Below are 111857 nucleotides of genomic sequence, written 5' to 3' on the forward strand. Positions count from 1 at the left end.
CTGAGCCGGGTCATCGTCCGCCTCGATCCAGAGGCTCGAGGATGATGTCCCGCGTCACAATGACGCGGAGGATCGCGCCCGACCGAACCGTGATGGTCGGCTTCACTCCAAGCTGGCGTTCGACGAGTTGCCGTCCCGTCTCGTTGATGCTGTCCTGCGCGCCGCGCCGCACCGCCCGAACGAGGCGATCCTCGTCTTCGGCGCCGAGTTCGGCGCCGACGCCCAGCAGCGTCGAAACCAGCGTGGCCTTCAGCATATGGCCCCAATGATAATCGGTCCGGTCGGCAAGCCCGGCCATGCCGGCCGCATCGGCGCCCGGCAGGCGATCGAGAGCAATCGAGCGCCCGCCCGGCAGGATCAGCCGGTCCCATGCGAGAAGGACCCGGCTCTGCCCGTCGGCGATCTCGCTGCCATATTCGCCGATCAGCCGAGCACCCTGCGGAATGAGCAGGATGCGCCCGGTGGGGCTGTCGTAAACATTCTGGGTCACCTGCGCGGTGATCTGGCCCGGCAAGTCGGACCGGATGCCGGTGATGAGTGCCGCCGGAATCACGCTGCCCGCCTGGACCAGATGCGGCGATGAGGGCTGGACGAGCCGCGCCATGCTCTCTGCCGGACCGGCGCCATCACCACTGAGGAAGCCCTTGCGCTTGTCGGCCGCGGTCGGGTTGGCTTGCAGATTGTCGGGCGCCGGTCGCAACACGCCTTCGCCAAGCACCGGCAGCTGCGAGGTGACCGACGCCCCACCGCCGAGGAAGAGCTGGCTGGCGCGCGCGCTTTCGCGTTCCTGGGCTGCACGCGCGCGGGCTTGCTCCGCCGCAGCGGCTCGCGGGTCTGGCGGCGGAGGCGCGCCGATCGGAGGCACCGGGACGGTCTCGCCATTCTCGCGCGCGGCAAGGATCGGCCGCCCGAGATCGCCAGGGAGCGGCTCGCCGAGCTTCGGGATCTTGCCATAATCGCCCGGCGCTCCGGTCACGAGCTCGGACTTGTTCGCACGGTCGCTATCGTAGAGATTCTCGGCCACCTTGAGCTTGGCGGGCTGCAGCGCATAGAGAAGCGCGCCGCCGATAGCGGTCCCCAATGCGGCGCCTAGAATGGCCAGCGCCTTGCGCGACAGGCGCATGACGCTCGGCGGCTCGGCACCAAGCCGAAAGGGCTCGCCGCTTGCGGGAGGGACAGCGACGAGTTCCACCACCTCCTCCTCGTCCCGTTCCGGCGCGCTCACGAGCGCCCCCGCACGCGGCCGACGCGCTCGATAACCACCTCGCGCGCCGCGCGTCCGGCACCCATCCGAAGCTGTCCGCGTTCGAACAGGCGATCGGCGATCATGAAGCGGCCATGGACGCGGTAGTTGACGAGCTCGGCCTCGCCCTTTTCACCGACCGCGAACAGCGGGGGCATAGGCATGGGCACCGTCGCGATGGCCAAGGCATGGCCGCCCGCTTCGGAACCCGTCAGCTTCGCGAGCTTCGTCTCGGTTGTGACGATCGTTCCGCCGATAACGCGATCGCGCAGCATGCGGTCACGACGCCGGGCCATGGCGCCGCGAAGCAAGATCAGGCCGGACAGCCAGGCGACAAACCCCAGCCAGCATCCGCGTATGAAGAAGGCGATTACCGTGTCGACCGACCGGCGATAATAGGGATGCGCCGCTACCGCGCGGGCCGATGCTTCGTAGCGCTCGCCGCCACCGCCGATCATGATACCGGGATCAGCGGCGGTGCCGCTCGATATCCACGTCTTCAAGCGGGCGACATACCAGGTCCCCGTCGCCTGCATCGTCGCCGGCGTCAGCATCAGATAGGGGAGCGCCAGGCCGCCGAGTGCAATCGACCCGGCTAAGATGATCGCATGACGTTTGAACCGCCGCGCCTGGTTCGATCGCCAGTGCCGCCGCAGCGCATCGGCGTGGATGCGCTGGTCCCGATCACGCGTCATGACCGGTCCTCCTGCGAGAGACGCTGCTGCCGATCATAGGCGCGGCGGACTTCGGCGCCGATCTCTTCGTCGCTCTTCCCGCCACCAAAGGCGGCGCTGCGCGCATAGCAATAGGAAGCGCAGGCGGTGAACAAGGCGCGGTCGAGCATCCGCTCGACATCCGCCAACCGGGTGCCCATCGACGCGAGTTCGGCGACGAGTTCGCGATTGTCGGTCCCGTCCTCGGGCAGGCTCGACAGCGCCGCAACACCTGCTTCGACACATGTCGCGAGGATCGCGTAGGCGGTGTCGCCTCTCGCCTTTGCAAGCTCGATCACCGCCTTGTCGACCTCTGCCGGCAAACGAACCGTATGTCTGACGAGCTTCATCGTGATGCTCGACCAAGATGCCGATGCGACGTCTCCAAAAGTGGCGAAATTCCGCCATTTATGGGCAGGATGTTCGAGGCGGCGTCGGATCCGCCGCTCGAAAAGTGGCGGAAAAGCTGGATGCACCCGTGCGTGAGGTGTGTATCCAAATTGCGGGTCCGATGCGTAGCATCGTGGCCCTGCAACTTTACTCCAAAGCCAACCGGCTCAGACTTGAACCAAGGCCTCGGAAGCGAGAAACCAAGGCTGTTAGATTCGGAAACCGCTACGAGCGAGTTTGCTGCTGAGCCTGAATCCTTTCCGCGCGGTTGACGGACCACTCGACTGATTATGGGGCAGTGCCGCATCATGGTTGGTGTATCCCGGACAGAGGAATGAATAACGGCGAGCCTGCACCAGAAGTCGTGGCAGTCTTGCCCGCAGATTCGAACGAGCGCGGGGTGTCGACAGCACCGAGGGGTGCGATGAAGAGCCCCGCCCCGCGCCATCCGGTCGACGGCAAGGTCGGCGCAGCGATCGCGGCAATTTCACCGGCGGCGTGCAGTTCGGGTGCAATTTTGGCGACATAGGCGCGCGTCTCGGCGGGCAGTCCGCGGCGACCAGCGACATAGGCATCGGCGCGGCCCGGACCCGCATTATAGGCGGCGAGCATAAGCCCGACATCGCCATAGCGGTCCCACATAGCGCGCAGATAGGCGGCGCCCGCGAGGATGTTCGCGCGGGGGTCGAAGGGGTCCGAACCGAGCCGGTGGCGCGCCGTCAGCGACGCCCAGGTTGCGGGCATGATCTGCATGAGCCCCATGGCTCCCGCGTGCGACACGGCGCCGATCCGGCCGCGGCTTTCGGCGTGCATCACGCGCCAGATCCAGAGCTCCGGGATGCCGAAGCGCTGCGCCGCTTCGGCGACCGGAGCGGCATAGGGATGGCGTTCCGGCTGCGCCGCGGCGGCAGCCGGAGTGCAGATCGGCGGCAAAAGCAGCGCAGCCGATATGGCGGCGCGCCGGGCGCCGACACGCATCGGCCAGCACAGGACAGACAGGATGGCGAGGCTTCGCCGTTGCCGCGCAACCGTCATCGTCCTTGCTCCATCTCGTCGGCAATTGGTTCGAAGGAAGGACTCGCGCGGTGCCAGCGAAGCGATGCTTCGGCGTTGGCGCGCGTCAGAACCGGGTGCGCCGTGCCGATCAGACCGGACGCCGAAATCGGCCCGAAATATCGCCCGTCGAGGCTGCCCCGCGCGGGATTGATCAGGAATAATTCCTGCGCGCCGACGATCCGGCAACGTCGCCAGACAGGGAGCGGACGGTCCGCCCCGTCGCGCGCCAGCGCACGGGCGACGCCCGCTCCGTCGATCGTGACAAAGGCACCCGAACGGCAGACCAGAGAGCCCGGAAGCGCGGCGACGCGCTTCAGCAGCGGAACGCCGCGCGGAAGATATCCACGTCGGGACAGATAGGCCGCGAGCGCCGGTGGCGGGTCGATGGCGACAAGGTCGCCGAGCCTCGGCCGGGCGCCGACGTCGATCCGGTAGAGGCCGATGGGGGCGCTGGCGCTCGCGTTCCAGAGCAGTCGCGGTGTCGGCTTCAGCCAGGCGACGGCAACAAAGGAAGCGGTGAAAAGCGCCGCTGCACCGACCGTCGCGCGGAAGATCTGGCGGTTCATGCCTCGATCGCCCGGCGGCGCAGCCATGCCGTGTGGCGATCGAGACCATAGGGCCGGTAAGGCAGGCCGGCGGCGAGCCGGTTGCCGACGTGGCGCCAATGATCGGGCGACGCATCGCATGCCTCAATGCCGATCGCCTCCACCGCGTCGATCGCCGCGAGCGCCTGCTGGACCTTCGGCCAGCCGTCGAGCCGTGCCAGGATTTCGGCGCCGGGGCGGACGAAAGGAAGGGTCGAAAATGGTTCGCCGGGCGTCATCGCAACTGCGATCGCGATGGTCGAATGGATGGTGCCGAAGTCGTTCGACGTCCACCGAACGAAGGCAAAGACCCCGCCGGGACGAAAGGCGACAACACGGGTGCTGCGGCTCAATATCCGCTCGGCCGCGACGCGGCCGAAGCGGATCCATTGTTCGTGGCGGCCCTCGATCGAGGTCAGTTCGACCTCGGTCAAGCCGCAGCCGTGGGGCGACGCGGAAACACATCCGCTACCGTGGCCGGGGCAGGAGAGCGAAACGCCGGGCGCTGCGACAGCGCGCGGCATCAGGCGAGTCCCCGGCGCGCCGGATGCACGGTGCCGACGCCCGGATCGGAGGTCGACGAGCGCCGCCCGAGTTCGACCCATGCATCGAGTTCGTCGATCGCATAGACCACGCGCCCACCGAGTTTGCGATAGGCCGGGCCGGTGCCATAGCAGCGATGCTTTTCGAGCGTTCGCGGCGAGAGGCCGACGCGGCGCGCCGCGTCAGGGGTCCTCAGATAACGGGGAGGGTGCGCGGGGGTCATGGGATGCTCCTTCCAGCGGCGGCTCCCGAAAAGGCGGGGCAGCGCGCGATGGGGCGTCGTGGCGCGAAAGCGGGAGCGCGGGGGAGCGGCTGAATCGCCGAGCTATTTTTGTCGCCCCGCGCGGCCGGCGAGCAGCGTGCGATAGCCGCCCGCGGCAAGCGCGTCGGCCTCGTGGATAAGGCGCTGGGTCCGGCGGCGCTCGGGAGAGGACTTCCAGGCGGCGCCCTGTCCGATCGAGAGGCGCGGATAGACGAGGCGCTGCGCGACCATATGGCTCGTAACCTCGCCGTCTTGGCGAAGGTTGAGGATGGCCAGTAAGAGTTGGAGACGCCGCGCCTGATAGGCGGTCGGGCCGAATGGTTGCGCCGCGCTCCGCGCGCCGCGCAGCCATCGGTCCAAGCCTGCGAGGGCCTGCAGGCGGACATCGAGCAGCGCGTCGCACGGGATAAGCGAAGCAAGGGGGCGTCCGGCGGCCGCGTCACGCAGGCAGACCCGATGAAAGGACACACCATCGCTCATCACCAGATGCGTCTCGTCGCCCACCGAGCGCGAGGCGATGGCCGGAGGCCACCGGGCAAGATCGAAATGCGGACTATTCCTAGAAGCCGCCACTGCAGGGCCGAGGATTATGACCTGAGGACACTCGGCCGGGTCCCAGAAGGCAGGCGCTCCAAGCGCCGACAGATGGGGATCGGCCGGGAAAGCAAAGGCCCCACCGCCGGGCCATCACCTCCTGGGCCGTCGGGTCGCCATCCCGATCCGACATGACCCTCTCATAGTCGCAGCGATATGCGGGATTGCGGCGAAGAAATTCCTGCGCGAAGCCGGGGAAATCGAGCCGCACGCTGCTGCCCCCTTCGTCCCTTGCTTCCTCCGCCATGCGTGCCTCCGTGCGAGGCACGAGATTTGGCGACGACGCCCAAGCCGCCAATTCCATGGGGCGGGGAGCCATATCCCCAGAAATGGGTATCCCGCCCGGCGATGCCGGGCGGGATAGGAGCGTCAGTCGCCGCGGCGCGCCTGGCGGTTCCAGACGAGGTCATGCTCATCGCCTTCGCCCGCGAAGAGCTGCGCGAAGACCGGCGCCGTGAAGCTCGGGTCGTCGAGCTTGACCGACAGATAGGGGCGCTTGTCCTGTGTCTGCTTTTCCCAGGCCGCGCCGACTTCGACGTCGCCCACGAAGACGCGGTGGCTGGGGGCGTTGCCGCTCGGATTTTCCTCGGGCGCGATGCGAACCGACTTTGCCTGCACCGAGAGGGTGACGATGCTCCCCCGAAATTCTCCGGAGACTTTCTTGAATGTGCCGATCTTGGCCATGATGCATTCCTTCCTTGGCTCGGACCGCACCATCGCGGTCTCGATGCGCATCGAAGGTCAGCGGGGACCGGCGGTGCAGCCGCGGCCCGGAGCAAGGCGGAGGACGGCGCGCACCCGTCTTTCTTGTTTCGCGAGGAACGGCGGCACGCCGGGGGAAGAAAGACGCGCGCGCGCCGTTGCACCAAGCCGGTCAGCAAAGCGTCCCGATGACAGATGGCGCATGTCGAGAGACCGCAACGGGAGGACCGCAGTATGGACGCATCGCCAATCGGCCGGGAGGAAAAGAGAAGAAGAGGGGGAGGACAGCCTAGGCGGGCAAAGCCGGTCGCTCGGTTGAATCCGCGGGAGAAACAAGGTCGTGCCAACTCGCATAGCCGGTCACAAGGCCGGCGAGGATGGCGAGGCCTTGCTCCGCACCCGCTTCAAGCCCGCCCAAGATGGCGAGCGCTGTCCCGGCCTGATAGCCGGCAAAGGCCGCAGCGCCGACGAACGTCAGGATGACGCAGAGCTTCACGGGGAGCGGGGCCGCGCCGCGCACCAACCGCCGGCCAAGAGCCAGGACGGCAAGTCCCGCGATCAGCGCCGACCCCAGGATCGTCAACCAGCCAAAGCCGAGATCGCGCAATGCGAAGCCGAGCGCGATCGCGGCGCCGACCGGCATCGCGAACTTGGCGCTGCGGAATAGCAGCCGGAGACAATAGAGCGCTGCGATGGCGCCGAGAATGAGCATAAGGGTCATGAACGTCCTCCTGTCGGACGCGCCCGCCACCACCTCCACAGCGCAACCTGCGCGCGAAGCATAGTAGAAGCCGGTCCGGGGATGAACCCGAACCGGCCCCAATCTGGACCTATTTTCAAAGGGTCAGCGGTTGAAGGGATCATATTCGCAAACGATCGTTTCGGGGTCGCCATCGAATTCGTCGAGCGGCATCACAGAATAACCGGCGCTGGTTTCGATAAGGATGATCACGGTCATCATGGTCCGGGCGAGGTTCCAGCCGAGCGATTGGGCGGTGGTAAGCGGCATGGGATGAACTCCTGTCCTTGGGAGCGGGCCATTCCCGCTCGACAGGCGCCCCGCCGGAAGGGGACTGGCCGCAATCATCGCGGCAAAGCCGCGGCCCGAGCGCAGCGTGGGGACCCTTTACGGGTTGATTGAAGGAGGCCAGTCCTCGGCCAAGGGATCAGCGGCAATCGAGAGCGGGGATGGCCCGCGCCCATGCGGCAGCCCCCATGCCGCCCCATCGCCCCCTTGCTTCCGCTTCCCGGCGCCTGACCGAATACTCCCCGACACGCCAAACCAGCGATCCACCACGCCGATCAGATCATGATTTTCGAAGCCCCGCGACATGCGGCCCGTCAGGCAGAACCCCTGCGCAGTTCCCCAGTTGGCCAAGGGCCTGCCGGGCCAAACATGCCGAACGGCGGCCCGAAAACGGCCGTCCATCGACAGAAAGAGAAACCGGCTCCGCCCGAAGGCGGAGCCGGATGGCCGTCAGGCCGGCGGGTTCCAGATGATGACCTTCTTCATCGGATCATCGCCCGGCGCATTGGCGACATTGCCGTAGATGGTCCCGAATTCGGGGGCCGACATGGTCACCGACACATATTCGGCGCCGTTGCTCTGCGAGAAACGCTTCCAGCCGGCGCCGAGCTCGAAGCCGTTCTTGCGGCTGAGGATGCGGTAATCGGGCTCGTTTTCCTTGGTCTTGCGGCCATTGGGCACGATGGCGATCGGCGCGGTGACGTTGAGGGTGGCCAGCGTGCCTTCGAAGCTGCCGTCGGCCTTGACGTTGAGGTTGGCAATGGTGGGCATATAAAATCTCCTTCGCTTGCTCGGGGGACATCCCCGATGGCGCCGGAAGAAGGGGCCGCGAGCTGCCGTCACCGAGCGGCACGCGAGGGCGAACCCCGCATGGGGTTGACGGCCAGAGGCGAGCCGGACCCGCAAAAGGGCGACAGGAGGGGGTGACCTCGGGCAGGCCAAGGAGCGTTGCCCACGCTGCCGAAACCCAGCCGACGCGCGACGCTCCATCTGGTCCCGGCGGACTCGGTCGCCGAGGTCCCGCAAGGGCTTTCCCCGCGACCCACAAGAGAAAATAGTACGATCCTCAGTGCGACCGCGGACGGCGGAGAGGGCCGGATGCTTTGGAGCAAAGCAGGCCGACAATTGCCGCCCCAGGCCCTGCAATCATTCCACAGGGCCTCGACGCCTGCGCGAAGCGCCCGAGAAGAAGGCGCTCTTGGCGAGCCCGCGGCCGGGCGGCGTGCGCGCGGGCCTGGGGGCCAGCCGCCGCCCGGCAAGGAGTGTGAGCCGAGTGCGCCGCGCGGCCCAAAGCAACGCGCGGCCCCTGGCGCCGCCCGCCGGCGCCAGAGCACGCCCAATTCAGCCGCGCTCGATTTTGCCGGCCAGTTTCCGGACGTTCAACCGTTGTAGCGAATGACCGGCCCTGGCTCCCCGCAGAGACCGCACGGTCCTCTCAACCGTTCGAAACCTCCGGTCCCGCTCGCCGAACTGGTGACGACGCTCGCCTGTGCGATCGACGAGAGGTCGAGCCGGTCGGCGATACATTCGTCGCAAAGCGGCGTCCCGTCCATCCTGCGGACCAGTCCTGCCACTCGCTCCGCTATGGTCGGCCGCTTTGTCATAATGCTGCGATAGTCAGGCAGATCGACAAACGAAAGCCCCAGCAAGATTGGCCGTTAGCGGTCAGGCGGCCACTGGTGATTGGGGCGCCACAAGCGGGAGTAATATGTAACTGCGTTGCCGTGATCCTGAGGAAATTTGACGTCCGCTTTCAGGCGGTGCGCGGTACCCGTCGCAACGACCGACATGAGGCGCAAAGCCGCCAAGCAAAAGCGGCGACCCCAATGGAGTCGCCGCAGGAGAATGGAGGAGCCCTCCATTTGGGTCGCCGCACGCGCATTAATCGGGTCGACATCAAACGCCAGTGGAATCAGGCTGCCGTAACGGAATCTTGCGGGGTGATGCTGTGAGGCAACACATTGTATCCCGTGCAACTATCATTGCGCCGAGATTGATCGCAACTGGGCTATCAAACCGGGCGGCAATTGGCCTCAAGCTCTGCAATGCGCTCCGAACAGATTTCGTGAACTGCCCGACCGAGTTCCTCGACGCGCGCGGCAAGCCAGATGAGGTCCGCTTCGGTGATGCGAAAATGCTTCGAGTAGCGGGCCTTCACATAAGCCTCTTTCAGTTTCTCGAACCGCGCTCGATCTGCTTTCAACTGGCGCGGCCAAGCATCGACCAAGCGCATGTCGAGCCTCTCTGCCTGCGTCCGCAGGAAGCCGAGATTGTGAACATGGGGCGTGTAGAAGCTGCAGACCAGCAGGACGCAATGATATAGGCTCTCCGTCGCCTGATGAAGAACGAATGACGCCTGTTTGAGCGCGCCTTCTGCCCGCCCTGCCTCGTGCATTTTGAAGAAGGCGTTAGCCTGAGGCATCCACTCCTCAAAATACTCCTTCGCCATCGCCAACGCCTGCTCGGGCGTTTTCGGCTTCGGCGTATGCAATTCCTTGTCGTCATATTCGTAGAGCGCGATCCCGTCGCGTGCGACGTCCATGAAGAAATAGCGCCCATGCGCGAGCCCGTCGTTCACTTCCTGCAAGGTGTGGACGATGAAATTCACCGGCGTGTGCAGCGTCTTGTCGATCGCAAGCTCGCGGGTCAGCCGATCCTCGAGCTTCGACCAGAAGTCGATCTTGTCGGTGAGGCGCTTGTCGTTGACGATGATGAGCAGATCGAAGTCGGAGCGATAGCCCTTGGCGGTGTGCGGCTCGTCGACCCAGCCGCCGCGGGCATAGCTGCCATAGAGGATCACCTTGTCGATCCGGCCCTTCTTCTTCCAGCCCATCGTCGAAAGCGCGACGGCATCTTCGAATTCTTCGAAGATGATCGCCTTCACGCGGTCGAGCTCGCGCTGCTTGTTGGCCGGAAGATGATCGAGATCGGTACGCATCGATATTCACCTGTGTAATTCTGCTCGCCGGAAGGCAAGCTTCGTCAGATCCAAATCGACACCTCATGGCGCCTCGCGGATGCGGAAATCCCAGACCGGAATGCCGAACGCCCGCGCCTTGTCGACGAGATTGTCCTGGATGCCGGTGCCCGAGAAGACGATGAGCCCGGCGGGCATGGCGTCGATCATGCGCTCGTTGCGCTTGAAGGGCGCCGCTTTCTTGTCGCGGTTCCAGTCGGGACGGAATGCGACCTGCGGCACTTTCCGCGCGTCGGCCCAGCAGGCAGCGGCGCGTTCGGCGCCGGTCGGAGTCGCGCCGTGGAGCAGGACCATGTCGGCGTGACGCGCATGAACCTTGTCGAGCGCCGACCAGATATGCCGGTGATCGTTGCACGCGGGTCCGCCGCTGAACGCGATGCGCGTGCCCTCGGGGATCAACGCCTTGGCCTTTTCGCGGAGGCGGCGGTCCATGAAGTCGCGGCTGTCGATCATCGCGGCGGTCATCGCCTGGTGGCGGATGCGCGACCCGGTGCGCGGGACCCAGGCCTTGCGGGCGTGGATACGAAACTGTTCGGCGGCGCATTCGCGGAAAAATTCCATCGCGTCGCGCCGCTCGATCAGGGTGATGCCTTCGGCGATCGCGCGCTCGAGTTCGACCGAGCGGATTTCGCTGCCATCCTGCTCGCGCTGGAGATCGCGCTGCGCCGCCTCGTTGCGGTCGAGCTCGCGTTCGATCCGCGTTCCGGCGCCATGGAAGAGATTGACGACGCCCCAGAGCAGATCCTCGAGATCGGGTTCGATCCTGGTGTCGACGAGACAGCCCGCGAGCGCATCGAAGATGTCGGCGACGGCGCCGCCGGCGAGCCGATCATCGGGAAGCGGGCGGCCATCGGGTTCGTCCTCGAAGGGGCGAAAGCCGTAGAGCTGCATTTCCTGGAGGAGATATGCGCTGGCGCCGGGCTCGGCGGGCTCGCCGCGTTCGGAAATGTCGGACAGGTCGGTCATATCATGCCTCGCTTCTGGTGGCCGCGCCTCTCGCGGCCTTCGCGGCGACGCCCCCGCGGCGGCGGGTGCGGGTCCGCACCGCGCGGCACGCGCGGCCGAAGCTTCAGCGGAGGATGGCAGGGGCGCGGCTATTTTGCCTCGCGATGCAAAGGGGCGCAGCCCCGGCGGAAAATAGCCGTGCATCCGCCATTGCGGTGCCCGTACCCGCCGCCGCAGTCGCCCTCCAGCGAAGGCCGGAGGCGCGGCCTCCGGAATGAGGCAAGCCGGCCGGGCGCCGGAAGAAGCGGCGCTCGCCATGTCCGAAATCCTACCATGTTTTTCGGACAGGCTTCTTGGCATCTGTCCGAAATACCGCTACATATTTCGGACATGAACATGCCCGCATCCGGATTGAAAGCCGCCATCCTCGATCGCGCAGCCATGCCGGGCAGCGTCTGGACGCCCAGCGATTTTCTCGATCTCGGGGGGCGAGACGCAGTCGACAAGACTCTCCAGCGGCTCAGCAAGTCCGGCGAATTGCGCCGGATCGACCGCGGCCTCTATGACAAGCCTGCGCATAATGAACTGACCCACCAGGCCAATCCCCCCAGCCCAAAGGCGGTGATCGACGCCGTGGCGCGCCGCGACCAGATTCGCGTCCTCGTCGATGGCATGACCGCCGCCAACGATCTCGGCTTCACCAACGCGGTGCCGGCGAAGGTCATCGTCCATGCCGAGACGCGGCTCAAAGCGATCAAGCTCGGCAACATGCCGATCATTTTCAAGTCGACGGCGGCGAGCAAGCTGTTCTGGGCGGGACGGCCGGCAATGCGGATCGTCCAGGCGCTGCACTGGCTGCGCGACACGATGTCCGGTGACGAGAACGGCCAATGGCGCGACCGGCTCGTGCAGCTGTTGAGCGATCCCGTCCATGGCGCGATACTGCGCGCCGATCTTGCCGATGGCATGGCAAGTTTGCCCGTGTGGATGCAGGAATTGCTCCGCCCGCTCGTCGTCCGTCCGGAGAGCGATGAATGAACCCCGGCTTCGACGAGATATTGCGCACCGAAGCGCAGACCTGGAGCGGCCTTTTCACCACCACCGCGCAGCGGCTCGGCACCACGCCGCAGAATGTCGAGAAGGATTTCTGGGTGTGCTGGACGCTGGACGCGCTGTTCAACGGCTTGCCCGATGGTCCCCGGCTGCTCTTCAAGGGCGGGACCTCGCTGTCCAAAGGCTTCGGCTTGATCCGCCGCTTCTCCGAAGACATAGACGTGACGGTCTTTCGCGACGATCTCGGCGTGCCGGCGTCGATCGACGAGCTGGCGGCCTTGAGCCGAAAGAAGCGCGAAGCCGCGCTCGACGCGATCCGGGATGCGTGCGAGGCCTATATCAACGGCGCGCTTCTCGAGCACCTGACCGTCATCGCGGCCGAATGCTGCGAACGTGCCGGGCTCAAAGCGGGATCGATCCAGGTTCTTCCCGATGCGAAGGACCGCCAGACATTGCTGATCGCCTACCCCAGCGTGACGAGCGAAGATGCCTATATCGCGAAGAGCGTGAAGATCGAGTCGGGCGCGAAATCGGCGCTCGATCCCAATAGCCGCCGCAGCATCGCACCCTATGTCGACGAGGATCTACCGGCGATCGACCTTGCGGTCCCCAATGTGACCATCGTCGATGCCGAGCGCACCTTTTGGGACAAGGTCGTCATCCTGCACGGACTGCGGCGATGGTATGAGATCCGGGGGCAACTTCGCGGCAACCGCCAACGCGTATCGCGCCACTATTATGACCTTCATCAGTTGATGCAGTCCGAGGCCGGGCAACGCGCGTTGAAGGACCGGGCCCTCGGCGAGGACTGTGTCGCGCATGCGCGGATGTTCTTCAATCGTCCCGATTTCGACCTCGCGTCGGCGCAGCCGCCGACATTCGTCCTTTGTCCCGAGAAGGGGATGACCGATGATTTGAGGCAGGATTATCGCGCCATGGCGACGATGATCTTCGGCGAGCCGCCCGAATTCGAGGCGATCATCGAAAATATCGCGGACCTCGAACGCAAGCTCAATGGCTCGAATTGAGAGCGGCCATCGAACAGTCGATCACGAGACCTTCACGCTATCGAGGAAGCGCCCCGCATCGAGCGGTAGCATCCGGGCGCGAAGCCGGGCCGCCATTTCTTCCCGGCCCATCCGAACAAGATCGCTGTTGAAATCGTCAAGCCGCGGATCGAGCGGGACGATCTCGATCCCGAGCGGCTCGGCGCGCGCGGCCAAGGTCTTCATCGCCCAGGACCCGGCGGCGTCATCGTCGCGCGCGACATAGAGACGGCGCAGCGGTTCGGGAAAATGGATCGCGGCGAGATGCGCCGCCGACAGACCCGCGATCATCGGCAGCTCCGGCAGAAATTCGCGAAGCGAAAGGACCGTCTCGACACCTTCGCCCGCGGCCATGACGTCCGCCGCAGATCCGAACCGCACGCCATGTCCGAGCAGATTTCCCATCGCGCGGCGGGGACAGGCGACCGGCGCCTTGCTTCCCGCCGGATCGAGCCAGGTGCGATGGACGCCGGCGATCTGGCCGGCATCGTCGGTCACGGCGGCGATCATGGCCGGCCAGGCAGTCCGCACGTCGGGAGCGTCATCGCTCGACGCCCGGTAATAGCAGCGCGGATGAAAGCGGATCGCACCATTGCCTGGGTCGATATCGATCCCGCGCGATGCAAGATAAGCGACTGCCAACGTCCCGGCGATCGGCTTCGACGCAGCCCAAAGCCGCCGCGCGGCCACGGGCGTTCCCATCGACACCTTGCGCGAGCGCGGGGATGGTGATCCGGTCGGCTCCGGCATCGGCATGCTCAAAAATCGCCGCGCCTCGGCGAGCGTCTCGCGCAAATCGACGTGACCGCAACTGGCGGCGATGACATCGAGCAGGTCGCCATGTTCGCCGCTCGCGGCATCGGTCCATTTGCCCGCCCGGCCCCGCGCGTCAGCCGACGCCGACAGGAGAAGGTAGAGGCTGCGACCGGGCGTCCCCCGGACATCGCCGACAAGCCAGTAGCGGCCTTCGCGGCGACCGTTGGGGAGATAGTGGCGGCACACGGCCTCGGCATTTTCGGCGAGGCGGCGCGCCAATTCACGGGCTGGACTTTCCATGCGGGGCTCCTTCAAAGGCCTTGTGCCCGCGCAGATGTCGATCGAAAGGCGATCGGCGATCCGCACGGACAGCTCGGCACCGGCAGCCCCTGCCAGCGCGTCGAGCGTGATTTTCTCACAAACGGGACTTCAGAATCAAGCATGACCTGCCCGCCCGTCGGCGGCGGGAGCCGCGGAACAGGCGGCGTCGAAGCCCATCCAAACATGGCGGGCAGTATCGGCCCGCAGGCTATTCGGCGGATGCCGCGCATCAGGTCGGCATGAGCGGACGATAACCCTGGTCATCGTCCATTTCCTCGGCCCAGAGCGCCATCTGGAAATCATCGTAGCTGACGCCGCATTGCTCGAGCATCCAGGCCGCGAGCGCCGGATGATCGGCAACCGCTTCGACGAAATCATCGCCATGGCCGCGCCCGCGGTCGAACCACCAGCCGACCTCTTCCTGGACGGAAGGATCGCGCTCGATCACGAGCTGCGACGCATCGAGTTCGAGCATCGCTTCGAGCAATTGCTCGCAATGGACGACATCGAGCGTCTCGCGCGGCCCATGCTGTCGTTGATAGCCAACCGACAGGTTGGTGCATTCGGGGACGATGCCGGCATATTCGTTGGTGTCGGTGTAAACCCCCGTGTCGTCGGGCGCGTAGCGGAACCCCATATTCTGACGGTTGAGCGCGGCCGCGAGGCTGGTCGCGAAGGCATCGGAACATGTCCGCCCATAGCTTTGGTGGGTGATGACATCGCCAAGCCCGGCACGGTCGAAGGCGATCGCCGCGTCGATGTCCGCGAGCAGTTCAGGCGTATGCCGCTCGATCCAGCGCGAGCCGAGGCACCCCTGCTCCTCGCCGCGATGGAAGAGGTAGAGGCCGGGGCGCGCGGCCGCGATCATGCCGAGCATGATCCACAGCCCTGCGCCGTCGTCGGCGCCGAGCGACATGCCCGCCTTGCCGTCGCACAGCTGCGCGATCCCATGTTCGTCGACGCCCACCGCCTGATGCCCGCCCACGGCCGCGACCGTGTCGACATGGCAGCTCCACAAGGTGCGGGGACGATCGCCGATCGAGAGCATCCGGTTGCCGAAACCGTCGGCGCGCATGCCGGGAACCGGATCGAGATATTCGCGGCAGAAGGCGCGTTCGGTCGCGCTGTCATGGGGCCGTGCCCAGGACAGGATTTCGAGAAGGCCGGCGCGGCCTGCAAGCTCATAAGTCATGGATCAGGCTCCTGTCTGGCAAGCGATGGCCATCGCAGCCACGGACGTTGCGGCGGCGTGGGCGAGGCCAACGGCCAAGTCCGGCGTTTCGAGAGAATGCCCGTGGCCGCATCCGCAGGCGCACGGTTCGAGCGGCGGGGATTGCATCGTTTCGAGGCGAAGGCGATCGGCCGCCTCTTGCTCGCGCCTCAGCCGTTCTTCGCGGGCACGCTCACCGGCTGCCTGCCATTCGGCGACCTCGATCGCGATCGCCGACATTTCGTACAGGAACCAGTCGCGAGCGAGGACATGGGCATTGGCGAGCGACGGATCGTCGTCGTCGACAGGATCGGGCAGATAGTCGGCGCTGAGCCATTCACCATGATATTCGGTGAGATCGGCGGCATGATACCAGTCGCCCGAAGCATCGCATTGCCGGCAGCAGGCCGCGAGCCACCATTCGCCGCGATCTTCGAGATAGACCGCGCCGAATGCCTCCACATAACCATCGAGCACGTCATGCTCGTCGCCATCGGCGAAAACGCTGATGAAGGTTTCGGCATCGCTATAGCTGCGCTCGTTGTGAGCGCAGAAAATCGTGTGGTCGGTGAAGCAATTATAACACCACTCTTCCGACGAGCCGTCGCCGAAATACACTTCCTCGTGCGGCGTCGCGTCGCGGTCGCACCGCGGACAATACCAGCATCGATCACCAAGACCGTTCGTATTTTCGGACGGTATCTCACCATGACCGATGATGAGATATTCGCCGTCGTCGGCGAGGTCATCGCCCGCATCGATATAGGGAACGACGAAGCTGCCGCCGTCGACGAGGCGCCGGATTCTCGCACCGTTGAGGCTGCCCTTGGCATAGCCCGCATTTTCGAGGAGCAGCTTGAGCCGCGATACGTCGCCATAGATGCTGGTGTAGATTTTGAGCTCGGGCCACACCACGCTGCGCGCCCGGGCATCGTCGCGGGCGCCGATATAGGCGAGCGCCGTATCGGGTCCGGCATAGACACGCACCGGGTGGCAGTAGCTTTCGAAGTCGCTCGCGCCGTGCGACATGCAGCTCCCGGGGCCGCCGACATAGACCTCCTCGATTTCGTCGGCATCCTGCGTGATCTTGAGCGCGTCTTCCGCGAGCTGGACCGAGAGTCGGGCGCACCAGCTTTCGATCGCATTGTTGTCGAGATGGGCCGAAAAGAAGCGATGAAGATAGCGCCCCGGCGACATCACAAGCTGGCGGTCGACCTGCCCCTTCGCGGCATTCTCGGTGAAGGCGATCTTGCCCGCCTGCTCGGTCGAGACATGGCAGAAATGCTCGTCGTGCTTCTCCTGATACCAGGGCTCCTCGTGCCAGGGCGTCGGCGCATAGGTGCCGTCGGCGAAGCGCAGCTTCTCGCGAACCGGCCAGTCGACGTCGCCGATGTCGGCGCCGGCAAGCGCGATGCGAAGCTGCGCGTCGGGCGCGCGGAGGAGAAGCTGCTTCCGCGCGGCTTCGGCTTCGTCGAAGGAGGACCAGAGATATTGCTGGTCGCCATTAGGCGCGAAAAGAAACTCGATCGTGACCGGCCGCCAGTCGGCTTCCGAGTGCGGGCAAAGGATTTGAAACTGTGCCATGGATGAGACTCCGCGCAGCCGCGCGCGGCCGCAAAGAGGAGCGAGCACGGGCTGCATTGCTGTTGGGGTGGCGCAGGGTCAGCGAGGGTCGGGGTGAGCGTCCGGGCTGCGGGCCGTGGCCGGCCTCAAGCCGTCAAAGGTGACGTTCCCGATCGCCGCTGCGCCGAGAAGAATATCCGGCGGGGGAATATCCCCCGCCAGATGGCTCATTCGGCTGCGACGGGCAGTTCGGCGTCGCCGGAATCGCTCTCGCCGGGATCGACGGGCCCCGACGTTTCGCCGCTGTCCGGATCGATGTCGTCCAGACCCGGCGTGCGCATCGGCAGCGGGAGCCAGGTCGTTTCTGCGACCAGCCTCTCGGCCTCGCGGGCCATGTCGGCTTTCTTGAGATGGCCGATCATCCGGGCAACTTCGTCGCCGCGCGCCTCGGCGACATCGGCTAGGATCTGCGGCTTGGTCACGCTGCCGAAATAGCCTGCAGAAGTCGGACGCCAGCCGGCGCCATGCACGTCGAGCCCCGCGGCCAGCGCGAGGACATGGCTGTGGGCAATCCGGCGCTCGACGCCGTGCGCCGAGATACGGCCATTGTCATATTTGGGGACGACCTCGGCCTGGGCGTTAACGCAGAGCGACGCGCAATGCGCCAACAGCTGCGACTGCTCCTCGCCACCCAAGGTGAGCAGAAAGCTCCAGACCTCCTTGTCCGACTGCGGCAACCGTGCCTTCCATGCCGCCGCGCGCGCGTCGAGCGCTTGTGCGGGCGCGCAATCGCGCAAATCTGTCGGAGCGTTGGAAAAGGAGACCCGGTTCGCCGCGATCTGGACGCAGCTCTCGCGGCTGAAGCTGTAGAAGCAGCCGAGCACAAGGACGTGGAGCAATGCGGCGAAGGCGAGCGCGGGGTCCTGCGCAACCCTGTCCTGCAGCGCCAGCGTGCGCCATGCCGTGAGGTCCGAGACGAGACGGTCCGGAAGCGCCCGCAGCGCGCCCCGTTCCTCCGCACCGCCCGCATCATCCGCCGACTTCGCGGCTCCGTCGTCGCTGCGGTCCGCGGAAGAGCGGCCATCGTCGCCCGCTTCGGACGCGCCGTCTTCGCCAAACCCTTCACGCGGCTGATCCTCGGGCCTCACGAAGCCGCGCTCGACGCGCACCGACCCATCGCGGTCGATCGAAACGAACGCGCCCGCGCTCGCCATATCTTCCGGCTTGAAGATCAGCGGCCGGTCGACCAGCGCACCGAGTTCGGCATCGATCGCCTCGATCCGCGCATGCACCTCGTCCGGCACGTCATGCGCATCGGCCCATTCGGCGCCCAGTTCCTCGCCTTCGGCTTCAAGCTCGGCGACGCGCGCCGCTTCCGCCTCGGTCATCGCGACCTCTTCGCGGTCGATCTCCCGAAACCCCCGCGTCGCGTCCCACGGCAGGTCGATCGCGGTCGTCACCCATTTCCAGCCCTCGGCGAGAATGCGCGCGGCTTCGGCTTTCAGCTTGGCGTCGACGAGCCGATCGAGAAGCGCGGGATCGGTGAGCCAGCCGCCGCCATCGGCTTCGAACAGGTCGCGCGCGATGCCGCCGCCCGCTTCGAGATACTTGTCGAGACCGACGAAGCCGACCCTTTTGTCACCCACGCGAACGCTGTTCTCGGTGAGTTTCTGGCGGATCCAGGTCGCCGACTTGTTGAAGCTGTGCTCGAGTTGATCCCAGACTTCCTCCTGCCGCGCATGGTCCTCGGCGATGGTGAAGGCCATCAACTGATCGAGCGTCATCGCCTCTTCGGCGTAAAGCGCGTGCAGTTTGGGCGACACGCCGGCGAGTTTCAGGCGCTGGCGCACGGCGGCGGGGGTCGTGCGGAAATGCGCGGCGATCTCCTCGATGCCGGCATCCTTGTCGACCATCGCCTGCATCGCACGAAATTCGTCGAGCGGATGCAGCGCCTCGCGAAAGCTGTTTTCGGCGAGGCTGTCTTCTTCGGCGAGCACATCATTGGCCGCGCCGCCGACCACACAGGGGATCGGCGCGTCCTTCGCGAGCCTCTTCTGTTTCGCCAGCAGTTCGAGCGCGCGAAAGCGCCGGCCGCCGGCCGGAATTTCGAACTGACCCGTTTCCTTACCCTCCCCATCGAGCAGCGGCCGCACGTTGAGGCTCTGGAGCAATCCGCGGCGGGCGATGTCCGCCGCCAGCGTATCGATCGATACGCCTGCCTTCACGCGCCGCACATTGGACTGCGACAGGCGCAAGCGGTCGAGCGGAATGTCGCGCGACGGGGCGAGAGTGATTTTCGGAAGCGATTTGGCCATGGGCCTTCTCCATGACGGGCCGCCGCGAGACACTCTCCCGGCTCCTGAAACCCGTCATGAAGCCCCGGCTTCCCTCTTCCTCGAACGGGGCCGCCACCGGCAGCCCCGAACAAGCCCTCAGCCTCAGCCGCGGCCCGAGAGCCGGCGCGCCGCCGCGTGCAGGCGCTGCTCACCGAGAATGATCGAGCCCGCGGCGCGCGCCGCCTCGGCATAAACCGACAGCGCATGGCGCGCTTCGAAGTGCAGATCGCGCTCGATGCCGAGCCCGAAGGGCAGCCGCACCGCTTCGAGTTCGGCAGCCGAGAAACTGCCGAGTTCGGGACAGCCGAACCCCAGATCCGCAAGACCGAACAGGATGCCATCGGCATCGATTTCGGTTGCGAGCCAGGTGGCGGCACCGACAGGGCTGAAGAAGCGCACCACGGGTTTGGGATCGGGCTCGCGCGCACCACGCGCGATCGCATCGCGCCGGGCGGCGCAATTGGCGGCAAGCGCGGCGGTGATGTCGGGGGTGAGCAGTTTCATGCCGCGATCCTCCCACCGGATTCTCGGCAGAAGCAGCGAAGCTTTGCATATTGATTCATTTCGGTTCTCCGCGGCGGACCGGCGGCGAGCCTCTCTCGCCGCACCCAGCCCGTCACGCGATGCCGCAACCCTCGCTCTCGCCCGCGGTCGCCTGCGGCCGCGGGACCGGCGATCATGGACAGGCCCCGGCGCATGCAGCGGGCTTGCCATGTTGTTCTTCCTATGTTCTCATATGGGCATGGACAGAATCGATACCGCCCGAGTCGCCGAAACCTTGCTTGCCGCCCCCGGGTGGGCGCGCGTCGGCCTGACTGCACCCACCAGCCATATCCGCGTCGAAGCGGCGTTCGAGCTGGCGCGGGTGATCGTCGAGAGCGTGACGGGCGAAGAGCCGGCCCACTCCGACCAGCTCGGGCTTTCCCTGTGACGTGGGCGGCTGGACGAAAAACGGGGGGCGGCGTGCGACGCACCTCTTCGAGGCCGCGGCCTGGTATCAGGCGGTCAAGCCGGTCTGCCGCTGCGGGCACAGCGCGACCTTCGATCCCTATGGTCTATGGTGGAAATTCCAGCGCAAGATGTGGGATGACGATCTTTGGAAGGCGCGCGACAAATTCTGGTGCGCGCGGTGCAAGGCCCGCACCGGCAAACGCATTCGGCCGATCCGCCTCGACTTGGTCAAACCGAGCAAGGACGATATTCGGCTGCCCATGCCCGACGAGCGGGAATGGAAGCGGGCGCTCAGCCGCTTCCGGGCCTAGAAGCAGGAGACTCTCCGATGGAAATTGAGAATGACGACGCCCTTGGCGGTATCGGCAAGACCCATCGCGTGATGATTTGGGACGGCAACCAGGAACGCGAGAAGGAACTCCACTGGGGCCTCCCGTCGCGCGACCCCGATATCTTCCAGATCCCGCTCCTCAAGTCCGAGACGGCGATCATCGACCGCCCGTGCCTGCTTCTGGCCAATGAGTTCGGTTTGGTGAAGCGCGGCAAGACGATCTACGCGGCAAGCCTCATCTCCGACGAACCCTTCTTCTGCATTGCCGCGGTGTGGCGCCCGGGCGGGCGCGACTGGCCCGACAGCTTCGCCGCGCTCACGGTGCCGGCCTATGACGATCTGGAACCCTATAAGGATCGCCACGTCGCGGTCATCGATCCGGACGACTGGTTCGACTGGCTGATGGGGACGCGCCCGCCGCTGGACATTCTGCGCCGCTTCCCCAAGGGTAGCTTCAGCATCATGCCGCCGATCCAGCAGAATTTCGACGCGTTGCTCGGGGCGGCCTGAAGGAGCCGCCGCATGTGCAATCTGGTGACGCTGAAATCGTCGGTCGACGAGGTCGCATCGCACTTCAAGGCCCGCCGTCCGAAACCGACCAATGCCGGTACCGGCGACGTCTATCCCGGCGGACAGGGATTTGTGGTGCGGCAGGATGCCGGCGAGCGCATCGTACAGGCGATGACCTGGGGCTTTCCGGTGCGCCTCAAACATATGAAACCGACGAGCAAACCCAAGCCGGTCAACAATGCGCGCGACGACAAGCTGATGTCCTTCTGGCGCCCCTGGTTCACGAACCCGGCGAACCGCTGCCTCATTCCCTTCACCTCCTTTGCCGAAGCCGAAGGCGAGGAGGGCAAGATGACGCGAACCTGGATCAGCGTCACCGACCAGCCGCTCGCCGCATGGGCGGGACTCTGGCGGCCGACCGACGAATGGGGGGATTGTTATACGGGCGTCATGGTCGATGCGACAGAGGAACTGTTCCATATTCATGATCGGATGCCGGTCATCCTGCATCCGGACGACCATGACAGATGGCTCCATGCACCGGCCGAAGAGGCAATGGCGTTGGTCGCGAAATATCCTGCCGATCGCCTCGCCGTCGAGCGCACCGATGTCCCCTGGTTCAGCCGCAAGGCGCCGCCTGCGGATGCGCCCTCGCTGCTTTGAAAGGGCCCATTCCCGAGCGGCGATAGATCCAGAAGCGGGGCCAATTGTCGGCTCCGAGCTCTTTACCCGGATTATCAGGCTGTTACATCTTACTCACCGATCGATCGCCATGCGCCAGGCTGCGGGAACAGCGGCTGGACAGGGCGTGAGGACCCGTCGGAAATCCCCCGTTCGCCCGCGCCGAAATGGAAGAGGTTCGCGGCGATAGTTGGAGCGGAGCGCAGGCGAGCGGGTCGGGAACGCGCCGGCGGCCGATGAACGATGTGAAGCATTATCATCTGACAGAGGAACTCGCACAGGAGATTTCAGGCGCAGACAAGGAAGATCAGCTCTTCGCCGCATTGGCCAATGCAGCGGGCCGCATGGGCTTCGACCATTTCGCGCTTGCCTTCGATCGGCGCGGAACCGGCGATCCGGCCTCGATCCTCGTGCACAATTATCCCGACGCCTGGGCCAAGGTCTATGTCGGCTTCGACCTCAGCGGTACCGATCCGATCCGCCGCGCCAGCGAGCGGTCGCTGACCGGCTTCGAATGGCGCCATGTCGACCGCTATATTCCGCTGAGCCGCGGCGACCGCCAATTGCTGTGCGTCGCGCGCGAGAGCGGTGTCGGCGACGGCTTCACGGTTCCTCGCCATTTGCCCGGCGAGGCATCGGGGACCTGCTCTTTCGCCGTCGGTCCCCATGCAGCCATTCCGGCAGAGATGCTCCACGCCGCCGAAATCCTCGGCGCCATCGCCATCGCTTCGGCGCGCGAATTGATCGGCTCTTCTCCTCTACGGCCACGCCCCACACTCACCGAGCGGCAACGCGAATGCGTGCTCTGGTCGGCGCGCGGCAAGACCGCCGGCGAGATCGCCGACATTCTCGGGATCAGCGAAGAGACGGTGGTCCGGCACCTGAAGATGGCGCGCGACCGCTATTCGGTTCATTGCCGCTCGATGCTGATTCTGTGCGCGCTGTTCGACGGACTGATCGGCTTCTCGGACATCTACGACTGGTGGCGGCCAAACTAGCGCGCCGCACATAATCGCAAAATCCTTGCCCAGAAATGGGCATAGCCGCCGCGCAGGATCGATGGTCTGATTCCGGCTCCACAGCCAAGGAATCATCATGATCGCACAATCGACGCGGGCGCCGGGCGCGCCCGGGGATGCCGCGCTACGCGGCATGTTTGCCGCGCGAAAGCAGGTCTTCATCGACCAGCTCAAATGGGATTTGCCCGTCCTCGACGGCCGTTTCGAACTGGATCAGTTCGACACGCCCGACGCCCGCTATCTGATCCTGCTCGACCCCGACGATCTGCGTCATCGCGCTTCGGCGCGGCTCCTGCCGACTACGGCGCCGCATCTTCTCGGCGACATCTATCCGCATCTCTGCGCCGATGGCGCGCCGACCAGCAAAGGAGTGTGGGAGATCAGCCGCTTCTGCCTCGACCCGGCGCAAACGCCCGTCGAACGCCGCGACGCACGCAACCAGCTCGTGACCGCGCTTGCCGACTATGCGCTGAACAACGGGATAAGCGATTATGTCGGGATCGCCGAGGCGGGCTGGTACCATAGTATCAGCAAATTCGGCTGGGCGTGCCGCACGCTGGGGCCCGTCCACCGAGATGACGCATGCAGGATCGTCGCGCTCAACATTTCGATCGACGAAGACACGCTCGCGGGCCTGAAACGAACGGGCACCTATGCGCCGCTCATGCTCAAATTTGAGGAAGGCGGGGAGCCAGCGCTATGAAGAAGGAACTCACCGAAGCCGATGTCAGCGCGATGCTGGTCGAGGAATTGCGCCGCACCGGCTACTGCATCGTCCGCAACGAGGCGATCGCCCGCGTCCACGCTCTGGCGAAGGATCTCGACCCGATCTTCGACGCGACGCCCTTCTGCGATGGCAATTTCTATGGTCGCCGCACGAAGCGCTTCGGCAGCCTGCTCAAGCGATCGCAGCATATGGCCGCGCTGGTGATGAACCCGATCATCCTGCCCGCGGTCGAGACGATTCTCGGATCGGGATGCGACCGGATACAGCTCAACCTCACCCAGGCGATCGAAATCCATCCGGGCGAAGTGCGGCAGTTTCCGCACCGCGATCAGGATATGTGGCGCGGCGCCGATGGTACCCAGGAATATCTGGTCAATATCCTCTGGCCGCTCACGCCGTTCAAGAAGGAGAATGGCGCGACGCGCATCTTCCCGAACAGTCATGGAGCGGCAGGAATGGCAAAGACCGATCTAGGCCAGCCGGTTTTCGCCGAATGCGAACCGGGATCGGCGATCTGTTTCCTCGGATCGACCGCGCATGGCGCAGGCACGAACCTCAGCAAGGAGGTCAGGCGCGGCGTGCTGGTCAGCTACAGCCTTGGCTGGCTCAAGCCCTATGAGAATCTGTGGCTCGCCTATCCGCCCGAGGTGGCGCGACATTTTCCGCCCGAGCTGGCGGCGCTCGCGGGCTATGCGCAGCATCGCCCCAATCTCGGCAATTATGAAGGCCAATGCCCTTCGGTCTTGCTGACGGACGAAAGGCCCGCGCATCTCGGCGCGATCGACGCGCTGCGCCCCGACCAGGCCGAGGCGGTCTCCGCCTTCGCCGCCGCCGAAAGGGCAGGCGCATGAGTCCCGCGCATGTGTTCGAGCCGACCTATGAAGCGATCAAGCGCCGATTGATGACGGGCGAATGGGCGACCGGCGCCCGGATCGAAGCCGCGCGCCTCGCCGATGACCTTGGGGTCAGCATGACCCCGGTTCGCGACAGTCTCTATCGCCTCAACGGCGAGCGCATGGTCGACTTCACGCCAGGCGAAGGCTTCCATGTCCACCGCCTCACCGAGACCGAGTTTCGCGACCTGCTCGAGCTGCATCTGATCCTGCAGCTCGCCGCGCTCGCAACAGCGCCAAATCGGCTGGCTACGCCGGTGAGCGCCGATCAGCCTTATCCCGAACGCATCGCGGACCTGTTCCTCGCGGTCGCGGATCGATCATCCAATTCCGAGATCGTCGCGAGCATCGCCGCAATCGGTGACCGGCTCCAGTTGTCGCGGCATTTCGACGCCGCGATCCTTGGCGATGTCGAGGCGGAATATAAATTGCTCGAGGCCGCCATTGTCGATGCCGCGCTGCAGACCGAGATGCGGAGCCTCCTGCTTGGCTATCATGAGCGGCGCGCGCGCGAGGCCACTTCCTATGCACGCACGCTCGCTGCGCACCCTGGCCGCCAGTCCTGAGGACGTACAATCGCCTGATCGACGCTTTTGCTTGTCACAGCCGCCCGCAATTGACATGATTCGGGTGCGCTGGAGCATTGCTGGCAGCTTTCGCGCGGACTATTTCGCCAGGCATTATATGCGCCAGTCCTTGACCGGACCGGCGGCCGAACCGGACCCTGGATCGCACAAGCGACCGAACGGCGGCACAGCACTGGGAGACGGGCATCCGGCTACGGCGGGATGGCTCTGCTCGTGCCCTCGGAACAATTGCTGTGTCTTCCTGTACCTGCTGCGACGACGCTCCGCTGCGTCACCCCTTTTCGGTGTCGTCGGCCTGTCATGTGCATCCCGACGATCGCCCGGCACCGGTCGAACATCGGCCCGTCACCGGACAGGATCTGGAGACAATGTATCGCGCGCACCGCTCGTCGCTCTTTCATTTCCTGCGCCGCAAGGCGGGCCCCGAGGAAGCACCCGACCTGGTTCAAGAAGTCTTCGCGCGGGCAGCGGGAAGCGAGCAACGGCATCACCTCGTCAACCCGGGCGGCTTTCTTCGCCGTATTGCTCAGAATCTGCTGATCGACCGGGCGCGACGCCGCAAGTCTGCGCCGATCGCTCTATTTTCGCTGCGCGAAGAGAGCGATGCCGTGACCCCGGCCACGCAGGAATGGAACCTCGAAGCGGCGGACCTTCTGGAGCTTTACGAGAAGGCCGTTGACGCAATGCCGCTCAAGACGCGCCGCGTCTTTCTGATGCACCGGGTGGACGAACTTTCCTATCGCGAGATACATGAACAGCTCGGCATCAGCATTGCGACGGTGGAATATCATATGATGAAGGCGCTCGGTCAGATCGCGAAGGTGGTGGACAGCGGGAAATGACCAAGGCCGTCGACGACGATTATCCGGCCGACGAGGTCGCGCGCGCGTGGCTCGTCAAGATGCGCGGCGAGGATGCGGAGGCGCTGCGCGACGAGTTCGACGCGTGGTTGCAGGCCTCAACCGAGCATCGCGAAGCCTATCGGCGCGCCGAAAAGCGGATGGCTGCGCTTGCGATCCTCAAGACTTCACAGCGCCACGGAACGACGCATGCCGAGGCGCGCCGTGGTCGAATGCGCGGCTGGTTCACATGGGGAGCGGCCGCCACCGCGCTCGCGCTCCTGATCATCGCGATCGGGGCTGCGGGCGCCCCCTTTCCCGGCCAGCCAGGCGGCGGCGCGACGGCTTTTGCCGCCGAACCGCTCGAGACGCAGCGCGGCGAGATCCGCACCTTCCGGCTCGTCGATGGTTCGCGCGCGACGCTCGACACCGACAGCCGGCTCGACGTGGCCTTTTCGCATGGCGAACGAAGCGTTCGTCTCGTGAGGGGCCGGGTCCGACTGTCGGTCGCGCCGGGCGATGTCCCACTCCGGATCGAGGCCGGGCACGGAGGGGCGACGGCAAATGATGCAGAAATCGATCTGAGTCTCGCCGCATCGGGGAGAGTGGTCGCATCGCTGCGCCGCGGCGCAGCAGAGGTGCGCGCCGATGCAGACGTCGAGCAGACCATGCCCCTCAAGGCAGGAAGCGCCCTCGCCTATGGGCCCGGTAGCCGGTTGGAGCCTGTCGCGGCGCCGGCGGCCGTCATTCAGCCAGACTGGACCGAAGGGTGGGCAGAGTATCGATCGATCAAACTCGGCGCGCTCGTCGCCGAAGCCAATCGCTACGCCGCGGTGAGGATCGTGATCGACGACACCGACATAGCCGCACGCGAAGTGTCGGGTCGCTTCCATATCAGCCAGACCGAGGCATTTGCCGAACGGATCGCCATATTGTTCGGCCTCGCCGTCGAACGGAGGTCTGACGCCATCCACCTCCGCCGTCGATAATTTTTTCACCGAGCGACTAAGGTCGCTCCTATCTTCCCGTCAACGCACCCCCACTGGCCGTCTGCCTGATGCACGGCCGAGAATATTGGGGGAGTGAAAATGTCGATTAAATCCCGTTCGCTGGCCGCGCTGCTCGTCGGCGCTGCAGCCTTGCTTTCGCCCGAAGGCGCGCAGGCCATGCAGGCGCCGCGCCAATCCTATGATATTCCGGCGCAGGATCTGGGCGATGCACTGCGCCGTGCCGCCGCGCTCGCCGATATCGAGCTCTATGTCAGCGCGCAGGACATCGAAGGGAAGAGGGCGCCCGCCGTGCGGGGTCAGCTCACGCCGCGCGAAGCCATCGAGGCGCTTCTCGCCGGCAGCGGCCTCACGGCGCGTTTCGAGAGCCGGTCGGTCATTATCCTGAGCGACGCCGCCGTTCCGGCCATCCCCGCGGGCGAGCCCGAAGTCATCATCGTCACCGGGTCGCGCATCGCGGGCGCTCCTGCCGCCGCGCCGGTTATCGACATCAGTGCCGAGGATATTCGCAACGCGGGTCATGCCGACCTCGGCGAGGTGGCGCGAAGCCTGCCCCAGAATTTCGGCGGCGGGCAGAATCCCGGGATCGGGTCGGGTCAGGGCGTCGCGAACGAGAATGGAAACGTCAATGGGGCCTCGACCTTCAACCTCAGGGGGATAGGGCCGAGTGCAACGCTGACGCTGCTCAATGGCAATCGCTTTGCCTACAGCGGCACGCAAAGCGCCATCGACGTGAGTGCGATTCCGGCAGCGGCGGTCGAACGGATCGAGATCGTCACCGACGGCGCGTCGGCGATCTACGGCGCCGACGCGGTGGCGGGCGTGGTCAATATCCTGCTGCGCAAGGATTATGAAGGAATCACGACGAGTGCCCGGCTCGGCGGATCGACCGACGGGGGCAATTTTCAGCAGCAATATGGGCTGCTCGGGGGCGCAAAATGGTCCGGTGGCGGCTTCCTTGCGGCCTATGACTATTTCGAGAATAGCGCGATCCTTGCGCGCAATCGCAGCTATGCAGCGAGCAGCAACCCCGCCTCGACACTCTACCCGGAGCTCAAGCGGCATAGTTTTCTGCTGAGCGCTCATCAGCAGGTGGTTGCCGGCGTACAGTTGAAGACCGACGCGATCTACAAGCGCGGCGATATGACTTCGGTGCGCGGTCTTATCGTGGACCGTCCGATCACGACGCGCGGTACGATTGTCACCAATGAGTTCGAAACCTTCGGAATCGCCCCGACGCTCGAGGCCGAGATCGGTGGCAGTTGGACCGCGCGCATCTCCGCCTTCTACGGCAGCGATAACACCTATGGCGAGACGCAGAATTTCACCAACGGGGTGGCGACGCGCCCCATTCGCATATTCAACAATCGCAGTGTCAGCGTCGAAGCCGGTGTGGAGGGCGCGATCTTCGCGCTACCCGCCGGCGATGTGCGGCTCGCCGCCGGCGGCGGCTGGCGTCGCAACCGGCTCGTCGCGGAGGTCAACGGCCGTGGTTTCGCCGGACGCCGCGACAATCTCTATGCCTATGGGGAGTTCTTCCTGCCGTTGGCAAGTCCTGCTCAAGACCTCTCCTTTGCCCACCGCGCGTCGATCACTGCGGCGCTTCGCTTCGAAGATTACTCCGATGCCGGGAGCATCGTGGTTCCCAAGCTGGGCTTCGTTTATGCGCCGGCCGAAGAACTAAGCATTGGTTTATCATGGGGCCGGTCGTTCAAGATGCCGACGCTCAACCAGCAATTCAGCGGCTACACGCCGGTGCTGCTGCCCGTCACTGGCTACGGTACAATGTTCCCAGCGGGTTCGACCTACATCTACATCGGCGGCCGGAATCCCGACGTCGGTCCCGAGCGGTCCGAGAATATCACCTTAAGCGCGACATTTCGGCCGTCGCCGCGACTCCAGATCGTCACCAGCCTGTTCCGGATCGATTATCGCGACAGGGTTGCGCCACCCTTCGGCTCACCGCTCGGAACGCTGACCAATCCGCTCTACGCTGATTTTATTACCTTCAACCCGTCGGCCGCGTCGCAGGCCGAGGCAATCGCCGGCGCCGCCGATCCGCTCGGCAATGGAACGAGCGGGCCCTATAATCCCGCCACGGTGATTGCGATCATCGACGGTCGCGACCGGAATATCGCCGCGCAGCGCTATGAAGGCGCCGATCTGGCGATCCGCTACCGGGCTCCGATTGGCAAGCAGACGCTGACGCTTACCGCCAACGCCACCTGGCTCGACAGCCGGCAGCGCTTGCTGCCCGGTCTTCCGAACATCGATCTGGCGGGCACGATATTCAATTCGCCGCACTTTCGCGCCCGTGGCGGCGCGACCTTCGGCGGCGAGCGCTTCACACTGGCCGCCTTCGCCAATTTCACGGGCGGCGTAACCGATCGGCGGCGCGCCGTTCCGGTGAGTGTCTCGCCCGTCACGACGCTCGATCTTTCCGCACGCGCGAAGCTGGGACGCCTCGCCGAGATATCGGTCAATGCGCTCAATATCCTCAATGCCAAGCCGGATATGACGGCAGTCGCATCCGCTAGCGACACGCCTTTCGATTCAACCAACTATTCGGCTGTCGGGCGTTTCCTCGGCGTCACGATCAGCCGCGACTGGTGAGGAGCGCCGATATGAAAATCGCACTCCGATCCGGCCTCCCGGCCGTGGCGCTCCTTGCCGCCGCGGCGCTCTCCCCTGCCGCGCAGGCAGGGGAGAGCAAGGGCAGGCCCTGGACGCTCGAGGATATCCTCACAGTTCCCGAAGTGAATGAAATCGCGCTGTCGGACAATGGCCGCCTCGCGATTTACGCTGCCGAGATTGCCGACCTCGATGCCGGAAAGCCGAGATCGCATATTCGCATCGTGGACGTCGAAACTGGTCGGACGAAGGAATTGCTGACGGTCGATACCATCAAGTCGCTGCGATCCGTCCCCGGGACACAAGACTGGAGCGCTTTGGTAGACCTTGGCGAAGGCCAGCAACTCTACCGGATCGACACCGAGGGCAAGCTGCTGCCACTGATCGTGAACCCCAACCCCGTGCCGGTGGGAAAGGCCGACATGTCTTTCCCGCTCGGCGGCGGCATACGCCCCTCGCATATCGGTATCCTCGACTATGACTGGTCACCCGATGGCAAATGGCTTTGGTATTCACAGCTCAGGGCCAAGACCGACGGACCTCGCGTCCGGTTCGATCGGGAAGTTACTGCGCTACTTGGCCGGCGACGCTCGACGATCGACGTCGAGGTCGACTATTTCCTGCGGGGACCTGAAGGAAACACGACGAAGATCATGACGCGGCCGTCGACCGATCGCGTCGCCACCCGCGGTGGGGGTCGCATTCTGTGGCGAGGCGACGAGATCCAGTTTCGGATTGAGACGAGCGACGGCACTTTGGGTGGTGCCTTCGAGTTCCTGGCGTGGAACCGCGTGAACAAGACGGTGCGCACGCTCGCGAAGCAACGCGACTTGCTCAGCATGTCGATTCTCGGCGGCCCGCGCGGTGGGCAGCTTTCGACAAGCGGTGTGGGCAGAGATCGGGAGTTGCTCGAGACTTCGGCGGAAGGCCGTTCGCACAGCTATGGTCGTGTCGCATTCGACATCGGCGATTCGCGTTCTGTCGGCTGGAAAAGCAGCCGCGACGGTAGACGGGTGGTGATCGGGACCAGGGGGCTCGGCGATGCGCGCTATGGTCTCGCGCTCATCGACAAAAGAGGGGTGCGTGAACTCCGCGGGGACGCGAGCCTGACGCGATGCGGCTTCGACGGCATGCTCCGGGCTGCCATATGCGTCGAGGAAGGCATGTCCCGGCCGCCGCGCCTCGTTCGTGTGAGCCTTTACACAGATAAGATCGCGGACCTTGGTCCCATCTCACCAAGACATGAGGAGATCGAACCTCTTCAGGCCATCGCACGCACCTTTGTCAATCGCGATGGCTATTGGTCGAGCGGCTATGTCTTGCTCCCGCGCGGCCACCGCGCCGGCGACCGACACCCAGCGGTGGTCGTGACCCACGGCACCGATGCAGACGACCGCTTTGCCGAGCCCGCAAACCAGTGGAACTATCCAGTCCAGCTGCTTGCTGAACGCGGTTATGTGGTTCTTCTCCTGAACGACCCCTCACCCGGCCAGTCGAAGGATTTGATGGACGCCATGCACGCCTGGCTACGCGGTAAAGGTCCCCCCGATCCTGAAACGGTTCAACAAAAACTCTGGCTGACCGGCGTGCACAGCTTCGAGGATGCCGTGACGGAACTTGCCGCTGAGGGGCTGATCGATCCGGCCCGCGTCGGAATAGCCGGCTACAGTCGCGGCTCCCAAATGGTCAACGTCACCGTCACGAACTCCAACATGTTTCGAGCGGCGTCGAGCGGGGACGGCGGCTTTCTGGAGCCTGCCGGCTATGCAACCGGGCGATCGAGCTATGATGCGGTTTATGGGGGTGCGCCGCTCGGGGAAAACATCGAACGCTGGCGCCGCTTTGCACCGTCGCTGAATGCCGGCAAGGTCTGTGCGGCAGTGCTGCAGCAAGTGGCTTCGGCATCGCCGTCACAGATCGAACTGTTCGAGGCCTTGCGTGCGGCGGGCGTCGCAACCCAGATCAGCTATTATCCCGGAGCAACGGCAGCGTCGGACGAGACGCATGTCTTCTATCTGACGTCCAACCGACTGCGCGCGATGCGCGAGAATATCGCCTGGTTCGACTATTGGCTGCTCGGCCAACGCGATGCCGACGCGCCTTTCCCCGATCAGATGGCGAACTGGGATCGATTGAAGCAGAACCGCCAAGCTCGATGCCCCGCCGAGCCATGACCCATGTTCAATCGGTCTCGGCAATTCCTGCAAAGAATATGTAGCGCTCCCCGGTGTCTTCCTCGACCGCACCGAGCGGGTCAATGCCGCGTGTCTGATCTCTGATCGCGCCAAGTTCCACAAGCTCCAACTCGCAGTCTCTGCCTTCCATTTCTGTTCCTCCAATTGGCAATTCGGAATGAGGGCGCATCACAGTCTCCTTCGGCATATTCAACTTCCCGCCCAATATCGGGCCCAATTTTCAGCGGCGACGAAGGTCAGAATCCTGTCGATGCGCTCGGCACCGCGCCATGTCGGATCTTCGGGCACGTCGAGTAGTCCGAGATCCAGCACGCCCGACGCCGCAAGTATCCCGCCGCGCAGGCGATCGTGCAGCGCAGCACGGTGAGTCCGATAGATTGACAGGTGGAAGTCCCCGGGTCCGCCCTTTTGCCTCCGCGCGGTAATCATCTCGGGCAAATATCCTTCGAATGCCTTTCGGGCCACGGCTCTGTTCTCACCGCCGGCGATCCACTCCCATGTCGGTATAGCGAGACAGGCCTCGACGATCGGCTGCGACATCAGCGGGGCAATATGGGGAGGCATCGTTGCGCGCGGATAGAGTTCGACGCCCTTCTGCGCTCGCATCAGATAGGCCGCGTGGACAGTTTTCCCCGGAAGAATATCGTCGGGCGCATCGAGCCAGGGGTGGGAGGCGCCCTCCGCCCTGATCGTTCGCCCAATCTCTTTTCCCAGACCCGCAAGATTGATGAGAGGGCGATGACGCCCACGATTGCGTCGATAGCGCTGCCAGCCGTGCTTCAGCACGGTCTTGGCGTCCGCTCCGGTCAGCAGGGTAAGATCATACAGGGTGGAAGCCAGGGATGGTCGCGGACCTTCGGCCAGAAGCCGATCGATGAAGGGCACGGCGCTTCGTACGCCACAAAGGATGCCGTCGCCGCCATTGCCGGAAAAAAAGGCATCAACGGGTAGTTCGCTGAGCAAGCGACGATGGATTACCTCATTGGTCTGCTTGTAGAGCGGAGCAACAGGCCAAGGATGATGTGGCGCTGCCGAGACGGTGACGTCGATATCTTGCAGCTCGCGATACTCCTCGATCAGCAGGGTGCCGATCGACTCTGCAAGCGCCCGGGCGTACCGGCGCTCGTCTCCATCGAAATCGGGGCTCACCAGATTCAGACAGGTCAGACTTTTGGCCATAGTCGCTGCCGACGCCGCAACGATGGAGGAGTCGAGCCCGCCCGACACGCCGACCATGATTGAGGGGAAGCAGGTAGCCCATGCTCCGACGCAGTCCGCTATCGTGCGCCTCAATTCGTCAGTCACTTCGTCGGCGCCAGCGCCGGAACGGGCGACATGATCCCAAGGCGACCAATATTGCTCGGTCCGCAAATCATCCTGGTCGATGACCAGGCATTCGCCGGCGATCAGTTCTTCAACGTCCGATACACATGTCCGTCGCCCTCGAAGATCGCCACCCGCCAGGATGCGAGCGATCTCATCGAGATTTGCCGAACCAGGGGCGGGGTTCGCGAGGTCAGTAATCGATCCTGCAAGCGTCACGCGGCCGCGATCGCGGCGGACATAGCAAGGAAGAAGTCCCGATGGATCGCGAAATATCCGTACCGCACCCGCTGGGTCGGCATGGACCATGACGTACCCGCCCCAGTATTGTCTCAGCAGCCGTTGCGCATCATTGGCCGCAAGACCATCGCCCTCGCCGACTTCAAAGGCCTCGACCCGGCGGCTGGGTGGGCCTCTCGTAAAGAGATGACCGATAATGACGGTCCGTGGAGGTATCGCGATCGCCGGTTCGGCGGTCCATATCCTCACGCCAGAGATTTCGAAAGTCGGCGGGCCCTGTTGCTCCGGAGCCGGACGGTTGGTCGACATCTCGACCTCAATTCGAAACCCGCCGGCCATCAAACGGCAAAGATCGGTCGATAGTGGAGAACAACGTCCAAGGAGTCGGTCAGCACGGTATCACCGACCTGAACCCAGCTATGGGCGGCGAAGGGCATGGTGACGCCAAACACCAGCGAGGCTGCCACGCCGCGGCGCGCAAGCATCCGTGTCATGGCAATGCCGCGCACCAGGCATCGGTCATCTGATGACATATAGCGCTTGGCGCGCACGAATGCGGCGGTAATATCGCGGCAATCGTCCGCACCGGATGGCGCCAGTCGATCAGACCTGCGTCCTAGGCCGGTTACAATATCGCTAAGAGAATTGTTTTGAAGATCGCGGCGGGCTCTCCGCTGCTCCCAGATACAGGATATTGTCGCCGCCATCGAAGCCTTAGCCGACGGCTCATCAACGAGACTGCGCGCGGCCACCGGCGGGGGTATAGCAAGCCTAGGATTTCGGTCTGTATCGTCAGCGAGAAGGCCGAGACTACGTAAATGGTCTTCATCTGCAGAAGTCCCATGACCGGCAAGCACGAGGTCAAACCGTTCGACGGACTGATCGGTGAGAAGAAAATAGCGGTCGGCGAAGAGATCGAACAGGACGACGGCGCCATTGAAATGGCAGTGATGCAGGCCCGATCGCAGCATGGCGGACATTTCGATAATTGCGCGGGGCAATGCGAATGGCGTGCCGCATGCGAGCGGCACGCCACCGCTTTCAGTCGTCGGCCGTGATGCCGCCGGCGAACAGATAATGTTCGCCCTGATCTTCGTCGACCGGCCCGAGCGGCTCGATGCCGCGGGTTTCGACGCTGATGGCGCCGAGGTCGATCAGTTCGTTGAAGTCCTTCATCGCTTCTTCCTTCCCAATTCGCGACCAGAATGAGTCGCATTCGGGAAGTTATGCCTCGGGCAGAGTGGCATCCATTTTATAATCGAATAATAATCGGATACCCATCAATCTCCCAAAAAAGTGACCGAGCCAAGGAAACGCACGTCGGGGCGCGTACCACTACCTTTAGCTTTCGCCTGGACATGCGTAGCGGAACCCGGTCACACGCTTCAACAATTGCGAAGCGCGCGGTTTCATCCCCGATCGATTGAGCAATTCGCAACGACAACTGGAACCGGAATTGGATGTTTCCGTGAACTGCATCGATGTTCGACAGACAGGTCGCCCAGACACGGCCTGCGATAGCCGCAGCCACTTCCCATTCGTAGATGGCTTATGGTCGACCTTGCAGATTCTTTCCGATGCCACGATCCCAAGTGGTGACATTATGGGGACAAACCCCATCAAAGGCCGCTTTGTCACCAAACGTCGCAGTGCGCCTGGAGGTCTAAGTCACTGGAAAATGTATGAAAACTGGAGCGGGCGAAGGGATTCGAACCCTCGACCCCAACCTTGGCAAGGTTGTGCTCTACCCCTGAGCTACGCCCGCTCTGGCGGCTGGAAACGGGTGGCTCCCAGCGGGTGAGGCGGGCGATTAGCATCGGCTTTCGGAGTCGGCAAGCCCTGTTTGCGATTTTCTGCGAAGGGTTGGCATATCGCGCGCAAATCCCACATAAGCGGACAAGCGCACAAAAAGGAGCACCGCCGCCGTGGCCACTCTCGGTCTGAACCCGCAGGAAAAAGAAGCCGTCGAAGCCTTCCGCCGCGACGTCGTCGAGCCGTCGATGTCGAAACTGGTGATCCTCGACTTCTGGGCCGAATGGTGCGGGCCGTGCAAGCAGCTTGCGCCTGTGCTCGAAAAGGTCGCGGCCGATTATGCCGACAAAGGCGTCATACTCGCCAAGGTCGACGTCGACGCGAACGGCTTCATCGCCAGCCAGTTCCAGGTCCAGTCGATCCCGACCGTTTATGCGATCTTCCAGGGCCAGCCGGTCGCCAACCTGACCAATGCGCGCAGCGAAAGCCAGCTGAAGGCGATTCTCGACCAGTTGCTGGCGCAGCTTCCGGTCGAAAGCGCCGCGAAGGATCTGGCGGTCGAGATCGCGCCGCTGATCGAAATGGGCGAGGCGGTGCTTGCCGAAGGCGATGGCGCGCGCGCGGTCGGCATCTTTTCGCAGATCGCCGAGATGGCGCCCGACAATGCGGCCGCCCACGGCGGGCTGATTCGGGCGCTGCTGTTGACGGGCGATACCGAGGGCGCGGGGCTCGCGCTCGACGCAGTGCCCGCCGAGATTGCCGGCGATCCCGCGATCGTGCAGGCCAAAAGCGCGCTGGCGCTCGCCGCCGACGCGCCCGACGCGAGCGAGCTGGCGGGCTTCGAGGCCGCGGTCGGCGCGAATCCCGACGACCTTCAGGCGCGTTTCGACCTCGCCGCCGCCGAGATCGGTGCCGGACGGCGTGACGCCGCCACCGACAATCTGCTCCATATCATAGCCGCCGATCGCGAGTGGAACGACGGCGCGGCACGTACGAAGCTGCTGTCGCTGTTCGAAGCCGTCGGCCTCGAGGATCCGTGGGTCGCGGCGCAGCGGCGCCGCCTGTCGCTGATCCTGTTCGGCTGATGGGCGCGACCGCTCCCCTGCATACCATCCAGCGGATCGCGATCTTTCCGCTGCCCGGCGCGGTGCTGTTCCCGGGGCTGCATTTGCCGCTCCATATCTTCGAACCGCGCTACAAGGCGATGGTGCAGGAGGTGCTGGCGCGCGACCGGCAGATCGGGATGATCCAGCCGCGCCAGACCCCCGGCGAGGAAAATGTCGAGCCGCCCGCGCTCTACGACGTCGGCTGCGTCGGGCGGATCGTCGATGTCGAGGCACTCGACGAAGGCCGCTTCAACCTCGTCCTCGAAGGTGTCGCGCGCTTCCGCGTCCGCCGCGAGCTCGACGTCACGACGCCGTTCCGGCAGGTCGAGGCCGAGATCGAGGTCGAAGCCGAAGAGGACGCCGTCCTCGCCAGCATCGAGCGTGCAAGCCTTGAGCGTGAGGCGAAGCGCTTTGCGGCGCGGCAGGGCTATGTCGTCGACTGGGATTCGGTCGGCCAGCTTGACGACGCGACGTTGGTCAACGGCATCGCGCAGGTCGCGCCGTTCGACGCGGCCGCGAAGCAAGCGCTGCTCGAGGCGAGCCCGATCGACGCGCGCGCCGAACTGGTCGTCCAGATGATGAAATTCTTCGGCCGCTTCGACGGCGAGGACGGACGCGCGACGTTGCAGTGATCCAGGCGGTACCGGCCCCTCCCCACCCGGCCTCGCATAGGCTGCTATCGTCAGGGAGGCCGGGTGGGGAGCGCCTTCCACGTCAGTGGAGAATCAGTGCGGTTTGGCCCCGGCAAGCCGCGCCATCTCCGCGAAGGCGCGGCGTACCGTATGGCGGTCGGCCTCGCCAAGCCGTTCGACCAACGCCTCGGTGTGGGTAAGCTGGCGCCGGACGAGGACGCCTTCGTCGCGCACCTTTGCAGCAATCCGCGCCGGCGCCGCCGCGCCGCGCGGCGTTCGCAGCAGCGCCGATTGCCGGCGCGACGTCCATTCGGCGACGAGCCGGTCGGCGACGAGCGCCGCCATTCCGTCCGACGCGGCCTGCTCGGTCGCTTCCTCGGCCGCCGGATCGACGAGCCATTCGTCGACGCCCTCGTCGGCGAGCGCCTCGTAGGACAAGGTGGCGGCGACCTGCCGACGCCCCGCGCAACGCTGGTCGCCGTGCAGGCGGAGGCGAAGCGCCTGCAGTTCGGCGCGAATCTGCCAGTTCACATAGGTGGTGAAGCGCGCCCGCGCGGGGTCATAATGGTCCGCCGCGCGGTGCAGCGCGATCGCGCAAGCCTGCTGCGCATCTTCGGCGACGTCCGACAAGCCGTAGGTGCGCGTGAAATAGCGGATGCGCGGCGCCGCCAGCCTGGCGAGCTGCGCAAAGGCGCGGTCGACACGGGCGCGGGCGCGGGCACCCGGCGCGGCTTCGAGCGCGGCGCGCGCCTGGATCAACACGGTGACCGCCTGTTCGAGAGCATCGCTTTTCGCTGACATGATCGTTCCCCCATCGAGGCCGTCCGGCGGCCGTGCGACAGGGATAGGCGGCGATGGTTAGCGGGCGCATGGCGCGCGCCTAGGTAATAATACCTATATTTCGGCGCCCGCGAGCAGGCGCGGGAGGTCGCCCGCTTCACCGCGCGCCTCGTCCATGAAGAAGCGCTTGAGCATCGGCATTCGCTGGACTGCGCCGAGCCCCGCGCGGCGGACCGCCGACGCGGTGCGGCCGGGGATCCCGAACAGGCGGGTGAGCCCGTCGGTCGCGAGGCTGACCATCAGACTGTCGAGCCCGCGCCAGCGCTGGTAGCGCGCGAGCAGCGCCGCATCGCCGAGATCGAGCCCCAGCCGCGCACCCTCGACAAGCACTTCGGCCAGCGCGGCGACGTCGCGCAGGCCAAGGTTGAGCCCCTGCCCCGCGATCGGGTGGATCCCGTGCGCCGCGTCACCGACGAGCACGATGCGGTCGCCAACGATCTTTGCGCTGTGATGGAACCCGAGCGGATAGGTCATGCGCGGCGCGACGAGGGCCATCGACCCGAGCAGGTCGCCAGCGCGCTTTTCGAGTTCAGCGGTAAAGCCGCGATCGCCGAGCTTCGCGAAGCCCGGCCCGTCCTTCTCGGACACCGTCCACACGAACGCCGAGCGGTGGCGCCCCTGGTCGTCGTCGACGAGCGGCAGCAGCGCGAAGGGCCCGGAGGGGAAGAAGATTTCGTGCGCGACATTGCCGTGCGATTTGCTGTGCGCCACGGCGCCGATCATCGCGTGGTGATGATAGGACCAGTTCGCGATGCCAAAGCCCGCGGCATCGCGCGTCGGCGACCGGCGCCCCTCGGCGACGATCAGCAGCGGCGCGGCGAGCCTGGTGCCGTCGCCGAGCGTCAATGTGACGCCATGAGTGCCCATGTCGCGATGGACGACTGTTGACGGCATGAACAGCCGCACGAGCGGCGCTTCGGCAAGCGCCGCCGCGAGCGCAAGGCGAAGCTGGCGATTCTCGACCATCGTGCCGAGCGCGCGGTCCTCGGGCGACGTCACGAAGTCGAGTTCGCCAGCCTGTCCGCCATCGCTGACCTTGATCGCATGGATCGCACAGCCATGCCCGGCGAGCCGGTCGGTGATCCCCAGCACCTCGAACATCTGCCAGGTCGCGCTGGCGATCGCCGAGGCGCGGCCGTCGAAGCCCGGTGCGATCGTCGCGACCGGGTCGGCCGGATCGACGATCTGCGACGACAGGCCATGATGCGCCAACGCCAGTGCCAGCGCCTGACCCACGAGGCCGCCGCCGGAGATCAAGACATCGCTGCGCAGAATTTCGGTCATGGATTGGCCCTAGCATCTTTCCCGCCGAAGGAAAGATTTCCCACCATCACGCCGGCCCGGTTTTCGCCTAAAGCCGCTCGGCCTGCACGATGCTGTCCGACGCGCGCAGCGCCGACAGGATGCGCATCACATGGTGGACGTCGCGCACCTCGACGACGACGTCATAGGTATGGAAGCCGCCCTCGCGGTTCGACAGACGCAAATTGGTGATGTTCGCCGAATTGGCGGCAAGGATACCCGACATTTCGGCAAGGGTGCCGGGTTCGTTGAGGATCACGACGCACAGCCGCGCGTTGCCGCCTTCGCTATCCTCCTGCCACCTGAGGTCGATCCAGTCGGCGTCGACACCGTCGGCAAGCCTGGGGCAGTCGATGACATGCACCTCGATCCCCTCCCCGGGGCGCGACAGGCCGACGATGCGATCGCCCGGCACCGGATGGCAGCAATCGGCAAGCTGGTAGGCGACCCCGGGGGTCAACCCCGCGATCGACACCGCCGCGCCCTGCGCCAGCTTGCCAGGCTTGGTCTTCATCTCGGCGGTGATGCCGGGGACGAGCGCCTCCAGCACCGCATTGTCGGACACCCGCTGCTTGGCGATCGCGACATAGAGCGCGCTGTCGTCCTCGAGCTTGAGCCGCGTCAGCGCCGCCGCGCGCGCCTTGTCGCCGACCTTGTTGGGCAGCCGCGCGACGATCTCGTCGTACATCTTGCGGCCGAGCGCCGCGAGTTCGACCTTTTCCTTCGAGCGGACATGGCGGCGGATCGCGGCGCGCGCCTTGCCGGTCACCGCGAAGCCGAGCCAGGCCGGCTGCGGCGTTTGCTTGTCGGAGGAAAGAATCTCGACCGTGTCGCCGTTGGCGAGCTGCGTCCGGAGCGGCACGAGCCGCCCGTTGACCTTCGCCCCGACGGTGCGGTCGCCGAGCTTGGTATGCACGGCATAGGCAAAGTCGACCGGGGTCGCGCCCTTTGGCAACTGGTGCAAACTCCCCTTCGGCGTGAAGGCGAAGATGCGGTCCTGATACATCGCGATGCGGGTATTTTCGAGGAATTCTTCGGGATCGTGGGTCTGTTCGAGGATCTCGAGCAGATCGCGAATCCACCCCGCCTGCCCGTCGGGCGCCGCGCCGCCCTGCTTGTACGCCCAATGCGCGGCGAGCCCGAATTCGGACTGCTGGTGCATACCCAGGCTGCGAATCTGGATCTCGATCCGCATATTCTGCTGATGCATGATCGTCGTGTGCAACGACTTGTAGCCGTTGCGCTTCGGGGTCGAGATATAATCCTTGAAGCGGCCGGGAACCATTTTCCATTTGCGATGGATCAGTCCCAGCGCGGCGTAGCAATCGGCGTCGGATGGGGTGATCACGCGAAAGGCGATGATGTCGGTCACCTGCTCGAAGCTGACGTGCCGCTCCTGCATCTTGCGCCAGATCGAATAGGGATGTTTCTCGCGCCCCGAGACCTCGGCCTCGATCCCCGCCTCCGCCAGCAGATCCTTGATCTCGCGGCTGATCGCGGCGACCTTGTCCTTACCGCCCGCGGTCAGCTTGGCGAGGCGGCCGGTGATTGTCGCATAAGCCTCGGGTTCCAGTTCGCGGAATGCCAGCAGCTGCATCTCGCGCATATATTCATACATGCCGATCCGCTCCGCGAGCGGCGCGTAGATATCCATCGTCTCCTTGGCGATGCGGCGGCGCTTGTCGGGATTCTTGATGAAATGCAGCGTGCGCATGTTGTGCAGCCGGTCGGCGAGCTTGACCAGCAGCACGCGAATGTCGTCGGACATGGCGAGCAGGAACTTGCGCAGATTTTCGGCGGCGCGCTCATTCTCGGTCTGCGCTTCGATCTTCGAAAGCTTGGTCACGCCGTCGACGAGCCGCCCGACGTCGCTGCCGAACAGTCGCTCGATCTCGTCGGGGGTGGTCAGCGTGTCCTCAAGCGTGTCGTGGAGCAGCGCGGTGACGATCGTCTCGCTGTCGAGATGCAGGTCGGTCAAAATCCCCGCGACTTCGACCGGATGGCTGAAATAGGGGTCGCCCGAAGCGCGCTTCTGGCTACCGTGCTTCTGCACGGTGAAGACATAGGCGCGGTTGAGCAACGCCTCGTCGACGTCGGGGTCATAAGCGCGCACGCGCTCGACAAGTTCATATTGCCTGAGCATCAAGCCCAATGTCGTTCATGCGGGCGCAATTGCAATGCGAAATTTGCTTGCGCGGAGCGCGAGGTCGCCGCAATTTTGCTAAGTCTCGTTAAAAGCTTCGTTCACCGGAGTGGACGGGGCGGCGGCGGAGAGGGGAGAGCGTTCACGCGCCGCCCGGCCGGTCGGCTTATTTTACGCTGTTGCAGCGTGCCAGATCGTCGGCCTCGAGCGCCTTTCCGTCGGCGACGAAGCTCTTCACTTCGCCGGCCTTCTTGGCGAGGCCCGTGCAGATGAGCAGCGGCCGGCTCGTGCCGCGGCCGGCACCGCAATTCGCGCCGTCGCAAACCCAGACGACATCGCGCGCGACGAACTTGGCCGTCGGCGCCGGACCGGCGAGCTCGGCGCGGTAATAGCTGCCGCCGGCGGCGTTCGCCGCGACGGGGGCAAGCGCGCCAAAGCCGACGAGCATGGCGCCGGCGACCGCCAGCAGGGGCGCCGGCGAAGAAAGCTTGATCATGGGGAGTCCTTCCTGTTTTGCGCAACCCGAAGGGTTGCAAAATGCAATTGGGTTTGCGGGTTGCAAAATGCAACTAAGGGTCCATATTTTTTTGTGCGAGGGGCAAAATTACGTTAGGGCATGGGGCATGGGAAAATTACGCGAACCGCTGAACGACATTTACGGCAACAACTGCGCGCTGCCGCTCGCGCTGGAGGCGATGGGCGAGCGGTGGTCGTTCATGATCCTTCGCGCCGCGTTCAACGGGGTCCATCATTTCGAGGAGTTCCAGCAGGAGCTCGGGATTGCGCGCAACATCCTGTCGAACCGGCTGTCGAAGCTGGTCGATCATGGCATCATGGCACGCGAGGTGATGGCCGAGGATCGCCGCAAAGTGCAGTATCAGCTCACGCAGAAGGGCATCGAACTGCTGCCCGCGATGATCGCGCTGCGCCAGTGGGGCGAGAAATGGGGCGCGGGCGTGCCGTCGACCCCCGTGCTCGTCGACACGCGCGACGAGCAGCCGATCGGACCGGTGATGATCACCGCGCACGACGGCCGCTCGCTGGCTTATGGCGAGCTGGTCTGGAAGCATCGCTCCGAACTGCAGCCGCTCGGTCAGGCGCGCGTGCGAATGGCGGCGGTCGCGGCCGAATGATCGCTGCCGCCCCGCGCGCAAAGCTTTTGATCCAGCCCCGTTGACCATGGCGACCAAACCCGCCTCCGCATCCGTGTCCGCATCCTCCTCGATGCCTTTGTTCGGCTTTTCGTCGCCGGGCCCCTTTTTCGGCAACAAGGTGCGCGCCTTCTGGAATCTCCAGATCCTCGGCTGGGCCGCATGGCTCGGTCTGCGCGGGGTGTCGGGTCTCGCCAACGGCCAGCCCTTCACTTTCCTGATCCCACAGACGATTTCGGCGATCACCGGCTTCTCGCTGACGCTGATCTTGTCGGTCTGCTATCGTGCGCTGATCAACCGGCGGCCGATCCTGATGTGGGGGGTCAGCTTCGGGCTCGCGGGCCTCGCCGTCGCGCTCTGGGCGTTCATCGACGCGTGGGTCGCGCAGATCCAGAATCCGGCGAGCGAGGCGGGCTTCACCAGCCTGCTGCTTGGCGCGATCTATATCGATGCGACCTCGCTCGGCGCCTGGTCGGCGCTCTATTTCGCGATCAACTATTTCCTCCAGCTCGAGGAACAGAACGACCGGATGCTGCGGCTCGAGGCGCAGGCGGCGTCGGCGCAGCTCGCGATGCTGCGTTATCAGCTCAACCCGCATTTCCTGTTCAACACGCTGAACAGCATCTCGACGCTGGTGCTGCTCAAGCAGTCCGAGCCCGCGAACGCGATGCTCTCGCGCCTTTCGGCCTTCCTGCGTTACACGCTTGCCAACGAGCCGACCGCGCAAGTCACGCTGGCGCAGGAGATCGAGACGTTGAAGCTCTATCTCGATATCGAGAAGATGCGCTTCGAGGACCGGCTGCGCCCGCATTTCCGCATCGACCCCGCGGTCCAGCGCGCGCGCCTGCCCTCGCTGCTGCTCCAGCCGTTGATCGAGAATGCGATCAAATATGCCGTCACACCGCAGGAGGAGGGCGCCGACATCACGCTCTCGGCTCAGCTTGCCGGTCAAAACGTGCGGATCACCGTGTCGGACACGGGGGCGGGATTGTCAGAGGGAAGCGTTGATCCCACCACGGGCGCCGTTGCAACGGAATCGACCGGTGTGGGTTTAGCCAATATCCGGGACCGGATGGCGCAGGCTTATGGCGACCAGCAGCGGTTCGAGGTGCAGTCGGGCGCCGATGGCGGTTTCACGGTGATTATCGAGTTTCCGTTTCAGCCCGATGGACAAGTGACGACGATTGGAACCGAACGGACATGACGATCAGAACCATCCTGGTGGATGATGAAAAACTGGCGACCCAGGGCCTGCAATTGCGGCTCGAAGCGCATCCGGATGTCGAGGTAGTCGACACCGCGCAGAACGGCCGCGAGGCCATCAGAAAGATCAAGACGCACAAGCCCGACCTCGTCTTCCTCGACATCCAGATGCCGGGGTTCGACGGCTTTTCGGTCATCCAGGGCCTGATGGAGGTCGAGCCGCCGCTGGTTGTCTTCGTTACCGCCTATTCGGACCATGCCATCCGCGCGTTCGAGGCGCAGGCGGTCGATTATCTGGTCAAGCCGGTCGAGCCGGAACGGCTGGCCGACGCGCTCGACCGCGTCCGCCAGCGCCTCGCCGAAAAGCGCGGCGCGGCCGAGGTCGAGCGGCTGAAGACCGTGCTCGCCGAAGTCGCACCCGAAGCGGTCGAGGATTATGACGCCGAGGTTCAGGCCGATGCGCACGCCGCCGACCGCTATGAGAAGATGATCAACATCAAGGACCGCGGCCAGATTTTCCGCGTCGACGTCGACAGCATCGAACGCATCGACGCCGCGGGCGACTATATGTGCATCTACACCGCCGACAATTCGCTGATCCTGCGCGAGACGATGAAGGATCTGGAAAAGCGGCTCGATCCGCGCAACTTCCAGCGCGTGCATCGCTCGACGATCGTGAATCTTAGCCAGGTCAAGCAGGTCAAGCCGCACACCAATGGCGAATGCTTCCTCGTGCTGGGCTCGGGCGCACAGGTAAAGGTCAGCCGCAGCTATCGCGACGTGGTCGCGCGCTTCGTCCACTGAGTTAGCGAAAACAAACCTCGTCATTGCGACCCCGGCGAAAGCCGGGGGAAGCAATCCAGGGCGGCTTACCCGCACTCTGGATTGCCGCGTCGCTTCGCTCCTCGCAATGACGAGGCTCGTTCAGAGCTGGTGCCCGGTCCGGTCGCGCTTCGTCGCGAGATACTGCTCGTTATATTTGTTCGTCGGCAACGCGAGCGGCAGGCGTTCGACGACCTCGACGCCTTCCTTCTCCAGCCGCGCGACCTTCTCCGGATTGTTGGTCATCAGCCGGATACGCGGGATGCCCAGTAACTCGAGCATCCGTCCCGCAATCGCGAAATCGCGCGCCTCGACCGGGAAACCCAGCCTGAGGTTGGCGTCGACCGTGTCATACCCCTGGTCCTGCAGCGCGTAGGCGCGCAGCTTGTTGACGAGCCCGATCCCGCGCCCTTCCTGCCGGAGGTAGAGCAGCACACCCCACGGCGCGTCGGCCATCGCGTGCAGCGCGGCATGAAGCTGCGGGCCGCAATCGCATTTGAGGCTGCCGAGCACGTCGCCGGTCAGGCATTCGCTGTGCAAGCGGACCACCGGCGGATTATGATCGCGCCTGCCGATGACGAGCGCGACATGGTCGGAGGCTTCCTCGGGGCTACGAAAGGCGACGATCTCGGCGGTTTCGCTCGCCTCGACCGGCAAGCGCGCACGCGCCGCAATCTCGAGCCGCGACGGGTCGAGCAGCGCGGCGACGTCATCGACCGAACATTCGGTCTCCGCCACACCCTTCGCTTCGCGGACAAAAAAGGCGGGGAGGAGGCCAGCGTGACGCGCCATCGTCATCGCCGCGCTGGCCGCCGCCTCGCCGCCGGTCGCAATCGTTTGGAACGGCCCTTTGAGCGGGTGGGCGAGATCGAGCGCGGGGTCGGCGATCGCCAGCGAGGCGGCGACGGTGTCGGCCGCGCCCGCGAGCCGCACCGGCCCCGGCGTCGCGGCGGGACGCTGGTTGATGAGCTTGAGCGTCACCGCGCGTTCGCCCGACAGCAGCAGATCCTCGCTTCCGAAGTCGCGAAGCGCCGCATCGCGCGCGCTCTCGACCGCGAGCAGATCGAGTGCGCCGTCGGCGCCGGTCACGCGGAATGTCCAGCCACGGCGTAGCGCGTCGATCACGCGCGCGGCCCGCCGCGCGCGCGGCTGGTCGGCGACCTCGCTCAAAAGGCGAACTCCGTAACGATGGGGATGTGATCCGAGGGGCGCTCCCAGCTCCGTGCGGGCTGGACGGTGCGGTGCGCGACTGCCTTTGCCATCAGGTCGGGGGTGACCCACATATGGTCGAGCCGGCGGCCGCGGTTCGAGGCTTCCCAGTCCTTCGCGCGGTAGCTCCACCAGGTGAAGAGCGGCGCCGGCGCCTCGATGAAGTGGCGGCCGAGATCAATCCAGTTCGACGCGGACTGCAACCGTGCAAGCGTTTCGACCTCGACCGGCGTGTGGCTGACGACGTCGAGCAATGCCTTGTGGTTCCACACATCGCTTTCGAGCGGCGCGACATTGAAGTCGCCGGTCAGGATCGTCGGCGTATCGACGAGTGTCGCCGACCATTCGGTCATGCGGCCGAAGAAATCGAGCTTTTGCCCGAACTTCGGATTGAGGTCGCGGTCGGGAACGTCCCCGCCGGCGGGGATATAGACATTGTCGAGCCGCACGCCCGACGGCAGCGTCACGCCGATATGGCGTGCCTCGCCATTCGCCTGCCAGTCATATTTACGCACTTCGGTCAGCGGCACGCGGCTGACCGTCGCGACGCCATGGTGCATCCGCTGGCCGTTGGTGACGATATGCGTGTAGCCGAGCTGTTCGAACATGGCCTTCGGGAAAAGGCCGCATTCGACCTTCGTCTCCTGCAGGCAGAGCACGTCGGGCGCTTCCTCGCGCAGGAATTTCTCGACGATGCCGATGCGGGCGCGGACGCTGTTGATGTTCCACGAAGCGATGCTGAAGGTCATTCGGCTGGCTCTATCGGCGCAGCGCGTCGTTAGCAACGGAGCGCGAGCGGCAAAAACGAAACGCGCAAACATAAACCCCCGTTCCAGGGGCGGTGGAACGGGGGTTCAAGGTCAGCGTTCGTCACGCTCTTGAATGAAGATGCCTGGCATTCCGGCTGGGGCAACAGGGGGAAACCCAAATCCGGAGGCCGTGGCGGCGTCTTCGAGAGTTGTTTAGCCCGGTTTCCCTGTCGCCAAGCTGAACAGCGTGCCATCGCCTGTCGTTCGTCGGCTCTGAAGCGCCGTTCGTCGAAGCATCCCGATCACACCTTCTTGCGCGGACGCGGATCGGTCCATTTGAAGGCGGAATCGGCGACCGCGACGTTGAACTTCTGGTTGCTGAGGTCGATGCGCGTGCGGTTGTTCTGCGAATCCAGCGCGACCCAGCCGCGCAGACGCAGGCCGGCCGGCGCAGACCCGTCGCGGATGAACACCATCGTGATCGTGCCATATTCGGGGCGCTTCGGATCCTTGACCTCGACGCTCAGCACCTCGTCGCTGCCGGTCGGAATGACCTTCGCATGTTTCGACAGGTCGCGTTCGGGATCGAGCAGCGCACCGAGCGGCGAATTCTTCACCGGCCAGCTTTGCACCTGCCGCACCTGATAGTCGATCATTGTCAGCCGGCTGCCGTCGCCGACGATCAGCAGCGGCACATCCTTCTGATACTGGAAGCGGATCTTGCCGGGGCGCTTGAGGGTCAGCTTGCCCGACAGGCGCTGGCCGTTGCGGTCGGTCTGGACGAAATCGGCGGTCATCGAGCTCGTCGCCTTGAGGTGCGACTGCACCGACGACAACGTGCTGGCCGACTGCGCGATCGCCGGCGCGCCGATCGCGAAACCCGCGGCAAGCGCCGGAACGAGGGTGAAGGCCGCAAGGCGTTTGAGCTTGGTCTGGAAGATCATCGGGCTCTCTATTCTGCAAAGTGTCGGCCGGACATGGCGCGCGGGCATTGAACCCGCCCTGAACTGGACCTTCAACCAAATGTCAGGCGGCAACTTTGGTTCCGGGCGATGGAAAAATCGCATTGGCCAAGGATATCCATGCCGATGATGGCATCGAAATGCTCGCTGGGCCCAAAGCGGAGGCCCATTATGGCATCGAATACATAGGGAAAGGAAGGCTGGATCCGATCCGATGTGCCGGCGAACAGCCCGATACGGAAAACGAACGTATCGACCATGGCCTCGCCGTGTGCAGCCTTTACCAGCCGCTTCCCAACCGGAGCCAAATCGAGCGCTTCGACGACTGCCGGCATGATCCCGCTCGACGTCGCGCCGGTATCGACCAGCGCCGTTACTGGATGGAAGCGAAGATCGGCCGGATCGTCGGCCCGCAAAATCGCGGCGGGAATGACGATGCGGCGGCCATCATGCCGCCACTCGATTTCAGGCATGCGACCAGACGCCCAAATCAATGGGTTCGTCGTTGACCTCCTGGATCGAGAAGAGCGCGTCGGGAAATCGTTCTTTCCCCGCAATCAGCGCCGCGCCGGGAAATTCAAAGAAGTCGATGATCTGACCGTGACGCAGCAGCGCAAACTCCCCTCTATGCGAGGTCAGACTCGCATATAGCTGGCGCTGAAACGCATCGAAATTGGCATCAATCTCGGATCGAATGCTAGTCATGTCGCTATCCCCCGCAACCACAGCCTAGGTGGTCTCAAATCATTGGCAAGCTCGCCGCGGCCAAGCGTTGCCGACATGAGTCTGGCCGAGATCATCTTGGCTGGCCATATTGATCGGTCAGCACATCGCGGCGGCCGACATGGTTCGGCGGGCTGACAATGCCTTCCTCTTCCATCCGCTCGATCAGGCGCGCGGCGCTATTGTAGCCGATCCGCAATTGTCGTTGCAGCCAGCTGGTCGAGGCCTTCTGGCTTTCGGCGACGATCTGGCAGGCCTTCGCATACATGCGGTCCTCGGCGCTGTCGCCGCCCGCCGGCGCGCCCTCCATCGCGAAGCCGCCGTCCTCGGGGTCTTCGGTGACGCTTTCGATATAGTCGGGACGGCCCTGGCCCTTCCAGTGATCGGCGACCGAGCGCACTTCGTCGTCGGATACGAAGGGGCCGTGGATGCGGGTGATCTGCTTGCCGCCGGGGACGTAGAGCATGTCGCCCTTGCCGAGCAGCTGTTCGGCGCCCGCCTCGCCGAGGATCGTGCGGCTGTCGATCTTCGAGGTGACGTTGAAGCTGATGCGCGTCGGAAGGTTGGCCTTGATGACGCCCGTGATGACGTCGACCGACGGACGCTGCGTCGCGAGGATCAGGTGGATGCCGGCCGCGCGCGCTTTTTGCGCAAGGCGCTGGATCAGGAACTCGACCTCCTTGCCCGCGGTCATCATCAGGTCGGCGAGTTCGTCGACGACGACTACGATCTGCGGCAGCGGCGCATAATCGAGCGTCTCTTCCTCATAGACCGGCTGGCCGGTGTCGGGGTCGTACCCCGTCTGGACGCGGCGGCCCAGCGACTTGCCCTTGGCAAGCGCGCCGCGCACCTTGTCGTTGTAGGAGGCGAGGTTGCGCACCGACAGCGACGACATCATCCGGTAGCGATCCTCCATCTGCTCGACCGCCCATTTCAGGGCGCGGATCGCCTTCTTGGGCTCGGTCACGACGGGCGCGAGCAAGTGCGGGATGTCGTCATAGACGCTGAGTTCCAGCATCTTGGGATCGATCATGATCATTTTCACCTGGTCGGGACCGAGGCGATAGAGCAGCGACAGGATCATCGCGTTGAGGCCGACCGACTTGCCCGAGCCGGTGGTGCCCGCGATCAGCAGGTGCGGCATCGGGGCAAGGTCGGCGATCATCGCGTCGCCGCTGATATTCTTGCCGAGGATGATCGGCAGCGCGCCGGTCTGGTCCTGGAACAGCGCGCTGCCGATGATCTCGTGCAGCACCACCGCCTCGCGGTGCGCGTTCGGCAGCTCGATACCGATCACGGTGCGGCCGGGGATCGGCGCAATGCGCGCCGACAGCGCCGACATGTTGCGCGCGATGTCGTCGGCGAGGTTCGACACGCGGCTCGCCTTGGTGCCCGGCGCGGGTTCGAGTTCGTACATGGTGACGACGGGGCCGGGACGCACCGCCGTAATCACGCCCTTGACCTGGAAATCCTCGAGCACCGATTCGAGCAGGCGCGCATTGCGTTCGAGCGCCGCCTTGTCGATCGCGCCCGCCTGCCGCTCGGGCGCGGGGGCGAGCAGGTCGATCGAGGGGAGCTGATAGTTGGTGAACAGCTCGGTCTGCGGCTTCGCCTTGGGCTTCGACGGCGCGGCGCGCTGCACCGGTTCGGCGATCTCGGGCGGGGCACGGTCGATCGGCTCGGCGCGCGGGCGCGGGCGGATCACACGCTCCATCAGGTTGGGCGCCCTCGCACCGCCGTCGTCGGCGCGCGCGGGCTCCACAATCCGTCCCCCTTCGGCCGCCGGAAGCTTCAGCCGCGACGCCCATCCCTTTTCGAGCCGCAGCGCGCGGAAGGCGAGCCAGAGGCCGATCCCGACGAGCAGCAGGATCGTCCCGAAGCGGGCGAGCGCGGCGACGGGGTCGCCCGCCAGCTCGAACAAGGGCGTCACCGCCCCGCCGACGACGAGCGCGATGATACCGCCCCAACCCGCGGGCATCGGCGCGCCGTTCGCGGGCGCCCATAGTTCGGCGCCGAGCCCGACGAGCAATATACCCGCAAAGCTATAGGCGAGCTGGCGCGGCCAAAAGGGCTGCGGCTCGCCCGCCCATAGCCGCCACGCCATGATCCCGAGCAAGGGGAGCAGCAGCACGATCGGCGCCCCGCCGATCGACAGGCCAAGGTCGGCGAACCACGCCCCCGCGCCGCCCATCCAGTTCGCGGCATTGCCGTTCGCGGCGGTATTGAGCGCTGCATCGGTGCTGTCATAGGTCAGGAAAGCGAGGGTCAGGAAGATCGTAAAGGCGGCCAGCCCCACCGCCGCCGCTATGACGAGGCTGCGCGCGATGCTCTGGCGAAAAATGGTGCGCCAATCGGCCTTTCCGGCGACGGGCTTGCGGCTGGCCATGCTGTTTTCGGTCCCCATGGGTGAGTGCAGGGCGATATGCGCATGGGGCGGACTCGCCGTCAAGCGAGCAGGGGCCCCGGTAAAGGTCAGGCCGGACGCGATCCGGCTTCCGCCTCTGCTGGCGGCGTTTTGGACGCCGACTGTCGCAGGGAGCCGGTACGCTTACGCAACGGGCGCCGTGCCGGGCCTGCGACGCTCAGTTCGCGTAGAGCAAGGGCGGCCGCCACGCCGCCTGATCGACCTCGTCGCGGACCTTGTACACCTGGCTCTTGCTGTTGAGGAACAGCTTTTCCATCTCGCTCCGCGTGAACGGTCGCGAACCGACGCGGCCGAACACGGCGATCTGCCCGCCGCTCTCGTCGACCCCGCGGTCGCGGTCGAGACCCTTCGACAGCGCGATCGCCGGCGACGGGGTTTTCGCCCACGCGATCAGCTCGGGCGTCGGCTTCGGCGAGAAGCCGTAAAGGCCGGGATTGTCGGGGCTGGTCAGCTGCAGCACCTTGATGCCGTTCCGGCCGTCGGCGACATAGGCAAAGAGCGAGGCGTTGGTCGACGCGACGATCACATCCTCGGCATCATCGAGCTTGCCGTCGAAGGTCAGCGCGGGCCAGACGACCGGCGCCGCGGGCCGCGTCACGTCGACGATCACCAGGCCGTCGGCCTTCGCCGCGACATACATATACGTCCGCGCGAGATAGATTTTCCGCGCATTGGCAAGCCGCACATTGCCTTCGGGCACCGGCACCGGCTGCGCCATGTTGGTGATGTCGAACAGGCTGACACCCCCGGCATCGGTGACCCAGAGGTAGCGGAACTGCACCGCGCTGGCGCGCGCGTCGGCCAGCGGCAACTGCGCCGTGACCTTGGGTTCGAGCGGCGCCGACAGGTCGACGACGACGAGCCCGGCGTCGGTGGTGATATAGGCGTAATTGCCAGCCAGCGTGACATGCCTCGCGCCCTTGAGGACATTGTCCGGATTCCACGTCAGCGCGCGCGTCAGCTTGTTGTCGCGGAATTCGCCGTTCGCCATCGTGTCGATATCGACGAGGACCAGCCCCTCGACGCTGTCGGTGATCACCGCGTAGCGATAGAGCGGGTGGAAGGACTGTTCGTGATTCTCGGGGAAATCCTTCACGATATGGTCGTTGCGCGAGATGCTGATCGGCTGGTTGGTGCCGATCGCCATGCAGGTCGCGTTGGTCGTCTTGACATGCGTGTCGTGACCCAGCGGCGAGAAGGGCGCGCGGACGATGCGTTCGGAGAAGCCCTTGTTGCCGATCGAGGCGACGTCATAGACGCGGAAGCCGCCCTTGCCCTCGGCGACGAACATATATTCGCCGCGCTGTTGCAGGCAGTTCACGCGGCCGCTCGTGCCCTGGTTGATGTTCGCAAATTCCTCGAGCGCATATTTCTCGCCCGAAATCTTCTTGTCGAACACCTTGCCGCGCACCCAGTTCTTGAGCTCGCGGCCATTCTTGTTGACGTGCATGTCCCAATAATCGGGATAGGCATATTTCTGCAGATAGCTGCCGATCACCGCCTGCGGCTCGTCCCATTCGGTGACGCGCGTCGCCTGGAAACTGTCTTCCTGCCCCGACCAGACGTTGAGCCCGACGAAGTTCACGAAGTTGGTGCCCATCAGCAAGAGCTGCGACATGATCGCATTATTGTCGTCGGCTTCGGACAGGTGGCAGTCGGTGCATTGCTTGGTTTCCTGGCGCCGTACCGTGTGCGGGAAGTGCGGCGCGAACGCCTGGCTCGAGAAGCCCGCGGCCGAAATCGGCGGCTGCTGCACATAGATGCGCTCGCGATTGAGGTTCGTCGACGACAGGATCAGTGCCGAGGTAGATCGTACCGGCGTGATGATCCCGCGCACCTCGCCGTTCGGGCCGGGTTCGCCGGGCTTGGTCAGCATGTGGCGGCCGAGCTGGAACATCTCGTCGCGCGCCACCTGCGGGTTGTAGGTCGCAAAGTTGCGTGTCTCCTCCCCCTCGAAATGGTGCATCTTGGTCTTCCAGTTCGCCTCGATCGGCAAATGGCAGCCGCCGCAACTCGTCGTCCATGAGAGGTGGCAGGTGAAGCAGGTCATCTTGTCGTCGCCGTGCGCGCGATCCTCCTTCGCGACGCCGGGGCCCCATTCGAACTTGCCGTCGTCGGCACCCGAGCGCGACATCAGTTTCGCGCGCGCCGCCTTCGCATTGAAATGCGGCCCCGGGGTCACCGCCTGCTTGACGAGGCTGACCTGCCATTCGAGCTTTGGATCGACGATCGAGCGCTGGATCAGGCCCGTGACCTCGCCATCGTCATTATACTGGAATTCGAAGCGGCGGCGCCCGTCGCTGTTGCGCAGCAGCGCCAGATTTGTGCCCTGCGGCCGCGCCGCGACGTTCGACGTGAGCAGGTTCGGCAACGCATCGGCGGTGCCGTGGCAATCCTTGCACCCGATCTCGACCGCGTTCGCGACCTCGCCCTGGATATAGCCGTTGCCGTGCGCATCTTGCGCGAAGTGGCAGTCGGCGCACTGCATCCCCTTTTCGGCGTGGATGTCCATCATGTGCACCGCCTTGCCGGGGTTGAGGCCCGGCGGCACGAACTTGCCCTCGCGGCCGTCGGGGGCCGCGGTCGACAGGCAGAGTTCGCGCTCCTTCGCCTCGGTATAGTGGCTGCAGCTCTTGCGCCATTTCTCGGGATCGGCGGGGTCGACAATATGCGCCTTGTCGGTGCCATAGGTCGACATATTGCCCTCGGCATCGAGCAGATTGCCGTTGCGGTCGCGCTTGAAGATGCCGCGGAAGTTCCAGCCGTGGCCGTGATAGTCGGCGAACTGGGTGTTCTGGTTGGTGTCGTTGACATCATAGACGTCGCGCAGGAACTCGACGTCGGACCATAGCCCGCGCGTCGCCGCCCCTTCGGGATTGCGTTCGAGCGTCTTATGGACCTCGGCCGCGGTCGGATAATGCTGCTGCTTGTATTTCTTCTGATAGTCCTCGTCGCTCATCCCCGGCGGGCGCGGCGCGGTGTTGTTCGGCCCCGGCCACATCTGCGGCGCGTCGGACTCATAATCCCACATCGTGTAGCCGAGGTAGGAGTTCAGGAAGATGTTCGGCTGGTGCATGTGGCACGTCATGCACTGCGCGGTCGGGATCGCGCGCGTGAAGGCGTGTCCGATCGGGTGGCCCGATTCGAGGCGTTCCTTCTTTGCCTGGGCCTGCGGTCCGGCCTTTGCGGCGGCGGGGTCGACAAGCGCGCCATGCTGGTCGGGGTCGGGCGCGTGCTGCGCGCCGCCGCCATGGTCCGACGCGCCGCCGCCATGGGTGTCGCCGTGCCCGCCGCCATGCCCGTCATCGTCGGGCTTCCATTTGCGGTCCCGGATCGTCGGGTCGACCGTCGCGGTCTCGCCGTCGCGGCCATATTGGGCATAGATCAGGCTGTGCCGCGGCTCGCGGTCGTTGGCATAGATGACGTGACAGCCCGCGCAGCCCGAATGGCGATAGTCGCCCGGCTGGTCGTTGGTGCCCATGAACCACATGAAGGGATCGTTGAGGCGCGTCTTGTGAATGTTGAGCACGGGGATCGCGACACGCAGCCCGGTACCGGGACCGCGGTTCGACTGTTTAAGGTCGGGGCGGCCCGGCTCTTCGAGGCGCTGGATGCTGCCGCTCGGGTTCGGCAGGCCGATTTCGGCGAACTGTGTGTTGATGTTGCGCCCGCCGCGCTCGAACACGCGGAAGACGTCGCCCGGCGGAATCACGCTCCAGCGCGGGAGCGGATACATTTTCGCCAGCGCGCCGCGTTTCTTCTCGGCATCGGTCAATATCTTGTCGAAACCGAAGCTCGGCTTGCACGCCTCGGCATATTCCTCCTTCGTCAGCCGCGACGAGGGCGAAAGGATGCACGCGGGTTTACCGTCGCGCGTATAGGCCTCGCCGAAGATGTAATTCTTGTAGGGGACGATGCCGTTGTTGTACGCGGCGCCGCCCCACAGCATCGCGCCGGTCGACATCAGCGAACGCTCGGTCGCCTCGATCACCTCGAGGTGGCACGCTCCGCACGCCTCCCGCGCGACGCGATAGTCGCTCGGGTTGACGAAACGGATATATTCGGGCGCTTCCTTGTTGAGCAAAGTATAGCTGCGCTTCGGGTTCGCGGGACTGTCGCCCCACGCGCCTGGCAAGGTCGGTTGCGGGTGCGCGGCCTTCTTCGCCGCGAGATTATAGGCGCTTTCATAGCCGAGTTCGGGCTTGCCGAAGGCTGCGGGCGAGGTCGAATCGCCGCCGTGGCAATCGGTGCAGCCGAGCCGCACCGCGGGCGTCTTGTGCATCGTCGGCTGGTCGGTGCGGACGTGGCAGCTATAGCAACCCGCCGATTTACCGGCCATTTCGGCCTCGCTCTGCTCCTTCGGTGCCGGGGGCGTGAAGCGATAGACGACCTTGACCGGCTTTTCCTCCTCGGACGCGCGCACCGCCTGGCCGCCGAACGCCAGCGCCATCATCAGGAAAGCGAAGAGAGCGAAGAGCTTGCGCGCCATCGGTCAGAAACTCACGATCACATTGGCAAGGATCGAGACATAGGCCTTGTCGCGTTCCTTGTTGTCGAACAAATCCTTGAATCCCTTGCCCGGAAGGAGGACCGCGGCGCTGAGGCGCCCGACGATATTCTGCGTCGCCTTCGGCCGCCAGATCCCCGCGACCGACAGGTCGAAGCCGATATCCTTCGGAATCGAGCCCTCGACGCGCAGATTCTGGAGCACTTTCGTATTGTCGAACCACAGATGGTTGGCGTTGAAGCTGACGCGCGTTTCGGGCGAGAGGTCGAAATCGGCGCCCGCGCCGACGAAGACCGTGCCCGGATTGTTGAAGTTCGACTGCCCCTCTTCCTTCGACGAGCGCAGCGAGTTCAATATGCCGTTGCGGCCGTTGATCGAGATGACGCGGCCGCCGCCCGCGAAGGGGATCGTCTGGCGGATCCAGTAGCTGGTATCGGCGCCGCCGAAGATCGGATTTTCGAAGATCGCGTCGAACCCGCCTTCGACATTATTATAGGGGTTCCGGTCGCCGCTGGCATAGAGGCCCGACAGGCGGAAGCGCATCCAGTCATGGTCGTAGCTGAGCTCGGCGGCAGCAAAGCCCGCGCGGATCTTCGCCGGCTTGCTGGTGAAGAAGCTGTTCCGGTCCTCGCCGAGCGCGGCGTAGAAGCTTGCCGTGACGTTGATCCGCCCGATGCGGCCGTCGGCGCTGTAGCCGAGATAGGCGACGTCATATTCGCGCCCGCGCAAATCGCCGAGCAGCGCCGGCCGCACCGGGAAGCCGTTGTGGTCGATCTGCACGTCTTTCTTTTCGCGGTTCATATTGTAGGTCACGCTGACCTGGCTGGTCAGCCCGACGAACGGGAAATCCTGGCGATAGAGGTTGGCGGTGAATATGAAATCGTCGCGCGGGGTCTGGGTGATGTCGTTGAGACCGCTGTTCGTATCCTTCTCGAGCCGCCAGAAAGCAGCGAGGTTGTACTGGAAGCGGTTGTTGTCGCGGTTGCCGAAGAAACGGATGCCGAGCTGGCTGTCGTTGAACAGGAAGCCGCGGAAATCGCTCTGGAACGGCTGGATGCCGATGCGGATCGAATGGAAGTCGTAGCGGTCGCTGTCGTTGCCGAGATGCTTGTCGACGAACAGTTCCTGCACGCCGAGGAAGCTGTCGTAGCGATGGCTCGGCTTCGACGGACGCACGTCGAGGACGCGCCGTTCGGGCACGTCGACATAATTGGCCTGATAGGCGAGCGTGACGCGATATTCGACGTCGGGCGGCTTGAACGCGGTCGACCCCTTGATCAGCGCCGCACCGGCGATGAAGGTTTGCGCGAAAACGAAGCTGCGATTCTTGCCGAACACGTCGAGGCTGCCCGGGCGCGAAGTCGTCTGGACGCCGACGGGGATCGGGAAGGTGCGCGGTTCGAAGACCGTGTCGGACACGGCATTGGCGACAAAGAACCAGTCGTCGCCCTTGATCGGCAACCATTTGACCTTGTCGCGGTTGATCGGCCGGTCGCCCTTCAACGTATTCTGGTGATAGGGGTCGAACCAGCGTTCCTTGACGACGCCGAGCGTCTCGATCAGCCGCCAGCGGTCGGGGACCGGAAGCTGGTCGTCCATCCCCGGAAAGGCCTGCGGCGGCGGCGGGCGGAGTGCGCCGACATTATCCTGCGTCAACTGGTCGGGAAGATCGGGAATATAGCCCGGGCGGCGGCGGCCCTCGATGATCTGGGTGACGAGATCGTCCTTGATCACTTCCTGCCAGTCGACGGGTGGCGGCGGCGGTGTCAGTTCCTCGGTCGCCGGCGCCTGATCGGTCGCCGATGGCGCGGCACTTCCGTCAGCGGTTGCCGGATCGGCCGCGGGCGGCGGCGGCGCCTCGGCCGCGGGCGTCCCCTGCGCCGCGAGCGTCGCGATGATCGGCAGCAGGCTGACGTCGACGCTCACCCGCTAAAGCCCCTGACAGACATTTTGCTGATTGGTGTCGAGGAAGGGTGCGAACGGACAGCCGACATAACGCAGCCGCACCGTCTTGCCGTCGGCGAGCGTCACGACGACATTGTCCGACCGGATCGCCATCGGGGCATTGCCGATCCCGCCGACCCTGGCCCCGCCATTATGCGTGCCGAGGAAGCTGATCATGTCGTCCTGGTCGATACCGTCGCCCGACACGCCGATCCCGCCCACCAGCGTGCTGCCGCGATAGATCGGCACCGAGCCAGGAAAGATCTGGATGCCGTTCTGCAGCCGATTCTGTCCTGCAGCGACATCGGGCAGGGTCGTGCAACGCGCCGGCGTGTCGGGGTTCGCGCCTTGCAGGAAGCCGACATGCTGGCCGAGGTTGCCGATGATCAGCGCCGACTGGAGCCCGGTCGAGAAGGGGTTGAATTGCGCGATCGGGCGCGAGAAGGGGCCGTTCGGCCGCCCGACCTCGCCATCGGGGAAATAGGGGCGCGACAGATTGCCGCCCGCGCGGTCGGGGAAGGCGATCGTTCCCGTCAGCGCCGCCGGATTGTTCAGGAACGTCCGGACCGCCGTCACGAACTGCCGGATGTCGGCGCTGGCGTTGGCGCTGAGCTCGGCGCCCGCATTGGGGTTCGAGAAGAAGGCGGCGGTGCGCGCCTTCTGCAAGGACACGTCGGACCCGAAGATCGGCGCGTCGGGCGAGCGGACCATGCCGAGCGGGGTGCCGAAAGTGTCGACAACGGTGATCGTGACCTGCGCGCGGCTGTCGAGCGGTTTGCGGATCTGCGCGCGCGCGCGGCTCATCACCGTGAACGCCTCTTCGAGCACAGCGCGCACTTCGGCCTGCGAAAGCGGGGTGGCAACCGCCGCGCCGTCAGTGGCCGCGCGGATCGGATAGCGGTTGTTGCCGCTGCCGTCGGTGAAGATGAACGCGTCGCGGTTCGAGAATTCGGCCGGGGTCGACGCACGAATGCCCGACGCCTCGGTGCCATAGGCAATGCCCGCCGTGACCGCCGCGGCCGAATAGCCCGGCACCGCGACGAGATTGCCCGCGGTTCCGTTGAACGAGGCGAAGCTGGCGCCGCCGCTCGACATCACGCCCGCGAAAGTCGCGTCGGAAAAGCGCAAGGTCGTGCCATCGACGCTGATCTTGTCGGCGGTGATTGCCGCCGGCGCCTCGAATCCCCGCGTGCCGGCGAGCGCGATGAACTCCTCGGGGTCGTTCTCGATATCGAGGATGTTCGGGTCGCTGCCATAGACGCCGTCGCCCATCACCCCGATGCCGCCGACGAGCACGCCATTCTTGTAGAGAGGCAGCCCGCCCGCATCGGCGGCGAGGCCGAGCGGCGAGCGTTTCGGCCCGATCAGCGCGGCGTTGCCCGCGGCACCGAAGCGCGACGAGAAATCGCTGCACGGAAGCTGGCTGAACTGCACCCCGAACAGCGGCCCGCTTTCGAGCCCGACGGTGGTCGGCGCGGGCGGGAAATGCTCCTGGACGATCTGGCTCGCGGTGCGCGTCGAAAAGGCGTTGCCGCCGCTCGACAGATAGGCGCCGGTGATCGCCTTCGCGATCGCGCCGCCCTCTGCCGGGAAGGTGACATTCTGCGCGTCGATATTCTGGCCGTTCGGCGCCGGCGATGTCGTTGCGGTCGCTCGCGCGCCGTTCATGCGGAAGACCGCGAGGACATTGCCGACGCGGTCGGTCACCGCGATCACCGACGGTAGCCCGCGCGCCTGCGCCTCCGATATCGCATTGGCGAGGATCGTCTGGACCTCGGTCACGCTCAGCGATTCGGCGGCAGGCGGCGTGAACAGCCCGCCAGTCGGGGTTGGGGTGGGGGTCGGTGTCGGCGCTGGGGTCGGCGTGCCGCCACCTCCCCCGCCGCCGCAGGAAGCGAGCAGAAGCGAGGCAGCCGCGACGAAGGCCACCGAATGAAAGAGGCGGGATTTGTTTCGCATGACGTTTACCGCAGCGCCCCGATCGCGCGCACCGCGCTGCTCAGCGAAGCCTGGAAATCGGCGGGGCGGAAGGCGTTCGGGTCCTTGACCGCGGTATAGGCGCGGTCGATGTCGGCGCGGATGCCGGCCGCGGCGCCGACGGTGATCCGGCCCGACGACACCATCGCGTTGAGCAGCGTGTCGACCCCCATTACCGCCTGCTGCGACCCCGAATAGTCGGTCAGCCGGTCGCCCACCGCCTTTGCCGAAATCGCATCGACGAGGGTGAAGGCGTCGGCGCCCGAGAAGCTGCGCGCCGCAAAGGCAGCCTTCAGCGCCGAGACCGTCTGCTGAAGCTGCGCGGCAGCGCTGACCGCACTCGCGCGGTCGATCGTCATCGCCTTGTGGAAGGCGGCGGTGCGGGCCGCGAGCTGGTCGGCGAGCGCGGGCGCGGCGACGCGTGCCGCCGCCGACAGCATGATCAGATTCTCATCATTATAGGGCGGCATGCCCTCGGGAATGTTCGTCCGCCCCGGATTGTCGAGGCTGGTCTTCACCGGCTTGGCCTGGTCGTAGATGCGGCGGTGGCAGCTGTGGCAGTCGAGGAAATAGAATTCGGGGAAAATCCCCTCGGTCCCGCGCCGCGACTGGAAGAGCGCGAGGCTGCGTTCGAGCGCGACCGCCTGCCCGACCGCCCACATCTGGACATGGTTGGTGCGCCCCGAACCCGCGCCGAACTTGCGCCAGCCATAGTCGGCGTCTTCCTGATGATGCGCCTGGAGCGAGGAGAAGAGATCGAGTTCGAACGAGATGCGGGGGTGCCCTGCGGCCATGATGCGGTGGGTGACGAACTGCCCTTCGCCCGCCGAGCCGAAGTGGCAGTCGACGCAGACGCCCGCGCGCACGACCGGATCCTCGAGCTTCCAGAGGCCGGCGCGAAGGTTCGAGAGATGCTTGTCGCGGATCTCGGCGTCGGGGTTGGCGTTGGTGCCGACGCCCGCATAATGGCTCGCGATCCAGCCGCCGGCGGGACCGTGGCACGATTCGCAACCGACGCCGTCCTCGAGCGGCACCGACCCGCGCCGCGCGCCGCCCGACGCGGCGATCGCGCCCTGCGTGCTATGGCAGCCGAGGCACATCGGCGCGGTCGACGGATCGCCGATCCCGAGATTCTTCGCGATGAACTGGCTGCGACTGTTGCTGAGCACCGCCCAGGCGCGGCTATGCGCGCCGCCGGGGGTCGAGGGTTCCTGCCAGCGCATCAGCTCATCCTGGCGGACGACGGTGCCGTCGCCCTCCATCCGGCCGTGACAGGTCGATCCCGCGCACGAAGCGACACCGGTATAGCGACCGCCGGCTTCGCCCTGCGAGCGCGCGGGGGGCGCCGCGACGATCGCGGCGATCGTCAGCGCCAGCAGCAACGCCGCGAGCGTCCAGACGGTCGCCCACAGTCGTTCGCCGCGCCCCACAATCGCGTCGGTCGTCATGCCCATGTCCCCTTTTCCCGCCTGGCGCTTTTGCGCCTAGACTGCGACTTACACCACTCCGAATGCCAGCATCGCGTCGGCCACCTTCTTGAAGCCCGCGATATTAGCGCCCTTCACATAGTCAATATAGCCATTGCCCTGATCGCCATAGGTCAGGCAGCTTTTGTGGATGCCGTCCATGATGTCCTTGAGCATCTGTTGCAATTCGGCCTCGCTCCAGCTGCGCCGACCGCTGTTCTGGCTCATTTCGAGGCCCGAGACCGCAACACCGCCGGCATTCGCCGCCTTGCCCGGCGCGAACATGATCTTCGCTTGCTTGAAATGATGCACGCCCTCGAGGTTGGTCGGCATGTTGGCGCCTTCGCTGACCGCGATGCAGCCGTTGGCGACAAGCGTCTTGGCATCTTCGCCAAGCAATTCATTCTGCGTCGCGCACGGCAGCGCAACGTCGCAGGGAACGCCCCATGGCGTCTTGCCGGCGGTGAAGCTCGCTCCCTTGAATTCGGCGCAATAATCCTCGATCCGGCCGCGGCGGTGCGTCTTGTGCGCCTTCACCCAGTCGATCTTGTCCTGCGTGATGCCGTCTGGATCGTGGATAAAGCCGCCCGAATCGGACAGGGTGAGCACCTTGCCACCAAGCTGGACGATCTTTTCCGCCGCGTGAGTCGCGACATTGCCCGAGCCGGAGATGACGGCGGTCTTGCCGACGAGATCCTGCCCCTTCGCCGCGAGCATGTTCGCGAGGAAATAGACCGCGCCATAGCCCGTCGCCTCGGTGCGGATCAGCGAACCGCCCCATTCGAGCCCCTTGCCCGTGAGGACGCCGGTGAATTCGTTGGTGATGCGCTTGTACTGGCCGAACATGAAGCCGATCTCGCGCCCGCCCACGCCGATGTCGCCCGCGGGCACGTCGACGTCGGCGCCGATGTGGCGATAGAGTTCGGTCATGAAGCTCTGGCAGAAGCGCATGATCTCGCGCACGCTCTTGCCCTTCGGGTTGAAGTTCGAGCCGCCCTTGCCGCCGCCCATCGGCAGCCCGGTGAGCGCGTTCTTGAACGTCTGTTCGAAGGCGAGGAATTTGAGGACGCTTTCTGTCACGCTCGGGTGAAAGCGGATCCCGCCCTTGTACGGGCCGATGGCATTGTTGTTCTGGACGCGCCAGCCGCGTTGCACGCGAATATTGCCGGCGTCATCCTCCCAGCACACGCGGAAGGACACGACCCGGTCGGGCTCGGCGATGCGCCGCAATATCTGCTGCGCGTGATATTCTTCCTTGTCGGCGATGAAATCGAAAATATCTTCGGCGACCTCCTGGACCGCCTGCACGAACTCATCCTGGCCGGGGTTGCGCTTTTTCACCCCTTCCATAAACGTCGGAAAATCGACGTGATCCGAAACTGCCATGCACCCCTCCCCCTGTTGGCTGGGAAAATCGGTGCGACCCCACTGACGATTTTGTCGTTGACCGACCTCGCGGGTCGAAGGCTACACCATCGCGAGGCAAAGGCAAGACGCGAGCGCGTCGCGTCCATGTTTTTTGCGAGCCGGACGAGGGGACAAAGATGAGTGAGAGCAAGAAGATGGCAGGCGGGATGACGCCCACGAATCGGGCGATCCTGATAGCCGCCGCGCTGCTGCTCGTTGCCGCGATCGGCTATGCAATCTGGCGCGATTCCGCCGATTCTGCACCAAAGAAGTCCGTCGAAGCCACCGCACCACCGGGCGATCAGCTCGCCGCGCTGGAGGCACGGACGCGCGCCGATCCGGGCAGCGCGGAGGCGTGGATGCAGCTCGGCGCGGCGCGCTTCGACATGGGCGAATTCGCGGGCGCGGTCACCGCCTACGAGAAAGCGACCGCGCTTTCCTCCGATTCGGCGGGACTCTGGTCGGCACTCGGCGAGGCGCGGGTAATGGCGAGCGAGCGCGACCCGATGCCCGCAGCGGCGCTCGCGGCGTTCGACAAGGCGATCGCGCTCGACGCGAAGGATCCGCGCGCGCGCTATTTCCTCGCGGTGAAAAAGGACGTCGGCGGCGACCACAAGGGCGCGATCGAGGACTGGTTCGCGCTGCTCGCCGACACGCCGCAGGGCGCCCCGTGGGAGGCCGACCTCCGCCGCACGATCGAGCAGGTCGGCGCGATCCACAAGATCGACGTCGCGATGCGGCTGCAGAATACGCAGGCGCGGCCGCTGACCGCCAACGAGATGCCGGTCGCGGCGCGGGCGATCCCGGGGCCGACCCGCGCCGACATGGAAGCGGCGTCACAGCTGCCCAAGGGTCAGCAGGATGCGATGATCGAGGGCATGGTCAGCGGGCTCGAAGCCAAGCTGAAGGCCAACCCCAAGGATGTCGACCGCTGGGTCATGCTGATGCGCAGCCGGATGACGCTGGGCGAGACCGCGAAGGCCGCGCAGGCGCTGAAGGACGGCATCGCCGCCAATCCGGCCGCCGCCGGACGACTGAAGGCGCAGGGGCAGCTGCTGGGAGTTCCCGGAGCATAATATTATCGCAAGAGGAAGAACAGATGAACAAGCTGATACCGGCGATCTTCGTGGGGGCCGCATTTTCCGCCGCGCCGGTCGCGCACGGCACCGAGCGCGTGACCTTTGCCGTGGGTGAGGGACGCTTCTCGATTCCTGTGCCCGACGGCTATTGCGTGCCGGACGGCAGCGATAGAGAACTGCTCGATCTGACAGCGTCGGGCGACAAGCAGAATATAACCCCCGTGTCGCTGATCCGATGCGAAAGGCGGAATCACCCCGACGGAATCGGGTTCGACTACGTCCTGATCAAAGCGCCGCGAAAAGTGCTTGCGGCCCGGATTGACCGCGCCGAATTCCTGAAAATGATGGCGCCGGAAATGGGCAAGGCCGACTGGCAGGATCATCAAGGCCAAGAGATATTGGGCGGCGTCTCGAAGGATATGAGCGACGCGCTAGGTTCTGACATTTCGGTCACCGGATCGATCGGCCCGCATGGGGTTGACAGCGACTGCGCCTATTTGGGCGGCACACTCGAGGTCGAAACGATAACCGGAAAACGGTCCATCCTGGTCGGCGGGTGCATGACGACGACGGGCGAAAAGATCATGACCGTCAACACTTATGCTGCGGCGGATACGCCCGGCGGCGTGGCGCGGCAGATGCGCCGCGCACACGACCTCGCCATGCAGATCAGGCCTGCACCCTAACCCGCCATCAACGCCGCATTGCCGCCCGCCGCGGTGATGTCGGTCGAGATCGACTTCTCCTCGGCGAAGCGGTGCAAATAGTGCGGGCCGCCGGCTTTCGGGCCGGTGCCCGAGAGGCCGCGGCCGCCGAAGGGCTGCGAGCCGACGATTGCGCCGATCTGGTTGCGGTTGACATAGACGTTGCCGACCTGCGCGCGCGCCGCGATATGCGCCGCGACGCCGTCGATCCGCGTGTGGACGCCGAGAGTCAGGCCGTAGCCCGAGGTGTTGATCGCATCGATAAGCTGGTCGAGCTCGCCGCCCTTCCACGTCGCAACATGGAGCACGGGTCCGAAAATCTCGCGCTTGAGGTCGGTGACATGGTCGAGACGGATCAGGGCGGGCGGCACGAAATGGCCGTCGGCGGGCAGGTTCGTCCGCCCCGCCTCGGCGATCACCCGGCCCGCCGCCCGGGCTTCGGCGACATAAGCCGCAATATTCGCTTGCGCCTCGTCGTCGATGATCGGGCCGACATCGGTCGAGAGGATCGCGGGGTCGCCGACATTGAGCTCGGCCATCGCGCCCGCGACCATCGCGATCATCGTGTCGGCGACATCTTCCTGCACGCAAAGCAGGCGGAGCGCCGAACAGCGCTGGCCCGCCGACTGGAAGGCCGAGGCGACCGCGTCGCGCGCGACCTGTTCGGGGAGCGCGGTCGAATCGACGATCATCGCGTTCGCGCCGCCGGTCTCGGCGATCAAGGTCGCGATGGGGCCGTCGCGCCCGGCGAGGCTGCGGTTGATCATCCGCGCGACCTCGGTCGAGCCGGTGAAGGCGACGCCGATGATGTCGTCATGCCCGGTAAGCGCCGCGCCGACGGTCTCGCCGCGACCGGGGAGAAACGCAAGGACGTCGCCGGGAACCCCCGCTTCGAGCAGCAGCTCGACCGCGGCGTGCGCGATGAGCGGGGTCTGTTCGGCGGGTTTGGCGAGGACGCTGTTGCCTGCAGCAAGCGCGGCCGACACCTGCCCCAGGAAGATCGCCAGCGGGAAGTTCCACGGGCTGATCGCGACGAAGACGCCCTTGCCTTCGAGGATCAGCTCGTTGCGCTCGCCCGTGGGACCGGGGAGCGCGACGGGGTAAGTGAAGTCGGCGCGCGCCTGCGCCGCGTAATAGCGGAGGAAATCGACCGCCTCGCGCACCTCGGCGATTGCATCGACCAGCGTCTTGCCGGCTTCGTCGATCGCAAGGCCGAGGAAGAGCGCGTCGCGTTCCTCGAGCAGATCGGCGGCGCGTTCGAGGCGCGCGGCGCGGAATTCGCCGCCGGCGAGGCTCCAATCGTTCTGCGCCTTGCGCGCTGCGGCGACCGCAGCGTCGACCGTCGCACGATCGGCTTCGATCACCTGGCCGACGACAGCCCCGGTCGCGGGGTTGCGCACCGGCTCGGCGGTGCCGCTCTGCGTGACGCCGCCGACGATCGGGGCGGCGACATGGTTGCTCTGGCGGGCCTTGGCGATCGCGGCGGTGAGCGCTTCGGGGACACCGGGCTCGCCGAGGTCATAGCCGCGCGAGTTGCGGCGTGCGGGATCGAAGAGTTCGAGCCCGGTCGCGATCGATCGCGGGCTGCTCGCGATACCGCGCGGGTCGACCGCTAGCTGTTCGGGGGTGACGTCGGGGTCCGAGAATTGATGCACGAAGCTGGAGTTCGCGCCATTTTCGAGCAGGCGGCGGACGAGATAGGCGAGCAGGTCGCGGTGCGTGCCTACAGGCGCATAGACGCGCACCGGGCGCGGCGGCGGATAGAGTGCCATGATCGCATCGTGCGCGCCCTCGCCCATGCCGTGGAGCCGCTGCAGCTCATAGTCGGCGCCAACGAACAGCTCGGTCACGAAGGCGAGGGTCATCGCATTGTGGCTGGCGAAGGCCGGGAAGATGCAGTCCTGCGCATCGCGTAGGATCTGCGCGCAGTGCATATAGTTGAGATCGGTATGGTTCTTCGCGGTGAAGACCGGAAAGTCGCCGAGCCCCATCATCTGCGCGCGCTTGATCTCGGTATCCCAATAGGCGCCCTTGACGAGGCGCATCGACAGCTTGACACCACGGGCGCGCGCCTGTGCGGCGACCCAGCGGATCGCCTCGGGCGCGCGCTTCTGATAGGCCTGGATCACGATGCCGAGCCCGGTCCAGCCGTCGGCGATGCCCGCGTCGATCAGCGCCGCGAACACGTCCATATGCGGTTCGAGCCGGTCGCTTTCCTCGGCGTCGATCATCAGCGGGATGTTCACGTCGCGCGCCGCGCGGGCGAGGGTGATGACGCTCGGGATCAGTTCGTCACGGACACGGTCGGCCTGCAAATATTCGTAGCGCGGATGGAGCGCCGACAGCTTGATCGAAATGCCGTGGTTGGCGTGCGGGTCGCCCGCCTTCGCATTCTTGCCGATGCGCGCGATGGCACCCGCATAGCTGTCGTAATAGCGCCGCGCGTCTTCCGCCGTGCGCGCCGCCTCGCCGAGCATGTCGAAGCTCGCGAGTTCGGTCTTCTCCTTGTCGGCGCGCTTGACCGCGGCGTCGATCGTCTCGCCCATCACGAACTGCTGGCCGAGCAGTTTCATAGCCGCGAGCGCCGCCTGGCGGATCACCGGCTCGCCCGAGCGGCGGATCATCGACTTGAGGAGCGAGAGCGGGTTCGCCTTGCTGCCCATCGCATCGAGCATCAGCGTCGCCGACCCCAAGGAAAGCCCGCGCGCCGAGAGCGCGACGATCAGCGGGCTGTCCTCGTCCTCGCCTTCCTTCCAGCGCCGCCCAGCGATCTTGTCGCGGATCAGCGCGTTCGCGGTCGCGCTATCGGGAACGCGGAGCAGCGCCTCGGCAAGGCACATCAGCACGACACCTTCCTCGGTCGAGAGGCGGTAGCGGTTCATCAGCTGCGCGACGAGCGTCTCGCGGTCGCCCTCGGCCTTCGCCTTGCGGATGAGCGCAAGCCCGCGGGCGGTTGTCGCCGCGACGGTCGCGGGCGAACGGGCGAGCTCGGCGCGCAGGTCGGCGACGATATCGGTTTCGGAACGGCGGGCGAGGGCGCGAAGCGCGGCGCGATCGTTGGGCTGGGTCATGACGCGCACCCTACAGCATCGCACCGCGGCGATCCGACCTAATATCGCGCCAAGGATTTATGTTTTGACCTAATTTGTGGCTTGTTTTAGTCGATAATCATGACGAAAGCCGACACGACAGTCGAATTGGATGATTTCGACCGGAAGATCCTCGCGATTCTGCGCAAGGATGGCCGCATCACCTTCACCGACCTCGCGCAGCAGGTCGGCCTGTCGAAGACGCCGTGCCAGCAGCGTGTACGCCGGCTCGTCGAGCAGGGCGTGATTTCGGGCTTTGCGGCGATCGTCGATCCGGCGAAGGTCGGGCTCGACCATGTCGCCTTCGCCGAGGTCCGCCTGTCCGACACGCGCGAGGCGGCGCTGCGCGAATTCAACGCGGCGGTGCGGCGGATTCCCGAGATCGAGGAATGCCACATGATCGCGAGCAGTTTCGATTATCTTCTCAAGGTCCGCACGTCGGACATGCGCCGCTATCGCACCGTACTCGGCGAGAAAATATCGAGCCTGCCGCATGTCGCGAACACCTCGACCTTCGTCGTGATGGAAACGGTTCGCGAGGCGGCCCGCTGAGGCGGCAGGCCCATTGACCACCGCCGCCCGCTGTGCCAATCGCGCGGGAACGCGGGTGTAGCTCAATGGTAGAGCAGAAGCTTCCCAAGCTTACGACGAGGGTTCGATTCCCTTCACCCGCTCCATCTTGCCGCCCACGCGCAGTCGCTGATGGTTGAAAAAACCCTGAAAATCCGCTAGTTTTTGAGCATTCACTGGCTTCCGGTGATTGCCCATGATCGCGTGTAGCTGAACGATTCGGGGGCATATCCGGGGGCCTTTCCAAAGCCCCTGAATTGCGAGGCCCCCAAATGGCGCTCACCGACACCGCGATCCGCAAAGCGAAGCCAAAAGATAAGCCTTATAAGGTATCAGATTCGGGCGGCCTTTATCTTTTGGTCAATCCGATCGGCAGCAAACTTTGGCGCGTCAAATATCGCCTCCATGGAGTGGAGCGAAAACTGGCGCTCGGCGCTTATCCTACAATTACGCTCGCCGCAGCGCGAGCGGCTAGGGATGAAGCGAAAAGACAGCTCGCCCATGCCGTCGATCCCAATACCACCAAGCGGCAGGCTCGAATCGCTGCGATCATCAGCGCGGGCAACAGTTTTTCGGCGGTCGCTGAAGAGCTGATAGCAAAGCGCGAGAAGGAAGGTGTCGCAGCCGCAACACTCGAAAAGCATCGCTGGCTTTTGCGGCTGCTAGGCCCGGAGTTCGGGCGGCGGCCGGTGGCAGACATCACGCCCGCGGAATTGCTTCACGAACTCAAAAAGCAGGAACGGCGGGGGCGCTTGGAGACGGCCAAGCAGGTCCGCGCTTTCGCGAGCCGCGTTTTTCGCTACGCCGCCGCTACGGCGCGAGCCGAACGCGATCCCGCACAGATGTTGCTTGGCGCGCTCATCCAGCCGACCGTCAAACATTTCGCGGCAATCACCGACCCAATTGAGTTTGGCGCCCTACTCCGTGCGATCGAAGGGTATGTCGGCGATCCGGCGGTGATGCATGCGCTCAGGCTAGCCCCGCATGTCTTTCAGAGGCCCGGCGAACTGCGCCAGATGGAATGGGCTGAAATCGACTTCGCGAAGGCAGTTTGGACGTTACCCGCTGCCAGGATGAAGATGCGCCAACCGCATGCGGTGCCACTGTCGCGCCAAGCACTCGCGATTCTGGAAAATATGCGTGGGCTCTCGGGCAACGGCAGATACGTGTTCCCGTCGGTACGAACACGGACTCGACCGATCAGCGACAATACCATCAATGCAGCCCTTCGTCGGCTGGGCTACTCCAAAGAGCAGATGACGGCCCACGGGTTCCGGACCTCGGCCTCCACATTGCTTAACGAGTCGGGAAGATGGAATCCCGATGCCATCGAACGTGCCCTTGCCCACATGGTCGCAGGAAGCATCCGGCGCATATATAATCAGTCGGCCTATTGGGCTGAACGCCTCGAGATGGCGCAATGGTGGAGTGATTATTTGTGTCAGCTACGTGATGGAAGCAATGTAGCCATCCCTCGCTAGGAGAAGATGGTGGAGGAACGAACGGAAGTTTTGCCGCTCCGCAGGGTTGCAGCCCGCTTCATCAACACCGATGAGCAGAGCGGCCTTGCCGAGCTTGACCGCATCACGGCGGGTGCCTCGCGCGGCATCCAGAAACGATACTGGCTCTGGTCCACCTCATTTGCGGCCACCGCTTTCGCGACAACCGTTACACTTCTTCCTGGGCTCGCCCTCACTTTCGATGAGGCGCCCGGCGCCGATGCAGTCAGGCTGATTGGATTGGGCTGTTCTGGATTGATGATCGCGGTTGGCGCATCCTGGCGCGTGTTTCAATACGGCGGGATGCAGGCATCTACGCCGCAGAATCCTGTCTATGCGGACCCGGGAGACTCTGCCGTCCGCAATCTGGAACGACTGTTCGCCATCCTTCAACTCGAAACGTCGCCGCGCGCCTTTTACCTCAACCGAAATGGCGCGCGCCGCTACGTTGACCATCGCTATTTCTTCGGAAAGCTTCGCGCCGCCCATGTGGCCAAAAGCAGCACGATCCGCAACGCGCTCTTCGGCCCTGCGGGCCTCTGGTTCGACCGCGAACTGTTCCTTGAGGCGGACGTCGACAAACTGATCGCTGACGCCAAGGCCAAACCGAGTCGCAAGGGGGCGCCGAAGCAGTACGATCATACCAATGCAATCATCGCGCTGATTGATCACCCTAAGGTGCGGGCGCTCGACATATCGAAGAAGCGCGGCAATCAGAGGGAAATCATCGAGCTTCTCGAAGATTGGTATCGCAGCAGGCGCTTAAAGGTGCCCAGCGAGACGCAGCTGGCGCCTTACGCAAACCAAATTCTGGAGACGATCGCGAAAAATCGTTCGTCTTAATCGAACCCTGAATTACCGGGGAACCACGCATTTGCGTGGTTTCCGGATTGGGGAATTACCGGGGAACAGCCACGAACGGTGGATTCCCAGTACACCCGCATGCCGTTGGAACTGCCGGCGATTAGCTGCAAATGATCCTGTCGCCCGCCGCATCGCGGCACTCCAACGGAGGCGACAATGGATGAACTCGCATACTCGATTAACCGCACGGCGAAGGCGCTCGGCGTCGGTCGCAGCACGATCTACAAGCTCATCAAGACCGGACAGGTCGATGCCCTCAAGATCGGAACGCGGACGCTGATCACCACCGCGTCGATCAGACGGCTGACTCAGACTCAGGCCTGATCCCACAGAGGGCGACACGTTGCCCACCAATCCACCGACGCATCCCATTTTATTGAAAGGACGCCGCATGGCAATTCTGAGCAAAGCCGTCGACCGGCTCACCAATTTCTTCCGTTTTGACCACAAAGTCACCCTGCGTTTCGCCGTCGCCCGATACAACGCACCCTATGTCACTCCGCTCATCGAGAAGCTGATCGCTGACGGTGAAGACGGAGATACCTACCGGTCGGCGCTAGCTGCGTGGAACCGGGCAGAGCGCCCGCCTCTCGCTCTCTATGACGGCGAAACCAGCTCATGCAGAATCGATGGTCCTTACCAGTGGGCGGGCAACCATGTTTTCCCGCTGGGTGGTCTCGTTCTCAGCTCCGGCGTCACAGCCCATCTCGATCCTTATCAGGCGAGCGATCTTCATTTTCAAATGCGGGCCGCGATCGAGCGGGCGATTCGAGCGTGGGTCGCCGATAATGGTTTGCGCGAATGTCCGATGACGCCGGTGGCGTTTGATCGCGAGGCTGCCGATCGCAAGGCCAAGACGATGATCGCCGCAAGGGGCGACGTCTTCGATCAGGATCGCATGGTCGCTCCTCCTCGCGAGGAGGGTCCGGATCATGTCTGATACGGCTGTCTTCCAGGCCAGGTTGCAGGGCCGCGATGCTACGCATCGGACCCGTAATTTGGATACACACCTCACGCACGGGTGCATCCAGCTTTTCCGCCATTTTTCGCGAGTACGATTCGACTACAGGGAGTGTAGTCTGCGTCAGACCCGCGAATTTCCGGGGATTTTCGAGAGTGCTACCCGCACTCTTGCGGGGGCGGCGTGATGAAGACTGTCCAATACACCGTCCGCGTGCCGACTGCCGTGGACAAGGCCATGCAGAAGCTCGCAGAGCAGCAGAATGTCACCCCTTACGAGATGCTCCAGCGCTGCGTGAAAGCGGGTGTCGCCGCCCAAGCGAACCCACCGACCCAAGGCGCGAACGATCGCGAGCTGGTCGCCGAACTGGCATCGGTCAGCACCGGTGTCGCTCACGTCGAGCGAATGCTCGACCGGGTTCTGTTCACCGCCTGCGCCTCTTATTGCTATGCGCGGAGTGCGGCACTCGCCGCCGGTAAGACCGAAGAGGACATCGCTGCTGAGGTCAGCCCTGCTTATGAGCGCCAGCGCCGACTCTCGCAGGAGGCGCCATCATGAGCCAGCATCAGGATCGCCGGATTCACGCTGACGCGCTGCGGCGGCATTATCGATTCAGCCAGGCAAAACGCTTCAAGCGCCAAGCCGTGATCATGATGGCGTCAGTCGCGCTCGGCGGCCTGATCGTACCTCACATGATGCTGCCCCCACGGACGATGCAAGCGACCGGCACCTATTATCTCGCGAAGGCCAAGACCTGGTTCGCGAGCGGCACGACCGCGGAACCCGGCATCATTGTCGACTATGGTGGCGAGAGGTATGAGGCGTCGGCTCGCATCGTCGCGGCGCATCCCTATTTTCAGGACTCGGCGGCAGCGACGACGTCGATGATCGTGCGGGGTTTCTGGCTCGGCTTTGGCGGATGGTTGTCGGGCCTGATCCTTTTCCGGCAAGCGATGGCACGGCGCCGCGAGCTTACGCTCCGAGACCGTTTCATCGCCGGCACGCTCGTCACGACCGAGGAGCGCATCGCCAAGCTGGCCCGCCGCGAGGCGGGCGAACGCGCACTAGCGATCGGCGCGGTCCCGATCCCGACCCGGCTGGAGACCCGGCACGTGGCGATGATCGGGACGACCGGCAGCGGCAAGACCACCGTGCTTAGGCAAATGCTCGATGGCATCGAGGCACGCGGGGAAGCGGCTTTGGTCTATGACACGAGCGGCGAGTTCATCGCGCATTACTATCGGCCCGAGCGCGGTGATATCATCCTCAATCCGTTCGACGCCCGCTGCGCCTATTGGTCGCCGTTCGCCGAGATTGCGCATCCGGCCGATGCTGACCGGATCGCGAACCAGCTCATCACCGAGACCGGGCAGCATGATCGCGACGTCTGGCTCGAGACGAGCCGCATCCTCGTGGCCAACATGATTCGGGCGCTTTGGCGCGAGGACAAGGGCACATTGCCCGATCTGCTCGATGCGCTTCAGGTGCGAACGAAGGATGACCTCAAACAGTGGCTTGGCAACAGCTCGTCGGCGCGGACCTTCGCCGACGACGCCGACCGCGCCACAGGGAGCGTGCTCTTCATGCTCGCCAAGGCCTCGAACCTGATTCAGTTCCTCCGGATGCAGGAGGGCGATGAGGCCCCGTTCGCGTTCCGCGACTTTATCTCCGGGCTCGACAAGCATGACGGCCGCAAGCCCTGGATCTTCGTGCCGCGCAAGGAGGACTATTTCGAAGCCTCGAAGCCGCTGCTCGCGTGCTGGCTGGAGTGTGCGGCAAGCGCGGTGCTCGGATTGTCGCCGTCGGCGAACCGCCGGGTCTGGTTCGTGCTCGATGAGCTGGCCGACCTTCCCCGGGTCGACAATCTTACGCGATTGCTCCCGGAAGGGCGGAAGTTTGGGGCCGCGGTTGTTCTAACTTTTCAGGCGGTAGGTCAGATGCACCATCGCTACGGGCCTCAGCTCGCCGAATCGATGCTGGGCTGTTGCAACACCAAGCTGTTCCTCCAGCTCACCGACAGCGAAACACGGCAGTGGTCCAGTAAGACAATCGGCACATGCGACGTCGAGGTTCCGACCATGACCGACGCCTTGGCCCACGGCGACGACAAGGCGCGCACGACGCTTGGTCGGCAACGCGAGACGCGGCCCGCAGTATTGGAGAGCGAATTCCGACTGCCCAAGCATGAGGGCTATCTGCTTTTCCCCGACGGCTTGCCCGTTGCGCGCATCAAACTCTCTGCAGATCATATCGCCCGTCGTGGCGAACCGCGACAGCCTGGCTTTGTCGAAGGCGACCCGAAGAATAGTCTGTGGCAGCGTTCGGTCGAGGCGCCGCCGCCCACTCCGCCGAAACTTGCTCCGCCGCCAGCGCCTTCGACGCCAGCACCACCGTCTCCTCCGACACCGCCTACGGGTAACGGGCCTGTCTAATGGTCGCGTCGGTATCCGCCCTCACCAGCTCGGCGCAGGCCAGCAGCTACTATGAGGCCGACGACTATTACGCCGATGGCGGACTGTCGCCGTCGGAGTGGAGCGGGAAAGGAGCGGAGGAGCTTGGCCTCGCCGGGGACGTCGACCGCGACCAATTTCGCGAACTTCTCGACGGCAAGATCGGCGACCAACAACTCGGCACCTTCCGCGACAGGCAGCTTGAGCACCGTCCCGGCTGGGACGTGACCTTGAGCGCGCCTAAGTCGGTGTCGATCATGGCCGAGGTTGCCGGCGACCGACGGTTAATCGCCGCCCACGGCGAGGCGGTGAAGACGGCGCTCGCCCATGTCGAAACCCATATGGCCGCGACCCGCGTCCGGCATGGCGACGCCGTCGCTCGGGAGGCGACCGGTAACCTCATAATCGCGAGCTTCCAGCACGGGACCAGCCGGGCGCAAGACCCGCAGCTTCATACCCACAACGTCATCATGAACGCGACGCACGGCGAGGACGGATCGTGGCGCAGCCTCGAACCGCGCGCGATCTATCAGCTTCAGAAGCAGATCGGCGCAATTTACCGCCAGGAGCTGGCCTTGAAGGTCCGCGAACTCGGTTATGAGATCGAGACGGCCAAGGAGTCGATGTTCGAGATCAAGGGTGTCTCGGCTGACGTCATGGCGGCGTTCAGCACCCGCAGCGCCGAGATCGAAGCGGCGCTCGGCGAGCGGGGGACGTCGCGTGAGGCCGCCAGCGCCGCGGAGAAGCAGGTCGCGGCGCTCGACACGCGGCAGGCTAAGGTTGCGGCCGATCAGGCATCCTTGGTCGCCGACTGGCGCAAGACCGCCGACCGCGCTGGATTCAATTCCGAAGCGCGGCTCGCGCTGGTTCGCGAGGCGAAATCCAATGCGGTCGGCGCGACTGGGTTAGCGGAGCAGGCGAGTGCGGCCGAGCGCGCGGTGGCGCATGCCGCCGACAAGCTCGGCGAACGGCAGTCGGTCTTTTCGGTCGCCGCGTTGCACGAGGAAGCGGGTCGTGTGGGACTAGGGAAGGTCAGCTATGCCCAGATCGCAGCGGCGATTGAGACCGCAGGCGCACGCGGTGAGCTGGTTGACCGCACCTTCCTGGACCGACGCGGTGCGGAGTTTGCCGGGCTCACCACGCATCAGAATATCGAAGCAGAAATGCGCTTGCTCCGGATCGAAGCGGAAGGTCGCGGCGCGTTTACCCCAATCGCGTCGCCGCTAGCGACAGCAAAGGCGGTCGCGGTCGCATCACGTCAGGCCGAGCGTGACGGTTTTGCGTGGAATGCCGATCAGCGCGCGGCGACCGAACAACTTCTGACCAGCCGAAACCGGATCACCGCGGTGCAGGGCTATGCAGGGACCGCGAAGACGACGACGGTCCTCGCGACCTTTGCCCGGGAGGCGGAAGCGCGCGGGGTGTCGGTCGTTGCGCTCGCGCCGACCGCATCGGCGGCGATGGTGCTCGGCGAGGCGTTGGGGACGCGCGGCGACACTGTCGCGCGACATATGCTGTCGCCCTTACCTTCCGCGTCCGGCCAACCTGCCGCGTGGATTGTCGACGAGGCTTCGCTGCTCTCCGCGCGCGACACCGCGCGCCTCTTCGATCTCGCCGAGCAGCATAATGCCCGCGTCGTCCTGGTCGGCGACGTGAAACAGCTCGGATCGGTCGAAGCCGGCGCGGCTTTCGCGCAGCTCCAGACTGCGGGCATGGAAACCGCCAAGCTCGCCGAGATCGTCCGGCAGACAAATAGCGCGACCAAGGACGCGGTTTTGGCGTCTATCGAGGGCGACGCAAAGAAGGCGCTGTCGGCACTCGATCGCGGTGGCGGCGCGATCATAGAGGGTACTGATCGCGCCGACCGCTTCGCTGCGATTGCCGATCGCTATGCGGGGCTCGACAAGGCCAGCCGCGCTCGCACGCTCGTCATCGAACCTTCGCGCGAAGGCCGCGACGCATTAACTGCGGATATTCGTCAGGCACTCCGTCGATCGGGCGCGCTCAGCGGACCGGCCGTCATAGTGGAAAGCCTGGTCAACAAAGGCCTCACTCGCGCCGAGGCTCGCGATCCGCTGAGCTATGACAAGGGCGATGTCATTCGCTTTTCGCAAGATTACGCCGACAAGGGTGTCACGCGCGGTGAGGCTTTCCGTGTCGAAAGCGTCGATCCGGCCAAGGCTGCGGTCGCTCTGCGATCAGAAGACGGCCGCGATGTGGATTGGCGGCTGCGCCAATGGGGCGCTGGCAAGGTGCAAGTGTTCGAGGCGCAGCGGCTGGAACTCAGAGCCGGAGACAGCATCCGGTTCACGCGCAACGACCGCGAGGCCGGGCGGGTAAATGGCGCGCGTGTGGAGGTGACGGCGGTCAATGCCGATACCAGGACCGCCACCATTCGGGGGGCGCGTGGGCAGGTCCAGACGTTGCGGTTCGATACGGCTCGTGACCGACATATCGCGCACGGCTATGTTGATACAGCCTTTGCCGCCCAAGGCCGGACGGCCGATCATGTGATCATTCATGCCGACAGCCGGGCCACCAATCTGGTCGACCAGAAAAGCTTCTATGTCGGGATCTCGCGTGCGAAGCAGTCGGCGACGATATTCACCAACGATCGCGCGAAGCTCGTCTCCGCGATCAACGAGCGTGCCGGCACGGTCCAGACCGCGATCGCGCATGCTGCAATCGCCCAGCCCCTTGCCGCGAAGGCGAGCGCATCCGGATTGGCGAAAACTCTGTCTTCCCGTTTTGGTGCCGGGCTTTAGCCCTTGCCAAATCCCGCAATGTTCCCGAAGATTCTTGCGACATGCGCACCGACCTCGATCATCTTCCTGCCGCCAAGCAGCGCGAGCTTGAACGCGTCGTCGAGACCATCTTCGACGAGTTTCGCGGCGCCACGGAGAATGCGACCGGGCCGCGCAAAGGCGCGCGTATCCTCAAGATCATATTGTTTGGCAGCCATGCCCGCGGCGATTGGGTCGACGCGCCCTTGTCGGCGAACCAGTATAAATCTGACTACGACATTCTCATAATCGTCAGTCAGAAGGAGCTCACCGACCGCGCTGCTTATTGGGCGAAGGCCGAGGAACGGCTGATCCGCGCCTACACGATCGAAAAGACGCTGCACACGCCGGTCAACTTCATCGTCCACAGCTTGCATGAGGTGAACGACGGGCTTTCGCATGGCCGCGTTTTCTTCATGGAAGTCGCGAAAGACGGAACTGCGCTTTACGAAGCGGATGATAGCGAACTGGCTGCCCCAAAGCCGAAATCGCCGAGCCAAGCGTTCGCCGCGGCCAAGGACTATTTTGAGGAGTACATGCCGGCCGCGCAGTATTCGCTCGAACGCGCTCGGACCAGCGTCGGTGACAATCAGCTAAAATACGCTGCCTTTGACCTTCATCAGGCGACAGAACGACTTTATCAGGGCCTTCTGCTCACGCTGACGTTCTACACGCCCTACAATCACAACATTGCGTTCCTGCGTTCGCTCGCCGAAGGTTTGGACCGCCGACTTTACGGCATCTGGCCGGAGGACAGTCATCGCGAACGGGCGATGTTTCAGAAGTTGAAGGAAGCTTACACCAAGGCGCGGTATTCCAAACATTACAAGATTAGCGAGGAAGAGCTGTCCTGGCTTGGCGAGCGTGTCGAGGAACTCGGCCGCGTCGTGCATCAGGTCTGCTCCGACAAGATCGCCGAGTTAGAGGCGGCGGCGCGCAAGTAGGCGCTGGCATCCGGCGACTTGCCGGGAATCCCGGATTCTGGCATAATCCACCTTACGGAATGGAATGACTGGCGGCCATTCCGGGGATAATCCTGCCAGGCATCATGTAGGTCCGGCCGCGTGTCGGACGGTTGCTGATAGTCGCACGAGCGGCGCCACAGCGAACACCGCTTGCTCATCCGCGCACGAATGCGCGGACCGCCGCGGTGCGAGCTACAAATGACTACCCCACATTCAAACGACGTTTACGCGCGCGAAGTCGTGATGGCGCGCGTCGGCCATCTTATTCGCCGCAAACAGGGAGAAATTGAGCGCATTGTCCGCATCCTGCGCGGCCTGTTCGACCCCTCGCAGGTGCCGGCCCCAGAGCCGGGACGGATCAAGCGCATCATCCTAATCGGACCCTATGCGCGGCGATCCTGGTACGAAGACAGCCGAACGATCGAATTTTCCGATTACGAATTCTGGGTCGTCGTTAATCATCCCCTCTTCACCGACGAACGCTGTTGGCGGCGGGCGCGGGCGACAATCGACCGCGAACTGGGCAATCGCTGTGCCGTCCATGATGAGATCTATTCCAAGTCCGACATTCGCACGGCAAAGGCCGAGCGCGACACTTTCATTCTCGACCGGCTCGAGGCCGGCATCACTCTCTATCGCGCTTCGCGGGATGCGCCGCTGCCCAAACGCGCTGGTCAGGGGTCGGGAGTATGACGGCCCCGGGCACCTTTGCGTCGTTCGACGAATTTTACCGGAGCCAGAATAGGCAGCTGTTCCACTTTTTTAAGCGCCGCGTAGGACGGGAGGACGCCGCCGATCTCACCCAGCAGGCATTCACAGGGATGCTCCGTACCGGAGCATTTGAGCGGGTCGAAAACCCCCGCGCATATCTGTTCCGCACAGCCCGCAATCTCGTGATCGAGCGGGCGCGCCGCCGACAGCGCAAAGAAACGGGATTATTTCCGCTGGATGAAGGACGTGACGCACCGGTCTGCCCAGACCAGGCATGGGCGATGGAGGCTTCGGATTTGCGTCGTGGCTTGCGGCGCGCAATTCTTGCAATGCCGCGTCGTACCCGACGCATATTCCTGATGCACCGGCTGAAGCACCAAACCTATCGGGAAATTGCGGAAGAAATTGGCATCCGTGAACAGGGAGTTGAATATCATATGATGCGCGCCCTCGCGCGATTTCGAAAGGCGGTGGCGTTTCAAAGGTGGTGAACTGGGCAGCGATGCATGTGCGGGACGGCGAGCCGTGCGCCTCACTATCATCGGATTGATGGTTTATGGCTACACAGCCATATCAAACCTTGAACCGGTGATTGATGTAGTCGGTAATTGTAGCGCCGCTCAGCTCCGTGGTGGCATTGCCGCCACGAACGAAGAGCCGCTGCTCCTTGCCGTCCTTAAGGAACGCTGCCTTCGGCCCGGGCTCACAACGGACGATGAGAACCCGTTTACCCTGCTGATCGTCAAAATGAGGATGGACATAAGGAAGGAACACCTCTCCAATCCGATCCTTAATGAGATTGACGAGGTGCAGTCCCATCTTGTCCTCGTTAGGGAAGCCATCGGAATCGATCCCGAGCACTTCGCCATCATCAGCGACCCCGATGAGCAGCGTGCCGCCCTTGGCATTCAGAAAGCCCGCAATTGTCTTGAGCGCAGACAAGTGCATTTTTTCATCGGGCTGACTCGTGTGCAGATTGATGCGGAGCGTGGATTTGAACTCAACGGCTCCAGTTTCGCCGCCCGAAATCAACTCTGCAACCGAGGGCGGTGACACGGCCTCGATGACTGCGTCACCGCGGAGCCGCTCCCATGCGCGCCGGACGACCTGCGCCATGCGGAGGCGGCGCTCAACTAGAAATTGATCGTAGGGCAGTTCCCACCAGAGGTGCGGCAGGGCGTGCAGACCGTACACGCGCTCCCGTTCCGCAGCCGTGATCTGGGAATCAAGCGCCGGGACATACTCCGCAGGGGGCTGCTTCCCGATCTTGATGTTGTCCGGCCATTCAACCGGCGCGAAATTGGCAATCTGATTGATCAGCTTCAGGTCGGTGACGCCCTGAGCTTCGAGATAGGCACGCGGGAACAGATGGTGTTGTTCCAGCGATGCTTTCGATCCCTTGATCGCCGGATCAACCATGGCCGCAAGTTTGAGCGGGCTGAAAAGCGCAGGCGCATCGAGCATGATGAGCGAAGCCTGATAGGCGAAAAGCGTCGGGCTGCGCGCCGCCGATGTAGCGAGCTGGCTGGGCAGCGTGATTTCCCAGTAATCATTGGTCAGCGCCGTATCGCAAATCTCGCGGAGTTTCGCGACGAACACTTCACCACTTGCCAGATCGCGGACCTGACCAAGATCGGCTTCGAACCGGGTTTCGGGAGAACTTGTGTATCGCCCCGTCATCGATGCCATGAAATAGAATTCGGCGATAGCCTGCCGCATCCGGGTGCGGTCGATGCCGTAGTCCCGGATGCCGATGAGGTAGAGCACATAGCTGAAGATGATGGCCGCTTCCGAGCTGACCATCTTCTGGCCACGGTATCCCGCCAGCTTGAGCGCATCGAGAAAATGGTGCCAGTTGGCGAGGTTTAGAACCGCCATCTGCGCTTCGCGCATCAGGGTGAACTGCCCCTCGCGCTTGTCGGGATTGTCTACGCCGGTCGCCGCGTCCTTGCCACGTAACGCGCTGTAGACATTGGCAAGCCTCGCCCGCTTCAGCGCCAGCCCTACGGTGGCGCGCAGCATCTGGTCCGGCGAAGGCTTGATGAAATGGTTGTATGGCGACGCCTGCCCTTCGCTCGGCACGGTGGCGTGGAGCGAGAAGTTCTCCAGCTCGACACGGCCATCTTCCCAGAACACCGACATCAGCGTCATGATGAAGTCGGCCTGGTTGAGCGCCTTGCCCTTGCCGTTGATGCGCACGAAGACTTCGGCGATGGTTTCCTCATCGACCGACGATGCCAGTGTCAGTGCGACGAAATTGTAGTTCGGCAGATTGCGAAGATGGTCGATGGCATCTTCAATGGCCGTTTCCTCCTCATCGGAAATCTCCCGGATTTCCTTGAGTTGAGAGAGAAACGCCTTGCGGAACGCGCCAGCCTTGAAGTCCGGCCTCCACAGCACGGAGATATCCGGGATGAAGGCACGGTCCTTCTTGATGGCCGCATCGGCCACGTCGAACCTGCCAGACAGCGGGTTGAACGCGATCTGGATACGCTCCTTCTTGAAGTTGGAGCGGAGGACTTCCATTCCCTTCACCACGGCATAGAGCGAGGTCAGGCGCTGCTGGCCATCGACAATCGCCAGTTCCGGCACCGACTGTTTCGGGCCAGTGCCAATGCTCTTCAGACCTCCATCTGCGCCGGTCTTCCAGAAAAGTAGAAAGCCGGCGGGATAGCCGCGATACAGGGAGTCGAAAAGATCGCGCACGTTGACGTTTGGCCAGACAAAAGGCCGCTGCAATTCCGGCAAACCGATCTTGCCCATGTCGATGTCTTCGATCAGCGACGAAATCGGAACATTGCTGGTAGTGAAAATTGCCATCGGAAGCCCCTGCAACTCAATCCCGGATATCCGCATCGGGTTGCCCGGCCATCAGCGCGTTGATCCACAGCAGCGCCAGTTCGGGGCTGCGGTAGCGCCCGGAATAGCGGGCGCGTTCGTCGCGTTCGACTATCGGGAAGGTGGAATAGATGTAGTGAATGTCTTCGCGCGACTTCGCCGGGTTTGCCCCGTCCCACACACCGTAGAGAATGAAATAGAGCGCATCGAGCTTCGCCCGCAGCATAAAGCGGCGTTCTTCGTCCCATTTGAACGGTGGAAGGACTTCGCCCTTCGCATCAACATGCCCCAGATCGCGAGCGAAGGGAGCCATGTCATGCGCGGTGTAGGTCAATTCGAGTACGGCTTCGCGGACGATGTCCGCTGCGGTCTTTGCACCGAATTTCCGAGAATATGCTTCTGGTGGAATTATCGGCAATTGAGCAAGGATGTATTTGTTTAAGCTTCGGCTTTGAATTTTCTGCCGAGCCACGAAATCCGTGAACGATGATGCGAGATTTGCCTGCAATTGGGTCAGTTGATGCGCGTCGGGCTTATCCCAAGTCAGAATGGGCAACTTATTTCCGTATGCCCCGCGCGGGACCACGGCACTGATAACACTGCGGGAATTATTCGTGTTGCAGATGTCGTTGAACCCAATTGCATATGGAAAATCAGGGTCAGCATCACTTTCAAGGATCCAGTACCTTGGGACTGGAAGAAAGTCGGGATTTTCCAAGTCTGTTAGTTCGCTGTGAACAGCAACACCTTGGCCACTGATCCGTTCTGTTGGGTTCCGAACTCCAGCATACCGATGGTTGTAAATGCTAACCATCTTGCCCTCATAGAGACGGAACCAAAGGCCTTTCGCGGATTGAAAACATCCTTCGCCAACAGGCCAAGCTCCTTCCTGTTCGGTGAGTATCTTGGCTGTTCGAAAGCCCTCGCTCCTGCTCGTCATATTCACCATCTGACGATATTTGATTGGATAGAGCGGTCGTTCGTTCCGACCTTGCCCCTCGATAAGGATCGGGAAGTCATCATAGGCCTTCGTAAGCAACCGTAGGCCATCGGTTGTCCGAAGTATCGGCATAGTGCCCGTGTTTGGATTAAGCCGGTTGAGGGTTTCCTTCGACAACTCAACCGGCTGCGGCGCGTCCTCGTCCGTGGGCAATTGATGCAGCTTCACTGCGTAGTCAAATTTCCTGAATCTCCTCGATTTTCCTCCAAGGATGAATACAGTGGGCTGATCTTCAGCATGAACATCTTCAAAAAGCCAATGCCTGCGATTTTCGAAAGCGATGAATGCCTTGAGGTGATCGCCTGCCGTAACGCTTTGAATGAAGCTTGAAACGTTGTGATCGGTCCCAATGCCGATGGGGGTTAGCAACCCAATCATGCCATTTTCTCGAATGAGCTGACGCGAACGTTCAACAAAAATTTTGTAGATGTTAAGCTTGCCCGAATTCAGCTCGCAGTATGCGCCGCCTGATCTAACGATCTTTGACGCCTGCGTCCTGCGCTCTTGGGCTTCGTTAAACTGGCGCAGCAGATCGGGTCGCAGCTCCTTCAATGCAGCAATCATCTCTTGGCGCTTCGACTTAAGTGGTTCGAGAGCAATCTGCGGATCACGCGCAGCAAACCAAGGTATCTCTTCGAACTCGAAGCGGTCCCAGGGGGGATTGCCGACGATGGCGTCAAATCCACCCTTGCGTTCGCCGCTGGCCCAGTCCTGCCACACGCCCGGAAAGGCGATCTGCCAGTTGAGAAACCGCTCTTCCTCGATCAGTTGGCGGGCGTTGCGCCATATTTCGGTAAAGGCTTCGACCTCTGCCGGACGAGCCTTGCCGCCTTCCGGCTCCTTGCGCCCGCGCGAAATGGGGATGGCATCCCCGAACCGGCCATCGAGCCACAGCCGCACCAGCGCCTTCCCGTCCTTGTCGAGATTGAGCCAGTCCAGCGCGTGCATGAAGCTGACAAAGCCATCCAGCTCGCCCGTCATCAGCTCGACATCCTGCCACATGGCAGCGGAGCGGTGAGCCTCGGCAATTTCGGCGTCGGTCAGTGCCTCGATGGTCTTCATCGCCTCGGCACTGCGCTGGGCATTGCGCAGCGCCTCGTTCCAGAGCAGTTCGCCACCCAGCTTTGCCGCCTTGTCGATGGCATCGCGCACCCACAGGCCGAACAGGCTGTCACCACAGCGCAGGTGATGATCGATGAAGGATAGCGGCGCGCCGACGGTAAAGGTGTGCAGCCACAGTGCGACCTTGGCCAGTTCCACGGCCATCGGGTTCTTGTCCACGCCATAGACGCAGCGTTTCAGCACCATGCGGCGCACGATGTGGCGATCATCGAGCTGGGATTCGTCTATCGCCCAGCCCTCTTCACGGGCGTTCTTCAGGATGGTGCGGCGGATTTCGCCGATCCTGTCGGCCAGCGGACTGGCGTAATCAATGCCAGCCTGTTCCGCCGCAGCAGAGGCTTCGGCCATGGCTTCCAGAACCTTGTCGGCCATGAGATCGACCAGACTGACCAGAAAGTGCCCGGACCCCATGGCAGGGTCGCAGACACGCAGCCGCAGGATGGCTTGTGCCGGATCGGCATCGCCCAGTTCGGCCCGGACATAATCTTCCGCATCGCCCTTCCTGATCCGGCCTATCGCCGCCACGAAACCGGCATTCGCATCGGCGAACAGCGGCTCAAGCGTCTTCTCCAGGATCAGAGTGACCAGTTCGTCGGGCGTATAGTAGCTGCCGCTGTTCTTGCGCGCGAAGGCATTGGGGCGGACAGCGATAACACCGTCCTCGCGAACGACCTCATGCTCCAGCAGCCGCTCGTAAATCGATCCGAGTTGCTGGACGGTAAGGTCGCGGTAATTGATGTAGCGCCGATCACTGCTCTGCCGCTCGAACGACAGCTTGTCGATGACCGGAGCTAGAACGCTGTCCGGCAATCGGATCTGGTCAAGCAGCGGGGTCTTGGCTGGCGCGAACAGGCCGCCATTGTAGGGCGGAATGCCGATCGAAGCATCACCCCGGTCAACGATGCGGGACAGATCGGCAATCCGGCCCCAAATCTGCGATGCGGTTACGGAGAACGCATCGCCGCGCCCCATGCGATCACCGACTTCGAGCCGCTTTGGCCGGAGCGCATAGTCGTCATAGCCATCGGAGTTGACCGGCAGCAGATCGCGATCTTCGGCATACAGCAGGAACAGCAACCGATAGAGCAGGACAAGGGAAGCGTCGCGCACTTCCTCCAGCGGCGTCTGGGGTGATGCCCCCGCAATCGCCGTGGTTAGTGCCGGGAAGATTTCGTCGAAAACGAGCTTGGACAGCGACTTGGCAACGCGCTCTTCATAGAACGCAGCTTCAGCCCGCGCGCGTTCGTGGAAGGAGCGGCCATCGGCACCGGTCTTGGCGAACGCGGTGCGCGAGAACACTGCCGCGAAGACGCGCAGGGCATGGTTGCACGCATCATCATCGTTGACGCTTTGGTCTTGGACATCGAGCGCAAGTGCGCCAGCGAGATCGACCTCTAGAAACTCTTCACTGACTGACCGCGCGCCCGCCCAGTAGAGCCGCCAGCGTGAGCCATTCGTGAGGATGCCCCAACGCAAACCATGCTCGCTGTTATCACCGATGCGGCGCAGATAGCGCAGCATCTGGGTGGAGGGCGCGACCGCATCTTCGCGTCCCACCGCACGATCCAGCGGCCTTGCCCAGCGCTTGCTCTCGACAACGGCAGCGCCATGTTCGTAGCGACGCCATTCCTCCGGCTGGGCATTGGCGCGATCCTTGGCGTCATCGTCAATGAACAACAGGCCATCGGGAACGTCGAGTCTGCCACCAGCGGAGAGATTCTGTTGCCTCAGGCTCTCCGACCAACCCAATTCGGCAAGAATTGGCCAGATGAAATCATCTTCCGTCTGGCTTTCATTCGGCGATGATTCTCGCGGGAACCGGTCCGCGATAGCGATCAGGGCAGATCGAAGCGCATCAACATCAACCGCCCGGTATTCGGTCGATTGCCGGATGGCTTCTTCAAGATAATCAGTCGTTAGGAACGATCCGGCGAACAATTGCATTAGGATGGACTAGCAGCCAATTTCGAGAGGTTCCACGAAAGGTTTTGACCAATTCGACTAACAGCGGCTGTCTAAGACAAATGCCCTCGGATTCCGGACGGCGGACTGATCTAGGGAAGTGATTGCGCTATGCACGCTTGCTCAACGGTCGATTCAGTGCAGCGCTTCGGGGGGCGGGAAATCCTCGAAGCCGGCATACATCACGTATCCAACATAGTTTACGTAGCGGACATAGCCGACGCGCCGACCGTAGGGCCTGAACCGTGCTGCCCGCCAGCTGCGCTTGCTCCGATGGGTTATGAGCCTATCACCGTTCATCAGTTCGCCCAGGTAGCTGCCGTCCGGACCGTAAATTTCGTCGCCGTAGAAACGCGCGACGTGATGACCGTCGTGCGTCCAGAGATCGTCGCCATCGCGGTAGCCGAAGCTCGTCCCGCCCCAAGTCCAAAGCCAGTCCATTAGTCTATGCTCCCCTCTTTAGCCGCGCGGGCATTCCGGAAGCGCGAGGAGGTTGTCGTTCCACTTGCCATCGGCGTAGGTGCGAACATACTTGCCATTCGGCCCATTCACGACGCCGATGTTGCCGCGATTGTTGCCGACGAGGGTGTAGAAGGTGTTGGTCTTCGCCTCGATCGAATCGATGACCTGCTGGCGCGTCCAGTGCCAGGTCGCTCCGCCGAGGTGGGTGATCCCTTCATAGGGATCGTTGCGCGGCTGCTTGTTGACGCACGTCACTTGCACGTCTGCCATGAGCTTTTCCTTTCCAATTCTGATTAGGGTTCGTTGGGCCTCAGGCGGCCCGCTTGTGAAATATCGGCGCCCGCACGCGCTCGGCGGTCTCGAAGAAGAGCACTTCGTCCTGCGAGAGGCGGAGAAGCTGTTTCGCACCGAGCGCGAAATATTCGCCGGCCCGGACAAGCCAGAGCTGACGGCCGGTCGGAAGATTGGCCTTCGCGAGAAGCGAAGCCGTGTCGATCACCTCAGCGTCGATTGCCAGCAACTGCCCGTCAACGTCGACGATGTGGCGAAGTCCGATATCCCAGTAGGCCATGAGCGAATCTCCTTTCGTTCGATGAAAGCAGATTCTCACCTCAGCATGTCAGAAGCTGTCACCCCCATGCTCACGAAGCAAACAAAGTGCATTTACGAGCATCATTTCCTCGACGGTTCGGCAGGGTGTTTCGAGGAGGAGGGGACTTGCGAAGACGACCGCCGACGTCTGCGCGCGGGAGACGGCGACATTGATCCTGTTCAGCGAGAAGAGGAAGTCGATGTCGCGCGGCAGTTCTTCGCCGCTCGATGTCGTCATGGAGACGAGGCACACGGGCGCTTCCTGCCCTTGGAAGCGATCAACCGTGCCGACCCGGACCGCCGATGGTAGCGCGGCGCGCAGCGCATTTACCTGGGCATTATAGGGTGCGACGACCAGAATATCCGTGTGACCGATGACACGCTCGCTGCCGTCGCGTGCGCGATAGGTTGCGCCGGTCACAGCCGCGATCTGCGCGTTGATGGCGTCGATCTCTTCGGGGCTGACCTGTGAGCGCCCGAAATGCTCGATCGCGCGGACGCCCGCGCCGACGAGCGATCGGCCATCGGGCGCAAGCAGAGTCTGACTAGCGGCAGCGTCGTCTGAGTGCAGCTTGCCCTCGTAGACGGCGGCCGAGATATAGTCGCAGACCGCGGGATGCATTCGGCGGCTAACCGGCATGAAGATGCCGCGATCGGCGGGGATGACCCGGTGTCCGTCAATCAGATATTCGAGGCAGGAATCGCCGCTCCGTCCGGGGTGCGTACCTTGAAGCGGCTGCGGCAGCTGCATCGGATCGCCGACGAGGACGAGATTTCGCGCGGCGCGCGACATGGCGATGATGTTGGCAAGCGAGACCTGTCCCGCTTCGTCAACGAAGAGATAGTCATAGGCCGGCGCGTCATATCGGGCGAAATGCCAGGCTGTTGCGCCGACGACATCGGCAGTCCCGATTTCGGGCGCGTCATTCTCGCTGACGAGGACGATGCCGGGATGAGCATTCTCATCGTCATCGTCGGCGACTTTCTGGACCACGCTGCATCGAACACCATCGGTCGCGCTCCGGTCCGCGACCGCTTCAAGGAGATTGGTGATGGCCTTGTGACTGTTCGACGAAACCGCGACGCGCTTGCCCGCACGGACCAGGTCGATGATCGATAGCGCGCTGACATAGGTCTTGCCGGTACCCGGCGGTCCCTGGATGGCAAGCGTGGTTTGATCCATGGCGGCAATTGCGGCGCTGGTCTGCACCGGCAGATCGCCTTCGGGGTCAATGATGCCCTCGGGCCGCGCGCCGTCGCGGAACGTCGGCGCTGCACGCATGAGCAATTGTTCTATCGCCTTGGCCGTGCCGGGATTGTCGATGATGGCATCGGTCACCGCTGCAACCGCGGCGCGAAGTGTCGCGTTGCTGATCGGCTTTGCAGGAATGAGATCCAGGCGATCAGGCAGCTCGCCTTTCGCCGTCGAGCGGCGCAGCACGAGCAGGTTCGTGTCATGGTCGATCTCGCGCAGATCGACATCCTCGGGCATCGCGGCGGGTTTGACGCAAGGCTTGCGGCCCGCCCTCAATTTGGTCTCCTGCGGCGGGAAGCGATAGGTCCGCTCGAACGACCTTGCCGTTACTTTGACGGGATCGCCGACGGCTTCTAGGCCTTGAACGCATTCGAGGTCATCGACGAGTTCCTCGCTCTCCTGCGCGAGCCGATCGAAAATCGCCCACCACGCGGGCTTGTCTTCGCGCTTGTGGAAGAAATTGAGGTCGAGCAGCAGATCGGCGATGTCCTCGCCGAGCCGTGCGCGAACCGGAAGGAGCCGCTCGCGCAGCGCCGCCATCTCTTCCTCTTCGGCCTCAACGTTCGCGAGCGGGCCCGCGTCGGGCACCTCGCCGAGTTTCGGCCAAGGCAGGCCTTCAGGGCGAACGTCGCGGATCAGCCAGTCGCGCAGCAGCTGCGTCGAGATGCAGTCGGTGCGGTTATAGTCGTAGATCTTGTCGAGCAGTTCGCTGTCTTGCGTCTCCCGCCATCGTTCGTAGAAGACCACGCTCGCGCCCGCGGTTGCGACATCTGCCTCGCGCTTTTCCATATAGAAAGCTTCGAGATCTTTGATCGAATAGCCTTTCTCGGAAGCGATCAACGAGCCCGATACGACGCGGAATAGATCGACGAACCGCCGTTCACGTTGGAGTTGGTCCATGACGGCCTCGCCGACGCGATGTTCCGCGGTCAGGCGGCGAAGCGCCGCAATCTCATAATTTGCGTAGTGATAGATATGCGCCTTCGGGTGGCGCTGGAGATGCCCCGTGAAGAATTGCAGCAGCTCAGCCACCGCCTTGCCTTCGGCGGCGCGGTCATGCGCCCAAAAGGCGCGGAAGCTCCATTCGCCCGCATCGCGAAACCAGATGCCGTGGAGATATTCGAGGCCGCCCTCATAATAGGGATCACCCTCGATATCGTAGAAGAGGTCGCCATCGTCGGCTTCGGGCAGCAGCCCGAAGCCCTTGCCGGGCTCATAGTCGCGAAGCGCAAATTCCGGCGGGCCGCCGGCGCGGCGCCCGGCCTGGAGCCGCGCCTGCGTCTGAAGCCGCTGCTGCGTCTCGGGAGCGAGCTTCGGAATGCGCTGGTCATGGGCCGCGAGACCGCCGATCGTTTCGATGCCTGCGGCCTCGACTTTGCCACGTTGCGACCTTGTCATGCCGGCGACCAGGGCAAGGCTGTCGGCCTTGTCCCACTCGTCGCGGCAATGTTCCTTCCAGCGACAGAGGCCGCAACTCGAAACAGGCTCGGGCTGCGTTTCCGGCCGATCGGTCAGGAAGGTTTCGAACACCGCTCGTGCATGGCGTGCGTAGGATGCCACATCGGCCAGCCGCACGGTGAAACGCGAGCCATCGCCGAGCTGGAGATGCGCGGATTCCGGCCGGATGCCCTGAAGATCGGCGATCAGATCGGAGTAGAGCGAGAGCTGGAGAATATGTTTGGGGTCGGGTTTGCGCTTCAGCTTGGTATCGACAACCTCATAGGACCAGCTTCCGAGATCGGAAGGGCGTTCCACCCGTTCGAGAAAGTCGGAGTAGCCGCCCCATGCGCCGCCGAGCAGCGCACCCTGAAAAATGATGTCCGGGCCGGCCGCCATCGCCTCGCGTGTGAGCCGGACCGACTCTTCCAGCGTGATCCCGTCCTTGGGAATTTCGACGACATTTTCGCCCTGCGCTTTGAGCGCGTCGAGAAAGGCAAGTTCGTGGGCGTCGCCCTGCTTCTGAAGAAGTTCGGCTTCTTCGCCATCCTCGCACGGCGCGATGTCGCCGGCCTCGATCAGCCGCAGATCGAGCGTCGTCGCGTGCCTGCACCCCTTGAACCGCATGAGGTCCGAGGCGGAAAGCCTGAGAGCGTCGTCGATCATCCGCATACACAATCCCCTTTATTTCGCTATGGCAGGTCGGGACGACAAAAGCTGTCATGGAGAATCGAATGTCGTTTGCAAAGGCCCAGGACCTTCTCAAGCTCGCGATGATGGCGACGCGCCGCAGCGGGGTGTCACTCGAAGAGATTGTCGAGGAGTTCGGCTGCGTCCACCGATCGGCGCAGCGCATGACAGCCGCCCTTGAAACGGCCTTTCCACAGACCGAGCCGGAAGACGGTGACGATCGCAAGCGGCGATGGCGCATCCCTGCCCGCGCGGTAGCGCCCCTGCTATTGCCGTCGGCCGAGGAACTGGCGGTGATGACGACGGCAATACGCCAGCTCGATGCGGCTGGCATGGCGACCGAGGCTGCGACCTTGCGCCAGATGGAACGGAAGGTGAGAGCACTGATTCCCGCTCATGCCGGTACAAGGCTGGCCGTCGATGAGGAAGCGCTGCTCGAAGCGCTGGGATATGCCGCTCGGCCCGGGCCGAGGCCAGCCGGGACGAGCGAGGTCGACAGCGCGATATCGGAGAGCCTTAAGGGGCCCTTCCTGCTCCGCATCTCGTATCGGCGTCGGACGCAGGACAAACCTACCGAACGTGTTGTCGCCCCGCACGGCCTTTTGCTCGGTGTGCGCCGCTACCTCGTCGCGCGCGACACGGCCAAGCCGGCGACGGCGCCGCTGCGCCATTACCGGGTCGAGGAGATCTACTCGGCCGAGGTGCTCGACACGAGCTTCGAGATCGATCCCGGCTTCAATATCCTCGAACATTCAAAAAAAGGCTTTGGCTCGTTCGAGAATGCTGCCGAACATGGCGATGTCATTTGGCGCTTCTCGCCCGAAGCGGCACCCCATGCCCGGCGGTTCGTGTTCCACCCTACGCAGAGTGTCGAGGAAGAGGCCGATGGTTCCTTGCTCGTGCGCTTTAAGGCCTCGGGACATCTCGAAATGTGCTGGCACCTCTATTCATGGGGCAAGTCGGTCGAAGTGCTGCAGCCCGCTCGGCTTCGCGAGATGGTGCATGGGCACCAGCGAATTTTTGAAGCACTTCCTTGAAGCTATAGGCATCGCTTCGAGCCCCTTTTAGCGGCTTGGGCGACTATCCCAGCGAAACGTACTTGTCGTGCTGAATCCCAGCGCAGATGGAAGAGTGAATGGTGTCAATATTAGTATGCTAAGCCGCGATGACCTGATCCTCTCCGAAGAGGATAGATGGATCCCATTCTTCGCCCTTCTCCGTGAAGGCATATATTCTTGAGATGCGTCTCCCGTCCCATTCGAAGCGATAATGTGCTGTCTGCATGCTTGTACCAAGGCACGCATTGTCCGTCACCGAAAGGCAAAGTCCTAGAGGCCGTTCTGGCGCAAGGAATGCCACACCTGCCAGTCCTGAGGGGATCCTTTCTCCCTCCTCTCGGCAATCGTCGTCGCTGATGCCGATGGGAAGACCCGTAAGGTCCGCAAACGTACCCGCGACCGGCGTCTTCAGCATGCGCATGTCGATGCCAATGGGCGGCTCGTTTGTCCGCCCGAGAAAAATTTCCCGCCGACGCACGGCGCGAGCTAGCGCCGTCTGCGGGTCACTGGCCAACTCGAGCGCCGGCAGTGTGCTCGGAAAGAACCGCGACCCCTCGGGATTGATGTAACGGAAGGGCGCGTGGTTCCAGTTCTGCAGTCGCGGTGACCCTTCGCCGCCAAAGCTGGCCAGCAGTTGCTCCTTTGAAAGCAACCGGGGATTGGTCCGCGCCTCGGATTCGTAAAGAGCTTCGAAGCGGTCGTTTGCGACCAGACCTCGATAGACCTCGACCGAAGGAAACCGCGACGGAATCAGGCGATAACCAAAGCCGTTGAACGGATATTCCTTCACTTAGCCACCCCGCTGCGCATCAAGATACTGCCGCACCGCGAGGATGTCGGCCATGCCACCACGCAGCATTATCTCCAGTGCGGACTTGCCATCGAAATATTCGTTCGAACGTAACATCCACTCTTCGCCGCGCTGATCGTCCGTGAACAAAATTCGCAGTGCTTTCCATATCGCGAGCAAGTGGGAGAGACGTTCGCCGGTGTCTCTTGGCAAGCTGCCGCCCTCTTTCTTCCACTTGAAGAACGTCGATCGTCCTGGCGATCCAAGCAGGATGATCTGTTGCTCGATCGATAGATCCCATCGCTGCGCCATCTCAAAAAATGCTTCTAATTCAGCTGGAATCGATGAAGCCCGCGAGCTCGTTCGAGCGCCGGGCAGCGTGTCAGCCGACATATTTGCTCCTTCAGTCCATATTTGTACTTGACGTAGTTAACAGTCCAATATCATATTGTCCGCATCGGGACCTTTTCCCGATTCTAGTCCACGATTCGCCGCGGTCAAGCTTTTCCGTGCGATCACGGCGGCAATGAAGGAGTAAACAGGTGGCTGGCAACGGCAACGGCAACGGCAACGGGAACGGGAACGGGAACGGGAACGGGAACGGGAACGGGAATTCCACAATCTCGGTGACCGTCAACTATCAGGCGGCGAGCAAGACCAATTCCTTCCCGCGCGGCGCGAAGGTCTCCGACGTGCTCGCATGGGCTATTACGGCCTTCTTGATCGACGACGCCATTGCAACCGAGATCGAACTCGTCGTCTCGGGCACGACAGACGAGTTGCAGGGTTCGAAAACCTTGGCCTCGCTCGCGCATGGCGCTTCCGCACTGACCCTTGATCTGGTGCGCGGCGACATCGCCAACGGGAACGCCTGAGCGTGGAAAACCCTGCTCTCACCCTGATTGAAGGCGACCTAGCAACCGAGGGCTTTCGGGCCGGCTGTGACGAGGGTCGTTGGCGGGTGGTGGACTTCGTCTACCCCCGCCTCGACTTCAAGGTGTCGGCCATCGATCTCGACGGTACCGCGACTGAATATGGTTTCCGGGCCGATCTGACGAACTACCCGGGCCTCGCCCCCGAGGTGAAACTCTGGAACCTTGAAGAGGACCGCAAGCCGCTCGCCGGAGAGCGGCCGAAGGGCGGAAACCGGGTCACCGAAACTTTCAAGGATTGGGGATCAGGCACCGTTTATCGGCCGTGGGACCGTCATACCGGACCGCACAACAACAACGCCGTCGCCAAGCCCCACCTCGCGTGGCGCAAGGATCGCGACCTCACGTTCATCTTCGAGGATCTCCATGGCATATTGGTTAGCAACGGTCGCAAGGTCGCTGCTCGGGCAGCGGCCTGAGCTGATCTGTGACCGCAGAGTGTGGGATGCCGGAGCGATGGAGCTTCGCCGTCGGACAAACGGCGGCCGACGCGAAAGCGGGGCGTTTCTTCTCGGGGAAGCAGGTGCTCCGTCGACCATCCGGCAGTTTATTTTCTACGATGACGTCGATCCGGGTGCCCTCGATAGCGGCATCGTACTGATCGACGGCCGACGGCTTGGCGCCCTCTGGAAAATTTGTCGAGACGAGGGGATGACCGTCGTTGCCGACGTCCATGTCCATCCGGGAAGCTTCCGCCAGAGCCCCTCCGACAAGGCGAACCCGATCATCGCAGAAGCGAACCATTTGGCGTTGATCCTGCCCGATTTTGCCGAAGGCTCGAACCTCCCAGGCCGCATCGGGGTCCATCGCTACCTCGGCAACCGTCGCTGGCGTGACGAAAGCGACCGCCTGTTTCCTCCCTTCCACGTAGGCACATATCTGTGGTCATGACACCCGAACTATCCCGAATTGCAAAGATGCTGATCGACGCCGAGGGCATCAGTGACGTGGAAGCCGAGGCACGCCTTCGAGCCATGACCCTTGAAATCGTCGTCGGTGATGGTGCCCACTGTATCGCTGGTCACAATGCGATTCTCACAGCCGTGGCAATCGGTAAAAAGACGTTCGTCGGCGGCGTCGCGGTCCGGATTGACGACGACGTACCTTTACTCTCCGCACTGCCGGTAGGTCGCACATCGCTGCGCGAGGCGGCCGATCGGTTGGGAGCATCTAAAATCGCGGGCGAAGCGTCTGTCCGGGTCATCGTCGGGAATGCGGTGGGCGGACCATCGGGAATCTATGCCTGGTGGGACGGCTGGAAAGGCGGGGCAGCGTCGGAGCCCAGGATTTCGAGAAACTCAGACAATCCTCTCGCCGGCATTGTGGCAGGCGCGGCGGCCGTAGCACAAGCGTTCGCGCGGCTGCGGAATTCCCCTTGCCCGGATGTTTCGGAGTTTGATCTCTGGCCGCAGAGCGCTGCAACAGAGCCCCCGCCCTTCGCAACGGTTTATCTTCCCGGTGCGCTGTGGCTGCTGGGTCTCGGCAATCTTGGCCAAGCGTTCATGTGGTCGCTTTCGGCGCTTCCCTATCCAGATCCGCGAGCAATCAAGCTAGTGCTGCAGGATGCAGACCGGATAAGCGCCGAGAATTGGGGAACTTCTGTGCTCGTCCAATCGGGCGAATATGGCGCATACAAAACCGCGCTCGCCGAGGATTGGGCCAAACGAAAAGGCTTCGACGTTCGCCGCGTAGATCGGTTGCTGGATTCGTATCAGCGCGTGCAAGAAGACGAACCCACGATGGCGCTCTGCGGTTTTGATTCTGTTGGTGCGAGAAAATTCATCGACGGTTGCGGCTTCGAGATAGTCATCGATGCCGGCCTCGGCCGCGCGCATACGGATTTTGATGTTTTTCGTGTGACGGTGTTTGATTCCGGTTATTCGGTGTCGGCCCACTTCCCTGAGCAAGTGCCTCCAAGCTCGGGTGCACCACGCGACTATAAGCAGCTACTCGGGCTGGATGGATGCGGAGCTGCCGAATTTGAGGGCATTGGGATTGCTGCCCCTTTCGTAAGTTCGATTGCTGCAGCGACAGCAGTGGCGCGGGCTATCGCCATTTGCAGTGGCGTCGCTGTTCCGAGAAATGAAAAACGGCGGTTGACCAGCGACGGGTCGAAGCTGGCCGCACACGCGGCAGTGAGTGGTCGCGGGATTATGCGCGTCGGTTCTTGATAGGGCATAACTAGGCTATCAACTTGGCTCGGTTGTGCCTCCTGGTCGTCGAGATCGCTGGCCGACCGAACTCAAAAGCGGGGAAGGCCTTCCCCTGACGGCCGGCCTAAGGTCCGTCCGCACCCCTTCCGCAGGGGCTGGCCGCCCCCGCGACGCCCCCAATTTGTGCGCGGATACTGGTGGGCGCTCGCTGCCGGCGGCAGGCGCCAACAGGGATCGCGCGTCTGTCCTGACCGCGCTGCGCACTCGGTACGGCTATCTTGGCGGTGGGGCGGCTAAGCACATCTGCGCACGCACGCCTCACCGCCTGCGGCCGGTCCGAGAGCGCGTTTGTTCCATTGATCCGCCGAGTCGGCGGATAAGTCTTCATCGCTGACGAGCATGTCGCCGCCGCGCGGACGCGGCGGCGTTATCGATCGGCCTCCCGTCTGTCGCTGGGTTGGCCGGCTCTCCCCTCTGGGCGCGTCCCGGCGTCCCGCAAGCCGCTACGCGGCTCCTCCTCTTCGTTTCAGCCCTCCGGGTGCGTGCCGCCTTCCTGGCCGCGCCCGGCAGGTCGTTCTCGCCGCCCACCCCCGCTCCGCCGGGGGCCTGATGGTTAGGGGGCGGGAATGGAGGATGACATGGGAAAGACCAAAGAACGCCGCGATGGGGGCAAGCTACTGTCCGCTGAACTTCATGACGCCTTGCGCGCGAATGACGAGGCGCGACGTGCTGCCGTGATGGCGGGTGCGGTGGAGCCGGATTTCGTACCGGTTGCCAAACTCTTCTCGCCGGTCGGTGCGGCGACGTGGCTCGCGACCGAATTGGGCGAGGATGGCGATACGCTGTTCGGGTTGGCCGATCTTGGGTTCGGCTGTCCCGAACTCGGTTCGTTCAGCCTGTCCGAACTCGCGTCGGTGCGGCTGCCCTTCGGTCTGGGCATCGAGCGCGATCTGGGCTTTGTATCCGAGGTTCCGTTGTCGGGCTGGACGGGCGCGGCACGGCGCGCGGGATCGATCATCACCGCCGAACAGAATTTCCGCCGTGCCGCGCGTGGCGACGAGCTTCCGAAGCCCAAGGGCTGAGGCAGACGCGGGCGGCGCGTCTCGCCGCCGAACCTAAGCCGGTCCGCCCAATCGCGAAACTCGACGGACCGGCACCTTCCACGAAGAAAGGTGAAGACAATGAAACTCGACTTTATCGACCTTGGCAAGCTGTCGATCAGCAAGACCAACATGCGTTACGCCAAGAAGGCGCCCGATGTGGCGGATATTCTGCCGACCGTTCGCGCGCGCGGTGTTCTCGTTCCGCTGATCGTCCGGCCGAACTGCGCCGAAGGTGCGTTCGAGATCGTGGCGGGCGCGCGTCGCTTCACGGCGGCGACCATCATCGCGGGTGAAAGGGGGGAAGCCGATCCGCTGCCCTGCGCGATCCTCGAAGAAGGCGACAATGCCGCCGCGCTCGAAGCCTCGTTGATCGAGAATGTCGCGCGGCGCGATGCCGACGAGGTGACGCAATGGGTCACCTATACGCGGCTGGTTCGCGAGGGCCGGAGCATCGCCGATATTTCCGACACGTTCGGAATGCCCGAGGCAATGGTGAAACGCATCCTCGCGCTCGGCAATCTGCTGCCGCGCATTCGCTCGCTCTATGCCAAGGAGAAGATCAGCGCCGGCACGGTCCGGCACCTGACGATGGCCGCCAAATCACAGCAGCGTGCGTGGCTGGCGCTGTTCGATGACGCGGATGCCTATTGCCCGCAGGGCCAGCAGCTCAAGAACTGGCTGTTCGGGGGCGGCGCGATCAGTGTGGCCCACTCCCTGTTCGACATCGAGGCGAGCGGCCTCGCGATCATTGCCGACCTGTTCGGGGATGAGCGCTATTTCGCGGACAGCGATGCTTTCTGGACCGCGCAGCTTGCCGCCGTCGAGGAACGGCGGGCGCGCTTTCTGGACGCGGGGTGGAACGAGGTCGTCGTCCTGCCCAAGGGCGATTATTTTCGCGAATGGGAACATCGCCCCGCGGCGAAGCGCAAGGGCGGGCGCATCTATATCGAGGTTCGCGATAGCGGCGAGGTCGATATCCACGAGGGCTACGTGACGGCCAAGGAAGCGGCGCGGCTCGAAAAGGGCGAGAAGATCGAGGCCGCGCCGAAAGCCTCGCGTCCCGAACTGACCGCGCGGATGCAGACCTATGTCGACCTGCATCGCCATGCCGCCGTTCGCGCCGAACTGACCGGCCATCCAGCGGTCGCTCTGCGTTTGATGGTTGCCCATGCGATTGCGGGGTCGCCGCTCTGGAATGTGCGGGTCGAGCCGCAGTCGGCCAAGGATGACGACGTACGCGAAAGCATCGAGGTCAGCAGGGCCGAGGCGGTGTTCGACGAGAAGCGGCGCGCCGTGCTGGCGCTGCTCGGTTTCGATGCCGAGGAACCGACCGTGGCCGGCGGCAATCCGATGCCGCTCGCGGACCTGTTCCAGCGACTGCTCGACCTGCCCGACCGTGCGGTAATGGACGTCATCGCTATCGTCATGGGTGAGACGCTGGTCGCCGGGAGCGCGGCAGTTGAAGCGGTCGGCCTCCCCATCGGTATCGATATGGCGGCGTGGTGGGGCGCCGACGACGCCTTCTTCGCCGGTCTTCGCGACAAGGAGGTGCTGACCGCGCTTGTCGCCGAGGTCGGAGGGAACGAGGTTGCCGCCGCCAATGCCAGAGAGAAGAGCGCGACCTTGAAGGCGATCGTTCGCGATCATCTGGACGGCAGCAATGGGCGTGCCAAAGTCGAAGGGTGGGTGCCGAGGTGGATGGCGTTTCCCGCCGCCGCCTACACCGAGCGCGGCGGGGTCGATGTCATGGTCGAGGATAGCGAAGCAACTATTCAAAAAACCGAGGAAGAACCGCAGCGCAAAGCCGCGTAAAGCTAGGGGGCGGCGATGTTCGCCGTCCCTAAGCCTTAGTGCCGAAAAATCGCGCGCCGCTCGCCCGTTCCGGGCGGGCGGCGCGATAGTTCTGCCGCCTCGTTTCGGGACGGTGTGCCAATAGTTAACGGACTCGACTCCCCGTTGGCCTAGCGCAATTATCGCGGCGGGTCACAGCCCCTTGGAACCGGTGCTCCTTCTCGAGGCGAGGCGCGTCCGGCGTCTCGGGGAGGGCGGCCCAACCGCTCGGCTTGTGCAAGGAGAAATCCAATGAGCAAGACGCGCAAAATTGGTCGTGATGCCGGAACCGGCAAATTTATCACGATCAAGGAGGCTCAACGCCGCCCCAAGGGTGCGGTCGTCGAGACTCTCCATGTCGTGAAGAAGGTCAAGCGCCCTAAGCTGTAAGCCTTCCGAACGGGGGTCCGTCAGAGGAAACTCTGGCGGGCCTCCGCGAACTTGAATCAGAGGGCGCACGCTGCGTCAATCAATTTCGATTTCTTCGCTTGCGTCACTCGCCCTCGTCAAAGGCCTTATCTTAGACAGGCGCTAGGTGTTGAAGCTGCGAGGGGGGCTCGGGAGCGACGCCCAATGTCTCTATCTCTGCTATGCGCTCGAATTCGACGAGATATTCTTGGCGATGCAGCGTTAGCCAGCGCGCCACGTTCGGATTGGCAAGTAGCTTCGAGAGATAACCGCGCGCGAGCGTCAAATGAAGATTGTCGATGCCGTAGCTATCCTCAACCGACGTAATACGGCTCTGAAGGACCGCAAGCTCCCTTTCCATTCGAGCTATTTGCTGCCCGTCGGGTGTGGGGGTTCGTCCGGGCCTGCCCTTGTGCTTGATCAATTGGTCGGGTGACGTCGCGGCGAGGAGAGCGCTTGCAAAAACCGAACTGAAATTGTTCTGCCCAGCCATGAGATCGGCGGCTTCGATCTGGCGAATGGGAGACATGCGCCTCAGAATATCGAACACCTTGATCGAACAATTTGTCTCTTTCAGCTTCTCCGCCACGTCGGGGCTAATTCCATCCAACAGCCTGAAGCGCTTCACGATCGTGTCAGCCTCAAGGCCGAGCGCTTCCGCTATTTGCGCCGGCGCGACGCCTCGTTCGACCGCTCGCACGATCATCCTGTGCTCCTGAACGGGCGGAAGGCGGCTGATACGCTTGTTGTATGTGTAGGTGTCCTCTTCCGTCGCGAGCAGGCATTCGACTTCTTCTATGCCAAGCTGTTTGAGGGCTTCGATCCGCAAATGGCCGTCGAGAAGATAATATCTTTGATCGTTTCCCGGCGCGGCGATGACAGCTGGTGCCTCGACCAAGCCAATGGCTTTTATCGAACTCAATATTTGCCCATACTTCCCGCTTTCGAGTGCGCCCTGCCGCAAGCTTTTAAGCGGTACGATCGCGGCGATCGGTACGGTGACAAAGTCTCTGTCGAATGCCGCGCGGACCCGGCCTTCATCAATCGGCTGCATGACCTGCCATCCTTAGTTCAAGCCAGCGCGGAACCTGGTCGAGGCTCTCGGCGCGTAGCATCGTGTGAAACCCATCGTCGGCCAGCAATTCCTTCATTGCTTCGACGACGAATAGGAGCCGGGTCTGCGCGAACTCGGATTTCTTGACCAACAGTCGCTGCTTCTCCGCTTCGCGCTGGTAAATTTCCATCAACTGACTGGCAGTGAGCCGGCGCGAAGTGCGTTTGCGACCAAGCCTGCCGTCTGGCAAACCCTTGTTGCGGGCTTCCAGTCTGGCTTCCAGCAATCGCCGAACCGCCGTCAGCTTCTTCCCTCGCAGATCGCCTTTTTCGTATGCGTCGAGCAATATTCGCTGCGCCTCGTCCGATTCCGCGCGTGAAATTTCGATCGCCAAAGTAATAGGGATGAGCCCCGTCTCTACCGCCGAGAGAAGTCGCTCCTCACCACGCGAGATCAAGTTGAGAACCAGATTTACCCAAGATGCCGACACGCCGATTTTTTCCGCGATCGCTGTCTCGGTATGTCCCCGCTTCCTGAGTTCGCCAACCTCGCGGATGAGATCGATTGGCCGGTGATGCCGCCGCGCGATGTTTTCGACGAGGCTCATGACAAGGCACTCGCTCTCGGTCGCCTCGATCACCACCGCAGGTATCTCCTCCTCTCCGAGCATCTGGAATGCTTCTAGACGCCCCTCGCCGCACACGAGGTCATATACGAGGCCGCCACTTCCCGCCCTTCGGCTCACCGTGATCGGGCGTTTCAAACCGATCGCCTCGATATTGTCGACGATTTCTCGGTGCTGCCGCTTGTTGCGCCCGCGGGGGTTGAGAACATTGATCCGTGATAACGGGATCATCTCTATATGCTGTGCGCGGGAAACGTCGCTCATGCGACCTCGCCCAGCGGCACCGGAGCAGCGATATGGTAAAGATAATCGAGGCACTCGAAACGATAAGCATCGAGACCCAATCCATTGTCCTCCGCCAGCCGTAGCCGTCGCGCCGCGAGATCGATGCGAGGAAACAGATAATAGTCGAGCGGTCTCCGGTTCATCCGGTCCATTCGGACGACGATCGTGATGTCCGGAAGAAGGGCGGTGTCGAACCGAGGCTTCCAGCGCAGCAATCCAGTCGGCGTGGACGTGCAACGGGCGATGACTATGGACAGGCTGAACTCGCCGTTGACGAGAAGCCGCTCGCCTTTGTCGTCTTGGCCGACGACACTACCCATCTCGACCAGACCCTCCAGAACATCTTTCACCACATCGGGGTGCAGGCGTCGAAGGGCTCGGTTGATTTCAATATAGCGGTAATCGTGGTCTGGCCGATAACCCACTAAGCTGTAGGCTTGCAGCAGGCTCCCGAACCGCGACCCATAAGCACTGCTTGAGGCCATTCCGTCGGATTCGTCGATGATGAGGCCGGAGAGTAGTCCCCGGCGTTCGTAAAGATCGCGAAGTGCGCCGAGCATTTCTTCGTCGCTGAGTCGGAATGAGCGCGCCCCGATAATGGATCGCGCCGCTTCGAACAGATCGCGCTCAACGATCGCATCAAAGGCGCCCTCCGCCCGGATCCAGATGCCCGGATCGTTTCGAACGCGCTTCTTCTTGAGCTTGAAGGATTGTCGGTTCCAGACATTGTCGCCGACATATTTCTCGTTGATTAGCACCTGATGAACTGTGCCTCGGGTCCAAGGACGATCGAGGTCGGTGCGGATTCCGCGCCGATTGAGCCCATCAGCGATTTGAGCCTCGGTCTGCCCTTCATGAACGAAGGCCCGATAGACATCGCGAACGACCTCCACTTCCTCGCTCGGGCCGAGAGTGAGGATAACGCGATCGGTTTGAATGCTTTTGTGCTCTCCACGCCTCAGCACGGCCTTCACATGACCCTGTTCGTCGACAAGCGTCCGCCGAAGCCCGAAACCCGCGCCGCCGCCTTGGCGGAACCCTTTTTCAATTAGTCGGCCTTGACCGGCGAAAACCTTCGCCGATAGCTCGCGACTATACTCGCCAGCCATGGCGCGCTTGACGCCCTTTACGATCGTCGAGACCGGGCTGCCGTCATTGTCGAACTGCTCCGCGCAATATTCGACGGCGATCCCTGCCCGTTTACAGATATATTCGTAGTAGGCGCTCTCGTCGGCGTCCTGGAACCGGCCCCAGCGACTGACATCATAGACCAAAACCATCGTGAAATCGGTTGTCCCGGCCTGAACATCCTCGATCAATTTTTTGAGAGCGTCCCGGCCGTCGATGCTCAATCCGCTTTTTCCGGCGTCGGCATAGGTTCTGACGATCTCAATTCCGCGAGTCTCAGCGTACCGGCGGATTGCCTCACCTTGATTCTCGGTGGAGTAACGCTGGTGATCGGTCGACATCCGCACATATTCGGCAGCGCGCACCGTCGGCGACAGCGCTTCGCCTTCTTTTCGGAACTGATCGGACCATTCTGCCACTTCACCAGCCCCAAATCTAAAGAGGATGGCTCCCAGGGTTCGGCCGTATGCGATCCCTACGAGTCGATGACGCAACGCGGGGTGAGTATAGACGGCGAGGAGAGGTAAGATGTTGCCGAAAACGGGCAAGAGTTTACCGCAACGACAGGCCGACATCACCTTCGCGGAACTGGTTTCAGCCGCGCTCACGGAGGAAGTCGGAGAGACCCATCGAGGGGTCAAAACGCTGATGCGATGGACGGGCGCCAGCGAGCGATGTGTGAAGCATTGGCTCGCTGGAACTCACGCTCCTAGTGGATCGCACCTACTCGCGCTGATGCGACATTCGGACGAACTTCTGCGTCACCTGCTCATCGCCGCCGGGCGGCGCGAAGCTACTGTTGGGCTCGAGCTCGCCAGCTTGCGCTTTAAGCTTCGCGAGCTCTTACTGTTGATAGACGAAGGAGGCGCGCCGCCAATACGTCACTGACGCGCTGCCTCCTCCGAACTATCATTCGCCCGGCATGGTATTGGTCGAAGCGTAGTCCTTGAACTTGTCCGTAAAGTTCGCGTGATAGTCGTCGATCTGCATCTGCGCATTTTCCTCGGCATCGGCTTGCGAATCGCCGCCCGCCCGGTTGGTCGCCGTAACCGCTGCCTTAAATGCCGATTGTTCTGTGTCGCACGCCGACTTCACGGAAAGTTCAAACTCCGCCTCCGTCACCTTGGCCTCAAGCTGCTTCTTGAGATGCTCGCGGAGGCATTTCGTGAAGGCGGCTCGCGTCGCGTCGACATTGCCGGCCGGTGCTGGCGCCATTGCAGCCAAAAGAATTGAAGCGATAAGCATCCTGCGACTCCCCGTTTGCAGATGTTCTGTGGTTAGAAATTAGCGCAGCCCGAAAAAAATTGGGAGCGCCATTTTGCGCCACCATTCGATCCGGTCGTTCGCCAAGTTAGCCCCTGCAACCAACGCATGCCTCCGCGCGATATTGAATCAGAAGCCAAATGATGGAATTCGCCGCAAGCCGTCAGGCTAGCGCGATGGGTGCCCGGTTCTGGGCTCCCTATCCCTTTCGGGACTGGGCCGGGCACCAATTCCTATTTCGTACGTCAGAACAAGAACGCGGGTTTCCTACAATATTCGGTCGTGTCATTGTCGGCATATGGCAAAGCAAGCGAGGAAATGGCGGGACAGGGCGCTTGCGATCGAATTTTGGATCGCGACCTGTGTGGTGGGCGGTTCCTTTGTCGTTGGTCTTCTCAGAGCGCTGGGTTATCTTTTCGATTAGAGGAGAAGTCGTCGGCCGAACATGCTCAACAAGCTCCACGGTCGGAATCGAACCTCCGGACTTTTAAGTACAGTACTTACGGGGGCTTTTCAGGGGGCCTCCAAATTAGCATCGGACTGAATGACTAGGCTTCCCTTCGGTTCTTGCGATTATTCGATTCCCTTCACCCGCTCCAGCCGCTTCCTAGGCGTCGACAAGCTCCTTCACCGACACCCGCTGTTCGACGAGTTCGATCGCGCGGTACGCCGTAAGAAACGCCACGTCGGCGGCGTCGCGGCCGACGCAGATGCGCGCGGTGCCTTCGGGCCGCGCCATGCCCGTCGCATCGACCATGTACCAGCCGCCGTCGAGATAGACTTCGGCGATCGCGTGGAAATCCTGCGGATCGACGCCGAGCGCGTAGACGCTCGCCATGCGCGCCGGGATATGCGCGGCGCGGGCGAGCGCGATCATCACATGCGCATAGTCGCGGCAAACGCCGCGCCGCTCGACGAAACTGTCGAGCGCGCCGGTGTCGGCGTCGCTGGTGCCGGGAAGATAGGTGAAACGGCTTTCGATCCAGTCACGCATCCGCGCGATCTTCGCGCCGCCCTCATGCTCGCCGAAACGGCGCTCGACAAAGGCGTGGAACTTGTTCGAAGGGCAATAGCGCGATTCGTTGAGATAGGGCACGACCGCCGAGGGCAGGCGATGCAGCGCGACCTCCGGAAGCGTGCGAAAGTCGACCGCCGGCCGGTCGACCACGACCGCCGCGCGATACTCGGCGCGGAGCGTGCCCGAGGCTCGCAGCCAGATTGGCTCGCACAGCCCGTCAACCGCCGGGACCCGCGACACAAATTCCGGATTTCCGAGGTCGAGCGAGCTTTCGACAACTTGCTGGCCATGCCCAACCGCCGCCTCGATCTGCAGCATCAGGTCGACGGGTTCGGATAGGCGATAATTTAGGGAAGCGGAAATTTCGAGTTTCATCTATCGCCAACGCACAGGAGGGGGATCGGTGCCGCTAATGACTGTCGGGGGAAATAACAAGTGACGCCCGCGCGCACGATACCGTTCATCGTCGTTACCATCTTCATCGACGCAATCGGGTTCGGCATCATCATGCCGGTGCTGCCGCAGCTAGTCATGGAGGTCGGCAAGATCGATCTGCCGCACGCGATCGAGATCGGTGCCTGGATCGGACTGGTGATGGCGGTCGCGACCTTCCTCGCTTCGCCGGTGCTCGGTAATCTGTCCGACCGCTTCGGCCGGCGGCGCGTGCTGCTGCTCTCGCTCGGCGGACTGGCGGCCGATTACACGCTGCTGACAGTCGTCGGCACCCTGCCCTGGCTGTTCGTCGCGCGGGCTATTTCGGGGATATTTGGCGGCAGCTATGCGGCGGCGCAAGCGGCGATCGCCGACATCACCAAGCCCGAAGACCGCGCGCGCAACTTCGGCTTTGTCGGCGCGGCCTTCGGAGTCGGCTTCGTCGTCGGCCCGGCAATCGGCGGCTTGCTCGGCGAGATGAGCCCGCGCGCGCCCTTCGTCGCGGCGGCGGGTCTGGCGGCGGCAAATATGCTCTATGGCCTGATCATCTTCCCCGAGACGCTGCCGCCCGAGCGCCGCCGCGTCTTCGACTGGCGCCGCGCCAATCCGCTGGGTGCGCTCAAGACCATGCGCGGCCTCCCTGGTATGGGCGGAATCGCGACCGTCCTCGTGCTGTGGCAGATCGCGAGCCTCGTCTATCCGATGACGTGGAGCTTTTGTTGCATCGCACAGCTCGGCTGGACGTCGGGGATGATCGGTGCGAGCCTGGCTGCGGTCGGGGTTGCCATCGCGATCGGCCAGGCCTTCGTCGTCGGGCCCGCAGTCGCGCGATTCGGAGAGCGCGATGCCGCCACGCTCGGCATCCTGATCGCCGTTGCGGTCTATATCGGTTATGCCTTCACGACCTCGACGCTCGGCGCCTTCCTGCTGCTGATCCCGGTTGCCTTGCAGGCACCGGTGCAGCCGTCGCTGATGGCGATGATGTCACGCCGCGCGACGCCGGAGACGCAGGGCGAGGTTCAGGGAATTTCGGCGATGGCGATGGGGCTGGGACAGCTTGCCGCGCCGGCGCTGCTCACGGGAACGATGGCCCATTTCACCGGGGACGACGCGCCGGTGCATTTCCCCGGGGCGGCCTTCGTGGTGGCGGCGATCTTCGGAATATTGGCAATCGTGATGCTGCGCCGCCTGCCGCGCGCGCAGCCGGCCGATCAAATTCCGCCGTCGGTCACTGCATAGCCGAGCGCTTCGAGCCCAGCGGTGAGCATCGCGACGCAAGCGGCGACCGCATCCCCGTCAGTCGATCGGATCACGAAGTTCGCGCCGACCCGGCCGTCACGGAAGAAGGGATAGCTGCCGATGGCGACGCCGGGATGGTCCTTCTCGCCCTGACGGAGCAGGTCGGCGACCTCGCTTTCGGGCGACCAGGCCCCGATCGTATGCGCGACGAGCGGCGCGCCACCTTCGAGTTCGCCGGTGAGCGCGTCGAGCATCCCCGCGGTGATGTGGGGGACGCCCGCCATGATGAAGAGATTTCCTAGGCGGATGCCCGGCGCGCCCGACATGCGGTTCGGGATCAGGTCGGCGCCCTCGGGGACGCGGGCCATGCGCAGCCGCGCCTCGGTCAGCTCGATCCCGCGCCCGTTATAGTAACGTTCGAGGATCGCGCGCGCTGCGGGGTGGATGATCACCCCGACGCCCAGCGCCTTCGCCACCGCGTCGACCGTGATGTCGTCGTGCGTCGGCCCGATCCCGCCGGTGGTGAAGACATAGTCGTAACGCGCGCGGATTGCGTTCAGCGCGTCGACGATCTCCTGCTCGACGTCGGGCACGATCCGCACTTCGCGCAGCCTGATCCCCTGCACGTCGAGCCAGGTCGCGATCTGCGCGACATTCTTGTCCTGCGTGCGGCCCGAGAGAATCTCGTCGCCGATCACCAGCACGGCGGCGGTCCAGATGCGTTCGTCGCTCATCGCTTTGCCTTAACCGCGAACGGTGACAAAACAAGCCCGCTGGAACATCGAAATTGTTCCTGATATGTTCCTACCCGACTCGCACGCCCCAAAGGGAGACGCATCATGGCCGAAGAGCTGATTTTCTATACCAATCCCATGTCGCGCGGCCAGATCGTCCGCTGGATGCTCGAAGAGGTCGGGGCACCCTATGAGACGAACATCCTCGGCTACGGCACCTCGATGAAGGACGAGGCCTATCTGGCGATCAATCCGATGGGCAAGGTTCCCGCGATAGTCCACAACGGCAAGGTCGTCACCGAATGCGCCGCGATCTGCGCCTATCTGGCCGATGCCTTTCCATCGGCGGGCCTTGCACCGGCGCTCGCGGACCGCGCCGATTATTATCGCTGGATGTTCTTCGCCGCCGGGCCGGTCGAACAAGCAATCACGGCCAAGCATTTCGGGATCGAGCCCGACGCCGACCAGCAGCGTTCGGCAGGCTTCGGTACGCTGGAGCATGCGCTCGACGCGCTTGAAAGCGCGGTCGCGGGCAAGACCTATGTTGCGGGCGACCTCTTCACCGCGGCCGACGTCTATGTCGGCAGCCAGGTCGATTGGGGCCTGCAGTTCGGGACGATCCCGTCGCGCCCGGCGTTCGAAGCCTATGCCGCCGGCCTTCGCGAACGCGCGGGCTACAAGGCGGCGAAGGCGATCGACAATGCGCTGATTGCCGAGATGCAGGCGGCAAGCCCCGCTTAGGGCAGTGCCTTCAGCAACGCGATCGCAAGCGGGGCAAGGCGCTTGATCTGCGGATCCTGCGTCTCGGCCGCGCTGACATAGATGGCGTTCGCGAATGCGGTTGTGTTGTGAACCGCCGCGAGGCCGGCATCGTTCGTATAGGCGTCCGTCCAGCGCGCACTCGTATCGGGATGCAGCGCCTTGAACCATGCCGCCCAGGCCGCGTCATCGATATCGGGGCGCCTGGCGAGAAACAGCACGGGCCGCGCGAGGCGGGCCGATTCGCCATGATGATAATAGGGCGAGTCGGCCGGCGCGACCTGCGCCGCTATCGCGCCGAGCAGCAACTCGGCATCGGCACGCGTCAGCCGCGGATTGAGCGCGAGCTGGAGCGCGAGGTCGGAACCATGCGCCACGCCGTGCCGCCACCCCTCGCCGGCGGTGAAGCCGCGGTAGTCGCTGACTCCGCGTAGATAGGCGGCCGCGGTGCCCGCGAGGGCGTGGACCTCACCGTCGCTCATCCACGCAGCGATGCGGTCGGTGCGCGCGACCTCCGATAGCGCCAGGATCGCGAAGGGTTTCGCGAACCCGGCGCGATCGTCGGGCGCGGTCGCCATCGCGGTCAACCGGCCGAGCGCATGGCGCATCTGGTCAGCCCGAAGCTGCTTGCCGCGAAGACCTTCGGACCAGAGCGTGTAGGCGAAGCCGTCGCGCACCGCGGAATCGGGATCGCCGAGGCAGGCGGCGAGTGCATCGAGGTCGGCGTTGCTCGCCCTCGGAAAGAACGAAGCGGCATAGGCCTTGAGGTCGCCGTCCGCCGGCGATGCGACGCGGCAAAGCGCCGGTTTGACCTCCTGGCCCGCCGCCGGAGAGAGCAGCATCACCGCCGCGCCGACGATCATTCCCGCAAACCGCATCGCTGCCCCGCCCCCAAGAAAAAGGCCCGGCAGATCGCTCCGCCGGGCCCGTTATCGTTTCGATGTCCGTCTGTCCGCTTATTCGCGGTTGCCCAGAAGGTTGAGCAGGAAGGTGAACATGTTGACGAAGTCGAGGTAGAGCGTCAGCGCGCCCATCACCACCGACTTGCCGACGAAGTCGGTCCCGCGGACATAGAAGTACATGCTCTTGATCTTCTGCGTGTCATAGGCGGTCAGGCCCGCGAACAGCAGCACGCCGACGACGCTGATCGCCGTGGCGAAGGCACCCGACTGGAACACGAACGCGTTGAGCAGCATCGCGACGATGATGCCGACGAGGCCCATGATCAGGAAGGTGCCGAAACCCGACAGATCCTTCTTGGTCGTGTAGCCATAGAGGCTGAGACCGAGGAAGGCGGCGGCGGTCGCGAAGAAGGTCTGCGCGATCGAGGTGTTGGTGAAGACGAAGAAGATCGCCGCCATCGACACGCCCATTACCGCCGCATAGGCCCAGTAAAGCGCCTGCGCCGCGACCGTCGAAAGCTTGTTGATGCCGAAGCTCAGCACCATCACGAAAGCGAGCGGGGCGAGCATGATCACCCACTTGACCGGTCCCGGGCCGAACAGCAGCGCGGGCGCGCCTTCCCACTGCGAGAAGAGCATCGCGACGACGCCGGTCAGCAGAACGCCCGACGCCATATAGTTGTAAACCGACAGCATGTACGACCGCAGGCCGGCATCGACGGCCTGATCCATCGCGCTCGCGCTGCCTGGGAAGCCGGACGCCGCCATATTGGGGTCGTTCCAATTAGCCATTTTCATCTCCATCACCGGCCAGACGATACCGGCCGTGGCGATAATATCGGGATATTCGCGGCTCGTTTCAAGCGAAACCGGACATGCGCGCTGTTTCGGCTTCGCAGCCGTCGCGCGCCGCCCTATGCTGGCACCGCCATGTCGACCCATCGCCTGTTCGTCGCCCTGCGCCCGCCGCGCCCGATCCGGCAACAATTGCTCGCCGCGATGCACGGCATTTCGGGCGCGCGCTGGCAGGATGACGAGCAGCTCCACCTGACGCTGCGCTTCATCGGCGAGGTCGATCATCATCGTGCCGAGGACATCGCCGCCGCGCTCGGCAGCCTGTACGCGCCCGCGATCGAGGCGCGGATCGCCGGGGTCGGCCTGTTCGAGCGGCAAGGCCGGCCGCACATGGTCTGGGCAGGGGCTCTACCCCACGCGCCGCTCGCCGCGCTGCATCGCAAGGTCGACCAGCTGCTCGCGCGTGTCGGCGTCGTGCCCGAAACCCGGGCCTTCGTGCCGCATATCACGCTCGCGCGGCTCAACCGCGGATCGGGCCCGGTCGCGCCCTTCCTTGCGCTGAACAGCGACTTTGCCAGCGAACCCTTTCCGTTCGGCCATGTCACGCTCTACGAAAGCGAGATGGGGCACGGCGGCTCGCGTTATCATCCGGTCGCGCGCTATCCCCTCGACGAGGCGACGAGCGCGGCAGCGACCGCGCTGACATCGTCCCATGTTTCGGCGAAGCCGTTATCGGCGCCATAATAGGGATCGGTGACGCTTTCCCCTTCGCGGCCGGCGACCAGTTCGAGCATCAGCCTGAGCTCGGCGGTCGCGCCGATGGGACGAAGCGCGCGGGCGTCGCGCAGATTGGCCTCGTCGGCGGCAAGGATGAGGTCGAAATCATGAAAGTCGCTGCGGCGAAGCTGGCGCGCGCGCAGGTCCGAGATATCGGCACCGCGCCGCCGCGCCTCGGCCTGTGCGCGATGGTCGGGCGGGCGGCCGACGTGCCAGTCGCCGGTGCCCGCCGAATCGAGCCTCGCAGCGATCCCGGCCGCGGCAAAGGCGGCGCGCGCGGCCCCTTCGGCGAGCGGGGAGCGGCAGATATTGCCGAGGCAGAGGAAGAGAATCGCGGGGGGATTTGGTCGATCTTCGCGCATATCGTCCGTCTTCGCTCCAAAGGTGAACCGACTTTCAACTTGCGCCGGGCGGCGGCTCGTGCGACCACCGCGACATAAGGATAATGGGTCAGGGAGAGGGTTGCCAGATGGCCGATAGCGCGAGCGTGAACGAGACGGTCGGGGCGCCGCCCGCCGGGCCGCAGGCCAGCGGCTATAGTTGGTACGTGCTGTTCGTGCTGGTCGTCGTCTATATCCTCAATTTCATCGACCGGCAGATCCTGAGCATCCTTGCGGTCGATATCAAGGCCGACCTCGGGCTCAAGGATTCGGACCTCGGCTTCCTCGGCGGCGCTGCGTTCGCGGTCTTCTATGCGCTGTTCGGTATTCCGCTCGGCCGGCTCGCGGACAATTGGAGCCGCGTGAAGCTGCTCTCGATCGGCCTGACTCTGTGGTCGACGATGACCGCGCTGTCGGGCTTCGCGTACAACAAGGTGACGCTTACCTTCGCGCGCATGGGCGTCGGCGTCGGCGAGGCGACCGCGAGCCCGACCGCTTACTCGCTGATCTCCGACTATTTCCCGAAGCGGCAGAAGGCGACCGCCCTCGCCATCTATTCGTCGGGGCTCTACCTTGGCGGCGGCGTGTCGCTGTTCATCGGCGCGGCGATCGTCGAGGCGTGGAACCGCGCCTATCCGGCAGGCGGCCCGATGGGGCTCGTCGGCTGGCAGGCGGCGTTCCTAGCAGTCGGCATTCCCGGGCTGATCGTCGCCCTCTGGGTTGCAACGCTGCGCGAACCCGTCCGCGGAGCGATGGACGGAGTCGCAAGCCCGAGTTCGGCGACCCCTTTCCGCGCGTTCGGCAAGGATCTGTCGATGATCGTCCCGCCGCTGACGCTCTATGGCGCTTGGAAGCGCGGACCCGCGGCGCTGGGGGTCAACATCGGCTTTGCAGCGGCGGTGTCGGCCTTCGCCTGGTGGATGATCGCACTGACCGGCAATTTCCCGCAATGGTCGGCGGTCGCGCTCGGCTATTATGCGGTCTTCTCCTGGGCCTGCACCCTCCGGGCGCACGACCCCGCCACGTTCCGGCTGATCTGGGGCACCCCTGCCTTCATCTGCACGACGCTGGGATACGGCCTTGTCAGCCTCGCCGCCTATGCGCTCGGCTTCTGGTCGGCGCCCTATGCCGAAACCGTGCTGGGCCTGCCGAAGCAGGAACTGGCCCTCATCCTCGGCGCCAACGGTGCACTCAGCGGCTTCATCGGCGTGATCGTCGGCGGACGGATCGCGGATGCGCTGCGCGAACGGAATCCCGCAGGCCGCATCCTGATGATCATCTTCGGTGTCGTCGCCCCGATCATCCCGATCTGGGTCGGCTACACGACCGAAAATTCGACGCTTTTCTATGCGATGAACTTCCTCGCGGGCATGTTCGGCGCGACCGCGCTCGGCGCAGCGGCAGCGACGACGCAGGATCTGGTTCTGCCGCGGATGCGCGGCACCGCGACCGCCGCCTTCTTCCTCGGCACCACGCTCGTCGGCCTGTCCTTCGGTCCCTATATGGTCGGTCAGATTTCCGACCTCGCGGGGACGATCGTCGACGGCAAGCCGGTCAGCGACCTGCGCACGGGAATCCTGTCGCTGATCGCGGTCGCGCCGGTCGCGCTCGGCCTCCTCGTCTACGCCTATCGCGCGGTGCCGCGCGCCGAGGCGACGATCGCCGAGCGCGCGGCGGCCGCGGCCGCCTGACGGGCGATTATTTCGCCGACCCGAGCGCGATCACCCCGCACGCGACGCGCGCGCCGCTGTTGCCGCTGGGGTCGGTCTTGAGATCGTCGGGCTTGGCATGGATGACGAACGCCGCGCCGTCGGCGTCGAGCAGCCCGCCCTCGCCCGTTAGCCGGGTGCCGACGATCTTCAGCGTCGCGCGGCCGATCTCGCCGCTTTCGACCACAAGATTCGGCAGGTCGCCGTGATGCGCTCCCATCGGGTTGTCGCGCCCGTGCTGCGCGCCGGTCGGGTTCCAGTGCGGTCCCGCGCTCGCGAAATCGGGGCCGTCGCAGCGGCCGACGGCGTGGACGTGCATGCCATAGGTGCCGGGCGCAAAGCCGCGCGCGACGAGTTCGATACGCAGCCCGTCGCTATCCTTGTAGAAATCGGCGCGGCCGCGATCGGCGCCTGCCGCGTCGAACAGCGGCGCCGAGGCGTCGGCGGGCGGCAGCGTCTGCGTCGGCTTGCCCCCCATCCCGGCACATCCGGCCAGCGCCAGCGTCGCGGCCCCCAGCAGCGCGGCGGCGAGTTTCGGGCGGCGGTCGGCGGGCTGGGTCATCTCTCTTCTCCGGTTGCTTGACGATCATAACGCCGTCGGCGGCGATTTCGATCCACCGCGATGATGCCCTCGACTCGTCGCGCTGCCAAGTGCGATATGGGCGAAGGGCCGGCCCACGCCAGCCGGCGATCTCCTTGGAAGCGGGCCGCTTTGCCCGGTGGCTCTTGCCGGGAGAGGCACCGATGACTTTCGCCAATTCCGAATTCGTCGCGCTGGTGAAGCGGACGCGCGCGAAATTCGGCGTCGGGATCGACGAAGCGCCCGAGCCGGTTTTCGCCGACGCGGAGATGCGGCGCCCGATTGCTTGGCGAATCAGCCACGACCCCGGGTGCCGGCGGCAGGCGCTTCACGATCTGAAGCGAAAAGGCGAGACGTCGTTTTTCGTCGAGATCGATGGCCGTTTGCGGTTTCGCGAAGCTGGCAAGGACGACTGATGGCAGGGGCTGGTTCGGGGCGGGGAGCGGCGATGGCTTCCCTGTCATCGCGCCCTGGATTTCAAAGTTCAGGAAAGTTCAGCCTATTGCGCCCTTCGTTTTGGGGCGGGCGGATTGCCGGACGCGCCGCGCCCGCAAGCCAAGCCGAGACCGTCTTTTATCACCGGATGGAAGAGCCAGATGAAGGCTGGCACAGCGGGATGATGTAGGAAAGGTCCTATCTGAAGCCGATGGCGGCTTTGGGGTGGATTCCCGACACTCGTCATCCCGGACTTGATCCGGGGTCCATGACTTCGACGCCGCGATGGATCCCGGATCAAGTCCGGGATGACGAAGCGGGAACCATCCTCCCTGTCGCGTAGCGATGGGGAGGGGGACCGCCGCCGTAGGCGGTGGTGGAGGGGCGGCAACGTCGCGCCATTTGCCCCTCCGTCAGCGCTTCGCGCTGCCACCTCCCCATGGCTGCGCCACAGGGAGGAGCGAACGCCGACTTCCGGTCGCAACCGGTCATTGAAGCCAGATCGGCCGCAAAGAGAAAGGGCCGCGGATCGCTCCGCGGCCCTTCGCCTGTACGCGCTTCCGATCAGCGATCAGAAGACGCGTGCATATTGTTCGTTGCCGACGAAGCCGAGCTTGCCGACGCCGCTGCGCTTGACGACGGCCATCACGCGGTCGACGACGATATAGCGCGCATAGGGGTCGGGCTGCACCTGCAGTTCGGGTTCGACCGGCAGCGCCTTGGTCTGTTCCAGAAACTGCGAGAGCTGCGCCAGATCGACCGGCGTGCCGTTCCACGCGATCGTCCCCGCGGGGTCGATCGTGATCTTGTTCTTTTCCGGGTCGACGTTGTTCTTCGCGTCGGTCGGAACCGGCAGGTCGA

At 63.9% G+C, this 111857-nt stretch carries 107 protein-coding genes and 2 tRNA genes (2 of these 109 running past the window's edge); 47 read left to right on the forward strand and 62 right to left on the reverse strand.

The genetic code is table 11. The annotated features are described in order from the left end of the window. The 17 genes from ATE64_RS03185 to ATE64_RS03250 form a co-directional block, all read right to left on the reverse strand. Positions 1-14, reverse strand: partial view of a DUF2274 domain-containing protein gene (locus tag ATE64_RS03185; RefSeq protein ID WP_011542748.1) — the 5' end (the start) only. It extends 208 nt beyond the left edge of the window; 14 of the gene's 222 nt are visible here — the first part of the coding sequence; its start codon is at positions 12-14; its stop codon lies beyond the left edge, outside the window. Continuing rightward, entirely contained in the window at positions 11-1192 is a 1182-nt protein-coding gene (locus ATE64_RS03190) for a TrbI/VirB10 family protein (protein ID WP_058456008.1), read from the reverse strand. Before ATE64_RS03190 ends, ATE64_RS03185 begins: the two co-directional genes overlap by 4 nt. 29 nt (positions 1193-1221) lie before the next feature. Further along, on the reverse strand, positions 1222-1938 hold the full coding sequence (locus ATE64_RS22375; RefSeq protein WP_058456007.1) for a TrbG/VirB9 family P-type conjugative transfer protein: 717 nt from the start codon (positions 1936-1938) through the stop codon (positions 1222-1224). Further along, positions 1935-2306, reverse strand: a complete 372-nt coding sequence (locus ATE64_RS03200; protein ID WP_058456006.1) for a hypothetical protein — start codon at positions 2304-2306, stop codon at positions 1935-1937. Before ATE64_RS03200 ends, ATE64_RS22375 begins: the two co-directional genes overlap by 4 nt. A 346-nt stretch (positions 2307-2652) precedes the next feature. Further along, positions 2653-3381, reverse strand: coding sequence for a lytic transglycosylase domain-containing protein (locus ATE64_RS03205; RefSeq protein WP_082657699.1), 729 nt, complete (start codon positions 3379-3381; stop codon positions 2653-2655). Then, positions 3378-3968, reverse strand: coding sequence for a S26 family signal peptidase (locus tag ATE64_RS03210; protein WP_058456005.1), 591 nt, complete (start codon positions 3966-3968; stop codon positions 3378-3380). Before ATE64_RS03210 ends, ATE64_RS03205 begins: the two co-directional genes overlap by 4 nt. Next, positions 3965-4510 (reverse strand): DUF2840 domain-containing protein, encoded by a 546-nt coding sequence (locus ATE64_RS03215; RefSeq protein ID WP_058456004.1) that lies wholly within the window; start codon positions 4508-4510, stop codon positions 3965-3967. The genes ATE64_RS03210 and ATE64_RS03215 overlap by 4 nt, the downstream gene beginning before the upstream one ends. Continuing rightward, positions 4510-4752 carry a helix-turn-helix domain-containing protein gene (locus tag ATE64_RS03220; protein WP_011542767.1) on the reverse strand — a complete coding sequence of 81 codons (243 nt, stop codon included), beginning with the start codon at positions 4750-4752 and terminating at the stop codon, positions 4510-4512. The genes ATE64_RS03215 and ATE64_RS03220 overlap by 1 nt, the downstream gene beginning before the upstream one ends. 102 nt (positions 4753-4854) lie before the next feature. Then, a complete protein-coding gene (locus tag ATE64_RS03225; protein ID WP_041383345.1) occupies positions 4855-5295 on the reverse strand; it encodes a DUF2285 domain-containing protein in 441 nt (146 codons plus the stop codon). 55 nt (positions 5296-5350) lie between these two features. Then, the gene (locus ATE64_RS22155; protein ID WP_331458783.1) at positions 5351-5704 is read right to left on the reverse strand and encodes a DUF6499 domain-containing protein; all 354 of its coding nucleotides are present in this window, start codon (positions 5702-5704) and stop codon (positions 5351-5353) included. A 50-nt stretch (positions 5705-5754) separates the two neighbouring features. Next, positions 5755-6069, reverse strand: coding sequence for a DUF736 domain-containing protein (locus ATE64_RS03230; RefSeq protein WP_058456003.1), 315 nt, complete (start codon positions 6067-6069; stop codon positions 5755-5757). Positions 6070-6376: 307 nt separating this feature from the next. Next, a complete protein-coding gene (locus ATE64_RS03235; protein WP_058456002.1) occupies positions 6377-6808 on the reverse strand; it encodes a hypothetical protein in 432 nt (143 codons plus the stop codon). Positions 6809-6931: 123 nt separating this feature from the next. Then, the gene (locus ATE64_RS21940) at positions 6932-7096 is read right to left on the reverse strand and encodes a hypothetical protein (protein ID WP_167541738.1); all 165 of its coding nucleotides are present in this window, start codon (positions 7094-7096) and stop codon (positions 6932-6934) included. A gap of 468 nt (positions 7097-7564) precedes the next feature. Further along, positions 7565-7885, reverse strand: coding sequence for a DUF736 family protein (locus tag ATE64_RS03240; RefSeq protein WP_058456001.1), 321 nt, complete (start codon positions 7883-7885; stop codon positions 7565-7567). Between the two features lie 608 nt (positions 7886-8493). Continuing rightward, a complete protein-coding gene (locus tag ATE64_RS21470; protein ID WP_156417340.1) occupies positions 8494-8688 on the reverse strand; it encodes a hypothetical protein in 195 nt (64 codons plus the stop codon). A gap of 437 nt (positions 8689-9125) precedes the next feature. After that, positions 9126-10052, reverse strand: coding sequence for a HEPN domain-containing protein (locus tag ATE64_RS03245; RefSeq protein ID WP_058456000.1), 927 nt, complete (start codon positions 10050-10052; stop codon positions 9126-9128). A gap of 63 nt (positions 10053-10115) precedes the next feature. Beyond that, positions 10116-11057, reverse strand: a complete 942-nt coding sequence (locus ATE64_RS03250; protein ID WP_058455999.1) for a DUF2493 domain-containing protein — start codon at positions 11055-11057, stop codon at positions 10116-10118. A 369-nt stretch (positions 11058-11426) separates the two neighbouring features. Here ATE64_RS03250 and ATE64_RS03255 point away from each other — a divergent pair, with 369 nt between their 5' ends. Beyond that, on the forward strand, positions 11427-12074 hold the full coding sequence (locus ATE64_RS03255) for a DUF6088 family protein (RefSeq protein WP_058456045.1): 648 nt from the start codon (positions 11427-11429) through the stop codon (positions 12072-12074). Continuing rightward, the gene (locus tag ATE64_RS03260; RefSeq protein ID WP_058455998.1) at positions 12071-13117 is read left to right on the forward strand and encodes a nucleotidyl transferase AbiEii/AbiGii toxin family protein; all 1047 of its coding nucleotides are present in this window, start codon (positions 12071-12073) and stop codon (positions 13115-13117) included. Before ATE64_RS03255 ends, ATE64_RS03260 begins: the two co-directional genes overlap by 4 nt. 21 nt (positions 13118-13138) lie before the next feature. Here ATE64_RS03260 and ATE64_RS03265 read toward each other — a convergent pair whose 3' ends face one another. The 5 genes from ATE64_RS03265 to ATE64_RS03285 form a co-directional block, all read right to left on the reverse strand. Continuing rightward, on the reverse strand, positions 13139-14191 hold the full coding sequence (locus ATE64_RS03265) for a toprim domain-containing protein (RefSeq protein ID WP_058455997.1): 1053 nt from the start codon (positions 14189-14191) through the stop codon (positions 13139-13141). Between the two features lie 250 nt (positions 14192-14441). Beyond that, entirely contained in the window at positions 14442-15404 is a 963-nt protein-coding gene (locus ATE64_RS03270) for a M28 family peptidase (protein WP_058455996.1), read from the reverse strand. 3 nt (positions 15405-15407) lie between these two features. After that, positions 15408-17006 carry a hypothetical protein gene (locus ATE64_RS03275; protein WP_058455995.1) on the reverse strand — a complete coding sequence of 533 codons (1599 nt, stop codon included), beginning with the start codon at positions 17004-17006 and terminating at the stop codon, positions 15408-15410. A gap of 206 nt (positions 17007-17212) precedes the next feature. Then, positions 17213-19300, reverse strand: coding sequence for a ParB/RepB/Spo0J family partition protein (locus ATE64_RS03280; protein WP_058455994.1), 2088 nt, complete (start codon positions 19298-19300; stop codon positions 17213-17215). Between the two features lie 123 nt (positions 19301-19423). Continuing rightward, positions 19424-19825, reverse strand: a complete 402-nt coding sequence (locus ATE64_RS03285) for a DUF2958 domain-containing protein (RefSeq protein WP_058455993.1) — start codon at positions 19823-19825, stop codon at positions 19424-19426. Between the two features lie 238 nt (positions 19826-20063). Between ATE64_RS03285 and ATE64_RS03290 the strand changes: the two genes are divergently transcribed. The 12 genes from ATE64_RS03290 to ATE64_RS03345 all read left to right on the forward strand — a co-directional run bounded on the left by ATE64_RS03290 (position 20064) and on the right by ATE64_RS03345 (position 31671). Further along, complete coding sequence (locus tag ATE64_RS03290) at positions 20064-20252, forward strand: DUF6771 family protein (protein ID WP_058456044.1); 189 nt, start codon at positions 20064-20066, stop codon at positions 20250-20252. A gap of 1 nt (position 20253) precedes the next feature. Then, entirely contained in the window at positions 20254-20583 is a 330-nt protein-coding gene (locus ATE64_RS03295) for a hypothetical protein (protein ID WP_058455992.1), read from the forward strand. 17 nt (positions 20584-20600) lie between these two features. Further along, positions 20601-21113, forward strand: a complete 513-nt coding sequence (locus ATE64_RS03300) for a DUF159 family protein (protein WP_058455991.1) — start codon at positions 20601-20603, stop codon at positions 21111-21113. A 12-nt stretch (positions 21114-21125) separates the two neighbouring features. Continuing rightward, positions 21126-21776, forward strand: coding sequence for an SOS response-associated peptidase family protein (locus tag ATE64_RS03305; protein ID WP_058455990.1), 651 nt, complete (start codon positions 21126-21128; stop codon positions 21774-21776). Positions 21777-22030: 254 nt separating this feature from the next. Continuing rightward, a complete protein-coding gene (locus ATE64_RS03310) occupies positions 22031-22792 on the forward strand; it encodes a LuxR family transcriptional regulator (protein ID WP_058455989.1) in 762 nt (253 codons plus the stop codon). A 97-nt stretch (positions 22793-22889) separates the two neighbouring features. Further along, on the forward strand, positions 22890-23516 hold the full coding sequence (locus tag ATE64_RS03315; protein ID WP_058455988.1) for an acyl-homoserine-lactone synthase: 627 nt from the start codon (positions 22890-22892) through the stop codon (positions 23514-23516). Continuing rightward, the gene (locus tag ATE64_RS03320; RefSeq protein WP_058455987.1) at positions 23513-24391 is read left to right on the forward strand and encodes a phytanoyl-CoA dioxygenase family protein; all 879 of its coding nucleotides are present in this window, start codon (positions 23513-23515) and stop codon (positions 24389-24391) included. Before ATE64_RS03315 ends, ATE64_RS03320 begins: the two co-directional genes overlap by 4 nt. Further along, positions 24388-24999, forward strand: coding sequence for a GntR family transcriptional regulator (locus ATE64_RS03325; RefSeq protein WP_058455986.1), 612 nt, complete (start codon positions 24388-24390; stop codon positions 24997-24999). Before ATE64_RS03320 ends, ATE64_RS03325 begins: the two co-directional genes overlap by 4 nt. Positions 25000-25388: 389 nt before the next feature. Then, positions 25389-25862, forward strand: coding sequence for a sigma-70 family RNA polymerase sigma factor (locus ATE64_RS03330; RefSeq protein WP_082657702.1), 474 nt, complete (start codon positions 25389-25391; stop codon positions 25860-25862). After that, the gene (locus ATE64_RS03335) at positions 25859-26848 is read left to right on the forward strand and encodes a FecR domain-containing protein (protein WP_058455985.1); all 990 of its coding nucleotides are present in this window, start codon (positions 25859-25861) and stop codon (positions 26846-26848) included. Before ATE64_RS03330 ends, ATE64_RS03335 begins: the two co-directional genes overlap by 4 nt. A gap of 99 nt (positions 26849-26947) precedes the next feature. Continuing rightward, on the forward strand, positions 26948-29479 hold the full coding sequence (locus ATE64_RS03340) for a TonB-dependent receptor (RefSeq protein ID WP_058455984.1): 2532 nt from the start codon (positions 26948-26950) through the stop codon (positions 29477-29479). An 11-nt stretch (positions 29480-29490) separates the two neighbouring features. Continuing rightward, on the forward strand, positions 29491-31671 hold the full coding sequence (locus tag ATE64_RS03345) for a prolyl oligopeptidase family serine peptidase (RefSeq protein ID WP_058455983.1): 2181 nt from the start codon (positions 29491-29493) through the stop codon (positions 31669-31671). Positions 31672-31678: 7 nt separating this feature from the next. On the opposite strand, the gene ATE64_RS03350 is transcribed toward ATE64_RS03345, so the two are convergent. The 5 genes from ATE64_RS03350 to ATE64_RS03370 form a co-directional block, all read right to left on the reverse strand. Continuing rightward, positions 31679-31861 (reverse strand): hypothetical protein, encoded by a 183-nt coding sequence (locus ATE64_RS03350; RefSeq protein ID WP_156418182.1) that lies wholly within the window; start codon positions 31859-31861, stop codon positions 31679-31681. Positions 31862-31881: 20 nt separating this feature from the next. Next, positions 31882-33564 carry an asparagine synthetase B family protein gene (locus tag ATE64_RS20990; protein WP_167541739.1) on the reverse strand — a complete coding sequence of 561 codons (1683 nt, stop codon included), beginning with the start codon at positions 33562-33564 and terminating at the stop codon, positions 31882-31884. Between the two features lie 29 nt (positions 33565-33593). Continuing rightward, positions 33594-34286, reverse strand: a complete 693-nt coding sequence (locus ATE64_RS20995; protein WP_156418181.1) for a lasso peptide biosynthesis B2 protein — start codon at positions 34284-34286, stop codon at positions 33594-33596. Between the two features lie 10 nt (positions 34287-34296). Further along, a complete protein-coding gene (locus tag ATE64_RS21475) occupies positions 34297-34431 on the reverse strand; it encodes a benenodin family lasso peptide (protein WP_137865550.1) in 135 nt (44 codons plus the stop codon). 514 nt (positions 34432-34945) lie between these two features. Further along, positions 34946-35020: transfer RNA gene (locus ATE64_RS03370), tRNA-Gly, on the reverse strand. Between the two features lie 160 nt (positions 35021-35180). Here ATE64_RS03370 and ATE64_RS03375 point away from each other — a divergent pair. Both ATE64_RS03375 and ATE64_RS03380 read left to right on the forward strand, forming a co-directional pair. Continuing rightward, entirely contained in the window at positions 35181-36092 is a 912-nt protein-coding gene (locus ATE64_RS03375; protein WP_058455979.1) for a tetratricopeptide repeat protein, read from the forward strand. Continuing rightward, on the forward strand, positions 36092-36745 hold the full coding sequence (locus ATE64_RS03380) for an LON peptidase substrate-binding domain-containing protein (RefSeq protein WP_058455978.1): 654 nt from the start codon (positions 36092-36094) through the stop codon (positions 36743-36745). Before ATE64_RS03375 ends, ATE64_RS03380 begins: the two co-directional genes overlap by 1 nt. A 93-nt stretch (positions 36746-36838) precedes the next feature. Here the strand turns inward: ATE64_RS03380 and ATE64_RS03385 are convergent, their stop codons facing one another. The 4 genes from ATE64_RS03385 to ATE64_RS03400 form a co-directional block, all read right to left on the reverse strand. Next, positions 36839-37546 carry a sigma factor gene (locus tag ATE64_RS03385; RefSeq protein WP_058455977.1) on the reverse strand — a complete coding sequence of 236 codons (708 nt, stop codon included), beginning with the start codon at positions 37544-37546 and terminating at the stop codon, positions 36839-36841. Positions 37547-37639: 93 nt separating this feature from the next. Continuing rightward, on the reverse strand, positions 37640-38869 hold the full coding sequence (locus ATE64_RS03390; protein WP_058455976.1) for an FAD-dependent monooxygenase: 1230 nt from the start codon (positions 38867-38869) through the stop codon (positions 37640-37642). Between the two features lie 67 nt (positions 38870-38936). Continuing rightward, positions 38937-41030 (reverse strand): bifunctional (p)ppGpp synthetase/guanosine-3',5'-bis(diphosphate) 3'-pyrophosphohydrolase, encoded by a 2094-nt coding sequence (locus ATE64_RS03395; protein ID WP_058456042.1) that lies wholly within the window; start codon positions 41028-41030, stop codon positions 38937-38939. Between the two features lie 166 nt (positions 41031-41196). Beyond that, complete coding sequence (locus tag ATE64_RS03400; protein ID WP_058455975.1) at positions 41197-41526, reverse strand: hypothetical protein; 330 nt, start codon at positions 41524-41526, stop codon at positions 41197-41199. 127 nt (positions 41527-41653) lie between these two features. On the opposite strand from ATE64_RS03400, the gene ATE64_RS03405 reads away from it, so the two are divergent. The 3 genes from ATE64_RS03405 to ATE64_RS03415 all read left to right on the forward strand — a co-directional run bounded on the left by ATE64_RS03405 (position 41654) and on the right by ATE64_RS03415 (position 44188). Further along, on the forward strand, positions 41654-42163 hold the full coding sequence (locus tag ATE64_RS03405) for a helix-turn-helix domain-containing protein (protein WP_058455974.1): 510 nt from the start codon (positions 41654-41656) through the stop codon (positions 42161-42163). Between the two features lie 91 nt (positions 42164-42254). Further along, positions 42255-43385: a histidine kinase gene (locus ATE64_RS03410; RefSeq protein ID WP_058455973.1), complete on the forward strand. Its 1131-nt coding sequence runs from the start codon at positions 42255-42257 to the stop codon at positions 43383-43385. Further along, positions 43382-44188, forward strand: coding sequence for a LytTR family DNA-binding domain-containing protein (locus ATE64_RS03415; protein ID WP_058455972.1), 807 nt, complete (start codon positions 43382-43384; stop codon positions 44186-44188). Before ATE64_RS03410 ends, ATE64_RS03415 begins: the two co-directional genes overlap by 4 nt. A gap of 120 nt (positions 44189-44308) precedes the next feature. Here the strand turns inward: ATE64_RS03415 and ribA are convergent, their stop codons facing one another. The 11 genes from ribA to gdhA all read right to left on the reverse strand — a co-directional run bounded on the left by ribA (position 44309) and on the right by gdhA (position 61554). Continuing rightward, positions 44309-45376 carry a GTP cyclohydrolase II gene (gene ribA, locus ATE64_RS03420; RefSeq protein WP_058455971.1) on the reverse strand — a complete coding sequence of 356 codons (1068 nt, stop codon included), beginning with the start codon at positions 45374-45376 and terminating at the stop codon, positions 44309-44311. Beyond that, positions 45373-46164, reverse strand: a complete 792-nt coding sequence (locus tag ATE64_RS03425; RefSeq protein WP_058455970.1) for an exodeoxyribonuclease III — start codon at positions 46162-46164, stop codon at positions 45373-45375. The genes ribA and ATE64_RS03425 overlap by 4 nt, the downstream gene beginning before the upstream one ends. 302 nt (positions 46165-46466) lie before the next feature. Continuing rightward, on the reverse strand, positions 46467-47108 hold the full coding sequence (locus ATE64_RS03430) for an outer membrane lipoprotein carrier protein LolA (RefSeq protein WP_058455969.1): 642 nt from the start codon (positions 47106-47108) through the stop codon (positions 46467-46469). Between the two features lie 71 nt (positions 47109-47179). Beyond that, positions 47180-47599 carry an aspartyl protease family protein gene (locus ATE64_RS03435; RefSeq protein WP_058455968.1) on the reverse strand — a complete coding sequence of 140 codons (420 nt, stop codon included), beginning with the start codon at positions 47597-47599 and terminating at the stop codon, positions 47180-47182. Beyond that, complete coding sequence (locus tag ATE64_RS03440) at positions 47592-47831, reverse strand: hypothetical protein (RefSeq protein WP_058455967.1); 240 nt, start codon at positions 47829-47831, stop codon at positions 47592-47594. Before ATE64_RS03440 ends, ATE64_RS03435 begins: the two co-directional genes overlap by 8 nt. Positions 47832-47922: 91 nt before the next feature. Next, positions 47923-50253 (reverse strand): DNA translocase FtsK 4TM domain-containing protein, encoded by a 2331-nt coding sequence (locus tag ATE64_RS03445; RefSeq protein WP_231729024.1) that lies wholly within the window; start codon positions 50251-50253, stop codon positions 47923-47925. Positions 50254-50431: 178 nt separating this feature from the next. Continuing rightward, entirely contained in the window at positions 50432-54763 is a 4332-nt protein-coding gene (locus tag ATE64_RS03450; RefSeq protein WP_058455966.1) for a hypothetical protein, read from the reverse strand. Positions 54764-54766: 3 nt separating this feature from the next. Next, complete coding sequence (locus ATE64_RS03455) at positions 54767-56551, reverse strand: hypothetical protein (RefSeq protein ID WP_058456040.1); 1785 nt, start codon at positions 56549-56551, stop codon at positions 54767-54769. 159 nt (positions 56552-56710) lie between these two features. Beyond that, entirely contained in the window at positions 56711-58684 is a 1974-nt protein-coding gene (locus tag ATE64_RS03460; RefSeq protein WP_058455965.1) for a heme-binding protein, read from the reverse strand. A gap of 5 nt (positions 58685-58689) precedes the next feature. After that, positions 58690-60150: a multiheme c-type cytochrome gene (locus tag ATE64_RS03465; protein ID WP_058456039.1), complete on the reverse strand. Its 1461-nt coding sequence runs from the start codon at positions 60148-60150 to the stop codon at positions 58690-58692. A gap of 48 nt (positions 60151-60198) precedes the next feature. After that, positions 60199-61554 (reverse strand): NADP-specific glutamate dehydrogenase, encoded by a 1356-nt coding sequence (gene gdhA, locus ATE64_RS03470; protein WP_058455964.1) that lies wholly within the window; start codon positions 61552-61554, stop codon positions 60199-60201. A gap of 158 nt (positions 61555-61712) precedes the next feature. Here gdhA and ATE64_RS03475 point away from each other — a divergent pair, with 158 nt between their 5' ends. Then, positions 61713-62651, forward strand: coding sequence for a tetratricopeptide repeat protein (locus ATE64_RS03475; RefSeq protein ID WP_058455963.1), 939 nt, complete (start codon positions 61713-61715; stop codon positions 62649-62651). 23 nt (positions 62652-62674) lie between these two features. Further along, a complete protein-coding gene (locus tag ATE64_RS03480; protein ID WP_058455962.1) occupies positions 62675-63340 on the forward strand; it encodes a hypothetical protein in 666 nt (221 codons plus the stop codon). Here the strand turns inward: ATE64_RS03480 and putA are convergent. After that, positions 63337-66429 carry a bifunctional proline dehydrogenase/L-glutamate gamma-semialdehyde dehydrogenase PutA gene (putA, locus tag ATE64_RS03485; RefSeq protein ID WP_058456038.1) on the reverse strand — a complete coding sequence of 1031 codons (3093 nt, stop codon included), beginning with the start codon at positions 66427-66429 and terminating at the stop codon, positions 63337-63339. The two genes, ATE64_RS03480 and putA, sit on opposite strands and share 4 nt — an antisense overlap. Before the next feature lie 99 nt (positions 66430-66528). On the opposite strand from putA, the gene ATE64_RS03490 reads away from it, so the two are divergent. The 12 genes from ATE64_RS03490 to ATE64_RS03545 all read left to right on the forward strand — a co-directional run bounded on the left by ATE64_RS03490 (position 66529) and on the right by ATE64_RS03545 (position 77741). After that, positions 66529-66999: an Lrp/AsnC ligand binding domain-containing protein gene (locus tag ATE64_RS03490; RefSeq protein WP_058455961.1), complete on the forward strand. Its 471-nt coding sequence runs from the start codon at positions 66529-66531 to the stop codon at positions 66997-66999. Between the two features lie 51 nt (positions 67000-67050). Then, a tRNA-Gly gene (locus tag ATE64_RS03495) sits at positions 67051-67124 on the forward strand. 165 nt (positions 67125-67289) lie between these two features. Further along, positions 67290-68498, forward strand: a complete 1209-nt coding sequence (locus ATE64_RS03500; protein WP_058455960.1) for an integrase arm-type DNA-binding domain-containing protein — start codon at positions 67290-67292, stop codon at positions 68496-68498. Between the two features lie 6 nt (positions 68499-68504). Continuing rightward, entirely contained in the window at positions 68505-69359 is an 855-nt protein-coding gene (locus tag ATE64_RS03505; RefSeq protein ID WP_058800375.1) for a hypothetical protein, read from the forward strand. A gap of 177 nt (positions 69360-69536) precedes the next feature. Next, positions 69537-69704, forward strand: coding sequence for a helix-turn-helix domain-containing protein (locus ATE64_RS03510; protein WP_058455958.1), 168 nt, complete (start codon positions 69537-69539; stop codon positions 69702-69704). A gap of 67 nt (positions 69705-69771) precedes the next feature. Further along, on the forward strand, positions 69772-70320 hold the full coding sequence (locus ATE64_RS03515) for a hypothetical protein (protein WP_058455957.1): 549 nt from the start codon (positions 69772-69774) through the stop codon (positions 70318-70320). Positions 70321-70527: 207 nt separating this feature from the next. After that, positions 70528-70899, forward strand: a complete 372-nt coding sequence (locus ATE64_RS03520; protein ID WP_058455956.1) for a hypothetical protein — start codon at positions 70528-70530, stop codon at positions 70897-70899. Then, positions 70896-72773: a type IV secretion system DNA-binding domain-containing protein gene (locus ATE64_RS03525; RefSeq protein ID WP_058455955.1), complete on the forward strand. Its 1878-nt coding sequence runs from the start codon at positions 70896-70898 to the stop codon at positions 72771-72773. The genes ATE64_RS03520 and ATE64_RS03525 overlap by 4 nt, the downstream gene beginning before the upstream one ends. Further along, positions 72773-75556: a MobF family relaxase gene (gene mobF, locus ATE64_RS03530; protein WP_058455954.1), complete on the forward strand. Its 2784-nt coding sequence runs from the start codon at positions 72773-72775 to the stop codon at positions 75554-75556. The genes ATE64_RS03525 and mobF overlap by 1 nt, the downstream gene beginning before the upstream one ends. 41 nt (positions 75557-75597) lie before the next feature. Further along, positions 75598-76518, forward strand: a complete 921-nt coding sequence (locus ATE64_RS03535) for a HEPN domain-containing protein (protein ID WP_058455953.1) — start codon at positions 75598-75600, stop codon at positions 76516-76518. Between the two features lie 264 nt (positions 76519-76782). Further along, entirely contained in the window at positions 76783-77232 is a 450-nt protein-coding gene (locus ATE64_RS03540) for a hypothetical protein (protein WP_058455952.1), read from the forward strand. Beyond that, entirely contained in the window at positions 77229-77741 is a 513-nt protein-coding gene (locus ATE64_RS03545) for a sigma-70 family RNA polymerase sigma factor (protein ID WP_058455951.1), read from the forward strand. Before ATE64_RS03540 ends, ATE64_RS03545 begins: the two co-directional genes overlap by 4 nt. An 82-nt stretch (positions 77742-77823) precedes the next feature. Here the strand turns inward: ATE64_RS03545 and ATE64_RS03550 are convergent, their stop codons facing one another. The 6 genes from ATE64_RS03550 to ATE64_RS03575 all read right to left on the reverse strand — a co-directional run bounded on the left by ATE64_RS03550 (position 77824) and on the right by ATE64_RS03575 (position 88589). After that, complete coding sequence (locus ATE64_RS03550; protein ID WP_058456037.1) at positions 77824-80070, reverse strand: DUF262 domain-containing protein; 2247 nt, start codon at positions 80068-80070, stop codon at positions 77824-77826. Between the two features lie 16 nt (positions 80071-80086). Continuing rightward, on the reverse strand, positions 80087-84154 hold the full coding sequence (locus ATE64_RS03555; RefSeq protein WP_197410130.1) for a hypothetical protein: 4068 nt from the start codon (positions 84152-84154) through the stop codon (positions 80087-80089). Positions 84155-84307: 153 nt separating this feature from the next. Continuing rightward, positions 84308-84613 carry a hypothetical protein gene (locus ATE64_RS03560; protein WP_058455949.1) on the reverse strand — a complete coding sequence of 102 codons (306 nt, stop codon included), beginning with the start codon at positions 84611-84613 and terminating at the stop codon, positions 84308-84310. 18 nt (positions 84614-84631) lie between these two features. Further along, the gene (locus ATE64_RS03565; RefSeq protein WP_058455948.1) at positions 84632-84904 is read right to left on the reverse strand and encodes a DUF3892 domain-containing protein; all 273 of its coding nucleotides are present in this window, start codon (positions 84902-84904) and stop codon (positions 84632-84634) included. Between the two features lie 40 nt (positions 84905-84944). Continuing rightward, entirely contained in the window at positions 84945-85205 is a 261-nt protein-coding gene (locus ATE64_RS03570) for a hypothetical protein (protein ID WP_058455947.1), read from the reverse strand. 48 nt (positions 85206-85253) lie between these two features. After that, entirely contained in the window at positions 85254-88589 is a 3336-nt protein-coding gene (locus ATE64_RS03575; protein WP_058455946.1) for a TM0106 family RecB-like putative nuclease, read from the reverse strand. A 62-nt stretch (positions 88590-88651) separates the two neighbouring features. On the opposite strand from ATE64_RS03575, the gene ATE64_RS03580 reads away from it, so the two are divergent. Then, positions 88652-89644, forward strand: a complete 993-nt coding sequence (locus ATE64_RS03580) for a WYL domain-containing protein (protein ID WP_058455945.1) — start codon at positions 88652-88654, stop codon at positions 89642-89644. 118 nt (positions 89645-89762) lie between these two features. On the opposite strand, the gene ATE64_RS03585 is transcribed toward ATE64_RS03580, so the two are convergent. Both ATE64_RS03585 and ATE64_RS03590 read right to left on the reverse strand, forming a co-directional pair. Next, positions 89763-90455: an RES family NAD+ phosphorylase gene (locus tag ATE64_RS03585; protein WP_058455944.1), complete on the reverse strand. Its 693-nt coding sequence runs from the start codon at positions 90453-90455 to the stop codon at positions 89763-89765. After that, positions 90456-90848 carry an antitoxin Xre/MbcA/ParS toxin-binding domain-containing protein gene (locus tag ATE64_RS03590; protein WP_058455943.1) on the reverse strand — a complete coding sequence of 131 codons (393 nt, stop codon included), beginning with the start codon at positions 90846-90848 and terminating at the stop codon, positions 90456-90458. Positions 90849-90997: 149 nt separating this feature from the next. Here ATE64_RS03590 and ATE64_RS03595 point away from each other — a divergent pair, with 149 nt between their 5' ends. From ATE64_RS03595 to ATE64_RS21945, 7 genes are all read left to right on the forward strand, one after another. Further along, positions 90998-91330 (forward strand): hypothetical protein, encoded by a 333-nt coding sequence (locus ATE64_RS03595; protein WP_058455942.1) that lies wholly within the window; start codon positions 90998-91000, stop codon positions 91328-91330. Positions 91331-91332: 2 nt separating this feature from the next. Further along, complete coding sequence (locus ATE64_RS03600) at positions 91333-91806, forward strand: hypothetical protein (RefSeq protein ID WP_156416463.1); 474 nt, start codon at positions 91333-91335, stop codon at positions 91804-91806. 37 nt (positions 91807-91843) lie between these two features. After that, positions 91844-92278: a hypothetical protein gene (locus ATE64_RS03605; protein ID WP_058455940.1), complete on the forward strand. Its 435-nt coding sequence runs from the start codon at positions 91844-91846 to the stop codon at positions 92276-92278. 26 nt (positions 92279-92304) lie between these two features. Next, positions 92305-93558: a hypothetical protein gene (locus ATE64_RS21480; RefSeq protein WP_156416464.1), complete on the forward strand. Its 1254-nt coding sequence runs from the start codon at positions 92305-92307 to the stop codon at positions 93556-93558. Between the two features lie 620 nt (positions 93559-94178). Next, the gene (locus ATE64_RS03615) at positions 94179-94622 is read left to right on the forward strand and encodes a DUF2958 domain-containing protein (protein ID WP_058455938.1); all 444 of its coding nucleotides are present in this window, start codon (positions 94179-94181) and stop codon (positions 94620-94622) included. A 99-nt stretch (positions 94623-94721) separates the two neighbouring features. Continuing rightward, positions 94722-96455, forward strand: a complete 1734-nt coding sequence (locus ATE64_RS03620; protein ID WP_058455937.1) for a ParB/RepB/Spo0J family partition protein — start codon at positions 94722-94724, stop codon at positions 96453-96455. Positions 96456-96725: 270 nt separating this feature from the next. Beyond that, the gene (locus tag ATE64_RS21945) at positions 96726-96863 is read left to right on the forward strand and encodes a hypothetical protein (RefSeq protein ID WP_167541740.1); all 138 of its coding nucleotides are present in this window, start codon (positions 96726-96728) and stop codon (positions 96861-96863) included. A 130-nt stretch (positions 96864-96993) separates the two neighbouring features. On the opposite strand, the gene ATE64_RS03625 is transcribed toward ATE64_RS21945, so the two are convergent. Genes ATE64_RS03625 through ATE64_RS03635 form a run of 3 tightly spaced genes read right to left on the reverse strand, consistent with a single transcriptional unit; the run spans position 96994 to position 100338 of the window. After that, positions 96994-97935 carry a plasmid partitioning protein RepB C-terminal domain-containing protein gene (locus tag ATE64_RS03625; RefSeq protein ID WP_058455936.1) on the reverse strand — a complete coding sequence of 314 codons (942 nt, stop codon included), beginning with the start codon at positions 97933-97935 and terminating at the stop codon, positions 96994-96996. Next, positions 97922-98824, reverse strand: a complete 903-nt coding sequence (locus ATE64_RS03630) for a plasmid partitioning protein RepB C-terminal domain-containing protein (protein WP_197410131.1) — start codon at positions 98822-98824, stop codon at positions 97922-97924. Before ATE64_RS03630 ends, ATE64_RS03625 begins: the two co-directional genes overlap by 14 nt. Further along, a complete protein-coding gene (locus tag ATE64_RS03635) occupies positions 98821-100338 on the reverse strand; it encodes a recombinase family protein (RefSeq protein ID WP_331458588.1) in 1518 nt (505 codons plus the stop codon). The genes ATE64_RS03630 and ATE64_RS03635 overlap by 4 nt, the downstream gene beginning before the upstream one ends. Positions 100339-100501: 163 nt before the next feature. Between ATE64_RS03635 and ATE64_RS03640 the strand changes: the two genes are divergently transcribed. Continuing rightward, on the forward strand, positions 100502-100861 hold the full coding sequence (locus ATE64_RS03640) for a hypothetical protein (RefSeq protein ID WP_058455935.1): 360 nt from the start codon (positions 100502-100504) through the stop codon (positions 100859-100861). Between the two features lie 21 nt (positions 100862-100882). Here ATE64_RS03640 and ATE64_RS03645 read toward each other — a convergent pair whose 3' ends face one another. Further along, positions 100883-101218: a hypothetical protein gene (locus ATE64_RS03645; RefSeq protein ID WP_058455934.1), complete on the reverse strand. Its 336-nt coding sequence runs from the start codon at positions 101216-101218 to the stop codon at positions 100883-100885. A 625-nt stretch (positions 101219-101843) separates the two neighbouring features. After that, the gene (locus ATE64_RS03650; RefSeq protein WP_058455933.1) at positions 101844-102629 is read right to left on the reverse strand and encodes a transglutaminase family protein; all 786 of its coding nucleotides are present in this window, start codon (positions 102627-102629) and stop codon (positions 101844-101846) included. A gap of 60 nt (positions 102630-102689) precedes the next feature. On the opposite strand from ATE64_RS03650, the gene ATE64_RS03655 reads away from it, so the two are divergent. Further along, on the forward strand, positions 102690-103925 hold the full coding sequence (locus ATE64_RS03655; protein WP_058455932.1) for an MFS transporter: 1236 nt from the start codon (positions 102690-102692) through the stop codon (positions 103923-103925). Here the strand turns inward: ATE64_RS03655 and ATE64_RS03660 are convergent. Next, positions 103898-104659 carry a competence/damage-inducible protein A gene (locus tag ATE64_RS03660; protein ID WP_058455931.1) on the reverse strand — a complete coding sequence of 254 codons (762 nt, stop codon included), beginning with the start codon at positions 104657-104659 and terminating at the stop codon, positions 103898-103900. The two genes, ATE64_RS03655 and ATE64_RS03660, sit on opposite strands and share 28 nt — an antisense overlap. A 105-nt stretch (positions 104660-104764) precedes the next feature. Between ATE64_RS03660 and ATE64_RS03665 the strand changes: the two genes are divergently transcribed. Next, positions 104765-105400, forward strand: a complete 636-nt coding sequence (locus tag ATE64_RS03665; RefSeq protein ID WP_058455930.1) for a glutathione S-transferase family protein — start codon at positions 104765-104767, stop codon at positions 105398-105400. Here ATE64_RS03665 and ATE64_RS03670 read toward each other — a convergent pair. Both ATE64_RS03670 and ATE64_RS03675 read right to left on the reverse strand, forming a co-directional pair. Next, the gene (locus ATE64_RS03670) at positions 105397-106296 is read right to left on the reverse strand and encodes a DUF2785 domain-containing protein (RefSeq protein ID WP_058455929.1); all 900 of its coding nucleotides are present in this window, start codon (positions 106294-106296) and stop codon (positions 105397-105399) included. The two genes, ATE64_RS03665 and ATE64_RS03670, sit on opposite strands and share 4 nt — an antisense overlap. A 78-nt stretch (positions 106297-106374) precedes the next feature. Further along, on the reverse strand, positions 106375-107112 hold the full coding sequence (locus tag ATE64_RS03675) for a Bax inhibitor-1/YccA family protein (protein ID WP_058456034.1): 738 nt from the start codon (positions 107110-107112) through the stop codon (positions 106375-106377). Between the two features lie 138 nt (positions 107113-107250). On the opposite strand from ATE64_RS03675, the gene thpR reads away from it, so the two are divergent. Continuing rightward, positions 107251-107859, forward strand: coding sequence for an RNA 2',3'-cyclic phosphodiesterase (gene thpR, locus ATE64_RS03680; RefSeq protein ID WP_058455928.1), 609 nt, complete (start codon positions 107251-107253; stop codon positions 107857-107859). Here the strand turns inward: thpR and ATE64_RS03685 are convergent. Next, the gene (locus tag ATE64_RS03685; protein ID WP_058455927.1) at positions 107775-108254 is read right to left on the reverse strand and encodes a low molecular weight protein-tyrosine-phosphatase; all 480 of its coding nucleotides are present in this window, start codon (positions 108252-108254) and stop codon (positions 107775-107777) included. The two genes, thpR and ATE64_RS03685, sit on opposite strands and share 85 nt — an antisense overlap. Before the next feature lie 107 nt (positions 108255-108361). Here ATE64_RS03685 and ATE64_RS03690 point away from each other — a divergent pair, with 107 nt between their 5' ends. Next, complete coding sequence (locus ATE64_RS03690) at positions 108362-109963, forward strand: MFS transporter (RefSeq protein WP_082657705.1); 1602 nt, start codon at positions 108362-108364, stop codon at positions 109961-109963. Between the two features lie 7 nt (positions 109964-109970). Here the strand turns inward: ATE64_RS03690 and ATE64_RS03695 are convergent, their stop codons facing one another. Continuing rightward, positions 109971-110543, reverse strand: a complete 573-nt coding sequence (locus ATE64_RS03695; protein WP_058455926.1) for a superoxide dismutase family protein — start codon at positions 110541-110543, stop codon at positions 109971-109973. Positions 110544-110725: 182 nt separating this feature from the next. Here ATE64_RS03695 and ATE64_RS03700 point away from each other — a divergent pair, with 182 nt between their 5' ends. Next, positions 110726-110977, forward strand: coding sequence for a hypothetical protein (locus ATE64_RS03700; RefSeq protein WP_058455925.1), 252 nt, complete (start codon positions 110726-110728; stop codon positions 110975-110977). A gap of 590 nt (positions 110978-111567) precedes the next feature. Here ATE64_RS03700 and ATE64_RS03705 read toward each other — a convergent pair. After that, positions 111568-111857, reverse strand: partial view of a biopolymer transporter ExbD gene (locus ATE64_RS03705; RefSeq protein WP_058455924.1) — the 3' portion only. It continues 136 nt past the right edge of the window; only the last 290 of its 426 coding nucleotides appear in the window; its start codon lies beyond the right edge, outside the window; the stop codon is at positions 111568-111570.

The organism is Sphingopyxis sp. H073, from assembly GCF_001468395.1.
Lineage (GTDB): Bacteria > Pseudomonadota > Alphaproteobacteria > Sphingomonadales > Sphingomonadaceae > Sphingopyxis.

What these genes read in the sequence shown, in the direction of transcription:
- ATE64_RS22375 (WP_058456007.1), bottom strand. Translation starts at nt 1,938, where the DNA reads ATGACGCGTGATCGGGACCAGCGCATCCACGCCGATGCGCTGCGGCGG.
- ATE64_RS03200 (WP_058456006.1), bottom strand. Translation starts at nt 2,306, where the DNA reads ATGAAGCTCGTCAGACATACGGTTCGTTTGCCGGCAGAGGTCGACAAG.
- ATE64_RS03205 (WP_082657699.1), bottom strand. Translation starts at nt 3,381, where the DNA reads ATGACGGTTGCGCGGCAACGGCGAAGCCTCGCCATCCTGTCTGTCCTG.
- ATE64_RS03210 (WP_058456005.1), bottom strand. Translation starts at nt 3,968, where the DNA reads ATGAACCGCCAGATCTTCCGCGCGACGGTCGGTGCAGCGGCGCTTTTC.
- ATE64_RS03215 (WP_058456004.1), bottom strand. Translation starts at nt 4,510, where the DNA reads ATGCCGCGCGCTGTCGCAGCGCCCGGCGTTTCGCTCTCCTGCCCCGGC.
- ATE64_RS03220 (WP_011542767.1), bottom strand. Translation starts at nt 4,752, where the DNA reads ATGACCCCCGCGCACCCTCCCCGTTATCTGAGGACCCCTGACGCGGCG.
- ATE64_RS22155 (WP_331458783.1), bottom strand. Translation starts at nt 5,704, where the DNA reads ATGGCTCCCCGCCCCATGGAATTGGCGGCTTGGGCGTCGTCGCCAAAT.
- ATE64_RS03230 (WP_058456003.1), bottom strand. Translation starts at nt 6,069, where the DNA reads ATGGCCAAGATCGGCACATTCAAGAAAGTCTCCGGAGAATTTCGGGGG.
- ATE64_RS03235 (WP_058456002.1), bottom strand. Translation starts at nt 6,808, where the DNA reads ATGACCCTTATGCTCATTCTCGGCGCCATCGCAGCGCTCTATTGTCTC.
- ATE64_RS21940 (WP_167541738.1), bottom strand. Translation starts at nt 7,096, where the DNA reads ATGCCGCTTACCACCGCCCAATCGCTCGGCTGGAACCTCGCCCGGACC.
- ATE64_RS03240 (WP_058456001.1), bottom strand. Translation starts at nt 7,885, where the DNA reads ATGCCCACCATTGCCAACCTCAACGTCAAGGCCGACGGCAGCTTCGAA.
- ATE64_RS03245 (WP_058456000.1), bottom strand. Translation starts at nt 10,052, where the DNA reads ATGCGTACCGATCTCGATCATCTTCCGGCCAACAAGCAGCGCGAGCTC.
- ATE64_RS03250 (WP_058455999.1), bottom strand. Translation starts at nt 11,057, where the DNA reads ATGACCGACCTGTCCGACATTTCCGAACGCGGCGAGCCCGCCGAGCCC.
- ATE64_RS03255 (WP_058456045.1), top strand. Translation starts at nt 11,427, where the DNA reads ATGAACATGCCCGCATCCGGATTGAAAGCCGCCATCCTCGATCGCGCA.
- ATE64_RS03260 (WP_058455998.1), top strand. Translation starts at nt 12,071, where the DNA reads ATGAACCCCGGCTTCGACGAGATATTGCGCACCGAAGCGCAGACCTGG.
- ATE64_RS03265 (WP_058455997.1), bottom strand. Translation starts at nt 14,191, where the DNA reads ATGGAAAGTCCAGCCCGTGAATTGGCGCGCCGCCTCGCCGAAAATGCC.
- ATE64_RS03270 (WP_058455996.1), bottom strand. Translation starts at nt 15,404, where the DNA reads ATGACTTATGAGCTTGCAGGCCGCGCCGGCCTTCTCGAAATCCTGTCC.
- ATE64_RS03275 (WP_058455995.1), bottom strand. Translation starts at nt 17,006, where the DNA reads ATGGCACAGTTTCAAATCCTTTGCCCGCACTCGGAAGCCGACTGGCGG.
- ATE64_RS03280 (WP_058455994.1), bottom strand. Translation starts at nt 19,300, where the DNA reads ATGGCCAAATCGCTTCCGAAAATCACTCTCGCCCCGTCGCGCGACATT.
- ATE64_RS03285 (WP_058455993.1), bottom strand. Translation starts at nt 19,825, where the DNA reads ATGAAACTGCTCACCCCCGACATCACCGCCGCGCTTGCCGCCAATTGC.
- ATE64_RS03290 (WP_058456044.1), top strand. Translation starts at nt 20,064, where the DNA reads ATGGACAGAATCGATACCGCCCGAGTCGCCGAAACCTTGCTTGCCGCC.
- ATE64_RS03300 (WP_058455991.1), top strand. Translation starts at nt 20,601, where the DNA reads ATGGAAATTGAGAATGACGACGCCCTTGGCGGTATCGGCAAGACCCAT.
- ATE64_RS03305 (WP_058455990.1), top strand. Translation starts at nt 21,126, where the DNA reads ATGTGCAATCTGGTGACGCTGAAATCGTCGGTCGACGAGGTCGCATCG.
- ATE64_RS03310 (WP_058455989.1), top strand. Translation starts at nt 22,031, where the DNA reads ATGAACGATGTGAAGCATTATCATCTGACAGAGGAACTCGCACAGGAG.
- ATE64_RS03315 (WP_058455988.1), top strand. Translation starts at nt 22,890, where the DNA reads ATGATCGCACAATCGACGCGGGCGCCGGGCGCGCCCGGGGATGCCGCG.
- ATE64_RS03320 (WP_058455987.1), top strand. Translation starts at nt 23,513, where the DNA reads ATGAAGAAGGAACTCACCGAAGCCGATGTCAGCGCGATGCTGGTCGAG.
- ATE64_RS03325 (WP_058455986.1), top strand. Translation starts at nt 24,388, where the DNA reads ATGAGTCCCGCGCATGTGTTCGAGCCGACCTATGAAGCGATCAAGCGC.
- ATE64_RS03330 (WP_082657702.1), top strand. Translation starts at nt 25,389, where the DNA reads ATGTATCGCGCGCACCGCTCGTCGCTCTTTCATTTCCTGCGCCGCAAG.
- ATE64_RS03335 (WP_058455985.1), top strand. Translation starts at nt 25,859, where the DNA reads ATGACCAAGGCCGTCGACGACGATTATCCGGCCGACGAGGTCGCGCGC.
- ATE64_RS03340 (WP_058455984.1), top strand. Translation starts at nt 26,948, where the DNA reads ATGTCGATTAAATCCCGTTCGCTGGCCGCGCTGCTCGTCGGCGCTGCA.
- ATE64_RS03345 (WP_058455983.1), top strand. Translation starts at nt 29,491, where the DNA reads ATGAAAATCGCACTCCGATCCGGCCTCCCGGCCGTGGCGCTCCTTGCC.
- ATE64_RS03350 (WP_156418182.1), bottom strand. Translation starts at nt 31,861, where the DNA reads ATGCGCCCTCATTCCGAATTGCCAATTGGAGGAACAGAAATGGAAGGC.
- ATE64_RS20990 (WP_167541739.1), bottom strand. Translation starts at nt 33,564, where the DNA reads ATGTCGACCAACCGTCCGGCTCCGGAGCAACAGGGCCCGCCGACTTTC.
- ATE64_RS21475 (WP_137865550.1), bottom strand. Translation starts at nt 34,431, where the DNA reads ATGAAGGACTTCAACGAACTGATCGACCTCGGCGCCATCAGCGTCGAA.
- ATE64_RS03380 (WP_058455978.1), top strand. Translation starts at nt 36,092, where the DNA reads ATGGGCGCGACCGCTCCCCTGCATACCATCCAGCGGATCGCGATCTTT.
- ATE64_RS03385 (WP_058455977.1), bottom strand. Translation starts at nt 37,546, where the DNA reads ATGTCAGCGAAAAGCGATGCTCTCGAACAGGCGGTCACCGTGTTGATC.
- ATE64_RS03390 (WP_058455976.1), bottom strand. Translation starts at nt 38,869, where the DNA reads ATGACCGAAATTCTGCGCAGCGATGTCTTGATCTCCGGCGGCGGCCTC.
- ATE64_RS03395 (WP_058456042.1), bottom strand. Translation starts at nt 41,030, where the DNA reads ATGCTCAGGCAATATGAACTTGTCGAGCGCGTGCGCGCTTATGACCCC.
- ATE64_RS03400 (WP_058455975.1), bottom strand. Translation starts at nt 41,526, where the DNA reads ATGATCAAGCTTTCTTCGCCGGCGCCCCTGCTGGCGGTCGCCGGCGCC.
- ATE64_RS03405 (WP_058455974.1), top strand. Translation starts at nt 41,654, where the DNA reads ATGGGAAAATTACGCGAACCGCTGAACGACATTTACGGCAACAACTGC.
- ATE64_RS03410 (WP_058455973.1), top strand. Translation starts at nt 42,255, where the DNA reads ATGCCTTTGTTCGGCTTTTCGTCGCCGGGCCCCTTTTTCGGCAACAAG.
- ATE64_RS03415 (WP_058455972.1), top strand. Translation starts at nt 43,382, where the DNA reads ATGACGATCAGAACCATCCTGGTGGATGATGAAAAACTGGCGACCCAG.
- ATE64_RS03425 (WP_058455970.1), bottom strand. Translation starts at nt 46,164, where the DNA reads ATGACCTTCAGCATCGCTTCGTGGAACATCAACAGCGTCCGCGCCCGC.
- ATE64_RS03430 (WP_058455969.1), bottom strand. Translation starts at nt 47,108, where the DNA reads ATGATCTTCCAGACCAAGCTCAAACGCCTTGCGGCCTTCACCCTCGTT.
- ATE64_RS03435 (WP_058455968.1), bottom strand. Translation starts at nt 47,599, where the DNA reads ATGCCTGAAATCGAGTGGCGGCATGATGGCCGCCGCATCGTCATTCCC.
- ATE64_RS03440 (WP_058455967.1), bottom strand. Translation starts at nt 47,831, where the DNA reads ATGACTAGCATTCGATCCGAGATTGATGCCAATTTCGATGCGTTTCAG.
- ATE64_RS03445 (WP_231729024.1), bottom strand. Translation starts at nt 50,253, where the DNA reads ATGGGGACCGAAAACAGCATGGCCAGCCGCAAGCCCGTCGCCGGAAAG.
- ATE64_RS03450 (WP_058455966.1), bottom strand. Translation starts at nt 54,763, where the DNA reads ATGGCGCGCAAGCTCTTCGCTCTCTTCGCTTTCCTGATGATGGCGCTG.
- ATE64_RS03460 (WP_058455965.1), bottom strand. Translation starts at nt 58,684, where the DNA reads ATGCGAAACAAATCCCGCCTCTTTCATTCGGTGGCCTTCGTCGCGGCT.
- ATE64_RS03465 (WP_058456039.1), bottom strand. Translation starts at nt 60,150, where the DNA reads ATGACGACCGACGCGATTGTGGGGCGCGGCGAACGACTGTGGGCGACC.
- gdhA (WP_058455964.1), bottom strand. Translation starts at nt 61,554, where the DNA reads ATGGCAGTTTCGGATCACGTCGATTTTCCGACGTTTATGGAAGGGGTG.
- ATE64_RS03475 (WP_058455963.1), top strand. Translation starts at nt 61,713, where the DNA reads ATGAGTGAGAGCAAGAAGATGGCAGGCGGGATGACGCCCACGAATCGG.
- ATE64_RS03480 (WP_058455962.1), top strand. Translation starts at nt 62,675, where the DNA reads ATGAACAAGCTGATACCGGCGATCTTCGTGGGGGCCGCATTTTCCGCC.
- putA (WP_058456038.1), bottom strand. Translation starts at nt 66,429, where the DNA reads ATGACCCAGCCCAACGATCGCGCCGCGCTTCGCGCCCTCGCCCGCCGT.
- ATE64_RS03490 (WP_058455961.1), top strand. Translation starts at nt 66,529, where the DNA reads ATGACGAAAGCCGACACGACAGTCGAATTGGATGATTTCGACCGGAAG.
- ATE64_RS03500 (WP_058455960.1), top strand. Translation starts at nt 67,290, where the DNA reads ATGGCGCTCACCGACACCGCGATCCGCAAAGCGAAGCCAAAAGATAAG.
- ATE64_RS03505 (WP_058800375.1), top strand. Translation starts at nt 68,505, where the DNA reads ATGGTGGAGGAACGAACGGAAGTTTTGCCGCTCCGCAGGGTTGCAGCC.
- ATE64_RS03510 (WP_058455958.1), top strand. Translation starts at nt 69,537, where the DNA reads ATGGATGAACTCGCATACTCGATTAACCGCACGGCGAAGGCGCTCGGC.
- ATE64_RS03515 (WP_058455957.1), top strand. Translation starts at nt 69,772, where the DNA reads ATGGCAATTCTGAGCAAAGCCGTCGACCGGCTCACCAATTTCTTCCGT.
- ATE64_RS03520 (WP_058455956.1), top strand. Translation starts at nt 70,528, where the DNA reads ATGAAGACTGTCCAATACACCGTCCGCGTGCCGACTGCCGTGGACAAG.
- ATE64_RS03525 (WP_058455955.1), top strand. Translation starts at nt 70,896, where the DNA reads ATGAGCCAGCATCAGGATCGCCGGATTCACGCTGACGCGCTGCGGCGG.
- mobF (WP_058455954.1), top strand. Translation starts at nt 72,773, where the DNA reads ATGGTCGCGTCGGTATCCGCCCTCACCAGCTCGGCGCAGGCCAGCAGC.
- ATE64_RS03535 (WP_058455953.1), top strand. Translation starts at nt 75,598, where the DNA reads ATGCGCACCGACCTCGATCATCTTCCTGCCGCCAAGCAGCGCGAGCTT.
- ATE64_RS03540 (WP_058455952.1), top strand. Translation starts at nt 76,783, where the DNA reads ATGGCGCGCGTCGGCCATCTTATTCGCCGCAAACAGGGAGAAATTGAG.
- ATE64_RS03545 (WP_058455951.1), top strand. Translation starts at nt 77,229, where the DNA reads ATGACGGCCCCGGGCACCTTTGCGTCGTTCGACGAATTTTACCGGAGC.
- ATE64_RS03550 (WP_058456037.1), bottom strand. Translation starts at nt 80,070, where the DNA reads ATGGCAATTTTCACTACCAGCAATGTTCCGATTTCGTCGCTGATCGAA.
- ATE64_RS03555 (WP_197410130.1), bottom strand. Translation starts at nt 84,154, where the DNA reads ATGCAATTGTTCGCCGGATCGTTCCTAACGACTGATTATCTTGAAGAA.
- ATE64_RS03560 (WP_058455949.1), bottom strand. Translation starts at nt 84,613, where the DNA reads ATGGACTGGCTTTGGACTTGGGGCGGGACGAGCTTCGGCTACCGCGAT.
- ATE64_RS03565 (WP_058455948.1), bottom strand. Translation starts at nt 84,904, where the DNA reads ATGGCAGACGTGCAAGTGACGTGCGTCAACAAGCAGCCGCGCAACGAT.
- ATE64_RS03570 (WP_058455947.1), bottom strand. Translation starts at nt 85,205, where the DNA reads ATGGCCTACTGGGATATCGGACTTCGCCACATCGTCGACGTTGACGGG.
- ATE64_RS03575 (WP_058455946.1), bottom strand. Translation starts at nt 88,589, where the DNA reads ATGCGGATGATCGACGACGCTCTCAGGCTTTCCGCCTCGGACCTCATG.
- ATE64_RS03580 (WP_058455945.1), top strand. Translation starts at nt 88,652, where the DNA reads ATGTCGTTTGCAAAGGCCCAGGACCTTCTCAAGCTCGCGATGATGGCG.
- ATE64_RS03590 (WP_058455943.1), bottom strand. Translation starts at nt 90,848, where the DNA reads ATGTCGGCTGACACGCTGCCCGGCGCTCGAACGAGCTCGCGGGCTTCA.
- ATE64_RS03605 (WP_058455940.1), top strand. Translation starts at nt 91,844, where the DNA reads ATGGAGCTTCGCCGTCGGACAAACGGCGGCCGACGCGAAAGCGGGGCG.
- ATE64_RS21480 (WP_156416464.1), top strand. Translation starts at nt 92,305, where the DNA reads ATGCTGATCGACGCCGAGGGCATCAGTGACGTGGAAGCCGAGGCACGC.
- ATE64_RS03615 (WP_058455938.1), top strand. Translation starts at nt 94,179, where the DNA reads ATGGGAAAGACCAAAGAACGCCGCGATGGGGGCAAGCTACTGTCCGCT.
- ATE64_RS03620 (WP_058455937.1), top strand. Translation starts at nt 94,722, where the DNA reads ATGAAACTCGACTTTATCGACCTTGGCAAGCTGTCGATCAGCAAGACC.
- ATE64_RS21945 (WP_167541740.1), top strand. Translation starts at nt 96,726, where the DNA reads ATGAGCAAGACGCGCAAAATTGGTCGTGATGCCGGAACCGGCAAATTT.
- ATE64_RS03625 (WP_058455936.1), bottom strand. Translation starts at nt 97,935, where the DNA reads ATGCAGCCGATTGATGAAGGCCGGGTCCGCGCGGCATTCGACAGAGAC.
- ATE64_RS03630 (WP_197410131.1), bottom strand. Translation starts at nt 98,824, where the DNA reads ATGAGCGACGTTTCCCGCGCACAGCATATAGAGATGATCCCGTTATCA.
- ATE64_RS03640 (WP_058455935.1), top strand. Translation starts at nt 100,502, where the DNA reads ATGTTGCCGAAAACGGGCAAGAGTTTACCGCAACGACAGGCCGACATC.
- ATE64_RS03645 (WP_058455934.1), bottom strand. Translation starts at nt 101,218, where the DNA reads ATGCTTATCGCTTCAATTCTTTTGGCTGCAATGGCGCCAGCACCGGCC.
- ATE64_RS03650 (WP_058455933.1), bottom strand. Translation starts at nt 102,629, where the DNA reads ATGAAACTCGAAATTTCCGCTTCCCTAAATTATCGCCTATCCGAACCC.
- ATE64_RS03660 (WP_058455931.1), bottom strand. Translation starts at nt 104,659, where the DNA reads ATGAGCGACGAACGCATCTGGACCGCCGCCGTGCTGGTGATCGGCGAC.
- ATE64_RS03665 (WP_058455930.1), top strand. Translation starts at nt 104,765, where the DNA reads ATGGCCGAAGAGCTGATTTTCTATACCAATCCCATGTCGCGCGGCCAG.
- ATE64_RS03670 (WP_058455929.1), bottom strand. Translation starts at nt 106,296, where the DNA reads ATGCGGTTTGCGGGAATGATCGTCGGCGCGGCGGTGATGCTGCTCTCT.
- ATE64_RS03675 (WP_058456034.1), bottom strand. Translation starts at nt 107,112, where the DNA reads ATGGCTAATTGGAACGACCCCAATATGGCGGCGTCCGGCTTCCCAGGC.
- thpR (WP_058455928.1), top strand. Translation starts at nt 107,251, where the DNA reads ATGTCGACCCATCGCCTGTTCGTCGCCCTGCGCCCGCCGCGCCCGATC.
- ATE64_RS03685 (WP_058455927.1), bottom strand. Translation starts at nt 108,254, where the DNA reads ATGCGCGAAGATCGACCAAATCCCCCCGCGATTCTCTTCCTCTGCCTC.
- ATE64_RS03690 (WP_082657705.1), top strand. Translation starts at nt 108,362, where the DNA reads ATGGCCGATAGCGCGAGCGTGAACGAGACGGTCGGGGCGCCGCCCGCC.
- ATE64_RS03695 (WP_058455926.1), bottom strand. Translation starts at nt 110,543, where the DNA reads ATGACCCAGCCCGCCGACCGCCGCCCGAAACTCGCCGCCGCGCTGCTG.
- ATE64_RS03700 (WP_058455925.1), top strand. Translation starts at nt 110,726, where the DNA reads ATGACTTTCGCCAATTCCGAATTCGTCGCGCTGGTGAAGCGGACGCGC.